Raw genomic sequence first — 112,883 nt, forward strand, 5'->3', positions numbered from 1 at the left:
TCGGCGTGAAGCTCACCAAGCTGCGCCCGGAGCAGGCCGCGTACATCGGTGTCGAGGTCGACGGCCCGTTCAAGCCGGACCACTACCGCTACTGACGAGGAACCATCAGGAGGAGCAGGTGAACGACACCGGGGAGACAGAGGAGGACAACAGGCTGCGGGACGGGCTGCGGGGTGCTTTTCCGGCGGCCCCGCCGCTGCGGCTCGCCGGGTTCGACGAGGACGAGCTGTGGGAGCCCCATGTCGTGCGGGGCATGGACTGACCCGCTGTACCCGCGGCCCGGCGGAGGCCGTTCTCCACTGGGCCGCGAGCGGACCTTGGGAATCTGTGGAGGAGGCTACGAGCGAAGGGACCAAGGGGGCGAACATGAAGAAGAGACTGCTGCGGGGCGGTCGGCGGTCGCTGGCGGACTATCTCGTACGACGGCTCTGGGTGTCCCTGGTGGCCTTCGGGGCCGGACACGACCCCTTCGTCCACCTCGCGGGCCAGGAGCGGGAGCCGCGGCAGCGGCCCGGTGGGCCGCCGCCCGCCCATCCCGAGCGGTTGCGCGAGGACGTACCGCTGTCCGAGGAGGAGCTGCGGCTGCTGCGCGAGCTGTGGCCCGCGTCGTACGCCGAACGCCAGTCTTCCGACGGCGGCTGACACTCCCTGGGCCCGCCGGTGGGCCGGGTGCCGGCCGGGCGGCCGGCACCCGATCCGTCACACGGTCCGGACGACCTCGTCGAGGGCGAGACGCGGGGCGCGCTCGCCCCAGGCGCCGGGGCCGGGCCGGCCGATGTTGACGACGATCAGCGGCGTGTGGTCCTCGTCCAGGAACTCCGCCTGCACCGCGGGGTAGTCGAAGCCGTTCATCGGTCCGGCCGCGAGGCCGGCGGCGCGGACGCCGATGATGAAGTACGCGGCCTGCAGGGTGCCGTTGAGCTGGGCGGATCGCTCGCGGACCGGTCGCTCGGCGAAGAACACGTCCTTCGCCTGCGGGAAGGCCGGGAGCAGTCTGGGCAGCTCCTCGTGGAACTCGTTGTCCGTGGACAGGATCGCCGCCAGCGGGGCGGTGAGCGTCTTGGCCTGGTTGGCCGGGGCCATGTGCTTCACCAGCCGCTCGCGGGCCTCGCGGGAGCGGACCAGGGTGATGCGCAGCGGGCTCTGGTTGAAGGCGGTCGGACCGTACTTCACCAGGTCGTAGACCGCCTGGATCTGCTCGTCGGTCACCGGCTCGTCGGTGAAGGTCTGCGGGGTGCGGGCCTCGCGGAACAGCAGGTCCTGGGCCGCGGGGTCGAGAACGAGGGACATGGGTGCAACCTTTTCGATGAGTGCAGTTCGGGGGCGGGGCGGCCCGGTGGCCGCCCCGTCACCACTCGACCAGGGCGAAACTCGCGGCCATGCCGCCGCCGAAGCCGGCCAGCAGAATCAGCTCACCCGGCCGGAAGGCACCCGCCCGGGCGGCCGCGTCCAGGGTGATCGGGATGGAGGCGGCTCCCGTGTTGGCGTAGTGCTCCACCGTCCGGTGCATGGTGGCGCGGGGCAGGGCCAGGGCGTCGAAGACCTCGTCGAGCATGACGCCGTTGGCCTGGTGCGGCACGAAATGGCTGACGTCGGCGGCCTCGACCCCCGCCTCGTGCAGGAATCCCTTGACCAGCTGCGGCAGGTGCTCCACGACGAAGCGGCGCACCTCGCGCCCGTCCATCGCGAAGTACTGGAGCCCGGCGTTGAGACCGGCCTGGTCGAGGGGCTGCCGGCTGCCGCCCGCCGGCACCCGGATCAGGCTCGACAGCTCGCCGAACGTCTGCAGGGCGACATGCCGTACGACCGGGCCGCGGGTGGTGGGGCCGAGGACCATCGCGCCGGCGCCGTCGCCGAACAGGATCACCGTCTTGCGGTCGGCCGGGTCCAGGATGCGCGAGTACACGTCCGCGCCGATGACCAGCGCGTAACCGCCCCGGCGCAGGATCACGCTGCCGACGGCGGACAGCGCGAACACGGTGCCGGAACACACCGCGTTGACGTCGAACGCCGCGGTGCCGGAGGCGCCGAGGTTCTGCTGGACGTAGGCGGCCGTCGGCGGCTGCGGCCGGTCCGGCGTGGACGTGGCGACCGCGATCACGGACAGCTGCTCGGCGGTGATGCCGGCCGCCTTCATCGCGGCCCGCGCCGCCGCCGTCGCCAGGTCCGACGTGGCCTCCTCGGCGGCGGCCCAGCGGCGCTGCCTGATCGCGGTCTTGCGGGTGATCCAGGCGTCGTCGACTCCGGCCGGCGCGCCGACCTCGTCGTTCGAGACGATCCGCCGCGGCACGTAGGCTCCCGTGCCGAGGATCCTGACATCGCGTATGGGGCTGCCCGTACCGAGGATCATGGCGTCATCCATGACGGATGACCTCCCCTCACAGTGAAGTGTGTGTGGTGGCGCGGCCGGCCGGTCCCGGCGCCCCGCGCCCCGAAGGGCGCGGGACCGCCTCGGCCGCCGCGGCCCGGCCGATGGAGGCGTCAGCGCTTTTCGTAGATCCGCTTGTGCCCGCTGATCCCCGCCAGCCGGTACGGTCCGGTGGTCTGGGCCGGGTTGGCGTGGTCGCCGCCGTCGGACGGCAGCTTGTGCTCGTGCAGGGCGCGGTACTCGGCGTAGCCCACGGGCCTGCGCCGCTCGATCGCCGTGCGGTTGGCCTCGGTGCGCAGGTGCTGCCGGTAGCCGGCGACGACGGTCCCGGCGAAGAACTCGGCGACCGAGCCCGAGCCGTAGCTGAGGAAGCCGATGGACCGGCCGGTCAGGTCGTCGGCCTGGTCGAGGAGCGCGGCGAGGCCGAGGTAGACCGACGCGGTGTAGCTGTTGCCGATCACCCGGTTGTAGGCGGTGGTCTGCCCGAGCGCGGCCGCGACGGCCTCCTTGTCGGTGTCGTAGCCGTTGAAGTTCAGCAGGTGGCTGTGGGCCTTGTAGGCCATCTTGGTGAACGGCTGGTGGTAGCAGAACGCGGCGAACTCCTCCAGTGGGCGCCCGCCCTGCTCCTGGTAGTCCTTCCAGGTGCCCTCGACGGCCTGGAGGTAGGCGCCGATGGACTCCTGGCCGTCGACCAGGGCCGCGTCCCGGTAGTTCGGCCGCCAGAAGTCCATGACGTCGGCGGTGAACAGTCCGGAGGGGTCCTCGATGCGCACCAGCGCGGGGTCGACACCGACCAGCATGGCGACGGCGGCCGCGCCCTGGGTGGCCTCGCCGGGGCTGTCCAGGTCGTACTTGGAGACGTCGCTGGCGATCACCAGGACCTGCTGCGCGGGGTCGCGCCGCACCAGGCCGATGGCGAACTGGAGGGCGGCGGTGGCGCCGTAGCAGGCCTGCTTCAGCTCCACCACCCGGGTGGCCGAGGGCAGACCGATCAGCGAGTGGACGTAGATGCCCGCCGCCTTGGCCTGGTCGATGGAGGACTCGGTCGCGAAGACGACCGTGCGGATGCGGTCGGTGCCGTGCCGGGCGACGATCGGCGCGGCGGCCGTGGCGGCCAGCGTCACGATGTCCTCGTCGGCGGCGGTGACGCTCATCGACTCCTGGCCGATGCCGATGTGGTACTTGCCGATCTCCGTGCCGTTGTGCGCGGCGAGCGCGGTGTGCGGCAGGACGAACTCTCCCGTGGCGAACGACAGGTCGTGGATTCCGATGGATATGGACATGCCCTATGCACCAACCTTTGCGGTCGTGTTGTCGCGTTCCAGCTGGACGTGTGCGCGCATGAGTTCGCCGGGGTTCGTCTGCGCCGCGAGCAGGGAGAGTTCGCCGCACAGCACGGTCGCCGCCGCGATGACGGCGAGCCGGCGGGCGTTCTCGCCGGGCGCGCGGTCGGCCCGGCAGCCGAGCCGGGTCAGGTTCGTCTCCACGAAGCCCAGGCCCTTGCCGTTGCCGACCGTGCCGACGACCAGGTTCGGCAGGGTGCAGGCGAAGTACAGGTCGCCGTCGCGGTCCTCGGCCATCACCACGCCCTGGGAGCCCTCGACGATGTTGGCCGCGTCCTGGCCGGTGGCCAGGTAGAAACCGAGCAGCATGTTCGCGAAGTGCGCGTTGGCCGAGCGGATGCCGCCGGCGAGCAGGGTGCCGAGCAGGTTCTTGCGGATGTTCAGCTCGACGATCCTGGCGGCCGTGGTGTGCAGGACGTTCTCGACCACGTCACGCGGCACCAGCAGCTCGGTGACCACGTTCTTGCCCCGGCCGAGGATGCCGTTGATCGCGGTGGCCTTCTTGTCCGTGCAGTAGTTGCCGGAGATCGACGCGTAGGAGATGCCCGGCACCGTCTGCAGCAGGTGCTTCAGCAGCACGTCGGAGGCGAGGGTGGCCATGTTGTGGCCGGAGGCGTCGCCGGTGCGGAACTCAAAGCGGATGAACAGCAGGTTGGCGTTGATCTCGTGCCGGATGCCGATCAGCTCGGCGAAGCGGCTGCAACCGCGCACCACCTCGCGCAGCTCGTCGACGCGGGCCTCGATGGTCCGCGCGGCCGTCAGCGCGGTCAGCGCGTCGGTGGCCTCCACCAGCACCGAACGCGTCATCCGCTCGTCCACGAGGGTGGCGACGATGCCCTTGTCGGCCAGCCGGGAGACCTTCGCGCCCCGGCCGACAGACGGCCACAGCGGCGACTCGTAGGTGGCGAGCGGTACCTGGGTCTCGGTCTCGGCGACGTTGCCGGAAATGCGAAGGGGGCCCACCCAGCGCATCGGGACACCTGCTATGGCGTGTGTGTCGGTCATCGGGTGCTTCCCTTCGCGGTGTGGGGGCTCCCGGCCGCCTGCGAACGCCGGGCGAGCGGGCCGGTGTCGATGCCCCGGTCGGCACAGAAGTCCCGCAGCGAACCGTGGATCAGTACGTCGCAGTGGCGCAGGTCGGCGGGGGTGCGGGCGCCGAGCATGGTCTGGAGCGCGGCCAACTGGTCCAGCCAGGTGGTGAGCTGGGCGATCAGCGCGTCGACGCCGCCGTCGAGCAGGGTGCGCAGGAAGCCGCCGGAGGCGCCGACGCCGTGCGCGCCGAGGGCCAGGGCGCGGGCGACGTCGAGCGGGCCGCGGACCCCGCCGGAGGCGAGCAGCGGCAGGCCGGCGTCCTGCGCGTCCAGCAGACAGGCGGGTGCGGACTGGCCCCAGCCGTGCAGGAAGGCGTACTCGCCCAGTGCCCTGCGGCCGTTCTCGATGCGGGCGAAGTCGGTGCCGCCGCGGCCGCTGACGTCGGCCACGCGGACCCCGAGTCCCTTCACGGCCTCGACGGTCTGCCGGCTCAGGCCGTTGCCGACCTCCTTGACGATGACGGGGATGTCGACGGCCGCCGCGATCTTCTCGATCTGCCCGGCCCAGTGGGAGAACGACCGGTCGCCTTCCGGCATCGCGGTCTCCTGCGCGGTGTTGACGTGGATCTGCAGGGCGTCGGCCCGGATCAGCTCGATGGCGCGCCAGGCGTTCTCGACCGTCGCGTTCGCGTTGACGTTGGCCATGATGTACCCGTGCGGGTTCTGCTCGCGCAGCACGCTGAACGTGCCGGCGCACGAGGGGTCCTTGAGGTAGGCGTTCATGGAGCCCGAGGCGATCGGCACCCCGGTCTCCCGGGCGGCGATGGCCAGGTCCCGGTTGATGATGCCGGTCTTCTCACTGCCGCCGGTCATCGCATTGATGTAGACGGGCACCGGCCAGGAGATGCCGGCGAACGTCGTGCTCAGCGACACGCTCTCGCGGTCGATGCCGGCCAGGGCGTGGTGTACGAACGACACCTCGTCGAACTGGTTGACCCCGCGGGGCGTGTCCTGCTGCTCGATGGCCAGCCGGACGTGGTCGTCCTTGCGTTGAGCGCTCATTCCTCGATCCCTTCCAGGGCGGGACGAAGAGGCAGGGGCAGCACCCCGGCCGTGACCCACCGTTGCCGTACATGGGAGATGTCGTGTGCCGCCTCCGCGTCGAGCAGGGCGATACCGCAGTCGCCGCCCCCCGCCCCGGAGGGCTTGGCCGCGCCGCCGACGGCCTCGGCGGCGTCGCAGAGCCGGGTGAGTCTGGGGGTGAAGACACCGAGCCCGACCTCGTCGTCGAGGCGGGCCAACTCCTGGCGGGCCGCACGGATGCGGTCCCGCAGGGCCTCGCGGTCGCCGGACTCCAGCGCGTCGACGGCGGCGCCCACCAGGCGCGCCGAGGTCTCGACGAACCTGTGGTGCGAGGCGCTGCCCCGCCAGGCCTTCTTGTGCAGGCCGGAGACGAGGGACGCGGTGGAGACGGGCTCCCCCGTCCAGCCGACCTCCAGCGTGAGGCCCGCGGGCGCGGGCAGCCGGCGCACCGAGTGGCCCGGCCAGGGCGCGCCGATGGTCCGGTCGATGCCGACGCGCCGGGCCAGGTCGAGCACGAAGGCCCGGTCGGGCGCCCGGTAGGCGATCCAGCCGCCCCAGGTGCTGGCGGCCAGGTCGCCGCCCGAGGCCCTGGGGTCGAGCCGCGCGGTGGCCAGCATGGCCAGCCGGTACCGCTCGTCGCGGGACAACTCCAGGCCGCAGTACGACGCCACGGCCCCGACGGTCGCCACGGTCACCGCGCCGCTGGAGCCGAGGCCGTACTTCCTGCCGTTGTCGTGGAGCCGGCTGCTGATCGAGACGGTCAGCGCGGGCCGGGGCAGCCCGCGTTCGGCCAGCAGCCGGTCCACGCTCTCGATCGCCGACACCACATGGGCCAGCGCGCCGCGTGCCCGGCCGTCGTCGTCCGGGCCGCACACCACCAGACGGCCCTCGTGCCGGCGAAAGGCCACCGTGCGCGGGCGGAGGTCGCTGGAGACCACGACGTCGGGCCCGCCTGAGCCGGCCTCGCCGGCCGCCCCGGAGCCGTCCGGGTCCGGGCCGACGCCGGAGACGGCGACGGTGACGTGCCGGTCGACGGCCACCAGGATCGCGGGGTTGCCCGGGTCCACCACCGCGTACTCGCCCGCGATGAACAGCTTGCCCGGCGCGTGCCGGACCACCGTGCGCCGCCCGGTCATCGTCCGCCCTCGTCCAGCAGCCGGGCGCCGGGTCCGGGCCCGGCGACCAGCACCCTGCCGTCGGGTACGGCCTCACGGAGGGCGGCGGCCACCCGCTCGGCGTCGGCGCGGTGGCACAGCACCTTCACGTTGGGGCCGGCGTCCATGGTCGCGTAGGCCGCGACCGAGTCCTTGCGCAGCTGGAGCACGCGGTCGAGGACGGCGACCGTGGCCGAGGACAGGTAGCGCACCGCGGGCCGCGCCGCCAGCATCGTCGCGTGCATCCCGAGTGCGTTGCGCTCGGCGATCTCGCCGACCGCCGCCAGGTCGCCGCGCTCCAGTGCCGCCCGCATGTCCACGAGGTCGTCCTCGCTGGAGGCGGCCCACGGCCGGTACAGCGGCGAGGTGTCGACGGTACGGCGCATGGCCTCCCGGCTGGAGACCTCCTTCGGTCCGGCGTTGACCACCGCGATGACCAGCGCCGGGTCGATGTCCGCCGCTGGCACCGGCTCGGCGTAGGAGCCGAGGTCCGCCTCGGCGCCGGTGGCGCCCCGCGGTCCGGCGTGCCAGACGGCGAAGCCGCCGAAGACGGACCGCGAGGCCGACCCGGAGCCGCGCCGGGCCAGCCGGGACAGCTCGGTGGCGTCCAGGACGAGGCCGTAGGCGGCCGCGGCGGCCACGGCCAGTGCGGCGAACCCGCTCGCCGAGGACGCGAGGCCGGCCCCGGTGGGCACGGTGTTGCGGGTGTCCACGACGGCCCGCTGCGTCAGCCCGGACCGCTCCCGCACCAGTTCCAGGAACGCGGTGACACGCCGGCCCGCCTCACCCGTCGCGGGCTCGCCGTCGAGTGTCACCGTGTCGCGCTCGGCGTCGGCGTCGAGGCGCACCTCGGTGGTCGTCGGGAAGACGTCCAGCGTCAACGACAGGCTGTCGGTCCACGGCAGGATCAAGCGTTCGTCGCGCTTGCCCCAGTACTTGATCAGCGCGATGTTCGGGTGCGCGACCGCGGTGGCGCCCTGTGCGGTCCTCCGCGGTCGCGGCAGGGTGGTCGATGGTTCACGGCGCATGGTTGTCGAGCCCTTTCAGCGGTACGACCCACGTCTGTACGGCGCCTGCCTCGTGCAGCCGCCGGGTGACCTCCCGGGCCCGCTCCGGCGGGGCCAGCGCGATCACGCAGCCGCCCAGACCACCGCCGGTGATCTTGGCGCCGAAACTGCCGGCCAGCAGCGCGGCGTCGACCAGCGCGTCGATCAGGTCGGTGCTCAGCCGGCCGGCACGCAGCAGGGCGTGATACTCCGTCATCCGCCAGCCGACCTCCTCGGGCTTGCCGTCGGAGAGCGCCTGCCGGGCGCCCTCGGTCAGGTCCGTGGCACGCTCCACGAACCTCTCCTGCGCTCCGGCGTGCCGGCGAAAGCCGTCACGCAGCAGCTCGACGGCCTCCCGGGTGCTGCCCAGCCGGCCGCTGTCGGCGACGATGAACAGCCCGTCGCAGCCGACCGTCAGCTCCTCGGTCCGGCCCGCCTGGAACAGCAGCGGGCGGGAGGCGCCGACGGTCATCGCGTCGACGCCGCTGGCCCGGCCGTGCGCCATGTTCTCGGCGATCTGCACCAGCTCGAACGCGGTGGTCTCGGTCAGTTCACGGCCGAAGAGGTCGGCGAGGGCGAAGGCGATGGCGCGCGAGCTGGCCGCGCTGGACCCGAGCCCGCGGCCAGGCGGGATCGCGCCGTCCAGGATCACATCGAGATGCGTCCGGCCGGCCACGCCCATGCGCGCCTTGAACTCCGCGGCCAGCTTGCGCGTACCGTCGGAGGCCTGGGTGACCAGGGCCCGCGAGGGGGAGCCGGTCATCGTGTACGACAGGTCGTCGTGGCGGTCCGAGGCGAGCGAGGACCGCCCGGCGCTCGCCGTGACCGTCAGCTGCGGAATCGGGACGGCGAGCGCGGGGGCTCCGTAGACGACCGCGTGCTCCCCCAGCAGGATGGCCTTGGCGTGGGCGCGACCGATGCCGACCGAGCGGACCCGGCGGCTTTCTGATACCCCCTCCGCTGAGGTCGGTAGAGTCAACGCACTCAGCTCCCTATGTCTTTTCGTGCAGGAAAGAGCAGGAAAGAGGTGCACCGGGAGGTGCACCGGGACGTGCCCGGAAGATGTGGCAAGGAGATCTGCGCGGATCTGCGAGGAGATGTGGTGCGAGGAGAGACGCGATCCACTGCCTCGACATGATTTCGGGCAGGGTAGACGTGGGTAGATAGTGACACGGATACGGCGCCGCGCCAATACCGCACCGGGTCGACCGAGCGGGATTCCACGGCAGTTCCAGAGCGGTTCCAGGGGAATTCGAGCGGATGCCGAGAGTCTCGGAAAGAGGGCGCGGTGAGAACGCCGAAAGCCGCCCCCACCGGGGGCGGCTTTCCGCAGGGCGCGCGCCGGTCAGTCCCGGCGCCGCAGCGCTATTTCCGTCAGTTCCTCGATGTCGAACTCCGAGCGGCGGTGCGGGCCGCCGTAGCGGGTGATCTTCCCGCGGCTCACCCATTTGCGGATCGTCGCCTCGGACACCCCTACGGCGAGCGCCGCCACCTTGGTGGGGACGAGCCGGTGGCTCGGTGGCCTGATCATGCGTTGACCCCCCTTCGCTGCCGCTCCATGAGCTTCCTGAGACTCAGCCACTCGCACACCTCCCACGAATGTCCTGACGAGCAGGTGATGCTGCCCACGCCCACACCCGCGCCGGCACCCGTGCCCGCGCCACGCTGCGGCGCGGCGCTGATCGTGCCGGGGCAGTCGTCCACGACACAGCTGCGCACGAGCGTGTGGAGAGGGTTGGGGTCGGGGTCGATGGTCTGCCGCAACTCGACGACGAGAGCCTCGATCTCGTCCGCGAAGTCGACCGCCGCAGGCTGCCCGGCGAGCCACTCCAGATGCACCGTGAGGAAACGCGCCAACGACAGGACCGTACGCGGCGGGGCGGAAGTCCCGAGCTTTTCTGCCACCATTTCCGACCAGGAGTCAAGAATCGTCAGAATGTTGTGCCGGGCGTCCAGCGCGGCGATGTCCAGATGGTCCCTGCTGCGACTGCCGGAGACCTTGGTCGGATTCATGCGCCGGCCTGTCGGCGAGACCTGGTGCAGGCATTCCTGGTGCAGCCCGGGAAGCGCGAGAAGGCTGTTGCGCACCTGCGTGACGCAGGGAACGCACAGAACGGATCCGGCGGCGGCGCGGCTTTCCTGAGGGTGGCTTCTCGGACAGGGCTGAGACTTCATCGAAAGCTCCTTCACGAGGCGTCTCACCTCCGGGCGAACAGTCCTATTACCCGACCGCCGACTCGAGTCCTGATACAGCCGCGTTCGGGGGCCGCCCTCCGCCGAAGGCCCCTACCGGCACTTCCAGAGCGCTTCCACCGGAAAGCGAGTCCTGATTGAGCGGGTGCGCCGACGGTTGCCGGACGAAGAGGAGGAACTGTGGACGGTACGCACGCAGGCGCTCGCGCAGTGAGCGCCGAACTCCCTGCGGAGCCGCCGATACTGACGGCCCATCAGCTGAACACGCCGGCACACCTGGAGGTGTGTCTCGTCGGCGCCGGACCCCGGGGCCTTTCCGTACTGGAGCGGCTCTGCGCGCACGAACGCAAGTCGCCCCGCTGGGACAGCGTCACCGTGCATGTCGTCGACCCCGACCCGCCGGGCTCGGGGCGGGTGTGGCGCCCGACCCAGTCCCGGCACCTGCTGATGAACACCGTCGCCTCCCAGGTGACGGTCTACACCGACGCCAGCGTCCGCATCGACGGCCCGCTGGAGGAGGGGCCGAGCCTGTACCAGTGGGCCAAGGCCCTGGCGTCGGGCACCCTCGAAGCGGCACCCGAGGGCGGCCTCGGCGAGCAGGTCCTCACCGAGGCCCGCGCCCTGGGCCCCGACACCTACCCCACCCGTGCCCTCTACGGCTCCTATCTGACCTGGGCGTTCCACCGGGTCGTCGCGAACGCCGCCGCCCATGTCACGGTACGCACCCACGCCGTACGCGCCGTCGCCCTCCAGGACGCCGACGACACGCGCGGGGCCGCGGGGGCGCAGACCGTCGTCCTGGAGGACGGCACCCGGCTGACCGGGTTGTCCGCCGTCGTCCTCGCCCAGGGCCACGTGCCGGTCCGGCCCTCGAGCACCGAACGGCGGCTGGCCGACTTCGCCGACCGGCACGGGCTGACGTACATCGCCCCCTCGAACCCGGCGGACGTGGACCTGTCGGCGGTCCGCCCCGGCCAGAGCGTGCTGCTGCGCGGGCTCGGCCTCAACTTCTTCGACTACATGGCGCTGTTCACCCGCGGCCGGGGCGGCCGCTTCACCCGCGTCGGCGGCCGCCTGGTCTACCGGCCCTCGGGCCGCGAGCCGCGCCTGTACGCGGGGTCCCGGCGCGGGGTGCCGTACCAGGCGCGCGGCGAGAACCAGAAGGGCGCCCACGGCCGGCACCGCCCGCGCCTGCTGACCGCCGGATACATCGCGTCGCTGCGTGCCGGGAACCGGCGCAGCGGAGCCATCGACTTCACCACCGACCTGTGGCCGCTCATCTCCAAGGAGGTCTGCGTCGTCTACTACACCGCCCTGCTCGCCCGGCGCGGCGCATCCCCCGCGGCCACCGAGGAGTTCGCCGAGCGCTACCTGGCGGCCGAGCCCGGCCCGGCCGAGGAACTGCTGCTCGACACGGCCGGGATCGACCCGGCCGAACGCTGGGACTGGGAGCGCGTCGCCCGCCCCTACGGCAGCCGCGTCTTCGAGGACCTCGCCGCCTTCCGCGGCTGGCTGCGCGGCCACCTGGACGAGGACGTCCGCCTGGCCCGCCAGGGCAACGTCAGCGGACCGGTCAAGGCCGCCCTCGACGTCCTGCGCGACCTGCGCAACGAGCTGCGGCTCGCCGTCGACCACGCCGGCCTGACCGCCGCCTCCCACCGCGACGACCTCGACCACTGGTACACCCCGCTCAACGCCTACCTGTCCATCGGCCCGCCCGCCTCCCGCATCGAGGAGATGGCCGCGCTCATCGACGCCGGGATCCTGGACGTCACCGGTCCGGACCTGCGGGTGGACACCAGCGAGGACGACCCGCTCGGCCCCTGCTTCACCGGTACCTCCGGCGAGATCCCGGACGTCCGCGTCCGGGCCGCGGTCCTCATCGAGGCCCGGCTGCCCGAGATCGACCTGCGCCGCAGCGCCGACCCCGTGATGACCCAGCTGCTGCGCACCGGGCAGTGCCGCCCGTACCGCATCCCCGCCGGGACGGCGGAGCCCGGCGAGGACTACGAGACCGGCGGGCTGGCCGTGACCGAGCGGCCGTACCACCTGATCGACGCCCGCGGCGTACCGCACCCGAGACGCTTCGCCTACGGCGTGCCCACCGAGTCCGTGCACTGGGTGACCGCCGCCGGGATCAGGCCCGGCGTCGGCTCCGTGACCCTGGAGGACTCCGACGCCATCGCGGCGGCGGTCCTCGCCGTTGACGAGGCCGGCGCCGCCCCGCTGCGCGCGGCCGTCCCCGCGAGCGTGGAGGCGGGCGCATGACCTCCCCCCGGCACTCCGCCCTGCCCGGCGCCCTGCCCGCTCACCTCGACGCGGGCCTGCTCTCCCCGGTGCGGGCGGGCACCCCCGTCGAGGAGGCCGTCGGTGACCGCGCCTGGCTCCAGGCGATGCTCGACGCCGAGGCGGCCCTGGCCCGCGCCCAGGCCCGCTGCGGCACGGTCCCCGCACCGGCGGCCGAGGCCATCACGGCCGCCGCCCGCGCCGACCTGCTCGACGTGCGCGAACTCGCCCTCGCTGCCCGGGAGACCGCGAACCCCGTCGTCGGCCTGGTCAAGGCGCTGACCGCGGTGGTCGCCGAGCGCTGCCCGGACGCCGCCGAGTACGTGCACCGCGGCTCCACCAGCCAGGACGTCTTCGACACCGGCGCGATGCTGGTGGCGGCCCGCGCGCTGCGCCTGATCACCGCCGACCTGCGGGACGTCGCCGACGCCCTCGGGGACCTCGCCGCCCGGCACCGCGACACCGTGATGGCGGGCCGCACCCTCGCCCTGCACGCCGTTCCCACCACGTTCGGGCTCAAGGCGGCCGGATGGCGGCAGCTGGTCCTGGACGCGGCCGAGCGGCTGGAGCGCGTCGCCGACGGCGGGCTCCCGGTGGCGCTCGGCGGCGCGGCCGGCACGCTCGCCGGCTATCTCCAGTACGCGCCACAGGGAGCCGACCCCGCCGTCGTCCTCGACGACCTCGGTGCCGCCTTCGCCGCCGAGACGGGCCTCGCCGTGCCGGTGCTGCCCTGGCACGCGCTGCGCACCCCCGTCGCCGACCTCGGGGCCGCCCTCGCCCATACGACGGGCGCCCTCGGCAAGATCGCCGCCGACGTGCTGGTGCTCGCCCGCACCGAGACCGGCGAGGTGGCCGAACCCCGCGTCGCCGGGCGGGGCGCCTCCTCCGCGATGCCGCACAAGCGCAACCCCGTGCTCGCCACACTGATCCGCTCCGCCGCGCTGCAAGTACCCTCCCTGGCCGCCGTACTCATGCAGTGTCTGCCCACCGAGGACGAGCGCTCGGCCGGGATGTGGCACGCCGAGTGGCAGCCGCTGCGCGAGGCCCTGCGGCTCACCGGCGGCGCCGCGCACACCGCAGTGGAACTGGCCCGGGGCCTCACCGTGCACCCGCAGCGGATGCGGGCCAACCTCGCCGCGACGGGCGGCCAACTGGTGTCCGAACGGATCTCGGCCGTGCTCGCGCCCCGGATCGGCCGGACGGCGGCCAGAGACCTGCTGACCCGGGCCTCGGCGCTGGCCGCCTCGACCGGGCGGCCGCTGGCCGCCGTGCTGGCCGGACTCCCGCAGCTCGACGGGGTGCTCCAGCCCGGCGAGGCGGCCGCCCTGCTCGAACCGGACGGCTATACGGGCATGGCCGGCCCCCTGGTCGACCGGGCACTCGGCGCGGCCGACCGCGCGCCCGCGCCGCGCTCGTCCTCAAGACCGGCTTGAGCACCTCTCGAAGGCCTCTTCCGGGCCGCTCGGAGCCCTGCCCTCCGGGCCATCGGTGCCCGCATGATGCAAGCACAACGCTCGGGGAGGGTGGGGGAGTTGGCTCTCAATGCGCAGGCCGGCCACGGGCACGCCGTGGTCATCGGATCGAGTCTCGCCGGGCTCACCGCGGCACGGGCCCTGGCCAACTTCATGGACCGGGTCACCGTGCTCGAACGCGACTGGGTGCCCCGCGGCCCCGGGCGGCGCCGGGGCGTTCCCCAGGCCCGGCACACCCACACCCTCGACGCGGCCGCCCAGCAGGGACTGGAGGAACTGTTCCCCGGCATCGGCCGGGAACTGGCCGGCGCCGGGGCGGTACGGGTGCGGTTGCCCGAGGACATGCTGCTGCTCGGCCCGGGCGGCTGGCTGCCCCGGGCCGGTGCGCGGCCGCCGGGGCCGGTGCTGCTGAGCGCCGGCCGTGACCTGATCGACGCCGTCGTACGCGACCGGCTGCGCGCCGACCCCAAGGTGACCTTTCTCCAACAGCACGAGGCGGTCGCGCTGGAGCCGGACCGCAACGACACCGTCAGGGGTGTCCGGGTGCGCCGCCGGGACCGTACGGCACCCGGCGGCTGGACGGACCCCGGCGTGCTCGCGGCCGACTTCGTGGTCGACGCCACCGGACGCGGCTCGCGCGCGCCCCAGTGGCTCGCCGAACTCGGTTACGAACCGCCGCGGGAGACGGCGGCCGAGCCTCGCACCGCCGTCGCCACCGCCCTGTATGCACCCCCCCTCGGCCATGTCGCCGACTGGAAGTCGCTGCTGCTGATGCCCGCGCCCGGCCATCCCGCCCACGGCGTGCTCCACCCGGTCGAGGGCGGCCGCTGGTCGGTGTCGGTCACCACCGGCGCCGGCGGCCGCCCGCCCGCCGGCCACGCGGGGCTGCTGGAGGCGGCCGGCGCCCTGCGCCACCCGCTGCTGCGCGACGTCCTCCAGGCCGCCACCCCGCTCGGCCCCGTCTACTCCTGCGCGCCCACCGGCAGCCGCTGGCGCCACTACGAGAAGCTGCGCCGCTGGCCTGACGGCTTCCTCGTCGTCGGCGACGCCTGGGCCGCGCTGGACCCGGCCCACGGGCAGGGCATGACGGTCGCCGTGCAGTGCGCCCTCGTCCTGGACCACATGCTGGCGAGCCACGGCACCGCGGCCGGCCTCGGCTACCGGTTACGCCGGGCCATCGCCCACCGGCTGGCGCCCGCCTGGCGCAGCAGCACCCTCGCGCAGCGCGCCGCGCACGGACGCCCGGAGCCGGGCGCCGGACTGCGCGACCGGCTCGGCGGACGCTACGCCGCCCGCATCGCGGCCGCGGCGACCACCCACCCGGCCGCGGCGGCCCTGTTGCTGGACCTCATGCACTCCGCGGCCGTGCCCGCCGCGGCGCTGCGTCCCTCGGTGCTGTGCGCCGCGCTGCGCGGCCCGCGCTGCCCGGTGCCGGCGGCCCCGCCCAGCACCACCCACGGCGCGGCCGCGTGCCGCCGGAGCTCCGCCGGCTCGGAGCGGCCCGCCGCCGACGCCAGGGGCTCTGCCCGCCGGGGCGGCACGAGCGGACCGTCCGCCGGGTGGACGGCCACGGCCCCGGCCGGCGACCGCCACCGGCCGTAAGCCACCGGATTGCGAAATGGGAGCCGCACGGCATACCCGCCCGCACAACGGAAAGTGCGCGGCCCTACTCTGCACGCATGACAAAGGCAGATCAACTGGCGTCTGCGGGAGTCGACTTGCCCGGTACGCGGTCGTTTCGCGTAGGTAACGAGTCGGCGAATCCCGCCCAGTTGAGACAGGTGAAGATCCGATTCCGCTCCCGTCGCTCGAAAATCGCTCAAGGATTGCTTGAGTTGGGCCTGGACTTAGACTCAAAGGCGGTTGTGGAGGCGCGTGAGGCGTCGATAGCGTTCCAGCTGCTCGAAGGCACGGACCTGCTTGCGCCGCGGCAGGTCACCCCGATCTCCGGCCGTTTCCCGGCCGGTCCGGATGTGCCGGTGACGGCCGAGCGGCGAGGGGAGGGTGCGCGGGTATGAGCACGACCGAAACGGCGCCACCGAGTGCCCGGACCGAGGTTCCGAAAGGCGAACGTATCGCCGACTGGATGGACGGGCGGCTCGGCATCTACAACTTCCGGTTCCTGATCCGGAAGGTGTTTCCCGAACACTGGTCGTTCATGTTCGGCGAGATAGCGCTCTACAGCTTCGTGGTCCTGTTGCTGACCGGAATCTGGCTGACGTTCTTCTTCGATCCGAGCATGTCGGAGACGGTCTACCACGGCTCGTACGTTCCGCTTCAGGGCGTGCAGATGTCCCAGGCCTACTCCTCGACCGTCCACATCAGCTTCGAGGTGCGCGGCGGTCTGTTCGTCCGCCAGCTGCACCACTGGTCGGCACTCACCATGATCGGCGCGCTGTGCATCCACACGCTGCGCCACTTCCTCACCGGCTCGTTCCGCAAGCCGCGCGAGGTCAACTGGCTCATCGGCTTCGTGATGCTGGTCCTCGTCACCCTGGAGGGCTTCGTCGGCTACTCGCTCCCCGACGACCTGCTCTCCGGCACCGGCCTGCGCATCGCCGAGGGCGTTACGCTCGCGATCCCGCTGGTCGGAACGTACCTGACGATGTTCCTGTTCGGCGGTGAGTTCCCGGGCCACAACGTGATCGGCCGGTTCTACAGCTTCCACATCCTGCTGATCCCGGGCATCGTCGTGGCGCTGCTGACCGTGCACCTGATCCTGGTCTTCTACCACAAGCACACGCAGTTCCGGGGCCCGGCGCGCACCGAGAACAACGTGGTCGGCCAGCCCCTGATGCCGCACTACACGGCCAAGGCCGGCGGCTTCTTCTTCATCATCGCCGGCGTGCTGTGCCTGCTGGCGGGCATCGCCCAGATCAACCCGGTGTGGACATATGGTCCCTACCGGCCCGACCAGATCTCCCAGGGCTCTCAGCCCGACTGGTACATGGGCTTCCTCGAAGGCGCCCTGCGGGCCATGCCCGCCTGGGAGTTCACGGTCGCCGGGCACACCGTCAACCTCGGTGTGGTCATCCCCGCCGTCGTCCTGCCCACGCTGATGATGGCCGTGATCGCCCTGTGGCCGTTCCTGGAGGCCTGGGTCACCGGGGACCGCCGCGAACACCACCTCCTGGACAAGCCACGGGACCACCCCACGCGCACGGCGTTCGGCGTCTCGTTCGTCTCCCTGTACCTGGTGCTGTTCTTCGGCGGCGCCAACGACGTCCTGGCCGAGAAGTTCCATCTGTCGCTGAACCAGATCACCTGGTCGGTGCGGATCGGTATCTTCCTGGTCCCGGTGGTGGCGTACGTCGTCACCCGGCGGATCTGCCTGGGCCTGGCCCGCCGCGACCGCGACAAGCTTCTGCACGGCCGCGAGACCGGCCGCATCAGGCGGCTGCCGCACGGCGAGTTCGTCGAGGTGCACGAGCGCCTGGACCGCCAGCGGGAGTACGCGCTGCTGGCCCGCAAGGACTACAAGCCGCTGCCGGCGCCGCGGGCGGAGCACGACGGCGTCCCCAACCCCAACCTCCGCAAGGAGATGCTGCGTTACAAGCTCAGCCGCTGGCTGTACGGCAACCAGGTCGCCAAGCCGACCGAGCAGGAGATGCGCGAGGCCCTGGCTCACTTCGCCCACTCGGCGGCCGGCCACGCCGCGCTGGGCGGGCAGGGCCCGGCCGACGGGCACGCGCAGATCGGCGCCCAGCGCTCGGCGCAGGGACGGGAGCCGGACGAAGAACTGCTCTGACCCGGTGCGGCGCACAGGGCCGGGACACCGACAGCGGCGCGGGTGATCAGGGGACGGTCACCCGCGCCGCCGTCTTCCCGCCCGCCCCACGTCCCCTCTTCCACCCGGTTGTCCGGCGTCTTGTTCCGGAGAGTCCACGGAGGGCCCGATGAGCACAACCCCCTGGCGCCGGGACACACCCCCGGCCGCATCCATCACCCGCGCCCGCACCGGCCTGACCACCGACCTGCGCGGCCGCCAGCGCCGCTACCTGACGGCCATGCTGGTGCGCACCGCCTGCGTGGTCACGATGGCCGCGACATGGAACCACTGGCCCGCCGTCGCGGTCTGCGCCCTGGTGGGCGCGGTCGCCATCCCGTACGTCGCCGTGGTCGTCGCCCAGGCCCACTGGCGTCAGCAGCGCGGCACCCGGCACGCGGTGACATGGGTCCGTCACGACCCCGCGCCGGCCCCCCGGGTCGTGCTCGAACCGACCCTGGTCCTGCCCCCGGAACGCGAGACGGCGGGGTGAGGCACGGGGGCCTGGGCCGCAGGATCCCAACGGCTACGCCCCCGGGGACGTGCCTGCGGCGAGTCAGCCGAAACACGCCCCCGTAACGCCACGTCACGACACGCGCGCCCTACCTGGGATCTCACCACGTCCGTGGTCTCGAAGCGCCACACCTCATCAGTGGGCAGGCCGGGCCCGTTCGGATCCCCCGGCTGGCGCTGGGGGTCGCCGGAGACGCCGGCGGTGCCGGCCCAACAAGATGAGGTGAGGTGGGCACATGGTGGGAACCAACGGCGGTCCATCCCGCAAGGGGGGATACGCACAGGTGCCGAACGGTTGGGGATCGCCCTCGTAGCGCGCGCTGTGCGGACCCTCGTCGAGAGACTGCTGGACCACCAGCAGGGTCGCGCCAAGGCCCAGGTCAGCCCACGGTGTTACCCCAGTCGCCGCGGGCCGGCCGCCCGGGCAGGGGCGTCTTCGCGTGTCCGGCTCTGCTCACCTTCGCCGGGCCGCCGCGGCGCCCGTGTGGGTCTCCCGCCTCAGCTCCTCGGCCAGGTCGGCGAGAACCGCACGGATGTCTTCCAGGGCGGCGCCTACCGCGTCTTCGCCGACGAGGATCCCGACTTCCAGGAAGGTGCCGTCGATCTCTGGTACCCGCACGAGCCTCGCCGGCATCCGCCGGCCGGGGGCCTCGAAGCCGTAGTTCCGGCGGCATCCGCGACGGCGCTCTCGTGCTCGGGCCTGGACCCGGAGGCCACGTCGACCGCGGCGTCCTTGAACGTCAGCACCGTCCGCGTGCCGTCCGCCCCGTGCACCGTGCGCACCCGAAGCTCCTGGTCCGCCTTCTCCAGCGACCCGTCCGGCCGGTCGTAGCAGGTGTCCCGGTACCTCTCGACACGCGCCGTCGCGCACTCGTCAGACCGTGCGCTGTGCACTGTCGACGAGCGCCTCGGACCCCCGAAGAAGGGGCGGTCCTCGCCGTACGCCGCAGGGCGTCCGGCGCGGTCCTCGCTGCCTGTCCGCCCGGCGGCCGCACATACGCCGCTCTCGTGCGGTCACCACAACGCGGCTCGCACGCGCCCAACTCGCCCAAGGCGATCTCGACGCCGCCACTCAACACGCGCGCGTGTCAGGCATGCGCACGGGTTCGACGATCGGGATACGCACGTTCACCGACCTGTAGCCCGTGCGCGGCGACGTGGTGGACGGGTGCTCCGCACGACGCCTTCCTCTTCTCGCGGGACGAGGAGCCGTCACCGGCCTCGCCGGTCCCCACCGTGATGATCCCCGCCACCCCTGGAGACCCGCCCGGTGGGGACACGTCGCCCGACCAGGTCGGTCCACGGGCCGGGACAGGCAGCGGCCCCGTCCGTCCGCCGGTTGCCGGAGGCGATCGGGCGGGGCGTCACAGCCGGTCGGTCACGCCTGCCCCGCCGGCTGCTCTGCTTCCCGTGCCGTCGGCTGCTGCTGCCAGGGACGGCACATCACCATCAAGGAGGCGATCGCGGCCAGTGCGCTGCCCGTCTGGACCGCGGCCATCGGTACCGCCGTGCCCTTGCCGGCGATGCCGACAAGCAGCGTGGCGACCGCGCCCGTCGCGAAGCACGACGTGCCCACCAGGGCGGAGGCCGAACCCGCGGCGTGCGGGGTGCGCATCAGGGCCAGGGCGTTGGTGTTGGGCAGGACCAGGCCCAGCGACGAGATCATGACGAAGAGGCAGCAGGCGACCGGCACGGTCCCCGCGTGGCCGAAGGTGCCACCCGTGATGAGCAGCAGTACCGTGCCGGCCACGGCGATCGCGCCGAGCCCGGCCGCGAGCGCCTTGTCCAGGCGGACCCGGCCGACGAGGAACTTGCCGTTGATCCGGCCGACGACCATCATGCCGAGCGAGTTGAGGCCGTAGAGCAGGGAGAAGGTCTGCGGGGAGGCGCCGTAGATCTCCTGGATGACGAACGGTGATCCGGCGATGTACGAGAACAGCGCGCCGTAGGCGAAGCCGTTCACCATCACGTACCCGCCGAAGACCCGGTCGGCGACCAGTCCGCGCATGATGAACAGGGCCCCGAGCACGCCGCCGCCGCGCCGCTGCTCGGCGGGCAGGGTCTCGGGCAGCCGGTGCCAGACGATCGCGGTGAGCGCGACGCCGATCACGGCGAGGACGAGGAAGACGCCCCGCCAGGCGGTGAACCGCAGCACCTGCCCGCCGAGGACGGGCGCGAGCACCGGGGCGAGGCTGGATATCAGCAGCAGCGTGGAGAAGAACCGGGCCATCTCCAGGCCGTCGTACAGGTCGCGGACCACCGCACGGGCGATGACGATGCCGGCCGCGCCGGCCAGGCCCTGGAGCAGCCTGAAGCCGATCAGCAGCTCGACGTTCGGGGCCACGGCACAGCTCGCGGACGCGATGACATAGACGAGCAGGCCGATCAGCAGCGGCCTGCGCCGGCCCCACCGGTCGCTCATCGGCCCGACGACCAGTTGCCCGAGCGCCATGCCGGTCAGGCACGCGGTCAGCGTCAGCTGGCCCATCGTGGCGGACGAGCCCAGGGTGCGGGTGACGTCGGGGAGGGCCGGGAGGTACATGTCCATCGACAGCGGCGGCACCGCGGACAGCGCCCCGAGCATGAACGTGATGAGGAACCCGGTCCGGCGCAGTCCCCGGATTCTGTCGACGGCGTCGCCGCCACCCCGCGCCGGTGGTTTCGGGAACCGCTTACTTCTTACGGTGGCTTCCTCGGCGCGAGACATTCGCCCTCCGGGTGCAGTCGTATGGGTCTGCCGCCGATGGTGGCAGCAGGGCACTACAGAACCGGTCGGGTACGACTGGCGCGGTCCGCACCCCTTGCCGCGCGCGAACTCCCGGCCCGCTCACCGCAGTTGACGTGACCTACGTCACTTCTGGGCGCCCTTGGCGGCCGGACGGCGAACGTGTCACTATTGGGGCACGCCTCCCCTGCCCGAAAGCGGATCGCAGGGTGCGGGGCACACCAGGCAGTGAACCTCAGCGCCACAGCCCTTGCGGGCGGTGGCGCTTTTCCATGCCTTCCAGCCGGACGCCATCACGCCCCAGCTCCGGCCACGGCCACCGCACACCGCGAGCCGGGCCCGGTTCCCCCCACTCCTCACCAGCCGTCGCCGCCGGTTGCGCCCACGTGTCCTCGTCGGCCGCGCGATCACCCTTCAGGAGCCCTCAGGAGCCCTTCATGGAGCACCTCGTGCAACATGCCGTCGCCACGATTCGCACCCGCTACTGGGAACCGCTGACCCTGGAGGACCTGGCGCGCGAGGCGATGGTCAGCAAGTACTACTTCCTGCGGATGTTCACCCGGGTCACCGGTGTCACCCCGGGGCGGTTCCTGTGCGCGGTACGGCTCCAGGAGGCCAAGCGGCTGCTGCTGAGCACCTCGCTCACGGTCGCCGACATCGGGGCGCGGGTCGGCTACAGCAGCACGGGCAGCTTCACCCGCCGCTTCACCGAACTGGTGGGACTGTCCCCGACGCGGTACCGCAAGCTCCTGCTCGATACGTCCGGCGCGCCGAGGCCGGCCGCGCTCGGGCAGGCCTCCGCACCCGCGCCCGCGACATGCGGCACCGGCTCGGTGACCGGCGTGCTGTGCGCCGAGGGCACCGTCCTGTCGCCGGTGCACATCGGCGTCTTCGACACCCCCCTGCTGCAGGGGGCCCCCGCCTGCCGGACCAACGCCTGCCGGACCGGCACGTCCGCGCCGGGGCGCTTCGCACTGCCCCGCGTCCCCGCGGGCGCGTGGTACATCCACGCGGTCGCCCAGGGCCGGTCCGCCGCACACGGCGCGGACACGGACCTCACCCCGCTGACGGCCACCGTCGGACCGGTGCAGGTGAAGGACGGCAGCACGTACCACCTCGACATCACCCTGACCCCGCCGGACTGGACCCGGCCCCCGATCCTCTCCGCCCTGATGGACCTCGAACCACAACCGATGGCGGCGTGAATCGACGGCCGGACGCCGTGCGCACCGGCACCCGCGGCACGCACGGCACGTACAGCACGTACCTCGAAGGCATTCCCTAGAGAAAGCGGATCCAGATATGCCCAGGCTATGCAAGCCCGCGGTCCAGGCGCCGGAACACGTCATCACGATGGAGGAGACTCTGGACTTCGCCGCCAGGGTCCACGCAGGAAAGCCGCAGCTGCCGTTGGCACTCCGCCTGATCAGGAACACGGGCGTGCAGAAGCGGCACATCGTCCAGCCCATCGAGAAGACGCTGCACCACCCGGGCCTGACGGAACGCAACCGCATCTACGAGGCCGAGTCGAAGAAGTGGACCCCCCTGGTCATCGAGGAGGCCCTGAAGAACGCCGACCTGCCCGCCCGTGACATCGACGCCATCATCTACGTGTCGTGCACCGGCTTCCTGATGCCGTCGTTGACCGCGTGGCTCATCAACACGATGGGCCTGCGTCCCGACACCCGCCAGATCCCGATCGCCCAGCTCGGGTGCGCGGCCGGCGGTGCGGCCATCAACCGCGCCCACGACTTCTGTGTCGCCCACCCCGGCAGCAACGTCCTCATCGTCGCGGCCGAATTCTGCTCGCTGTGCTACCAGCCGGACATGGACGACATCGGGTCGCTGCTGTCCGACGGTCTGTTCGGCGACGCGGTGGCCGCGGCCGTGGTGCGCGGCAGCGGCGGTGTCGGCATCGAGCTGGAGCGCAACGCCTCCTACCTCATTCCGCACACCGAGGAGTGGATCTCCTACGCGGTGCGCGACACCGGGTTCCACTTCCAGCTCGACCGCCGGGTGCCCGGGACGATGGAGCCGCTCGCCCCCGTGCTGCGGGAGTTCGCCAAGGACCACAGCTGGGACGCCGGCAACCTCGACTTCTACATCGTGCACGCGGGCGGGCCGCGCATCCTGGACGACCTCGCCAAGTTCCTGGAGGTCGACCGCAAGGTGTTCCGGCACAGCTGGTCGACGCTGAGCGAGTACGGCAACATCGCCAGCGCGGTGGTCCTGGAGGCGGCCCGCAGGCTCTTCGAGGAGGACACCCCGGCGCCCGGTGCCACCGGTCTGATCGCGGGGTTCGGTCCCGGCATCACCGCCGAGATGGCGCTCGGCACCTGGGCCGACCACACCCCGCAGCACCTCGACTGAGCCCACGCCCGGACAAAGGAAGCGACACGTATGACCGACCTCATACTCCCGCCGGGCGCGGGGCGCAAACTCATCACCCCGGCCCAGGAAGTGACCTTCAAGGCCACGAAGGAGATGGGCTCCTCCGTATCCATCTTCGAGGTGATCGTGCCTCCCGGCTTCGATGTCGGGGCGCATGTGCACGACCACGCCCAGGAGTTCTTCTACGTCCTCGACGGCGAGCTGGACCTGCTGTGCTTCGAGCCGACCGAGCGCACCGAGGACGCCTGGCACCGCTGGGAGTCTCCCCGGGGCGACCGCGTCGTCCGGGCGGCCGAGGGCGGCTGCATGTTCGTACCGCCCGGCATCCCGCACGCGTTCCGCAACGCCACGGACAAACCCGCGAAGATGATCTTCCAGAGCCTGCCCTCGCCCGACCACGAGGACTACTTCGAGGAGATCGCGGAGATCTGGTCGCGCGGCACCACGCTGGACCCCTCGGCCGTGGAGGACATGCGTAAGCGCTACGACGTCCACCAGCTCACGCCGATGCGCTACCACCCTCCCACCCCCGTCCCTGCCCAGTCGGCACCACAGCGCGGAGCGTGACGCACAATGAGCACGAACGATTCGATCCCCCTGGTGCACGCGAGCCTGGGCGAGCAGGAACTGGCCGCCGTCGCCGAGGTGTTCGCCTCCGGCTGGCCGGCCGGCCAGGGCCCCCAGGGCAAGGCGCTGGAAGCCCGGCTGGCCGAGAAGTACGGCGTCGCCGACGCGGTCGCGGTGAGCAACTGCGGTGCCGCGCTGCACCTGGCCATGATGGCCTTCAAGGCGGGGCCGGGCGACGAGATCATCGTCGCCGACTACGGCTTCCCGGCGCCCGCACAGGCCGCGCTCTACGTCGGCGCCACCCCCGTCTTCGCCGACGTACGCCCCGACACCTACACCGTCGACCCGCGGGCGGTGGCCGACCTGGTCACCGAGCGCACCGTCGGCATCATCGCCGTCGACACCGTCGGCATGCCCGCCGACTACGCCGAGCTTCAGACCATCGCCGACCGCCACGGCCTGTGGCTCGTCGAGGACGCCGCCTGCGCGGTCGGCGCCACCTACCAGGGCAGGCAGGCCGGTGCGCTCGCCGAGGTGGGCTGCCTGTCCTTCCACGGCCGCAAGGGCGCCTCCAGCGGCGAGGGCGGAGCGCTGCTGGCCGCCGACCCGGCCATCGGCAGGGACGCGCGGCTGCGCTCCTCCTTCGGCATCGGCTCCATCTTCGACATGGGGAAGGTCGTCGGCCTGCCCATCCCGACGTTCACCGAGGTCGGCTACAACTTCAAGCTGTCCGACATCGCCGCGGCGATCCTGCGGGTGCAGCTGGACCGCATCGACGAACTGCTGGCGCGCCGCAGCGCGGTGGCCGCGCGGTACGCGGAACTCCTCGGCGACGACGAGCTCCTGACGGTGCCGTATGTGCCGAACGACCGCACCCACGCCTGGCAGACCTACATGGTCACGCTGGACACCCGCGTGGACCGCGGAGCGGTCGCCGCCGAGCTGCGCGGCCAGGGCATCGGCTGCGGGCACGGCACGTTCGCCGGCCACGTCCAGCCCGTGTTCCAGGCTCGGCAGAAGTGCCCGGTCTCGCTGGACCTCGCCGAGCGCCAGCTGGCCGTCCCCATGCACGCCGAGTTGACCGAGGACCAGGTGGCCCGCGTCGCCGCGGCGCTCCGAAGCGCCGTGCGCACCCACGCGAACACCGGCCGGCGCGCCGCGTAACAGCGACGTACGGCCTCCACGGCCACGGCTCCCGCACAGCGCGTCGCTCGACCGAAGCAGCGTGCACCGAAGGAGACACTCCCCATGAAGGGCTCGACAGCCTACGCATCGATACAAAAGCGCGGCCTGCACATCGGCCTCCTGCCGGAGATGGCCGCGGCCGTGAACCCGTCGACGCCGATCGTCCTCGACCACGACCTGGACGTCCTGCCCGAGGCGGGACGGCGGATGACGGTCGCCCGGTACGCCGAGCACGTGGCCGACCTGGCCGCCCGCCTGTGGGCGGCCGGGGTGCGGCCCGACGATCACGTCGTGATCTACAAGACGGCCAACGCCGACCACTGGATGCTCGCCGCGGCGGTGTCCCGGATCGGCGCGATCGTCGTGAACCTCTCGCCGGCCCTGGACCCCGCCACCGTGGGCGTCCTGCTGGAGCGGGTCGGCCGGCCGACCCTGCTCACCGACGGCACCAAGCTCGACCTGCTGGCCGGTCTCCCCCTGGCCGACCTGACCGCGCGGGTCGTCACCTCGGCCTTCGACCGGCCCGGGGCCGTCTCGCTCGGCGGCCTCGCGGGCTCCCCGCCGGTCAGGCCGGTGGTCCGGCCGATCGACGAGGCCGCGGTCATCACCCACACCTCGGGCACCACCGGCATTCCCAAGCTCGTGGTGCACACCCCCCGCACCCAGGGCATCCGCCTCGTCCCCCAGTGGCGGCTGCTGGCCCTGCTGCGCAAGAAGGAGACCGTCGCCATCCATGTGCCGTTCGTGCACTCGCGGATGGTGGCGGCCATGTCGCTGGCGCTGCTGAGGGAGTACCCGGTCCTGCTGATGCGGGAGACCGACCCCGCCGTCGTCGCCGAGCACCTCCTCACGCACCGCCCGGCCCTCATCGAGGCGCTGCCCAACTCGCTGATGGACTGGGAGGAACTGACCGGGGACCCGCGCGCGCCGTTCGCGTCGGTGAAGGTCTTCAGCAGCACCTTCGACGCCATCCACCCGGGCACGATGAGCAAGTTGCTCAAGGCATCCGACCGGCGCGGGGCGCTGTTCTTCCAGATCTACGGCCAGAGCGAGGTCGGCCCCGCCGTCGGCCGCGCCTACTTCCGCCGCTCCGCGCACAAGGCGAACGGCCGCTGCGTGGGCTGGCCGATGCCGCTGGGCGCGGCCAGGGTGCGCGTCGTCAGCCGTGACGGCAAGCGCCCCACCGAGCACAACCCCGGCCGCATCGAGGTCGCCTGGCCGGGCCTGGCCAAGACGTACCACGGCGAGCAGGAACGCTACGACGGCAACCGCAAGGGCGAGTGGTGGGGGACCGGCGACGTCGGTTACTTCACCAGGTTCGGCTGTCTGCACATGCTCGACCGCGAGGTCGACATGATCCCGGGCGTGAAGAGTTCCCTGGAGATCGAGGACATCGTCCTCGGCAGCCTCGACGAGCTGACCGAGCTGGTCGTCGTCCAGGGCCCGGACTCGCAGCCGGTCCCCGTGATCTGCACCGTGGACGACAAGCCGCTCGACCTCGCCCGCTGGCGGGCCGCCGTCGCCGGCTTCCCGCAGCTCGCCGACCCCGTACAGATCCCGCAGGCCGAACTGCCGAGGACCGCCACCTTGAAGGTGCAGCGGCTCGCGCTGGCCCGCCGGTTCGACGAACAGCTCCAGGGGCGGGCGTGACCCGCGCACAACCGACCGCCACGGCGATCGCACCACACCACTCGAAAGGGGCCACAGCCTTGACACCCCAAGCCACCCTCGCCCGATTCCGCGAGTACATGGTGGGACCCTCGCGCTTCATGAGCCTTGTGTCGTGCTTCGAACTCGGCATCGTCGACACCCTCCGCGAGCGGCCGGGGCTGACCGCCGCCCAGCTCGGGGAGGCCGCCGGCACCAAGCCGGACGTCGTGGAACAGCTGCTGTTCCTGCTGGTCAAGGAGGGTTTCGTCGCTCATGACGAGGCCGCCGGCACCTACACCCTCGACGCGCTCGCACACGTCCCCGTCCAGGACCTGAACCGGGCGCTGCGCTACATGAACCTGATCAAGGTCACCGCGCTGCGCCAGCTGTTCTACCTCACCGAGAGCGCCCGCACCGGCACGGTCGTCGGCCTGAAGGAGCTGTACGGCGCGGAGGGCACCCTGTACGACGCGGTGGCCGACCACCAGGACCTGAACGACTCCTGGCTGAAGCTGATGAACGACGTCACCGCCAACATCGACCCCTGGTTCTTCGACAACATCGACATCCCGGCCGGCTCCCGCGTCCTCGACGTCGCCGGCAACACCGGCCTCGGCGCGATCCACACCTACCGCCACAAGGCCTCCGAGGGGCTGAAGGTGACGACCTTCGACCTGCCGGAGAAGGAGGCCGAGGCGCTGGCGAACTTCAGGGCCGAGGGCCTGCAGGAACACCTGTCGTTCATCGGCGGCAACGTCTTCGACGAGATCCCGCAGGGCTACGACGTCGCGCTGATCAAGCACTTCCTCGACATGTTCGACAAGGACGACGTCGTCCGCATCCTCACAGGCGTCCACAAGTCCCTCAACGTGGGCGGCACGGTGCACATCCTGGTGCCGGTCTACCCCGAGGACATCAAGCAGACCGACAACTACAACGTCGACTTCTTCCCGGCGTTCTTCATCGGCTGCGCCATGGGCCAGGGCGGCCCGCAGAAGCTGTCGGCCTATCAGAGCTGGCTGGAGGAGTGCGGGTTCAAGGTCACGCAGGCGATCACCAAGGACGCCGCCGAGATTCCGCCGGACGTCATCCCCGTCCAGGCCATCCTGTCGGCGACGAAGGTCGCGTGAGGGGCTGAACCCCGTCGGGGGCGGTGCCGTGCCGGCCGCACGGCACCGCCCCGGAGTGGAGGGCACGCACGTGAGCTGTCCCCGTCTCCCGAGAAGTCCAGCCGAGGGACACGCCGGCCGCCCCCGCCACTGCCTCCTGCGGCCGGGACCACACCGACGTGCTCGCGCGGTCCGTCCGGGCCGGTGCCGCATCCACCGGCACCGGGGTGACCTCGGTGAGCACCGACGCCGTGGATGACACCACCGAACCACACGCAACCACAAGGAGAAGACGGTGCCCAACTTCATGCTGCTGCCGGACGGAATGCGCCGCTGGTCCCTGGAACACGGCGTCACCCTCCAGGAGAGCTACCAGGCGATGGCGGACAAGATCGTCGAGTTCACCGGCTGGGTCCGCGAGGAAGGCTTCACCAACTTCTACATCGCCACCAACTCCGCCGAGAACTACACCCGTCCGGGCGCCGCGGTGACCACGTTCCTCGGCGCGTTCAACGACGTGGCCCGCCGCGTCCACGGCGACCTCAACTTCGAGTTCTCGGGCCTGCTGGACCTGGTGCCGCAGACCTACCGCACCGAACTGGAGGAACTGCGCGACAAGTCGGCGAAGGACTCCGGCTTCACCCTCCACTTCGTGCTGGGCATGTCCCTCACCCGCGAGATCATCGGCATCTTCAACAAGTTCAACGGCAAGGTCCCGGAGCTGACCGAGGAGATCCTCGCCGCCAACGCCTACGTCCCGCAGCCGGTCGACTACGTCCTGCGCACCGGCGGCCATGTCCGGCTGTCGAACTTCTACCCGCTGATGTCGCCGTTCGCTGAACTGCACTTCTCCGACACCCTGATGCCCTCCTTCACCCGCGAGGAGTTCGACGCCGTGCTGCGCGACCTGCGTGGCCGGGACCGCCGCTACGGCGCCTACCCCGTCTGAAACCTGCACCCGGCCGGGCCCGTGCCGCCGCGGAGCCGGTGGTGACCCGGTGGCCGCAACGGCGCGGCCACCACCGCCACCACCGCTTCCGCGGCCGCCGCCCGGCCCGCCCCCCACCGACGAAAAGACACCTCGCCATGACCACCCATCAAACCTCTGCCCTGCTGCTGGGCCTGGCCGCCATCGTCCTGCTGGCACGGCTGCTCGGCGCGCTGGCCCGCCGGTTCAACCAGCCGGCGGTGATCGGTGAAGTCCTCGCCGGTATCGCGCTGGGACCCACCCTGTTCCACGGGGAGCTCAGCGACGCCCTGTTCCCGGCCGCCACCCGTCCCCTGCTCAGCGCCCTGGCGGCGGTCGGTGTCGCCGTCTTCATGTTCCTCGTCGGTCTGGAGTGGGACGCGGCGATGATCCGCGGCAGCGGCAGCCTCGCCGCCACCGTGTCCCTCAGCTCCATCCTGCTGCCCTTCGGACTGGGCGCGCTGCTGGCGCTGTACCTGATGGACGACTACGGCACCGCGGACAGGACGTCGTTCATGCTCTTCATGGGCATCGCCATGTCCATCACGGCGTTCCCCGTGCTGGCCCGCATCCTCACCGACCGGCGTATGACCCGCTCGCCGCTCGGCGTGGTAGCCCTGGCCTGCGCGTCCATCGACGACGTCCTCGCCTGGTCGCTGCTCGCCGCCGTCGTCGCCATCAGCGGCTCGGCCGGCCCCGAGCAGTGGCGGATCCTGCTGGCCGTGCCCTACCTGCTCGGCATGCTCTTCGTCGTACGGCCGCTGCTGGCCCGCTTCGTGGCCCGCCGGCCCGCCCTGACCCTCACCCCGAGCGTCTTCGCCTTCGTCCTCGTCGGCCTGCTGCTGTCCGCCGCCGCCACGGAGTGGGTGGGCCTGCACTACATCTTCGGCGCGTTCCTCTTCGGCGTGATCCTGCCGCGCACCGGCGGGAACCGGCTGCGCAGCGAAGTCCACGAGCGCCTCGGGCACTTGAGCGGCACCCTGCTGCTGCCGGTGTTCTTCCTCGTCGCCGGCCTCCAGGTGAACCTCTCCCACCTCAGGCCCGGCGGGCTCGGCGCGCTCGGGCTGATCCTGCTCGTGGCCGTCGGCGGCAAGTTCACCGGCGCGTTCGTCGCCGCCCGGCTGAACCGGATGCCGCTCAGGCAGTCCGCCGCCCTCGCGACGCTGATGAACACCCGTGGCCTCACCGAGCTGATCGTCCTCAACGTCGGCCTGCAACTGGGCTTTCTCGGCCGGGACCTGTACTCCCTCATGGTCGTCATGGCCGTCGTCACCACTGCGATGGCGGGCCCGCTGCTGAGCCGGCTCATCCGCGCCACCGACGACGACATCCCGGAGTCGACCGGCGCCTCCGGGGCCGCGAGCGAGCCCGTGCGGACGGCGTCCTAGGCCGCCGGCAGCCCCCGTATTCTTCGACCAATTCTTGAGCGGACCCGCGCTATCTTCGGGGGCGAGGAGCGCGGGATTCCAGCGGAATCCATGGCTCGCGCTGACCACTTGGAGTTTTTGATGTCCCACGGCACTGCGGCAGAAAAGCTGTACTCGGCCATCGAGGAATCGTCCCGGCTGGTCGGTGCGGCCTGCTCACGTGACAAGGTGTGGCCGGTACTGACCACCTTCGGCGGTGCGCTCGACAACGCCATGGTCGTATTCAGCGTGCTGACCGGCGAGCGCCACGCAGGACACCTCGACTACTGCCTCACCATATCCCCGCAGATCACCGACCCGTACGCCGCCGCGGTGGCGGGCGGGCTCGTCGCGGCCACGGACCATCCCGTCGGCTCCCTGCTCGGGGAGATCCATGCCCAGGGCTGGCGGATCAGCGAGCACTTCACCGACTGCTCCGCCGTCAACGGCTTCAAGAAGATCTACGCCCACTTCCCGCGTGACCTGCAGAAAGTGTCGGCCCTCGCCGACCTCGCGGCCATGCCCCCGGCAGTCGGCGACAACCTCGGCCTGTTCGCCCGCTACGGCCTGGACGAGGTCGCGATGATCGGGATCGACTACAAGAGCCGGACGATCAGCCTCTATTTCCAGTTCACCGCGGAAAACCGGCCCGAACCGCACGCCCTGCGGTCGATGCTGCACGAGATCGGCCTGCCCGACCCCAGCGGACCCATGCTGGATTTCGCCAGTCATTCCTTCCGGGCGAATTTCACCCTCGGCTGGGACTCCTCGAAGATCGCCCGGGTCGCCTATGCGCCACCGCTCGGTCCCGCTCTGGACCTCTCGGCGGTTCCGGCCCCTGTGGAAGAGCACATCGAACGATTCGCGACAACCGCTCCGCGGGCGTACGGCGGCGAGCGCATGAACCTCTTCGCCGTGAAATGGCAGCCCGCCGGAGAATTCGTCGAGGTCTGCTCGTACTACCAGGTTTCACCGGCATACGAACCTGTTCGCCTGATGGAGACCCGCAAAGAAAAGGCGTAGTCCCCGCGGGACCGTGTCACAGCCGGCCGCCGTGTCTCGTCCCAAGGGTGACGCCTCACAACCGTTCGATGGAACACCGACAAGGAGAAGATCATGGAGACACGGAGCGCGGCCCCTGCGGCCGGGCCGAGCTCGGGGGCAGCAGCGGCGGCGGACTCACGGCGGTGGCTGATCCTCGCCGTCATCTGCACCGCCTACCTGATGGTCGGCGTCGACCTGACCGTGGTCAACCTCGCGCTGCCGTCGGCGCAGAAAGCGCTGAACTTCACCGACGCCGACCGGCAGTGGATCGTGACCGCCTACGCGCTGCCGTTCGGCAGCCTGCTGCTGTTCTGCGGGCGGCTGTCCGACCTGATCGGCCGTAAGCAGACCTTCCTCATCGGCCTGAGCGGCTTCGCGGTCGCCTCCGCCGTCGGCGGAGCGGCGACCAACTTCGGCACCCTGGTGACGGCCCGCGCCTTCCAGGGCGGCTTCGCCGCGATGCTGGCCCCGGCCGCCCTGGCCCTGCTGGCCACCACGTTCACGGACCCGAAGGAGAAGGGCAAGGCCTTCGGTATCTTCAGCGCCGTCGCGGCGGCCGGCACCGGTCTCGGCCTGATCCTCGGCGGTGCGCTGACCTCCGGCCTGAACTGGCGCTGGTGCCTTTACATCAACCTGCTCTTCGCGGGCGCCTCGCTCGCCGGAGGCCTGCTGCTGCTCGGCAAGCAGCCCAAGACCGGCGCGCGGATGGACATCCCGGGCGTACTGCTGGCCTCGGGCGGCATGTTCTGCGTGGTCTACGGCTTCTCCAACGCCGCCGAGCACAGCTGGCACGTGCCCGGCACCTGGGGCGTCCTCGCGCTCGGCGCGGTGCTGCTGGTCCTGTTCTCGCTCTGGCAGACCCGAGCGGCCAACCCGCTGCTGCCGCCCCGCGTCCTGCTCGACCGCAACCGCGGCGGCGCCTACCTCACCACGCTGTTCGTCGGCACCGGCACCTTCGGCGTGATGCTCTTCCTCGTCTACTACATGCAGACCGACCTCGGCTGGTCGGCCATCGAGTCCGGTGTCGCCCTGCTGCCGATGCTCGTGATGACCGCCGTCGGCGCCAACGTCAGCGCCATCAAGCTGCTGCCGAAGTACGGCCCGCGTCCGCTGGTCGGCGTCGGTCTGCTGCTCAGCGCGGCCGGCATGGCCTGGCTGACCGGCATCGGCATCAACTCCGGCTACGCCGCCCACCTGCTCGGCCCGGTCACCGCCGTCGGCCTCGGCCTCGGCCTGATCTACGGCGCGGCCCTGCGCACCGGCACCTCCGGCGTCGCACTCCAGGACACCGGCATCGCCTCCGCCTGCGTCAGCACCGGCCAGCAGCTCGGCGGCGCCATCGGCACCGCCCTGCTCAACACCATCGCGGCCACCGCGACCGGCAACTGGTTCGACAGCCACGTACAGGGCAAGCCGACCGCCGAGCAGCTGCACCTCGGCGCCATCCACGGCTACACCACGGTGTTCTGGTGGTGCACCGCCATCTTCGTCGCCGGTGCCGTCATCGCCGGCCTGATGCTGCGCAGCGGCCCGCTGCCGGCCCCGCAGATGCCGGCGGGCCCCAAGCCGGCCGAGAAGAGCGAAGCAACCGCCTGACCCGCCTCCCAGGGGCCGGCGAGGAACGCAGCACCCCGTCCTCGCCGGCCCCGCGTCCCACCGTCCGGACTTCACCACAGCTGCCCCGCCCGGCAGCGGATGAGGAACGAAAGCCATGACGACGCCCGCCCCCGCCGACTTCGCCTTCGACTTCGACCACGGCAACTTCTACCGGGACCTGATCGCCGCGGCGGGCGACTCGTCGGGGCAGCAGCAGGCCATCGCCCCCCAGGACGTCGCCCTCGTCGTGTGGGTACAGGCCATCATGTGGGCCGCCCGCTTCGACGCCCTGGCGCCCTACCACCCGAGCGCCGTCGGCGTGCACGCCCGCATCCAGCGCCGCCCCGCCGAGGAGCGCGCCACCAACCGCAACAAGAACATCGCCGCCCTGTACGCCTCGTCGTACGTGGCCAACGCGGTGTATCCCGAACGCGAGCACGTCATGCGCAAGATGCTGACCGTGCTCGGCCTCGACCCCGACGACACGGCGCCGGACCCGACCACCCCGGCCGGCATCGGCACGATCGCGGGCCGGGCCGCCGTCGAGGCGCACGCGCGCGACGGCATGAACTTCCTGGGCGACACGGGCCGCACCTACCACGGGCAGCCCTTCGAGGACTACACCGGCTACCGGCCCGTGAACACCGCCTACGAACTGACCGATCCCTCGCGCTGGCAGCCCGGCCTGCGCCCGCACCGGCGCCGCGCCGGCGGCGGGCCGGGCGACAAGGGCGCCTTCCTGGTCCAGCGCTTCGCCACCCCGCAGCTGCGGCTCACCAGGCCGTACACCTACGACGACCCCGGCCGGTTCGAGCTCGCCCGCCCCGACCACCTCGACCACACCGACACCGCCGCCTACCGGGCCTCGGTGGACGAGGTGCTGGCCGCCTCCGCCGCCCTCACCGACGAGCACAAGGCGACGGCTGAGTTCTTCGACAACACCTATCTCAGCGTCCTGCAGTCCACCAAGGCCGCCGGCCTCGCCCACGAACTGGACCTGGACGGCTGGGTGCAGCTGCTCTTCACCAGCTCCGTGGCCCAGCTCGACGCCCTGATCGCCGCATGGCACCACAAGCACGCCCACGACGCCGTACGGCCGTTCAGCGCGATCCGGCACGTGTACGGAGACAGCCGGGTGACCGCCTGGGGCGGCCCCGGCAAGGGCACCGTCAGCGACCTGCCCGCCGCCGAGTGGGAGAGCTATCTGCCGCCGGGAGACGCCCCCGAGTACCCGTGCGGCACCACGACCCTGTGCGCCGCCGAGGGCCAGGCCGCCCGCCGCTTCCTCGGCGACGACATCCTCGACTGGACCCACACCGTCCCCGCCGGCACGAGTCTGACCGAGCCCGGGACCACCCCGGAGAAGGACGTCGAGCTGCACTTCGCCACCTGGACCGCCTTCGCCGAGGAATGCGCCCGCAGCCGGGTGCGGGCCGGCGTGCACTTCCGCACGACCACCGAGCGCTCCCTGGTGTTCGGTACCCAGTTCGGCGACCGCGCCTACGAGTTCGTCCAGCGGCACATCAACGGCGACGTCGGGGACTGACCGGGCCCGCCCGGCCCCGGGGCGTCGTCGCGGCCGCCGCACCGCGCACAGCAGCAGACCACCGCGACGACGCAGAGGAAGACCGATGAGCGCTGCCCCCGAGCCGGCCACCACCGGTGCCGACCTGGCCTCGCGAGCCTGGGCCGAGGCCCGCGTCCTGACCGGCACCGGCCCTGCCGGCCATGACCGCGCGCGGGGCGCGGGCGGCGAGGTGACGGCCGCCGCGTTGCGCGCCCACAGCGCCCTGACGGCGGCCCGCGGGCAGCGCATCGCGCTCACCGTCCTGGCACCGGGCGGCTGCGACGACGGCGCGGTCCGTGCCCTCGCCACCTTCCTCGCGGTCTACGCCGGCCGCGCCCCCGGCGCGGCGGCCTGACCGCGAGCCGCGGACCGTCGCGCCCGCCCGCCTACACCCCCGTCGCGGGCGGGCGCGACGTATCCCCCCTCGCCGCGTGTCACTGCCACCGGGCCTGCATCGTCTGAGGGGGTGACGGCGAATCCCGCGGATGAACAGCGACGTGCGAGGCGAGCGCGGCCGGCTCCGGCGGCCGGGCCGCGAGCGTGGATGCGAGGAGGGGCTCTGCGTGAACCGGATCGAGGAGTTCGAGCAATCGCGGCCCCTGCTGTACTCGATCGCCTACCGCATCCTCGGCAGCCAGAGCGACGCCGAGCACGCGGTGCACGAGACCTGGCTGCGCTACCGGGCCGCGCGCAGCGTACCCACCCCGGCCAGGGGATACCTGTCGCGGCTGGTCACCCGGATCGCGTCGGACGTCCTGCGGTCGGCCCGCGTCCGCCACGACAGCCACCCCGGGCCCCTGTGGTCCGGACCCCCGCGCGAGGACCCGCCGCAGGACCCCGGGCCGGGCGACCTGGCCGCGTCGCTGTCCACGGCGGCCGTCCTGCTGCTGGAGCGCCTGTCCCCGCTGGAACGGGCGTTCTTCGTGCTGCGGGAGATCCTCGGGTGCGACATGGGGCAGATCGCGGGGGCCGTGGGATGTTCGCAGACAGCCTGCCAGCAGCTCGCCGCCGCCGTGACCCGGGCCAGTGACGGCGGCGGCGCCGGCCCGCCGTGGCCGGGGATCGTCGTCGGCCGCGAACAGGTGGCCCGGGTGATGGCCGCCATCGTCCCGGCGCTCACCGCCGTCGGCGTCACCCTGGAGCCGCAGCAGGTGCGCTCCCGTCCGGGCGCGGTCTTCCGCGACCGGGCCGGCACCGTCCTCGGCGCCGTCACCCTCGACATCCTCGACGGCCGGATCCAGACGATCCGCTGGGTGGTCCCGGACAGGGCGTCATGACCCGCGTCCTGCTCGTCGACGACCAGCCGCTGCTGCGCCGCGGCTTTCGCACGCTGCTCGACGCCGAGGACGACATCGAGGTGGTGGCCGAGGCCGCCGACGGCACCCGGGCCCTCGGTCTGGCGCGCGAGCACCTGCCCGACATCGTGCTGACCGACATCCGGCTGCCCGGCCTCGACGGCATCGAGCTGACCCGGCGCCTCGCCCTGGACCCGGCGCCGTCCCGCACGCGGGTCGTCATCCTCACCGGCCACGGCCTCGACGCCCAGGTCTTCGACGCGCTGCGGGCCGGCGCCGCCGGGTTCCTCCTGAAGGACATCGCGCCCGAGGACCTGCTGCGCGCCGTACGCGTCGTCGCGCGCGGCGACGCCCTGCTCGCCCCCCGCGTCACCCGCACCGTGATCAGCCAGCTGCTCAGCCGGCCGCTGCCGCTGCTCGCCGCCACCGGCGCGCCGGAGCTGACCGGCCGGGAACGCGAGGCCGTCATCCTGGTGGCGCGCGGGCTGTCCACCGCGCAGATCGCCGACCGCATGGTCATCAGCCCGCTGACCGTGAAGACCCACATCGACCGGGCGAAGACCAAGCTGCGGGCCCGAACCCGCGTCCAACTCGTCGCGATCGCCTACGAGTCGGGGATGGTCACGCCACAACACCGGGAAACCGTACGGTGATCGGCGCGATCCACGTCACATCCGCGGCCGTGTCACATCCGTCCGGGCCGTCTCGTCTCAGGCACGAGACACCCATGCCGCCGCCGACCGCCGCCGAGAGGCCGATATGCAGCACCCCGACCGCCGGTTGGGCACCACCGACCGGCTACCCTCGCAGGAGACCACGCCCGGTGCGACGACCGGGACGACGCGGAGGGCCCCGCACCGCACGGGAGGCCCTCGGCGCTCCCCGACGACCCCACGGACCCCGCGCGAGGCCGCCACGGGCCTCCAGCCGCGTGCCGTACGTCCGCTCGCGGCGCCAGGGCTTGAAGGAGGAGAGGCCGGCATGAGCAGGACCGAGGAGTTCGAGGAACTGCGGCCCCTGCTGTTCTCGATCGCCTACCGCATCCTCGGCAGCGTGAGCGAGGCCGAGGACGCCGTCCAGGAGACCTGGCTGCGCTACGCCGCCTCCGCGACCGAGCCCCGCTCGGCCAGGGCCTTCCTGTCGGCCACGGTGACCCGGATCGCCATCGACGTGCTGCGCTCCGCCCGCGTCCGCCGCGAGGTGTACGTCGGCCAGTGGCTGCCCGAACCCCTCCTGGCCGACCCCTACGAGGACCCGGCGCGCTCCGCGGAACTCGCCGACTCCCTGTCGATGGCCGCCCTGCTGCTGCTGGAGCGGCTCAGCCCGCTGGAGCGGGCGGTGTTCGTGCTGCGGGAGGTGTTCTCCTTCGGCTTCCCCGAGATCGCCTCCGCGCTGGACCGCTCGGAGGCCGCGTGCCGCCAGCTCGCGGTGCGCGCCCGCCGGCACATGGACGCCGGCCGGCCCCGCTTCCAGGCCGACCGCCAGGAACGCGAGGAACTCGCCGAGCGCTTCTTCGGCGCCGTGCGCGAGGGCGACGTCGACTGCCTGCGCGAACTGCTCGCCGCCGACGCCCAGATCGTCGGCGACGGCGGCGGCAAGGCCCCGCAGCTGGCGCGGGTCGTCGTCGGCGCCGACAGCGTCGCCCGCGTCCTCGGCTCCTACTTCCCGCTGCTGCTGCGGGTGGACGTCACCCTGGAGCCGCACCAGGTGAACGGCCAGCCCGGCGCCCTCTTCCGGGACCGCGACGGCAAGGTGCTCAACGCCTGGACCCTCGACATCCTGGGCGGCCGGATCCAGACGATCCGCTCGGTCAGCAACCCCGACAAGCTCGGCCACCTCGGCCCGGTCGCCGACGCCTGGGCGGTCACCCGCGAGGCCAACCGGGCCCGCCGGTCGAGGAATCACTGAGCAATATCGGCGGTGACGGGGTCCGAGGCCGCCCCGCACTCTGGTTCGTGAACGCGCTGCGCGGGTGGAAGCGGGTGAAAGGAAACCCACACGACTCGCGACTGGCCGCCAATTCTCGGACTGGGGAAGGTCTCGTATGTCGTCTCTCATCGGGTTTACTGGCGATTTCGACGTCATCGTCATCGGCGGCGGGCCCGCCGGTGCGACCACCGCGGGGCTCCTCGCCCAGCGCGGACGCCGGGTTCTCGTGCTCGACCGTGAGCGGTTCCCGCGCTACCACGTCGGGGAGTCCCTCATCCCCGGGTTCATGCTGCCCATGGAGGAACTCGGCCTCACCGAGCGCATGGAGGCCCGCGGGTTCGAGCGCAAGTACGGCGGCACGCTGGTCTGGGGCAACAACGAGATCCCGTGGCACTTCGAGTTCTCCACCGGCGGCCGGATCCCGTACTCGTACCACACGCGCCGCGCCGACCTGGACACCATGATCCTGGACCGGGCGCGCGAGCTGGGTGTCACCGTCGTGGAAGAGGCCACGGTGAAGGACACCATCGAGGAGGACGGCCGTGTCGTCGGCGTCACGTACGCCCTGCGCGGGCTCGACGGCACCCAGGAGGCCCGCGCCAAGATGGTCGTCGACGCCTCCGGCCAGGCCCGGGTCATCGGCCGCAAGTACACCGAGGTCAACTGGCACGACCAGCTGCAGAACGTCGCGGTGTGGACGTACTTCGACGGCTGCCACCGGCTGCCCGGCGACGAGTGGAGCAACATCCTCATCGAGGGCATCCAGGACGGCTGGTTCTGGGGCATCCCGATCGACAAGGGCGTCTTCAGCGTCGGCTACGTGACCCGCTCGGCCACCGCGAGCGCCTCCGACCAGGGCCTGGAGGACCTCTTCCGCTCCGAGCTGGCGAAGACCGGCAAGCTCAAGGACCTCCTGCGGGACGCCCACCAGACCTCGGGCTTCCGCAGCGCCCGCGACTGGTCCTACACCAACGAGCGTTTCTACGGCAACGGCTGGGTCCTCGTCGGGGACGCCGCCGCCTTCGTCGACCCGCTGTTCTCCACCGGCGTCGCCCTCGCCACCATGTCCGGCAGCACCCTGTCGAAGATCGTCGACAAGATCCTCGAACACCCGGAGATCGAGGAGAAGGCGCTCGACCGGTACGCCACCGCCTACCGTGACTTCTTCGGCGACATCCGCTACTTCGTGGAGAAGTTCTACGACCGCTCCAAGACCAAGGGCTTCTACTGGAGCATGGCCCAGGAGATCACCGACCCCGACAAGAAGAACGACGAAGAGGTGGACTTCGTCAAGCTGGTCTCCGGACTCAGCGGAAACCACGCCCTGTTCAACCTCGAATTCGACGACCTCATCGCGGACGCCGCGAAGTGATGGCCGGCCCCGCGTAAGAGCGGCCGGCCCAAGCGAAGAGACGAAAGCGCGGCAGCCCCGGGCACCCGGAGGCTGCCGCGCTCGTGTGTGGGGGGCGACCATGCCAAGCCATCAGATCCAGATGCTGTTCCTCGGCCTCGCGCTGATCCTCCTGCTCGCCCGGGCACTGGGCACGCTGGCCGCGCGCCTCGGCCAGCCCCCGGTCGTCGGCGAGATCCTGGCCGGCATCGCGCTGGGTCCCACGCTCTGCGGCGGCGGCCTCGCCCGCTGGCTGTTCCCGGCCGACGTACGGCCGCTGCTGGCGGCGCTGTCGTCGATCGGCGTGGCGCTGTTCATGTTCACCATCGGCCTGGAGATCGAGCACCAGGCGCTGCGCGGCACCGGCCGCCTCACCGCGGGCGCCGCGATCGGCTCCACCGTGGTGCCGTTCCTGCTGGGCATCGCGATGGCCGTGTACCTGCTGCGGGACCATCCCAGCGACAACGCCGCCATGTTCACCGTGTTCGTCGGGCTGTCGGTGTCGGTGACCGCCTTCCCCGTACTGGCCCGGATCCTGGCCGACCGGCGGCTGTCCGCCACCTCGCTCGGCGGCGTGGCGCTGGCGACGGCCGCCGTGGTGGACGTCGTCGCATGGGTGGCGCTCGCCGCTGTCCAGGCGGTCGCCGGCGGAGGCTCGGGGCACTGGCGGGTGGCCCTCGTGTTGCCCTTCGCCGCCGTCCTGTTCCTGCTGGTACGGCCCGTGCTGCGGCGCGTCCTGCTGCCGGGCGGCGTGGCAGGCCCCCTCGGACCCGGGCAGCTGGTGGTCGTGCTGACCTGCGCGCTGCTGTGCGGGGCGGCCACCGAGGCGATGAACCTGCACTACATCTTCGGTGCGTTCCTGCTCGGCGTGGTGATGCCCCGCGACGCGGCGGCCACGGCCCTGCGCGCCACGATCCACGACCGCACCACCCAGATCACCGGCTTCCTGCTGCCCGTCTACTTCGTGGTCAGCGGTCTGAAGGTCGACCTGAGCGGCCTCGGTCCGGGCGACCTGACCGACCTCGCGGCGATCCTCGCCGTCGCCGTCGCCGGCAAGTTCGCCGGCACCTATCTCGGCGCGCGCAGCCAGGGCATGCCGGGCCGCCCGGCCGCCGCACTCGCCACCCTGATGAACACCCGGGGCCTGACCGAGCTGATCATCCTCGGTGTCGGCCTCCAACTCGGGCTGCTGGACGGAAGGTTGTACTCCCTGATGGTCGCCATGGCGGTACTGACCACGGCGACGACAGGCCCCCTGCTCACGCTCGTGTTCCGCAAGTGCGCGGACGTCCCCGACGGCCGCGCACCCACCACGCCGGACAGGCGACAAGGACGACGGTACGAAAGGGCCCGCTCATGACCACGCACGCTGCGCCACGGCTGAGTCCGCAGGAGTTCATCGACGTGAGCCCGATGAGCCGCCGCCAGTGGCTGATCGTGACGCTGGGCCTGCTGATGATGATCGGCGAGGGCCTGGACGCCACCGTCGCCGCCTTCGTCTTCCCCCTGGTCAAGAAGGAGTGGGGGACCGGAATCGACGCGGTGACCGCCACCGTGACCCTGGGCGTCCTGGCGATGGTCGTCGGGGGCGTGGCCGTCGGCCCGCTCGCCGACCGCAAGGGCCGCAAGGGCATCACCGTGGCGGGCATCGCCGTCTTCGGCCTGGGCACGGCCGGTATGGCCCTCACTGACGGCATCGTCGCCCTCGCGGCCCTGCGCATCGTGGCCTGCCTGGGTCTCGGCGCGGTCCTGCCCGGCGTCATGGCACTGGTCGCGGACTGGACCCCGGCCAGGCGCCGCAGCCAGATGGTCGCCCTGTCCTTCACCGGCGTCACCGCGGGCACCAGCCTCGGCGGAGTCCTGTCCGCGACCCTGCTGCCCGCCTTCGGCTGGCGGGTGCTGCTGGCCGTGTGCGGCCTGGCGCCGCTGCTGCTGATCCCCGCAGTCGTCCGCTCGGTCCCGGAGTCCGTGGTCGTACTGGCGGCCACCGGGCGCGACCGGGACGTGCGGCAGGCGCTGACCGCGGTCCTGCCGGCCGGGGACCACTCCCGGGTGGCCCTGGCCCCGGCGCGGCCCGCCACGGCCGCGAGTCGCGCCCCCCGCCCGTCGGTGCGCACGATCCTCTCCCCGGCTCTCAGGGCCACCACCCTGCTGCTGTGGCTGTGCTTCTTCATGGGCCTCGGCGTCGTCTTCGTGATCCTCAGCTACCTGCCGCTGCTGGCGGAGCGCACGGGCCTGACGGACACCCAGGCGGGTGTGGCGGTCGCCCTGTTCGGCTGGGGCGGCCTGGCCGGGCAGCTCTCGGTGTCCTTCGCCCTCAAGCGCTACGACCGCTTCCGGGTGGTGACCTGCCTGTGGGCCCTGAGCGTGCTGTCCCTGGCGGCGGCGGCCCCGTGGGCGCACCGCTTCTCCGCCCTGCTCGTCGCCGCCTTCGTCCTGGGCTTCTGCCTGCCCGCGGCCAACGCCGTCCTCCAGGCGATCGCCGTGATCGCCTACCCGTCCTCCGCCCGCGCCACGGGCATGAGCTGGGCGGCCAGCATGGGCAAGCTGGGCCCGGTGGTCTGCGGGGTCCTCGGCGGCCTGATGGTCAAGGCGGGCTGGTCGCTGGGCGCGGTCCTGCCGGCCCTCGCCGTCCCCGTCGCCCTGTGCGTCCTGGCCGCGTCCGCCCTGCGGTCCCGCGGCCTCGCCGCGCGGCCGAGCCCCCGCCCGCTCCCGGCGCCCGCCGCGGACCGTTCGTGACGGCCACCGGCGCGGGCACGGATTCCACCGGCGGCAGCCCCCTGTGGGCACGCCGACGAGCATCAAGACCAGCGAGGAAGTAGTACGCGACCGGCTGCGCGTGCTCGCCGCCGAGCGCGGCACCACGGTGACGGAGTGCTGGAGGAGCTGGCGGCTGACGGCGGCCGAGGGCCGAGCTGATCCTCCCCGAGGGCGAGGACCGGCTACCCGACCCTTCCTCGTGAACTCCCGTACTGTCCAAACGAGGCAGGGGCTACGGAAACTGCGTCATGCGGCTGGACGATCAGATCGCCTCGCATTGCGACCGCGTACGTGTGTCCCTGATCGGCCAACGCGGAAGGACCGCTGCACCTGTGGTGCAGCGGTCCCGTAATGCGCCGAGGTTCTCGACTAGTCCTCGACCAGGTATCGGACAAAGTCCACCAGGAACTCGCCGTACTGAAGGGCTGATCCGATGGCCTCCAGCCGTGCGTACTGGTCGGCAGACAGCGAGGCGTCCGGGGCGGCGGATCTGATCGCTCTCAGCAGCACCCGGAAAGCAACATCCGGAGTGCACCGGCGTGCGCAGTCGGCGAGTGCCGCCCGCACCTCAGCCGCCAGGAACTGTGCCTGTTCGATCTCAGCGACGACCGCGTCGAGGCAGGCCATGCCGTCCTCGGTATCCGCCCCTGTGAGTGGTGGTACCTCCGCCTTTGCCGAGAGCTGCGCGTCACACAGGTCGACGACCGTCCGCGTCCACTGCGCTCCTCCTCCGAGCCGTTCGAAGCTGGGCATGTAATCCGCGCCGGCGTTCCACAGCACCTCCAGCGTCTTTGAGGGGAGGCTGCCGAGGGTCTGCGCGTCACGGCGCACGGCCAAAGCAGCCTCGGCACTCCATTCTGAAAGGTGGTTCGCGACGATTTCAGCGGCTGTGTCCCCCCAGTGGGTCGCGTCCTGGTGAAAGAAGCCCATCACCCACGACACACCGAAGTCGAACTCCGTAAAACGTGGCACTGTGCCTCATCTCCCTTACTTCGGAAAGCATGTCTGAACGTAGTAGCCGGCCTTGTGCCCCTTGGCCCGGACCAGCTTGATGTAGAACTGGTTACCTACGTCCTCCACCCTTCCGTCCGGGTAGTAGGCCTTGCCGAGGGAGTTCCGCGCCCCGAAGGTTCCCTGCCAGTCCAGGTCCGGGTCCTTTCCTCGAAGCCATCTGCGAATCCGGTTCGCGTTGTTGGCCAGGGCGTAGTCGGTGACCTGCTGGGCGGTCTGCTCGTCGATGAAGAGGCTGTTCGGGGTGATACGCCCGAGCTTCTCCGTCTTCGCCTCGGCCAGTTCCTTGGCCTTCTGCGGGGTCACGAGACCGGGACCGGCCGTGTGCTCGTCGAGCGTGTGGGCCAGCCCGGGGAAGTTCTGACCGTCGGCCACGAGGTCGTTGCGGTTGTGGACCAGGACGGGGCCGTTGCCGGCGACTGCGTAGAAGGTGTGCAGGCCGGAGACGGTCAGGTCGTACACCGTCCGGGGTGCCGCTTCGTGCCGGTCGTGCAGGGTGGCCACGGTGCGGACGGCTCCGTCGGGAGCGCGCAGGGTGTCTCCGCGCCGCAGCTCGGAGGCGAGGGTCCAGCCGCGGCCGGTGGCGTAGAAGCGGTGTCCGGGTGTGCTGGTGAGGTGTCCGCCGTCGGTGAGGGTGACATCGACCAGGTCGGCGGTGGTGTGGTGGAACGTCCGGGTGACCGGTTCTCCCTGGGCGTGTCCTGTCGCGGGGTCGGTGGCCAGCAGCAGGTCACCGGTGTATGACTGGATCCTCAGCCCGCTCCCGACCTTCGCTGAACAGTTCCCCATGGGGATCAGCAGCGCAGTTGAGATCGCGGTGCGGGGCCTCAATCGGGTGTTCGCGGGACAGCGCCCTTCTCAACTGCTGGCACACATCCGCGGCGTCAGCGATCCCGACGGTTTCGCGGCGCTCGAGGACCAGTACACGGCCACCGGCCACACAGGGGCCAACGACTGCAACAACGCGCTCAACCGCATCACCTCCCCGCCTGGAGGAGATCCACGCGAACCTGCTCGACCGGCTCCAGGAGGCCATGGAACAACAAGGCTGGCTCGGCGAGGTCGCCGCGATCGAGGCCAGTCTCGCCGCCGCCGAGCAGAAGCTCGCCGCGATGCGCGACGTCGCAGTCCGGCATACCACCGTCCACCTCGGCATGCCCGATTTCCATGCCACCGCCGGCAGGCTCACCCCCGACCCGGCCGGGGAGCGGTGTGACTGAGATACGCGGGCTGCGAGGGCAGCGAGCCGGACTTCAGTGCGGCGCTGCGGAACGCCGGTCCCGGACTGCCGGGCGGTCTGCGCCCGCTGCGCGACCCGGACGCGGCCGAAGAGGTGTGACCCAGGTGCGGTGACGTTTGCGCTGGTTACCGGCTCGTTGGGTGCCGGGATCCGTGACACCGGCGGAGGGCGTGGCGGCTATGCGTGGTGGCGGGTGCGGTAGGCGGTCCGTGGCGCGGGCGGCGTGGACGGCGGCCGGAGCAGCGGATCAGCCCGGCGTCACCGCGCCCTCCGGCACTCCGAACCACTCCTCCAGCGCTTCTGCCAGCCCGACCGTCGACATCGGCGCCTGTGTCCCCGCGTCGGCCGCCCAGGCCGTGAAGCCGTCCGGACGGACGAGGACCGCCGCCAGTTCCGGGCGGGACGGGCAGCCGGCCGTCAGGGTGTCGACATGGCCGGCGTACCCCGCGGCGAGGGCCCGGAGCTCCGGGTCGTCGGTGAGGTCGAGCAGGAGCGCCCGGCCGCCGTGGAGGTGGTCCGCGAGGCGGCTGCCGTCGGTGAGTTCGAGGTCCGGGGTGCTGCGGCCGGTCAGCGGGTGCTCGCCCGGCAGCGCGTACCGCACCCCTGCACTGTTGAGACGCGCGGTGAGGTACGTGGTGCCCGCGACCGTCCCCGCCAGGTCGCTGACGATCTCGCGCAGGGCCCGGGACTGCGGGTCCGGGCGCATGGCCGCGACCTGGGAGCGGGTCCAGTCCAGGACCCACGCACCGACCGGGTGCCGCTCGGAGGTGTACGTGTCCAGCAGCCCTTCCGGCGCCCGGCCGGCGATCACCGCGGCGAGCTTCCAGCCGAGGTTCATCGCGTCCCCGATTCCCAGGCTCAGCCCCTGGCTCCCGAACGCGGAGTGCACGTGTGCCGCGTCGCCCGCCAGCAGCACCCGGCCCTTGCGGTACTCGGTGACCTGGCGGGCGTGGTCGGTGAAGCGGGTCGCGGTCCGCACCCTGGTGATCGTGACGTCCACGCCGGATACGCGGCGCAGCCGCGCCTGGAGGTCCTCGGGGGTGACCGGCGCTTCCCGGTCGGCAGGCGGGCCGTCGAACTCCACGGTGACGACGCGGCCCGGCATCGGCCCGTGGGCGTACACCCCGGTGTCCGTGGCGGTCCAGCCGACCTTCAGGTCCTCGGCGCCGGTCATCTCCACGACGGCCTGGTGACAGGTGATCTCCGGGTCCGTGCCGGGGAATTCGAACCCCGCGAGCTTGCGGACCGCGCTGCGGCCGCCGTCGCAGCCCACGAGCCAGCCGGCGCGTATGGCCCCGTGGCTGGTCCGCACGGTGACGGCCCCGTCGTCCGCGTCGAAGCCGGTCAGCTCCACTCCCCGGCGCACGTCGACGCCGAGCTCGTCCGCCCGCTCGCCGAGCAGCCGCTCGATGTCCTGCTGCGCCACGAAAGCGATCTCGGCGGCGGGTCCGGCGTCGCCGAGGCCGGGCTCCGTACGGTCGACCAGGTCGGCGCGCAGCATGATTCCGGCGAAGTGCCCGACGATCCCGAGCCCCTGGCCCGCGGCCCCGCCTTCGTCCCCGCCGTTCCGCTCGCGGATGAATGCCTGGAAGCGGTCCATCGCCTGCCGCTGCACCTCGGCCAGCGTTGGCAGCATGCCTCGGCGGTAGAGCGCCTCGGCGCTGGGCGTGGTGATCGCCCCGCCCTTGATCGTCGGGTCCACTTCGGTGAGGCGCTCCAGGACGGCCACCCGCGCCCCTCCGAGCCGGAGCTCGCATGCCAGCATCAGCCCGACCGGGCCGCCTCCGGCCACCACTACGTCATAGTCCATGGCGCCCACTATGACCGAGGGTCAGAAAGGCCAAAAAGGCGCCGTGGTGTCAAGGGGCCGGCCCCACGAGGAGAACGGGGTCGGCACAGTTAGCGCTGAGAACGATCAAGGAACGAGCCTCATCGGCTGCAGGTCCCAGCCCGTACCGGGACCCGCGGAAGGCAGTGTGCTCGTCCAGGAGTGCTCGGGCCTGCCCATACGACAGCCTGGCCGGCCCGGTGTCCGGGCAGACGTCGCGGGCGCTGACGGCCTTGCCCGGCCCCGGACGGCGGTGGGTGACGAACACGGTCCGCGCGTGCGGCCCTTGAGCCCGAGAGGCTCGTGACCGAAGCGTTGACGTCGGTGTCCGCCTCGGTCGAGACCGGGACGACGCCGCTCCCGGTCATTGTCGCGGCGGCCGACAACAGGCGCACCATGCTGTCGGCGCAGGAACAGGTGCTCGGTCTCGATTTCGATTATCACGGCAGCCTGGCACGGTATCGGGGCGGTGCTCACGGCGGCCCGGGGCCGCCACGCCGACCGCACCCAGTCGGCCCGAGGACACCTGGCGGTCTCCAAGCAGGTGCGATTGCCGCGGACGACGAATGAACTGCAAGGCCTAGCAGGTCACAGGCGGCACACCGGCGGGCAGCGCAAGGGTGCCGATGCTCCGCTCGATCCGCCGGCCCTGAAGAGCCGGCCAAGGCGAGCACATCTCGGTCAGGGCCGAGAACACCCGGCCCCGCTGCGGGAGTCAGCGGCGCGTGCGGTCAGAGTTCGAGCAGCGCGGCGAGGGTGTCGCCGAGGACGCAGTCCGCATGGACGCTGAGTGCTGAGATGATCAGCCTGGCTGGCAGCGGTCAAGCTTCGTCGAGACGGACGCAGTGCGATCAGCCTTCGGCGAGAACCGCCTCAGCCTTCGGTGAGACGGGACAGCACCTTTCCCACCTCTTGGTCGTCTGCTGGCGATCAGCACACATAGATGAGCGATTAATATGCGATTCAATACGACACTTCAAGTTGAATTCGCTGCTGGCTGAGTGAGCGATTCAGGTACGCTTCCTGTGGAGGTGAGCGCTGTGCCCACTGAAGACCAGCTGTTCAGCGCCGTGGACGCGCTGCTCGAACAAGTCGCCCACGATGGCTTGCCCGACCCTGCCGAGCGCAGGCGGCTCAGGGAGGCCGCTGGCCTCAGTCAGGCGCAGGTCGCGGCCGCGCTCAAGACGCGCCGGGAGACGGTCGCGAGCTGGGAAGCGGGGCAGCGTGAACCGCGGCCGCCGCAGCGCGGCGCCTACGCCCGGCTCCTGAAGGGACTCGCCGAGCGGTTCCCCGCTCCCGGGCCGGCACCGGACGAAGCGGTGGCACCGGACGCCGCGTCGCAGCGGGAGGTGCCGGCCCCCTTCGCCGACCCGGCTGTCTCGGCGGAGCAGACTCCGCCCACGGGGCCGGCCCCGGACGTTGCGGCGCTGCCCGCACAAGACAACGCCCAGACCGCCCCTGCCGGGCCGGCCGCGCCTCGCCCGACCTCGGCGCCCGCCACCAGGAGCGCGGCGACGTCGCGCCGCCCCGGTGCCCGGAAGGCGGCCCCGGCCGGTATCGCGGCGGCCAGCACCGATCCGCGGTTCGAGAACGGGCCGCTCGCGGTCGTCGACGTCGACACCGACGGCCAGGTGCTCGCATACTGCACTGGCGGCCTGGTCCTGGACGTGCCCGCCAGGTCCCTGCCGGCCCTGGTGGACTGGGCGCTGAAGGAGGCGAAGCTCGGGCAGCCGAAACTGTCCGGCCCCGGCAAGGACTCCGACCCGCTGCTCGTGCTCACCGAGGCCGCGCTGACGCGCTACGGCCTCCCTGTCGCCCTCACCGAACAGGAGCGGCTCGCCGGGCGCATCCCGGAGGGCCACAAGGTCATCAAGCAGCTGGCCCGTGCCGACTGGCAGCTGACCAAGCGCGGGTTCGGGCCGTGGGCCAGGATCTACCGCCCGGCCACGGGCTCGCAGCGGCAGTGTGTGCAGCTGTGCATCCCGTCATGGCACGCACTCGACTCCCGCCACTGGGGCAACGCCGGGCAGCTCCCGCCGGCGGAACTCGCCCGGATCCTGGGCGTGTACGCCTCCCGGGTGATGACACCCCGCGGCTCGACCGCCGTGACCGGCCTGGAGCTGATGACCGCGCTGCACCCGGCGACCCGGGCCTCCGAGCCGGACGCCGACGGCCGCCGGCACTCCGAGCACAACCCCGGCTCGCTGGGCAAGGACCCGGTGGACTGCGCGCCGTGCGAGGCCCCCGACGGACACCCGCTCCTGGCGGACCTGCCCCGCTTCCACGTCCGCGGCCCGGCGGAGAAGCTGTTCGAGGAGGCGTACGACTGGGCGCGGCCGATGACCGATGCCGAGTGCACCCTGCGTCACCTGGTCGGCATCGACGTGAACCTCGCCTTCGGCGCCGGAGCCAACGGCCTGGTCGTCGGCCTCGGCGCTCCCACACACGTCAAGAACCCGGTGTTCGACGCGAAGCTGCCCGGCTCGTGGCTGGTGGACCTCTCCCACGTCGACCTGTCGAGGGTGAAGGCCGGCAAGGACCAGTGGGTGGAGCTGGACGGCTCTCTGCTGCCCAGCCCGTTCACGCCGAAGGGCGATCGCCCCGGGGGCCCGGCCTGGTACGCGACGCCCACCGTGGCGTACGCGGTGGAACTCGGCTACGACGTCACGCCGATCGAGGCGTACGTCCGCTACGACAACGGCCGATACCTGGACGGCTGGTACAACCGGCTGCGCGACGCCTTCCTCGCCACGATGGCCGACCTCGGCGTGCGCGCGGACATGGCGCCGGCCGACTTCCTCGCGGCCATGGACGGCTACAAGGAACGCGACCCGGACCTGGCGATCGTCGTCTCGGCGATCAAGGCGACGGTCAAGGGCGGCATCGGCAAGCTCCGTGAGCGTCCGCGTGGTGAGGGCTGGCGGCCGGGCGAGCGGTGGCGGGCCCTGGAGCGGCCGACGTGGCGGCCGGACATCCGCGCGGCGGTCATCTCCCGCACACGGATCAACCTCCACCGCAAGATCGTCAAGCACGCGGCGTTCACCGGGCAGTACCCCGTCGCGATCCTGTCCGACTGTGTCGTGTACGCGGCAGGCGGGCCCTCGCCGCTGGACTTCCTGCCCTACCGCGACGGCAAGCCCCTGCCCGGCGGCTTCAAGCTCGGCATCAACCCCGGCCTCATCAAGCACGAGGGCACCCAGAGCGTCCTGTGGGGCGAAGAGGTCCGCGAGCGGTTCAACGCTCCGGAACTCAACCTCGCCCGGTACATCAAGGACGGCACCGTCACCGACGTCGACAGCGGAGAGTAGGAGTAGGCGATGAGCCTGTTCGGGGACGGCCTGGACGCCGCGGTGCAGAAGGCGTTCACCCGCCCGGCACCCAAGAGCGCGCCTGCGCAGATGCGGTACCTCGTCAAGCAGCTCAAGGGCACCAAGCCGGTCGCCCAGATGCTGCGGATCTCCCAGCGCACCGTAGAGCGGTACGTGAAGGACCAGCTCAAAAAGCCCCGCCCGGACCTCGCCGCCCGCCTGGAGCGCGAGGTGAACAAGCGGTGGCAACCGCAGATCCGCGCCAAGGCCAAGGAGCGCGCGGCGACGACCGGCGGCATCGTCATCGACACCCGCGCCCGCATGGGCTACACCGCCCCGATCGGAGCGACGGACCAGGACCGCATCCGGCACCTGACCGTCGCCCTGCCGCCCCGCTACGCCGCCCGCCTCTTCGAGGCCCAGGAGCAGGGCGCCACCGAGCAGCAGCTGCGGGAGATCGCCGCCGAAGGACTCAAGGAGGTGTACTTCCAGGACAACGGCCGCCGCGCCGGCTCCCTGGAGGAGGTCCGCTTCACGGACATCGAGCACCTGGAGTTCGACCTGTAGCACCCGCGCCCCGAACAGCCCGCGAGCCCCGGCTGTGACTGAGTGCGCTCGTTGTCCAGTGAGCGTGCAATCTGGCCAGTCGAGTGCCCTGAGTTGAGCCGGGACACCTGAGCCGTGGCACGCTAGTTGGAACCTGGTCACGAGGTTGGAACCACAGGGCCGCGGGCGCCGACTAGGCTCACCTCCATGTCCGAGCCAGCCCCTACCCTCGCATGCAGTCCTTGATCAACCAGCTCTGGCCGGGGGCCGTGAGAACGGTGAAGGTCACCGGGTTCGACGGAGCGGATCTCCGGGTGCAGCTTGTGGGGGCCGAAGGGGAGGAAGCCGAGATCGGTCGGATTCCTCGGCATGAGGCGTCGATGCGTCGGATGGAGCATCCGTCTGAGCTGTTTGAGGTCGGCCAGGAGATCGATGCCGAGGAGATCGGGCGTTGGCGCGAGGGTCAGCTTCAACTCTCCTCTAGGGCGTGCGAGATTCCGGCCTTGCGGACCTTCCTGCTCTCGCTCGAAGGAGGGCAGGTCGTCGCGGGGACGGTCTCCGAGGTGCACAACTTCGGGGTCTGGCCGCCTGCGCGATCATCTCGGAACTGCCGCTGCCGACCTCATCCGGGCTGACTGGTTCTGGGCTGTGCGCGAGGTACTGCTCCGGCTGGAAGAGCTGCTCTTCCTGTCGGCTCGCGAGATCAGGGTGGTGTCAGTGCGGGACGACGGAGACATGGCCCGAGCCGGTGTCAGATGCCGGACGGCCAGGGCTGGGTGCACGGGCTCCGGGAGCTGGTCGGGGCGGGTCACGGCTCCTGCCTGCGATGTCCCGCTGACCTTCCCGCGGCGTGACGGCGGGTGGTGCTGCGGCTGCGTGTTCGGCGAGGCACATGCGAGGACGCCTCCCGCGCGGCGGACGTTCGTCGAGCAGGTCGCGGGCCTGACCCGCCGGTACAGCCAACGGACCGAACGGATGCGGTCGGTGCCGGCCGAGGTCGGCCTCGCCCTGGCAGTCCGCGCCGGCGCCCGGCTGTCCGACATCCTCGGGACGAAGGCCAGCCGGAACACGGTCCTGGGGCGGGTCGAGGCTTTCCCGAAGCCTCAACCGCAGATCCCGCGGGTGGTCGGCGTCGACGAGTAGGTGGTTGGCTGCGTTGCTACGATCAGCTCATGAATTCTGAGGGGGCAGTTCTGTCGGTGACGGTCAAACCGTCCTTGTCAGCCGCGTGGTTCCATCATCTGCTGACCCGGCCTGTCGTCGAGGTGGACGGGCGTGAGTTCCCTGCTCGCTGGGGGACCGTTGACGTGCCGGTCGGCGGGGGCGAGCACCGTGTGACTGTGTTCTTCCGCTACCGGTGGCAGCAGGACGCACGGCTTGGCGAGTCGAGTGTCGAGTTCAGCGCAGATGCGCAGGCGCGTCGTGTGACTCTCACCGCCCGGCTCGGCGCGCGCAATGGCAGCCGGTTCCGTATCGGTGCGCCGCCGGTCGCTGGGTGAACGACGGCAACGGACAACGCCCTGTCCGGACGGGCGTTGTCCGTTGGCGGGCCCTCGGATGTCACGGCTCAGGCCGTCGTCACCAGCGGCGCCGTCATGACCGGTGCGGTCAGTGGTTGGGATGGTGTGCGCTCCGGGGTCGCGCAGACGATCGCGGAGCCGATCATCACCATGGCGAAGCTCCACAGACCCATGGTGAGGATGATTGAGCCGTGTAGCGCGATGTCCATCACCAGTGCGGCCTTGCGCCACCGGTCCGATGCGAGGACACACACACCGATGGCGAGCTCGATGACGAGCGCCCCCCAGGTGAGCGCCACCACCACCAGGGAGTTCTTCGACATCGAGAGGAACAGCGAGTCCCAGGGCCGGGCCACGCCGAACATGTTGTCGCGCAGGAAGTAGTACTCCGCGGTGCCGTTGGCCCAGTCCGCCACTCCGAACTTGCTGACGGCACTGTCGAGGTAGAGGTAGGCGATCTGCACCCGGATGGCGAGGAAGGCGGCGAAGGTGACTGTCTGCCAGGACCGTCCCGGTTCAGTGGTGGGTGTCTGCCAGTGCCAGGTGCGGTCGTCTGCCAGCGCGATGGGAGTCATCAGCAGCGCCATGATCATTCCGATCGACTCGCCGCCGTCGGGTACGGCGATGCTCACGGCGACCGAATAGGTGGCCCAGGCGTGCGGAATGGCCGTCCAGCGCGGCCGGTATCCGCTGGCCACGACCGCGAAAATGAGGACGAGCAGCCACCGGCGGGGCTCGGTACCCACCGAGTCGTTCCCGATGCACAGTGCGGAGGCGGCCCGCACCCCGCCGCAGCGGGGGTATTCCCCCATCGCGACGACCGGGATGAGCAGGGCCTTGATGGGGGTCAGCAGCAGGATGCTGAGCTGGGCCGCGGCCATGACCGTGCGGCCGGCTCCGAACCACCGGCTCCGCAGATCGTGCCGGGCGGTGCGGGCTGCCAGCCAGCCGGCAGACGACTGCAATGCATCGCTCACCCGCATCGGACGTCCAGATGAGCGACCTTGAGCACGCGCCTGACGTAGGGAACCTGATTGCGGAAACTCCACGGAACTGTTTCTTCCTGGGTGAGATATGCATCGCCGCACACGGTCGGCACCGGATTGGTGTTCTTCACCTGGACCGCCGGTTTGGAGGCGGCCTCTTTGACGCAGTCGTCCAGATAACCGGCGCAGTCAGCCCACTTTCCCGCCGCGTTGGCGTTCAAATAACCCAGCTCCGGTCCTTGGGCGCGTTGCCTGCGGGAAAGTCCGAACAAATTCGACGGATCGCCCTGCGGCGTTCTGAGAAGATTCCGTATCGAGCCGTCGGCGCCCTGAGTGTAGACACCGGTCTGCGTGGTCTGCGGATTACGGGTGAAGAACGCCCAGTTCTCCGGGACCAGGGTGTTGAAAACCGAGCGTGCACCCTTGGAGTGCCGGCTGCTCAGTGCGTTGCTCGGCAGGGTGTAGAAGAGACCGGCGGCGAGATAGCCGAATATCACGAGGCAGGCGACGCAGAACAGGGTGAGCTGCCGTAGCGATCCGGCTCCTGGACCGGCCGGTTCAGATGGGACTTCGGTGGCGTTGCTTGCCATCGGGGCGCGATCCTCTGCGGTGGTGAACGGTCTGACGGACGCCGGGGTTGCGCCGGGCCGGGGCGAGGTGCCCTGACCCGGCGCGGCGGGAGCGGTTACAGGGCCGTCGCCACCGAGGACACCAGGTTGTCGGCGTCCAAACTGTTGGGCTGGCGCAGGTCGAAGCCGTAGCTCACGGCGGACGGGACCACGACGAGGGTGACCACGGCCTCGGTGGCGCCGGCCACGTTGGCGTAGACGACGCCGTTGATGGCGCCGAGAGCGTTGATCTCGATCACCACGTTGGCGTCGTGCCAGAGCCAGCCGTTGGCCCGGTCCGGGCTCTTGACGTCGGCCTGCTTTATCTTGGCGAGGACCGTCTTGATGTCGTCACCGAGCCGCTGCATGCCGGCCTTGGCGGCGAACGGGTCGTTGATCTGGACCGCCACCGTCACCTTGGCGTGGAAATCGTTGTCCACGCCCTTGAGCGCCTTGGTGAACTCGGCGATCTGCGCGAGCGTCACCTTGTCGTTCTCGGCGGACCGGTGGGAGCGGATCTGCCGGGCGAGGTCGGGGTGGTCGTCCGCCGCCTTGCCCTTGCCGAAGACGAGCAGTCCGACGATGTCGTCGTCGGAGTACTTCACGTGGTGCTGCGCCGGCTTGACCGCCGTGTGGGCAGCCGCCGGCGCACTGGACGCGGACGCCGAGCCGTAGGCGGCGCCGACGCTCAGCACAGCCGCCGCAGCGACGACCGCACCGGTCTTCTTCAGGTTCATGTGAGGTAACCTCGAATCGTCGTCGTGTACGTGCTCCACCGCCTCGGCGGGCAGGCCGGCCAGCGCTCCGCCACGTGACCTTGCGACGGCGAACGAAGGCGAACCGCTGGTTCATGCCGGCCCATGCGGTGGGTTCCGTCGGTACCGGACGGTGCCGGACCAACGGCGTCAGAGCCGGTGGCGGAGAGCCGTTTTACGTGCGGTCTCCGCCACCGGAGCCTGGAAAAAGGGTGGGGTCAGGAGCGGCGCGCGGCCGCGTTCGCCGCCGAAACGGAGCGGCCCGCGATCACGACGTCGATGACGCCGCTCACCCCGACAATCACCGCGAAGCCCCAGAAAGGGCCCTGCGCAAACGCGTTGACCAGCACCGCGATCGCCCCTGCGACCAGTACCGGAATCAACAGCACATAGCGGCGCCGGGCCTCGTGATGCGCCGCGCGCCAGGCGGCGTCGTCGGAGAGCGTCGCGCGCGTGCGCACGCCTACCAGTGTGTTCCGGCGCAGGGTGCCGTTGCGGCTCGCACGGACGGTGGTCAAGACGCCCACGCCTACCGACAGATACAGCACGGCCAGAACAATCCCCACCACGAGATGGGTATTCATCAGTTCGACTCATCTCCCCCAGCAGAGTCCTGTGATGCCGTGATGGCATCATTGCACAACCGTTCGGTTCACTCAAACAGGAAACGGACCCGAATCCCGTGGCAGGAAATGGAGTTGGCAATACCGCTTTTCGGCGGTCATGACGACCGGAGGAGCCCACCCGGCTTGCGCAGTACGCCGACCGTCGGTAATCCCGGCTTGGCCGACTTGCCCGTATCATCGCCCGCTGCGAACACAAGCCGGTGCTGATGCACGTGGACATCAAGACACGGCACCCGCAGTTCGTGATCTGCCGTGCGTCTTCACTGATCAGTGCGGTGGGTGACCGCGGGCATGGGGATGGCCGGCCACGATCACGACCGTAAGTCACGACCATCAGGACGCGGCATCCGGCCTGCGCCCTGCGCCGCAGGCCGGCTTGCCGTCCGCCGCTGCGCGGCCTCACCCAGACCGGGCCCGAAGGAGCTGCGTGGTGTGGGGGAGTCGAGGACCGCGCAAGTGCGGCTGGTTGCCGAGTCGGTGGGTGTGAGCGTGCGTTCGGTCCGGCGCCGGCCGGCCCGGGCGGAACAGACGGCCAGTCCGCGGAAGCCTGAGCGCAGGCGGCCCCGGATCACCGAAGCAGCGCCACCACGGTGTCCACCACCGCACGGGCCCGCTCCACCTCCCGTGCATGTCGGTGCGCAGGATGTTCGCCAGGACGAGGGCGTCGCCGGGGTCGGACTTCTTACGCGAGACGGAGTGGCGGTCGCGGTAGCGTGCGGCGGCCATCGGGTCGATCGCGAACACCTTGCGCGTGCCGGTCCTCAGGACGGCCACCAGCAGGCCGCGGGAGGTCTCGATCGCGACCGGGATCGGGTTCTCAGCCGTGTCGCCGTACTCGGCGAGCAGTTCCAGCAGGATCTTGTAGCCGGCCATGTCGTCGGTGATGTGGCGCTCGGCCAGGAGCTGGCCGGTGTCGTCGACCAGGGCGACGCCATGGGTTCGTTCCGCCCAGTCGATTCCGCAGTAGATCGAGACTCCCTCCCCGGAGATCGGTATTTGCGCTGGTCACGAGTGCATCGGGCCACGCGAGCGACCTGATCCCAGGCCTCGACCGCAGCAGGGTCGGGCCGACACCTCACTAGCCGCTCGTGGCACCAGCGCACCCCACGGGCCCCGGTCTGCGCGGGAGCTCGCATGGCTCGGGCGTATCAAGGCATCTACCAGACGCTCCACGACATGAGCTGGACGCTCGTCACCGCCAGTTGACCTCACGGGCGAGGGCAGAGCAGTCCCCCGCCTCTTCCCACTCCCGATTCTGCGGTGGCAGGCTCTGCGTCTGCCACCCGCCGGAAGACTTACGGAGTATGCGACCGTGCCCTTGAAGAACTTCCTCACCCTGCGCCGCGTGGTCTGGGCTGGTGTCGTGGTGGCCGTGGTGGCAGCGGCCTGGGCCGGATGGAGGGGCTGGGACCGCTCGCGCCTCCATGACGACGTGGTGGGACCCGATGTCCTGATGAGCAGCCACGGGCGCACACTCACCACCAGGATGTTCTGGGGGACTGCGAGTACAAGCCGCACCTTGAGGCCCACGAGTCCGCTCACGTCGTCACGCTGGTGGCGAAGCGGAGATGGCACACCTCCCGGAGGTCCGCGGACGCGTGCGGATACGGAGGCGACGCGATGTTCAGCGTCACCCTCGACCACCCGGTGGGTGACAGGAAGATCATGGACGGGTTCGACGGCCAGCGCATCGTCCCCTTCGACGACGCACACTTCCCCTACCCTCGATACCTGCCCTCCGGCTACACCCCTGCGAAAGAGGACCTGAGGCGCCTCGGCAGCGGCACAGCCCTGCTGGACAACAAGGCTCGTACGCCCCAATGGACCACGTACTACCAACGGGGCCGGGGAGAGCAGGCCGGCGCCGTGGTCATCATGGCGGTCACCGGCGAGACCATGCCCACCGGTGGAAATCCGATGACCTTCAACGGTCATCCAGGCACGATCCAGGGGAACGGGACCCACGACTGGACGGCAGCGTGGACGCAGAGCGGGTACACCATCGCCGTCCATGCCGAGGACCAGTCGATGACCGACGCACAGTTCCTACGCATCGCGCGGAACGTCAGCTAGGTCTCGTCCGATGGGTAGGCTCCGCGCGACGAGCAGCGCGTTCTCGCCGCCCAACAACGCAGCCCACAGGCGACCTCGGCCGCTCCCGGCCAGTCCTCCCCGGCTCCGGCCGACTCCCCCACCCCCGCCCAACCCCGAAGACTGCGAATACACCAGCGCTGACCGGCCCCACCCATGCCATGGCCCTGCGCACGACGGCCACCACCTTCGACTCCCGGCGCGGCAAAGCCTGGTGAAGAGCACCTGTCCGAAGGTGCCGCATTCCTCACCAAATGGCGATCAGCACCGTTGTCGACTGGGCAGGGCATACGGGCAGGATCGCGTACTATGCGGTCGCAACGCCCAGGAAGCGCAACACCGCTAGGACGCGGCGGTGGTCGGCGTCGGCCTTGGGCAGGTCGAGTTTGGTGAAGATGCTGTTGATGTGCTTGGCGACAGCGCTCTCGCTCACGACCAGCTCGGCGGCGACGCCGGAGTTGGACCGGCCGCCCGCCATCAGCTCCAGCACCTCCCGCTCGCGCGGTGTCAGCCGGTCGAGCGGATCGCTGTGCCGGCGCACCAGCAGCTGCGCGACGACCTGCGGGTCGAGCGCGGTGCCGCCGGCCGCCACCCGGCGTACCGCCTCGGCGAACTCCTCGACGTCGGCGACGCGTTGCTTGAGCAGATAGCCGACGCCCGAGGTGTTGGCGGCGAGCAGATCGGCGGCGTACCGCTCCTCCACGTACTGCGACAGCAGGAGCACGGCGGTACGCGGGTACTGGCGGCGGATCACCAGCGCGGCGCGTACTCCCTCGTCGGTGAAGCTGGGCGGCATGCGCACGTCGACCACGGCGATGTCGGGCCGGTGCTCCTCGACGGCTGCCAGCAGCCCTTCTGCGTCGGCGACTTGCGCGCACATCTCGAAGCCGGCCGACTCCAGCACCTTGACCACGCCGATGCGCAGCAAGAGGGAATCCTCGGCGATCACGGCGCGCACGGCAGCTCCACGGTGATGACGGTCGGGCCCCCGGCGGGGCTGCGGCAGGAGAACGTGCCGTCGACGGACGCGACGCGCTTGGCGAGCCCGGCGAGCCCGGTGCCGCCGGCCGCCGCGAGATCCGCGCCGCCCGCTCCGTCGTCCGCGACGACCACCAGCAGTGTCTCCCCGATCCGCTCCACAGTCACGTCCGCCCGGGTCGCCTGGGCGTGTTTGACCACGTTCGTCAGGGCTTCGGAGACCACGAAGTAGGCGACGGCCTCGACCGTGGGTGACGGGCGCTGCGGCAGGTCCACCGCCACGCGCACCGGGATCGGGAGGCGGGCGGCGACCCCGGACAGCGCGGCGTCGAGACCGCGGTCCTCAAGGACGGCCGGATGCAGGCCGCGCACCAGGTTGTTCAGCTCGGCGATCGCCTCCTTCGCCTCGCGGTGCGCCTCGTCGATCACCTTGCGGGCGTCCTCCGGCAGGTCGCCGAGGGTGGCCCTGGCCAGGCCCAGGTTGACGGCGAGTGAGACGAGGCGCTGCTGTGCGCCGTCGTGCAGGTCGCGCTCGATCCGCCGCCGCTCGGCGTCGGCGGCGTCGAGCACGCCGGCCCGGCTCTCGGCGAGGTCGGCGACCCGGCGGGCCAGCTTCTCCGTGCGACTGGGGCCGAGCAGGACCTCGGCCGCCCGGATCTCCAGCCGCACCAGGGCGCCGGTCAGCCGGGGCCCGAGGAACAGCAGGGCGAGGCCGCCGGCGGTGATGTACGCGGCCTGCGTGGTGTGCCCGAGGTCGGTGACCCGCCACTGCGGGGGCAGCGCCCAGATCCACAGGTAGACGGAGGCGGCCACGAGAGCGGCGGCCCAGACGGCGAGGACGGCGAGGTCCAGCACGGCGAGCAGCGGACCCGCCACGGCGTGGTAGCAGACCTGCCGCCACAAGGCCCGGCCGGTCAGCCGGCGCACCGCCGACTTCCAGTCGCGTCCCGGCCCGGGTACGGCGGGGCGCGGGAGATCCTTGCCGACGAGCGCCCGGTAGCGCCGCCGCTGCCCGACGGTCAGCAGGGGTGTCACCACGAGCGTGAGCAGCACGGGCAGGGGAGTCACGGCCACCGCGCCGGGCGCGCGCACCAACGCCGCCATCGTGCCGAGCAGCCAGAGCCACAGTGGCACCACGCCGAGGTGGAGCGGCAGGCCGGCGGCGACGAGCGCGGTCCGGTGTCCCGCCCTGCGGAAAGGCTGGCCCAGCACCAGCTGCAGTCACGTCGTGAGTTGCATGCGTCAAACGGTAAAGCCGCAGGCCATCCCCGTGCCATGACACTCCCGCCCGGTTCGGGGGTGCACTTGTCTCCACCCCGGGTCGGAACCCTGCGTGACTGACGGCGCCCCGGTGTGCGGCGGAGGGTGGAGCACGTGAAGGGGAGAGCCGGCTGGGAGCGGAGGAAGACGATGCGTCAACTGGCCTTGTGCGATGAGGAAGTGGCCGGAGCCGAGGGCTTCGACCGCGCCGAGGTCATCCCGCTCCACGAAGAGGCGGAGGAGCCGCGCCCGGCGCGGGGCATGCGGCGGGCCGGGCTGCTGCTGGTCGCCTGCGGGCTCGCCCTGCTGCCGTGGCTGTACGTGCTGGCCACCGGCCTGCCGGCCACCGCGACCGCGGCGCACTGGCCGGTCGCCTGGGCCGGGCTCGACGCGCTGGAGGCGCTCGGCCTGATCGCCACCGGCCTCCTCGCCGCCCGCGGCGACCGGCGGCACGCCCTGGCAGCCGCCGCGACCGCGACGCTGCTTGTGGTGGACGCCTGGTTCGACACCACGACCGCGGCCCCGGGCGGCGACTTCGCCACCTCGGTCGCCATGGCGCTCGGCGCCGAGCTGCCGCTCGCCGCGCTGTGCGCCCGGCTGGCGCTGCGGACGCTGAGCCGGCCCGCCTGACGCCGACCGCCCGACTACGTACCACGGACCGAATCAATCCACCGGAGACCACCATGCACCGCATCACCACCGCCCCCGTCGCCCCGATCCCGGCCCGGACCCGCTGGGCGGTCGCCGCCGGCGTCGGCGCCGCGTTGGCCGCCGCCTGGTGGCTGGGCGACACAGCCCCCTATCCGTACGCCCAACGCGGCCTGCTCGACGTGCCGTTGCCGTTCCTGACAGCCGACCGGATGGACGCCGTACTGCAACCGCGACCGGGAGAGCGGATCCTGGAGATCGGCCCGGGGACCGGCCTGCAGACGCTGCATGTCGCCCCGCAGCTCGGGCCGGAGGGACGGCTCGATGTGCTCGACATCCAGCAGGAGATGCTCGACCACGTGATGTGCCGCGCCGAGCGCGACGGCCTGGCGACGATCACGCCCACCCGCTCGGACGCACGTGAACTGCCCTACGCCAACGGGACATTCGACGCCGTATACGCCGTGACCGCGCTCGGCGAGATCCCCGAGCCGGATCGGGTACTGCGCGAGGCGGCACGAGTGCTGGCACCAGGCGGGCGGTTGGTGATCGGCGAGTTCTTCGACCGGCACTGGATCCCCTTCGGCCGGCTGCACCGGCTCGCCGACGCCGCCGGCCTCCACCTGACCGAGCGCCGCGGCCCAAGCCCGGCATACCTCGCCCGCTTCCGACCCTGCAGAGCCGACGCGTCAGGCCACCAGAGCGAGCGCCTCGCCCACCGTGACCGGGACACCGACGACGGGCAAGCGTGAGCACCGCACGCAGGGACCGCGATCAGCGAGCTGAACAACCTGGCGCGCGGTAGGCCGCTCCAAGAGGCGAGCGGGCTCCGCACCATTCGCGGCCAGCCACGAAAACCGCGGCGCCCCACGGATCCAGTGCCGTCGGCCGCGGCGGCGGCTTCTTCCGCGGCTCCGGCCAGACCGAGTCCACGGCCTTCTTCACCGTCCGCCACGACACGTTGTACTTGCGCTCGAGCCCGCGCATCTTCATGCCAGCACGGTGATCACGCGCGGATCCGGCCCGACCTTCGGCATCTGCGGCATGACCAGGGCCTTTCACCAGGAGCACCTCGATGCTGCCCTGGCAAGTACCCCACTGCTGTCAAAACTCGGGGCCGGGTCGTCCCGGGCCGCATCGCGCGCCGGACGAGCCGGGCGGCCAGCAGCTTGCCCGCGCCGGGCTCGCCCAGCACATAGACGGCGCGCCGATCGTCCTGGGAGACGGCGTCCGCCAGCACGGTCGGGGCGATCAGCTCGTCGAAGATCCACCGGTGCTCGGTGTCCGACAGCCGGTGGTAGGCGACTCCGGGCGGCACCGCGGTGGGCTGCGCGGTGCGGCGGACCGGCTCGGACCAGGCGGCCGCCCGCTCGGTGTCGCGCTGCACCGCCAGACGCCGGTCCTTCTCGGCGAGTTCGGCATGCACACGCCGGTTGGTGCGCGCCAGTTCGCGGCGGAAGACGGCGGCCTCCGGCGCGGTCCACGGCCGCGCGGCTCAGCCCGCACCCCCGCTTATCGGGCCCCGGGCGTCCGCCGCGTCGCGCGCACGGCCGGGGCCTCGCCGTGTGCGGAGCGGGGTGCCGGGGCCGGGCCGTCAGGCGGTGGCCGAGCGGTACTTGCGCACGGCGAGGGTGCGGAAGACCGCGATGATCACTATCGAGTAGATCAGCGAGGCCCAGACGGGATGCTCCATGGGCCACGCGTGCGAGGTGGACCGCCCGGGGTTGGCGAAGAGCACGCGGCAGGCCTGCGCGGTGGCGCTGAAGGGGTTCCACTCGGCCACGTGCCGCAGCCACGGGGTCATGTGGGAGGGGTCCACGAAGGCGTTGGAGATGAACGTGACCGGGAAGAGCCAGATCAGGCCGCTGGACGTGGCCGCCTCCGGGGTGCGCACCGACATGCCGATCAGGGCGCCGATCCAGGTGAACGCGTAGCCGACCAGGAGCAGCAGCCCGAAGGCGGCGAGCACCTTGCCGACGTTGGTGTCACCGTCGGACCCGACCCGCCAGCCCACCAGCAGGGCGACCGCCGCGAGCACCACCAGCGTCACCGCCGTCTGCACCAGATCGGCCAGCGTACGCCCGGTCAGCACCGCCCCACGGGCCATCGGCAGGGACCGGAAGCGGTCGATGAGCCCCTTGTGCATGTCGTCGGCGATACCGGCGCCGGAGCTGGCGGTCGCGAAGGTGACCGTCTGCGCGAAGATGCCCGCCATCAGGAAGTTCTTGTAGTCGGCGGCGCTGGTGCTGCCGCCGATCTGCATGGAGCCGCCGAAGACGTAGGTGAACAGCACCACGAACATGATCGGTTGGATCAGCCCGTAGATGATCATCTCCGGGATCCTGGACATGCGGATCAGATTGCGTTTCGCGACGACCATCGAGTCGCGGACGGACCGGGCGAGGGGATTGCCGGGCGGGGTCACGCGCACGGCCTGGGTGGCGGTACTCATTTCACGGTCTCCTTGCCGTTCTCGGGCCGGCTCTCGACCGGTTCGCCGGTGTCCTGGCCGGCCGTCTCGGCCGTGTGTCCCGTCAGCGACAGGAAGACGTCGTCGAGGGTCGGGCGGCGCAGGCCGATGTCGTCTATCTCGATCCCGCGGGCGTCCAGCTCCCGGATGATCTCGGCGAGCAGCTTGGCGCCGCCGGTGACGGGGACCGTGAGCTTGCGGGTGTGCTCCTCGATGGTGGTCTCGCCGTTGCCGAGGCCGCGCACCCTGTACCTGCCGAGGAGGGCCGCGGCGGTCGCGATGTGTTCGCGCTCGTGCACCACGACCTCGACGCGCTCGCCGCCGGTGCGGGCCTTGAGCTGGTCGGAGGTGCCCTTGGCGATGACCCGGCCGTGGTCGACCACCGCGATGTCGTGCGCGAGGTGATCGGCCTCCTCCAGATACTGCGTGGTGAGCAGCAGCGTCGTACCGCCGGAGACGAGTTGCTTGATGACCTCCCACAGCTGCTGGCGGTTGCGCGGGTCGAGGCCGGTCGTCGGTTCGTCCATGAACATCACCGGCGGTGAGACGACCAGGGCCGCGGCGAGGTCGAGCCGACGGCGCATGCCTCCGGAGTAGGTCTTGGCGGGGCGGTCGGCGGCGTCCGCGAGATGGAACTGCTCCAGCAGCTCCGCCGCGCGTGCCTTGGCCGCCTTCGCGCGCATCTGGTAGAGCTGGCCGACCATCTGGAGGTTCTCCCGGCCGGTCAGATACTCGTCGACCGCCGCGAACTGGCCGGACAGGCCGATGGAGCGGCGCACGGCGTCGGGGTGCCTGAGCACGTCCACGCCCGCGACGACCGCCTTGCCGCTGTCGGGGCGCAGCAGGGTCGTCAGGCAACGCACGGTCGTCGTCTTGCCGGCGCCGTTCGGCCCGAGCAGGCCGAGGACCGTGCCCTCGGGCACATCGAGGTCGACGCCGTCCAGAGCCCTTACGTCGCCGAAGGTCTTCACCAGACCTTCGGCATAGATGGCGCCTGGCATGTCTGTCTCCACGTCGTCAGGAAAAGGGGCGTCCGGAGTTCCTGGAATCTGCAATCCTCCGGATGGGCTGGGTGCGCGCGCTGGGGCGCGCCCGGGCATCGCGTGGTGCGGTGCGGGCAGGCGGTCCGGCGGCCACACAACACACCATAACGCGATGTATCGCGTTTCTCAACGGATTTGCTCGAACGAGTGATCCAAAGGCCGGTCCCCGAAGGCGGGCGGGTCAGTGACCCGGAAAGCCGGTGGGTCAGTGACCAACAGAGCCCTCCTCGTGATCGTCCTGCACGAGAACGGCCGCTACCCCGACACGGCCATGTCGGTGGTGATCGGCGATCCGATCCCGTGCACCGCGGTTGCCGTCAACATCCAGCAACTGCGCCTGACCCGCTTCGAGGGCGCAAAGCTCCTCGGCGCCGTCGACGCCGCGGTCATGGCCAGGGTGGACCAAGCCCTGCGCGCCGTCCAGGACCTCTGAACTCGTGCCGTGCGGGTCCTGGACCGCCGTGGTTTGAGAACGATCAAGCTTCCCGGCTCTCGACCGCCGCGTCGACCCGTCCACGGTCGTCGGCACAGGGCGCGCCCCCGGTCGCGCGAGGCGTGAAGCCGGTCTCGCGCCACCTGTCACCCCTGGCCGCCGCCGAGTATGCGCAGCGCTCTCGGCGGGGGCCAGGTTCCACCATGCGAGCGCAGCGCACCGCACACCAGCATTTCCCTATAAGCGGTTAAAACGCACCTATTCCGGCGGATCGGGGCTTTGGGGCGAAAACGCGGGGGCCGTCGGCTGTCCCGTCGCGGTTGAGCTGGTTCGGAGGCAGGGCTGGGGCCTGCGAGGACCAGATCACACCTTCGCCTCCTCCTACACCGCGGCCGGGGCCGCCCGGCACCATCGAGCCGTACTGCCGGCGCAGCACGATCCGTCCGCCCGGAGCGCCCGGCCGACGCCGGCCGGGGACAACGCCTCGGTGTAGGGCACGGGCGCTCAGCCCAGTAGGGAAACGCGGTACGCGAAGGAGCAGGTCGCGTCGGCGAAACGCCCGCTCTCCACGCTCGTAACAGGCGCACGGCAGGTACGAGGACATCGCCCAGCCGCACGCTCTGGCGGCCTCGCAGACCCTGCCCACGAGCCTCCGCACGGACCCGCACGACCTCGGTGAGTCGTGGCCTGCAGCGCCCGACCCCTACCGCCTGTCCCGGTCAGACCCCTGGGCGGCCCCCCTCGCGGGCACACACCGCACGGCGAGGCCCGCCGCGGTCAGGTAGGCGAGGGCGCCCACGGCCATGGCGATGCGCAGTCCCGTGCCGAAATCGCCGCCTGTGGCGAGCAGGCTGCCGCCCAGGGCCACGCCGGTGGCGCTGCCGATCTGGCGGGTGGTGTTGAACAGGGCGGAGGCCGCACCCGAGTACGCCTGGGGCGCGGCCGCCATCACGGTGGCGGTCGAACCCGTGAGGGCGAACGAGGTGCCGAAGCCGGCCGCCATCATCGGAGCCACCAGCACCACATAGGCGGCATCAGCCCCAGCCGCAGCCCACACGGCCAGCCCCAGCCCCGCCAGCAGCATCCCGGAGACGACCAGCGGACGGTCTCCGGTGCGGCGGGACAGCCGCCCGGACAGAACAGAGGCGAACATGGTCATCGCCACCGCCGGGAACAGCGCCGCCCCGGTCCGCAGGGCACTGAACCCCCGTTGATGCTGGAAGTACAGGCTGGCGGTGAACACCATGCCGTAGAAGCCGAAGTTGAACAGCAGGCCGACGGCGGCTCCGCCGCTCATCGTGCGGGAGCACAACAGCGCCAGGGGCAGGGCCGGCGAGTGCGCCCACCGCTCGCGCACGACGAACGCGGCCGCGGCCGTGAGCGCCAGGGCCAGTCCGGCGAGGACGGCGGGATCGGACCAGCCGCGGCGGCCCGCCTCGTTGAGCGCGGCAGTGAGCAGAGCCACCGCCGCGACCACCGCGCACTGCGCCGGCCAGTCCAGAGCGCGGGCGAGGCGTCGCGGGGAGCGAGCGACGTGCCGCAGCGTGAGCAGCAGGCACGCCGTTCCGACCGGCAGGTTGATGAGGAAGACCCACCGCCAGCCCACCGTGGTGACGAGCAGCCCGCCCAGCAGCGGTCCGGCGGAGGCGGCGACTCCCGCCATCGCGCCCCACAGGCCGAAGGCCCGCGAGCGGTCCGCGGGCGCCGGAAAGGACTGCTGGAGCAGGGCGAGCGAACCGGGCACGATCAGTGCCGCGCCGAGCCCCTCCACCAGCCGGGCCCCCACCAGGGCGGAAGCGCTGGGGGCGAACGCGCACGCGGCCGACGCGAGCGTGAACACCACCACGCCGCAGCAGAAGACGAGTCGGTTGCCCAGCCGATCACCGAGCGCGCCACCGGTCATCAGGAGGCCGGCGAGGACCAGGGTGTACCCGTCGGTGATCCACTGGACACCGGTGAGCGAAGCCGACAGATCCCGGCCCACCACGGGCACGGCCACGTTGATGATCGTCACGTCCAGAATCACCATGAAGTACCCCGTGCACACCGCCAGCAGCGGTGCCGGGGAACGCCGTCCGGTCTCCACGGCCGGCTCGGCGGCGGGTACGGGCGCCCCGGTCACGACGGTGTCGCCGGTCTACGGCCCCAGGCGGTGAGCATGCCGGGGGACAGACCGGCGTACTCCGGCGCCTCCAGACACCGCTTCGCCTCGTCGATCCCGGCGTCGTCCACCAGGCCGGTGCCCACCATGGCGGCGCGCGCCCGGTCCCAGGTGTCGGCCCAGAACCGGCTGATGGGGCTGCCGGGCAGCAGGGGAGGCACATGGATCTCGGCGGCCACAGACTCCAGCCCGGCCGCGACCATCAGACCGGGACAGCCCGGCACCCAGGAGACATCGGTCCCGATCGTCGCCCGCAGACCGTGCCACATCGCCCGCATGGCCGTCGTGTACGGCGTCCGGGGTGCGTTCTCGGTCGTCAGGTCCACGGCGTCGCTGAGTACGAGGACGCCTCCGGGGACGAGCAGCGCGGCGAGTCGCTCCACCATCCGGGCGGGGGACGGCAGGTGCATCAGCACGAACCGGGCGTGGACGAGGTCGAAGAGCCCAGGGGCGAAGCAGGGGGAGGTGACGTCGGCCTCGAGAGGGATGAGTCCGGCGACGGGCTCGGCGGCGAGGAAACGGATGTCCCGGCCCATCGCGACGACCTCGGCCACGCCCGCCTTGCGCAGCAGCATCCGGGCCACCGTTCCGGTGCCCGCGCCCACGTCCAGACAGCGCATGCCGGGACCGGCGCCCAGCTGCCGAAGACGGGAGAACGTGGTGGCGTCGTAGACGAGCGCCCCGAGATCGATCCGTTCCGCCTCTCCCACGTCCTGGGGGCGGAACACACGCTCGCCGTAGAGCCCCGGCCCGACCTGTCCCCGCCGGAGCCGACCACCTTCTTCCCGTACCACTTCTCCATCCTGGCGGCCGGGGGTGCACCGTACACCTCGACACGGCCGCGCGGGCGCAGACAGGCGAAGCCAGCCGCCGTCCCGTTCATGAACGGCGGCCACGGAGACCAGGACGGTACGCGTCGCGGCAGGGGAGTCGGGACACCTTATTCAAACTCACTTCCGAGGAACTGTTATCCGAGAGGCGTCGAGTGATCTCCCAGGTATCGGACACAATCGTTCGGCCTCGAAGACAGGAAGCATGGGTATGAGCACGCAGGACGCGGTGGAGACGGCGATACTGGTCACGGCCGCCCGAGAGGGCGACACGCAAGCTCAGGACGCGCTGGTCAACGCGTATCTCCCGCTGGTCTACAACATCGTGGGCCGGGCTCTGAACGGCTCGGTGGATGTCGACGACGTGGTGCAGGAAACCATGCTGCGCGCCCTCGACGGACTGGGCGAACTGCGTACTCCCGAGCGCTTTCGCTCCTGGCTCGTGGCCATCGCGATGAACCAGGTCCGGGCGCACTGGCAGCACCGGCGCGCCGCGCCGGGCGCGATGGAGGAAGCCGAGGATCTGGCCGACCCGGGTGCTGACTTCGTCGACCTGACGGTCGTCCGACTCCAGCTTGCCGGACAGCGCCAGGAGACAGCGCGGGCCACGCGCTGGCTGGAGCCCGATGACCGGGGACTGTTGTCACTGTGGTGGCTGGAGTGTGCCGGGGAACTCACCCGGATCGAGGTGGCGGCGGCTTTGGAGCTGTCGCCCCAGCACACGGCGGTGCGGGTACAGCGGATGAAGGTTCAGCTCGAGGCCGCCCGCGTGGTCGTACGAGCGCTGGACGCACGACCGCGGTGCGAGGAACTCCGCACCGTACTGGAGCCATGGGACGGCAGGCCTTCGGCTCTGTGGCGCAAGCGAATAGCCCGGCACGCTCGCGGCTGCACCCTCTGCGGCGGCCTGTGGAGCGGACTGATGCCCGCGGAGGGCCTGCTGGCCGGTCTGGCCCTGGTCGCCGTGTCGACCGCCCTGACGGCCAAAATGTCCGCCTCCTCGGGGAGTTCGATCCCCGCAGGTGCGGCCGCACCGCTCGGAGCCGTCGGCGGCGACACCGGATCCGGCCCGCACCCGGCACGAGACGGTGTTCGGGGCACGACCGGCTCGCGACGCCAGTCCCGCCGGCGTCGGCGCATGCGGCGCCGGGCCGTCGGCGCCGCCGTCGCCGCGGCAGGCGTCGTCGGCGGTGGCCTCTGGTACATCGGTACGGATTCCGGCACCCGGCCCGACAGCGCGAGTGCCCAGCAGGGAGCGGCCGTACCCGCGCCGGACCTGACCACGCCCACTACCAGTGATGTGTCGCCGTCGGCCTCGCCCTCCCTGTCGCCGTCGCCGTCGAAACCTGGCACGACGCGACACGCGAAGGCGGAGAGCCGGGTCAGACAGAGCGGACCCACTGACCGGCAGCCCGCCCGGCCGGCTCCCGCCCCGACGCGCACCACGCAGACCCTGTCCCCCGCCACGGACGTCGCGGGCCAAGTGGTGGCGCTCGTCAACAAGGAACGGGCGACCGCCGGCTGCGGCCCCCTCACCGAGAATCCCCAACTGCAGCAGGCGGCCCAGGGGCACTCCGACGACATGGCCACCCGTCACTTCTTCGACCACACCAACCCGGACGGCGTGGACCCCGGCCAGCGCATCACCGCCGCCGGCTATCACTGGTCCACCTACGGCGAGAACATCGCACAAGGCCAGCAGACCGCCGCAGCCGTCATGGACTCCTGGATGAACAGTCCCGGTCACCGTGCGAACATCCTCAACTGCTCGTTCAAGGACATCGGCGTGGGCGTGCACAAAGGCACCGGCGGCCCGTGGTGGACGCAGGACTTCGGCGCCAAACTGTGAGAGGTCGTTCTCTTTCCGAACCTCACGTGCGGTTTCCGCTGGTCCGGCATGAGATAGCGGCTGGCACGGAAGTCTCGGTCCGTTGCTGGCCGAAATCCGGTGTCCACTCTCGAGGTTCAGCCTCAAAGAAGGCATACACCCGCGGCCAGGGCGGAAAGTCGGACGGCATCGCCCGCCACTTGATGCCGTTGTCGACGAGGTAGCGCACCGCGTCGATCATCTGCCGGTGGCAGTAGCCCTCCGGCCTGCCGCCGCGGCCCGCCATCCAGCCCGGAACCGGCAGCAGGTCCCGTACCAGTGCCCACTCGGTATCGCTCATGTCCGAGCCATACCGGGGTCGGCGACCTGCTCGGCCGGCCGCGTTACCGAACCGATGAGCGAGACAGTCACACCCACGAGTGGACGAACTGGACCCGGCAACCGCGACCACGCGGCACTTCGACAACAGGGCCTCTTGCTTCTCGCTGGACTCGACAACCGCGAGCTACCAAGAGGCCCTTCTTCCATGCACGCGGACCGGCCAACTCACCCGAACCAGGACGCTGTTCGAGCGCCACCGACCACGCGAGCGGATAGAGAACAGCCAGTGAGGCCCAGGCCAAGCCGCCGCCAACTGACCGGCGCCCCCGGGGCTCATGTGGCCATGACGTGCCCGGTGTCAGCCGCGCCAGCGGTTCGCCAGGCGTAGGTGCTGCCCGACCTGCACTAGGGGTGGAGATGGCGCAGATCAGGCCGCAGAGACACGGTGCACGCGCGGTCTCGCTTGCTCAACGGGTACTGCTGGGCCAAGCACACCGGGAGCGGCAATCCGACGACCCGCCTTCAGGGCGGGCGGCGTGGCGGAACGGCCTGCGTGTTCAGCCGATGGCTTCGCTCACCGGGGGAAGGTATCCGTGGCGCTGTCCGGTGGCGGTCGGGTGGTAGGACTCCCAGTCGTTCTTGATGCGCAGGATCCACTCGTTGGCGAGGCCGCCGGGGTTGCACACCTCGTGTCCGTGGAACGCCCCGCGCACGTCGGCGAAGTGGAACCCTGCCGCGTGCGCTTCGCGTTCGATCACCGCGTCGGCGTCGTCGGCCATCTTGTTCATGCGCTCCCGCCGCGGCTTGGTGGCGGCCAGGCAGACGGTGGTGGCGTCGAACAGGTGTGGGTAGTCCGCCACGACCACGCGGGCGTGGGGGGCGTGGGTCCTGATGTCCCGGTAGGTGTCGGCGAGGCGCTGGGGCAGTGCGTGGTGGATGACCGACTCGGAGTGGTCGAGTGCCGTGTCGCACTTCTCGGCGTTGACGGGCTGGAGGATGCAGCCGAGGATCACGCCCTCGAAGTCGGCGTCGTTGCCGCCGATGCTGATCGTGACGAGCGTGGTGTCGCGGTCGAGCGCGGCCACCTGCTCTGCGCGCACGTCGGCGGTGACGGCTCCGCCGCACGCCGCGTAGTGGAACGACTCGGGGCCGTGTTCGCGTGCCCACAGTGCGGGATAGGAGTTGGGGCTGCGGCGGCAGTAGTTGGACATGTCGTTGTCGCCGGCACCGGAACCGGAGGAGAACGAGTCGCCGAGCGCGACGTAGTGGACGGATGAACGGGGCGCGGCGGCGGACGGCGCGATGGCGGCGGTGGAGGTGAGAGCGGTGGCCGCGATGATCGCGGCCAGAGTGGCGAGGGGCTTGTGACGCAACGGGTGCTCCCTTGGCATTGCCACGACACGCGAACACGTATCGTGTTTGATCCGGTACGGATAGTAAGAGGCGTGGTTGGACGTCTTATAGGGCGTATTCGCCCGGCGCACGGAGTACGTGCTACCGCCGCTGGGCTTTCACGCGCCCCTGAAGCAAGCGGTGCTCGCACGATGTGCAGCACTGCCGGGCAAGTCGGAGTGGTGCACACGGTTCGGAGCGCAGAGACCGCCGGGGCGATGGCGGCGCATCCGCGGGTCTCCCGCCCCGCGGATGCGGCTCTTGAGCAGGTCGGGTCGGGGAAGTGCCGGGTGGCGGCAGAACCGACTCGACTGCGTATCGCCCTGCAGGCCACCCGTTCGGGGGGCGCTGCCGGGCGCGGGGGCGCCGGGCCGGGTTTGTCTGGGGTGGTAACCGGCCGGCGCGCAAGAGCCCGGTCTGGCCCTATGCGAGGAGAAACCGTGTCCCAGAGCATCGCGCAGTACAAGGACGCGCACACCGTGATCTACGGCGGCTCCCTTCTGGACCGTCTCGTCACCGAGGAGCAGGCAGGCCACGCGGCCGCCTGGGAAGCCACCCAGAAACTGAAGCAGTCCGGACAGCCGACCGACACCCAGAGCCTGCCCCACACTCTGGAGGCGCTGGCCCGCCAGCAGGCCGACCGGCTCCTGGCCGACCTCGGCCTGGACCACCTGGACGAGGAGCAGGTCAAGCGCCACGCGGCGGCCGCAGCGGCACGTATCGCCCCCGAGTTCGCCACTGCCTGACCGCGGCGGCCCGCGCGCCGTCGGGTGCCGACGGCGCACGCACCGGCACCCGTCCCCTTCGCCCCCTTCGGCACTGTCTCGGCCGAAGGGGGCGTCGTCGACCAGGGCAAGGCCCTCTCGCGTCCAGGGCCGGAGGAGCCACCGGTCAGCTCAGCCAAGCAGGGTTGACGGCTGCCGTGTCCTTGGCCTGCCCGTCCGCGTTGAGCAGACGAGACGACGCGTGCACCGCGTGTCTGCGGCCTTGATCTGCATCTCCTGCGTCCTCGGCGCAGATCCGGCCGCACCTTCATCACCTGGCGAACCGGCCGATGAAGGCGGCCCCGGGAGGTCATGGCTGTGAATCCCGGGGCCGCAGGCCAACCGCGTAGATCCCCCACTCGCCGTTCGCTGTACGCCACCTCCGCAGGGCAAGCCGATCACTGTTGCCGTCAGCACTCCATGACCTGCGGGCCGGGACTTCCCCACAGCGGGAGCTCCCAGGAAGCCCTGGCACCCTCACTGTCCGTGGCGTCATTGAGCCGATTCAGTGACAAAAGGTAAGGGAATCGTAAGCGAGGAGGGGAGGGGGAAACGTTGTCCAGCCTGCGGATTCTCCCAAAGCGATAGAAGTTTGAACGGCTCGCGGGTCCGCTTCGATATGCCGGTCAGCCGCACTCGGGCCAGCCTGGATTCGCGACCGCCCGAGTGGCCGGTTCGCTCCCAGGGGGACTTTCGACGACAAGCGGGAGAACCACAATGAGCTCCACCCGAAGCCACCGTGCCCGTGCGCTCGCCGCCGGCGCCCTGTCCGCCGCCATGCTGTCGACCGGTACGGCAGGAGCCGTCGCCGCGACCGGGACACCGACCCCGACCGGAACGCCGACCGTGACCGGGACGCCGACGCCCAAGCCCTCCATAACGCGCACCGGCATCCCGAGCATGAAGCCGTCGCGGACACCGACCGCCATGGGCTCGATCACCGTCTCGGCCAACCGCAAGGCCGTCAAGGTGGGCAACACCGTGGTGTTCACCGGCCGGGTCAAGGGCATCAAGGCCGGCTCCACGCTGGTGCTCCAGCATCTGCACAACGGCAGGTGGACCACGCTGAGGACCACCGCGGCCGTCAACAAGAACGGCACCTACACGATCAAGCGGACGTTCACCAAGAAGGGCACCGAGCAGGTGCGGGTGGCGACCAAGTCCGGCACGTTCCAATCCTCGCCGGTCACCGTTCAGGTCAGCTGACGGCGCGCTGACACAGGTCGAGAGCTGGCGGCGGCTGCTCCCGGCCGGGCAGCGGGGCCGGACAGGCGCCATCTTGTCCAGCCCCGCTGTCGCGTCAGCCGAAGTCGAGTGTGTCCTGATGCGGTGCAGGAGCGGGGACGGTTGGCGGCGGCGCCCCGCCCCGCCCTGCTGCTGCGTTGCGCCTCCCACTCCGCTGCTTCGCGTCGGCCTGGCGCCGGAGCGCCCGCTCGTACCGGACCGCACCCCAGCCGGTCGCCGGGTCGGCGTCTTCCAGAGCCTCATGCAACGTCTGCATCGCGGGGCTTGGCACATTACGGCAGTGATGCACGTAGAACTGGGCAGCGGACGCAGCTGTGTTCATGCTGACAACCGGTGCCGTAGGCGCGACCGCAGTCGCTCCTCCAGGCCGGTGATGGCTCCGCTCAGGAACTCCAGGGCGATGCCGGCCTTGCGCAGGTCCTCGACGGTGACGAGGAGGTCGGTGCCGCTTGAGAACCAGGAGGCCGGACAAACCGGACGCCGCCCGAGGAGGAGGCGGCTGCTTCTCATGTGGCCATTTATGAGAATCACGCACTGTCCCAGAAGTTGGCGCTGACAGTCCGTGGGGCGAGGTGGTAGTACGGGACGCGGTCCGCGCCGGATGGCGGTGCCGGCGAGACGGGGGTGGGCCGAGGTGTCCTCGCGCTTACGGGCGTTGGCCCGGCTGATCACGGCGGTTGCGATCCTTACGGCCTATGTCGCGCTGCACCTGGCGATCAGCGCGGGCCTGGATTTGCGGGCCTGCGACCGCTTCCGCGACGCCCCGGCACGGGCCGCCGCGTTCACCGCCGCGCTGGACCGGTATGCCGCCGGGGACGTGTCCGCCCGCGCCGAGATCCGTGCGGGCGACACGTGGTTCAAGGAGAACGCCCCGTCTGGAGCGAGCCGCTCCGCGGTCTCCTCCGCCACTGGTGACGTTGAGAAGGGCCGGGTCTCCCCCGCCCGCGAGCGGGTCGCTGGGTTGGCGTCGGATGTCGAACGGGACCGGGCGCGGCTCGACCGAGAACTCGGCTCGTCACGCGCGACCGCGCTGTACTGGACAGTGCCCGCCGCGCTGCTGCTCGGGCCGGCGCTGCGGCTGCGGCGGCGGCGCCGCTCGGGCGCCGCGGAGATCATCAGTGTGGTCAGCCGGTTCGCCCCGCGTCAGCCGTGGTGGCGGCGTCCGGTGTTCCTGCTGGCCAGTGGCGCCGGCTACGTGCTGTTCGCGGGGGGCGTCTTCGCCATCAGCACGGCACAGCGGCAGGGCTACAAGATGCCACCGATGGTGTTCATGCTGTTGCTGGTCGGTGGCCTGGCCGCGCTGGGGGCCGGGGTCCTGGTCCTGCGCTGCACCCGTCCGCGCTCGGCGCGGGGCGCGGCCCAGGCCCTGCTGGCCGACGGCCGCCAACCCGTGCTCTACCTACGTAGCTTCGCCGACGACGACACCGCGGCCCAGGTCGACGACTCGATGGCGTACGCCGGCATCCACTCGCGGGAGGAACAGCTCGCGGGAGCCTTGGGCACTGTCGGCCCCGTGATCACGGTGGGCAGACCCGGAGAGCCGCTGCCTCAGCTCGGGGCGGCGCGGTTCTACCTGCCGCTCGACAACTGGCAGCCCGCGGTGCTGCGGCTGATGGAACTGTCCCAACTCATCGTGCTGCGCCTGGGCCTGGGCGAAGGACTGTGGTGGGAGCTCCAGCACGCTCGTGCCACCCAGCCAGCGCGGAAGCTTGTCCTGCTGGCGCCGAGCGGGCTGCCGGAAGTGGCCGAACGGTTGGACGAGCACCTGCCGTCCCCGTCTCAGCTGAACAAAATGGCCGGGAGCGATCCCTGGACCGCCGCCGTCATCACCTTCGCTCCCGACTGGACGCCCCATGTGCACCCGGTGGGGCCTGTGCCCAGTGCCAAGACCTCGCGAGGCTCGCTCGTGCGCCGCGGCTTCCGCGCCATGAAGGCCACCCTGGGGCCGACGAACTTCGCCTCGCCCGCGTACCACCTGGCTCGCGCCATGAAAGCCGCCCTGGCGTCCGCGGGGCTCCGTAGACGGACGATGGCCTGGAGGGCCAACCTCGCCGTGCAGACATCGTTGGGGAAAGGCTCAGCTCTGGTCACGACCCTGGCCTTGCTGGCCTATCTGGGATTCCGGGCGCTGGAGCTGTTCGCTCCTCGGTAGCGTCAATCTTTGAAGACAGTCCCGCATGACGTTCGTCGAAACAGGGGACACAACAGGGCAGCGCCCAGTGGCACGGCGCCCCAAGCAGTGCGCAGAAGCAGTGCGAATCGGATCGAACGATCTTCGGGGGAGGATCATGGACGGTTCACAGCAGGACACGCCGACGAGCGCAGGTCCGGCCAGTGGGGAGCAGCGCAGGGTGGTGACCGGTGCGGCCACTGCCGTGACGGTATTGATCACGTTGGCGCTTGTGCGTGAGGTGGTGGTTTCGGCTTACAACTGGCACCTTTATTTCGTCGCCCATGACTACCTGGCCGGGAGAGCGACTGCCGCGGACCTTGAAGCCGCCGACACCGATGCCCTCGCGAAGCTGGTGTCTTGGCCGTCGTTCCTGGTATGGATCGCGGCCGGCGTGGCGTTCGTCGTGTGGCTGTGGCGAGCCCGGATCAACGCCGAGCTGATGAGCGGTGCCGCCGCGTTCCGCCGGTCCCGGGGCTGGGCGGTGGGCGGCTGGATCGCTCCCGTGGTCAACCTGTGGGTCCCGTACCAGGTCGTATCGGACGTCTGGCGGGCAAGTGCCCCCCGGCGGTCCGTCCCCGTCACCCTGATCAAGGCCTGGTGGGCACTGTTCATCGTCGCCAACGCCGTCGTCAGGCCGATCCAATGGCGCATGTCCTCGAAGCTCGACAGCGAGCAGAACGTGCTGTCCAACGCGGACGTGTCCACCCTGCTTACGGCGCTCTACGCGGTGGCCGGCCTGCTCCTCGTCCTCATCGTCAGGCGCGTCACCGCGTGGCAGACCCAAAAGCATGCCCAGAACGCGGCGTAAGGGAGCGGGGCGTGCACCGCTGTGAACGCGGCGGCGCGGGCGCCTCATGGCCGTTGCCTGCCGGTCGCGGCCCTGGCCTGTACGAGCGCACGGTGACGAACTACGGGGGAAGTACCAACATGGCCGGCATCAGTGACTCGTTGTGGAACGAGGACATCGACGCGGAGAACTTCCGCGACCCGGCCGCGACGTATCACGCCGCGGTCTTCGAGCAGTACAAGCTGTGCGTGGAGATGGCCGACCGGGTCAGCGCCCGGCGCAACCTCGCCAACACCTTCTTCCTGACCCTCCACAGCACTCTCCTCGTCTTCCTCAGCACCTGGCTGCCCCAGGAGCACCACCGCGGGACTCCGGTCCCACTCGCGCTCGCGGCCCTGCTGGTCCTGCTGGGCATGTGTGCCACCTGGTGGATCACCGTCCGTTCCTACCAGCAGTTGAACAAAGGCAAGTTCGAAGTGATCGGAGCGTTCGAGGAGCGCTTGCCGGCCCGCGCCTTCGTGGCCGCCGAATGGCGCGCCCTCGGCGAGGGGCGTGACTGGCGCGTCTATCTCCCGCTCAACCGTGTCGAACGCTGGATCCCCCTCCTCTTCGCTGTGGCCTACCTTCTCGGCTTCGCCGCCGTCGCGCTGTGACGGCGGCGGCACCCGCTACCGCCGACTCTCCCCGGCACCGGAGCGGGTTAGGGTGAAGGGCAGATCGCCTCGGCCGGAAGCGGGTTGTCACATGGTCACCATCGCCGTCACCGGTCACATGGACCTGGCCGACGAGGCAGTCGGTCGGATCCGCACAGACCTCCGTGAGCTACTGGCCGACCTGCGCGACAACGCACTGGTGGGGCGCTCGTGCTTGGCCCGCGGTGCCGACACGCTCTTCGCCGAGGAAGTCCTCTCGCTCGGAGGCCAACTGTCGGCGATCATCCCGTCCCGGGACTACCGGGAAGCGGTGGTCCGTCCCGCAGACCGCGCCGCGTTCGACGCTCTGCGCGACGCCGCCGCGGAAGTGGTGGTCCTGCCGTACGAGCACGCGGGCCACGCCGCCTACGAAGCGGCCAATCGCCGACTTCTCCAGGGGGCGGACCGCCTTGTCGCCGTTTGGGACGGCAGCGCCCCCACAGGCCGTGGCGGCGGGACGGCGGACACCGTGGCTGCGGCCCGCCTGGCCGGGCTGGCCGTCGACGTCGTGTGGCCTCCTGGTGCGTTCAGGTCCGGCACCTGACACCTGTGTCCGGTGCCGGGCCGCCGGCAGTACGGCACGGCGCTGGTCACCGCTGGCTGACATCCTGTCTGGTTCGAGCGCGGCGGTGAGCGGCGCGGAGAGCCTTCGGTCGCTCCTCCTGGCCGTCGTCGTCATCGTCCAACTCGACCGCGTCCGGGGACCTGGTCACAGGCACCTCGCTGGCGGCCTACCCAACGCACGTACGGTCTGAAGTGGCGGGGGCTGGAAACGGAGCGGAAGCCACCGCGGCAGTCCCGGACCCTACTGAGACGCTGTCTTCTTGGCGTACTTGATCGCTGCGCCGCTGCCGGGCCTACGGTGCCCGGCGCCTCGTCGGGAGGTCAGCCAGATGCCCAGCACGGCGAGGGCGCTCGTCGGCCAGGTCGAGATGCTCAGCGGCCCGGCGAGCAGCGGGTCGATGAGGTGGGCCGAGATGTCGCGGGTCAGCGGCAGCGCGAACTCGTTGAGTGACAGGTGCGCCGCGACGGCCGCCCACACCGACCCGGTGGACAACCGGACGGTGGCGATCACCGTTCCGAGCAGCATGGCGGTCACCACGGCGATGGGTATGCTCAGCAGCACTGGATGGCCGGGGTAGCTTCCGCCGAGCGCGGTCATCGGGACGTGCCATGCCCCCCAGATCGCGCCGCCGATCAGTAGGCCGCGGGTCCTGCCGTGGCGTAGCAACCGGGGCAGCAGGTAGCCTTGCCAGCCGAGTTCCTCGCCGAAGTACAGCGGAATGGACACCAGCGCGCTCAGCACGAGCGGCGTGATCGTGGCGGGCCCGGGCAGGTGCGCGGGGGTGTACCAGCCGGCCAGCGTGGCCACGGCCAGGCCGGCGGCGGTGAGCCCGAGCGGGATCGTGAGGGCGATCGCGACGGAGTGGACTTCGTGCCGCCACGGTGTGGCTCTGGTGAGTCCGAGGAGCCGCACGGCCTCGCGCGGCCCTTGGCGGCGCGCGGTGAGAGCAAAGGCGGTCAGCGCCGGCACCAGCATCATGAGGATCATGCACAGCGCCGCGAGCCGCGGCGTCCCCTGCGCGGCGCTCGTGCGACGCAGGCCGTCGAGCCAGAGTGGGATCATGGTGATCCACGCGCCGACAAAGCTGATCGCCAGGAAGGGGACGAGACCGGGGCGCGAGCTGCCCCAGGCATTCGTTCGTTTCATGGCCGTGACGCTACGAACCGCGGGGTGAGCGAGGCGATCGCGCACGCTCGCCGACCAATGGTGTAGCGCACACCACTGCGCCGGGAGGCCGAGGAGGGGAAGACTGGCCCGTCGTGAATGAGTTATCGATGGCGCGAGTAAGCGCGGCGCGTTCGGCCCGTGCCGCCGGGTACTGCGCGGTCACGTTCGTCCGCGGATTGACCCTGGTCGTGCTGGTGCCCGTGCTGATGTACTCGGCCGTGCTCTGCCTGGTCGGCGTGGGTCTGCTCGTCCTGCCGCTCGAGCTCCGGCTGCTGCGCTGGCTGGCCGACGGCGAGCGCGAACGGCTGGGACGTTGGGCGGCGACATCCACAACACCGGCCGGACCGCACGCACGAAGGCGCCTGATGGCGGTGCTGGCGGACCCGGCGACCGGCCGCGACCTGCGCTGGGCGCCCAGCACGATGGTCGTGGGCACCGTGCTCGGGCTCATGGGCGCGGTGCTGTTCCTGTTCCCGGCGGCCGTGCTCGTACTCGTATGCCTGTGGTGGCTGTTCCCCGCGGACGAGCCGGTCAGGCTGATGCTGAACGTTCCGATCGACGGCTGGGGATCCGCGATCTACGTCGGAGTGCCTCAGTTCCTGCTGAGCGTCCTGCTTGCCCTGTTCGGCCCGCCCCTGCTGGCCAAGCTGGAGGCGTCCGTGAGCCGATGGTTGCTCGCCCCCTCGGCCGCCACGATCCTTGCCGAGCGAGTGTCGACGCTGGACCGGACGCGCACCGGGGCGATCAATGCGCACGGCAGCGAACTACGCCGCATCGAGCGAGACCTGCACGACGGCACCCAGGCGCGGTTGGTGTCCCTTGCCATGCAGCTCGGGCTCGCCGAGCGGACGCTCGGCTCCGACCCCGCGGCGGTGGGCCCGCTGCTGGCCCGGGCGCGGGAGGGCGCCGAGGAGGCGATGGCCGAGCTGCGTGACGTGCTGCGCTCCGTCTACCCGCCGATCCTCGCCGACCGGGGCCTCGCAGGCGCGGTCTCGGCGGTCGTCGCCCGCTGCCCGATACCCGCCACCGTGGAACTCGGCGAACTTGGCGACTTACCGGCGCAGGCCGAGGTCGCCGTGTACTTCGCCATCACCGAGGCGCTCACCAACGCGGCCAAGCACAGCCACGCCGCTTCTGTGGCGGTCACCCTGGCCAGGGTCGGCGGCATGGTCCGCGCGGAGATCATCGACGATGGCCGAGGCGGGGCAGCCGAAGGCCGCGGCACCGGATTGCGCGGCATGCGGCAACGCGTCGAGGCAGTCGACGGCGCGCTGGGGGTGCAGAGCCCGCCCGGCGGCCCCACAGTGATCACCGTGGAGTGCCCGTGCGAATCCTGATCGCCGAGGACAACGCACTGCTCGCGCAGGGACTTTCCGCGATGCTGGAGGCCCTGGGGAACGAGGTGCTCGCCACGACCCAGGACGCCGAGTCCTTCGTGATGGCCGCTGTTGACCACCGGCCGGACGTGGCCGTGGTGGACGTCCGTCTTCCCCCGTCCTTCACCGACGAAGGCATCAGGGCCGCGCTGCGCGCCAGAAAACGCGTCCCCGGTCTCCCGATCCTCGTGCTCTCCCAATACGTCGAGGACACCTACGCCCGAGAGCTACTCGCCGAGGGCACCGGCGTCGGCTACCTGCTCAAGGACCGAGTCGCCCGCGTCGACGACTTCCTTGAGGCGCTGCACCGGGTGGCGGCCGGCGGCACGGCACTGGACCCTGAGGTGGTCCGGCAGCTGCTCGCTACGCGCGGCAGTCCTCTGGCGCGGCTCACCGAACGCGAACGCGAAGTACTCGCGATGATGGCCCAGGGATACAGCAACTCCGAGATCGCCGATCGCCTCGTGGTCACCGAGCGAGCCGTGCACAAGCACGTCGGGAACATTTTCGTGAAGCTCGACCTCCCTCCCGAGGACAGCGGCCACCGACGCGTCCTCGCAGTTCTCACCTACCTCGGCGCCCCCCAGCGCGAATCCTGACGTCCGGCATGAGCGGTCGTGCAGGTACGGATGAACACGCCGATCCGGGCCGGACCGTGCGAGCGCGGTCCGGGCGGCGTCCACCGCCAGGTCCGCGGCGTCGCGGCCGGTGGCCACCGAGATCGACGCATAGTCGTGCGCCTGGTGGAACGCCGGATCGTAACGGCCGTCCGCCACCGCGGCTTCCACCGGTTCCCTGGTTCCCAGCGCCATGGCACACGAGTCGACGTACAGGTCGTCCCAGCACGCGACCTGTCTCCAGTCCCGAGAAGGCCATTGGCGGGGAAGCACGTCGACTGTATGGACGGCCTGTTCGGGCGGTCAACGTTGCACCGGGGCGCGGATGCCGTCACGCCGGGCGGCAGGTACGGGCGCGGATCTCCTCGTCACCCTAGAGGGCCGGAGCGACGACCAGGGCCGTGATGACGCCGAGGAGGCCGCCCGGTGAGCGTGATGACCACTGCCCTGCGCGATTCGCTCAAGGCGCTGCGGCTGTCCGGGATGCTCGAATCACGCTAGGTGTGCGTGTCATCACAGTCCAGTGACGTAAGCCACCAGTCGCGGCGTCAATTCTCCCTGAACCAGGACGCGTTGTCCTCCCCTCCTGCAGCGTCGGGTCCACTCCCGGGCGCGCGGCCAGCGAGCGCAGCGGCGTGGAGCGGCGCCGCTCCGTCTCCAGCATCTCCCGCACCGTGGCCGCGGCGAGCGCCTGAAACTCGATCCACTCCGGTTGATCTACCTCGACGTCCAGCAGTGTGGCCAGCGCCCCCTCGCTGTCCCCGGTCTGGTACTGGGCCTGCGCAACGTCGACGCGATGGGCGGCGGAATGCACCGGGCGGGAGATCTGCACGAGGTTCACGTCGCCCGCGAACTCCAGCACCTCATCGGGGCGCGGCTCGTTGCCCGCGAGCGCGATATTCACCTTCTGCGTGCGGACGTCGACGACGCTGAACGCCGTCCCGTAGGCGCGCACGGGCCCGCTGCGGACGGCGGCGGCCTCGGCCGCCGTGAGGAACGCTGTGGCATCGTCGTGGGCGTCCCGCCTGGCCGCAGGGGCGGCGGCCACGAGGAGATTCCCGTACACCGCCAGCTGCGCCGGGGTCGCCTTCATGAACGACGGCTCCAACTGCTCGGCCTTGCGCACAGCGATGTCCTGCGCCTGCTCCCACCGGCCCTGCCGCAGCAGCACCCACGGCGTCACTCCCGGCCCCGAGGCCCTGGAGCTGTCCGCCGGTGAAGCTCCGGGCTGCTGCTGGGTCGGCACTGGAGGTCTGAGCGGCCGCCACACACCGGGTGGGTGCGGCGGCCGCGGGGTGGGATCGGCTCCTGGGTTGAGTCAGTCAGCCCGGAGCAGGGTGTGCAGCTCGGTGGTGTCGATCATGTGGGCGCGTGAGGGAAAGACATGGTGGAGCAGGACGTTGTGGACTTCGGTGTCTGGGTCGGCCACGCCGTCGGACAGGACGTAGAGCTGGTAGTCGCGGTCGGCCGCGTCGATGACGGTGGACAGGACGGCGCCGCTTGTGCTGACGCCGGAGACGACCAGAGTGGTGATGCCGCGCTCGCGTAGCTGCTGGTCGAGGTCGGTGGTAGACATGCCGCCGTAGCGGATCTTGCGCACGACGATGTCGCCGTCCTGGGGAGCCAGGCGCTCGTGGATGGCGGTGGCAGGGTCCTCATGGTGCATGACGCGGTGGTGGGCCAGCGGGGCGAAGGACTTGTTGGAGGCCGGGATCGCGTCCCAGTCGGCATCGGTGAAGCCGACGCGTACGTAGACGATGGTGCCGCCAGTTGCGCGAACGTCGGCGATGGCCCCTTCCACACGACCGAGCAGGGCGTTTTGGTCCTCGCCTTCGGGCACAAAGGCCAGGATCGCGGGCTGGTAGTCCATGACGAGAAGAGCGGTGTGGGTGGGGTCAAGCACGGGGGCAGTGTGCACGCGAGTTCTCCTTGAACGGTGGTGTGCCAGGTCGACGCGGACACGCACCGGCGGACCGGCTGCGGCCTGCGGGCGGCAAGTTGTGGTGCCTCATGAGTGGCTGCGGGACAGTTCCGGCTTGTGCTGCGACGTCTGGTCCTGTCGGGGAAGCAGGAGCGGTGTGGTCAAGATGAGCAGTCCCGCGACGGTGAGAGCGGTACGTGGGCTGGTGACGTCGGCGAGCAGCCCGGCGAGTGCGGTGAGGACGGCGATGGAGGCCTGCTGGCCGATCGACCAGGCGGACAGGGTGCGGGCGACGAGATGCTTGGGTGTGTGTTCGAGCCGGTAGGTGGCGAGCACGGGGCTGTACAGGCTCATGTTGATGATGATGGCCAGCTCGACGGCCATCACAGTGACGAGACCGACGACGCCGGGACGGACAAAGGCCAGGCCGATCAGCCAGATGGCGCGCAGGGTGCCGACGGTCCGGAAGACCGCGTGCTGGCCGTAGCGGACCACGACACGGCGGGCCAGCCGGGAGCCGATGAGTCCGCCGACACAGGGCACGGCGAAGGCGAGGCCGTACTGCCAGGGCGGGAACTTGAGCTGGCGAAGCAGGAGCACGGCCAGCAGCGGCTCGGTGGCCATGATCAGACCGCCGACGAGCATGTTGTTGAGGTAGAGCGCCCGCAAACCGGGGTGCCCCATGAGGTGTCGCCAGCCGTCGAGCAGTGCGCCCGCCCGGACCGGGCCCTTGCCGGTCGTTCGCGCTGCTTCTTCCTGGCCGCGGATCGCGGTGATGCCCAACGCGGAGAGCAGGTAGCTGAGCGCGTCGGCCACCACGGTCGTGACCGGTCCGAACAGGCCGATCGCCGCCCCGCCCAGCGGTGGTCCCACCGCGATGGAGCTCCAGTTCGTGGACTCGAACCGTGCGTTGGCGACGAGCAGGTCATCCGGTCGGACGAGGGCCTTGAGGTAGGCGCCGCTGGCCGCGTTGAAGGCGATCTTGGCTGCGGCGACCACGGCCGAGACCACGAGCAGCTGGACGAAACTGAGCCATCCGAAGGCGTAGGCGACGGGGATCGTCGCCATGGCCGCGAACCGGGCCAGGTCCATCATGATCATGACCGGGCGCTTGCGCCGGAACTCCACCCACGGCGCGAGCGGCGCCGCGATCAGCGCACCCACCGCAGGCCCCACCGCGGACAGCGCAGACACCTCAGCGGGTCCGGCATGCAGCGCCAGCACAGCGATCAGCGGCAGCGCCCCGAACCCCAGACCGGACCCATATGCGCTCACCGCATATGACGCCCACAGCCAGCCGAACTGCCGGCCCAACCGTCTCCTGCCCACCATGCTCAGCGCACTCCCCTTGAGGTCCCACCCGAACAAACTGACGTTGACCGATGAGAGATAAGCGGGCAGGACAACAGCAGGTCAAACAACTGACCCGCCAGCACTCCACAACAATCAGTTGTTCACTAAGGTGGGTCGGCGTGGATCTCGAAGCAGTACGCACCTTCGTCGCCGTCGCGGAAGCGGGCCAGTTCCAGAAAGCCGCCGCCGACCTTTCGATCACCCAGCAGGCCGTCTCCAAACGCATCGCCACGCTGGAGCGCACCCTCGGCGTGCGGTTGTTCACCCGTGCCGCACGCGGCGCTGAGCTCACCATCGACGGGCAGGCGTTCCTGCCCCACGCACGCGAGCTGCTGCGCGTCGCCGAGCGCGCGGGCGCCTCCGTGCGCCCCGGCCGCCGTCCGCTGCGCGTCGACGTGCTCGCCTCGCGCAGCGCGCAGTCTGGCCTGATGCGCGGCTTCCACCGGGCACACCCCGAAATCGACCTAGACGTGATGATGCTGTTCGACATCGAGACGGCCGTCACTGCCATTCGCTCCGGTGCGATCGACGCGTCCTTCCGCGCCGTCGCCGCGCCCGGCCGACCCCTTCCCGAGGACATCGCCTCCGTCCGGGTGCTCGACGAGCCGCTCCAACTCCTCACCGGCCCCGCCCACGCACTGGCAGGCGCCCAGTCGGTGACCCTCGCCCAACTCGTCGGACACCGGATCTGGATGCCCGGCATCGCCCCCGGCACCGAGTGGGCCGCCTACTACGACGACCTCGTCGCCGAGTTCGGCCTCACCATCGAGGCCACCGGCCCCAACTTCGGCTCCGACGCCCTCCTCGACACCATCGCCGACACACCGGCCCTTGCCACCTTCATCGGCGAGCCCACCCGCCTCATCTGGCCCGCCGACCACGGCCTGCGCCGCATCCCGGTGACCGACCCGACGCCCGTCTACCCGCACTCGCTCCTGTGGCACCGCGACAACCCCCACCCAGCGCTGGCCACCCTCCGCACCCACCTCGCCGCCACGACGGCCGGCCACGACGCCGCCGGGACCTGGGCACCGGGCTGGGTGATTCCGCGCTGAACGCCCCGCCCCTGCGCGCCAGCCCTGCCCGGCGCAGGCGGTCAACGGCGGGCGTCGCCGGGGGCGAGCAGGCTGGTCAGCTCGGAGATCGCCTCGGGGGAGGGCTTGAAGTAGCGGCGGACGTTCTCCGGCTTCTTGTGCCGGGACTTCGCCATCGGCATCAACAGCGAGGCCCCCTGCGCGCCGAGGTGGGTCAGGGCGGAATGGCGGTACTCGTGCAGGTCCCAGCCCGTACCCGGCCCGCGCAGGGCGGTGTGCTCGTCCAGCAGGGCACGGGCCTGCCCGTACGACAGCCTGGCCAGCCCGGTGTCCGGGCATACGTCTCGGGGGCTGACGACCTTGCCTGGCCCCGGGCGGCGGTGGGTGACGAACACCGGCCCGCGGGTGCGGCCCTTGAGCAGCCGGGCAGCAGCCGGGCGGTGCCGGCGTCCCAGTACACGGTCTCCAGCCCGGATCCCTCCTGGGTCGGCTCCTCCAGCCCGCTGCTGACCGACATCACCAACGCACGCAGCGAGTTCGACGCGCAGTCCACGCCCACCACCAGCTTCCAGACCGCCGACATCACCGTCACCGCCACCGGGATCGGCTTCTTCGACTTCGACCACGGCCAGGCCGGCGGGGCACCCAACGCCACGAACTGCACGCCAGATGGCGTCCCGCGGTCTGTTCTGCCAGGCGTCGAGCTCGTCCGTGACGGCGTCGGTGACCTTGCTGATCAGGTCCGATGAGACCTGGACGCCGTACAGGCCGGCCAGGTGCGAGCGGATGTCGCGCACCGACATGCCGCGTGCATACAACGACAGGACCTGCTCGTTGAACCCTGCGAGCCGCCTGGCGTGCTGGGGGACCAGTTGCGGTTCGAAGGACCCGTCACGGTCCCTGGGAACGGCCGGCGTGACCGCCCCGGCATCGGTCAGCACCGTCTTCAGCGATGTCCCGTTGCGGCTGTTGCCCGAGCCGCGGCACCAGTGCCCGATAAGGCTACTCGCACTCGGCGCGCTGCAGGTTTCCGGGGCCGACCCGCCATAAGGCCACCTTTGAAGGCCACCTCAAGCCACTTTTATTAACGAATCAAATACTCAAGGATGATTTGATCTACGAATCGAAGGCATGGCAGCCTGTGTCTGCCGGAATGATGCCCACCCGGTACCTGGTGTACCGCTGCCCGTGCCGGCACTCCACGCGGCTTCGCACTGTCAGATACAGCGCGCCAAGCGGCCGGCAACCGGGTCTCCGGTGGCCGGCAGAGGGTCTTTCCAACAGACAAGGGAGTGTGGTCCAGTGCGGAACCAGGACGGCCATGTGGTCTCCTTGCGGAGCGAGATCGCCGAGCTCTGGCAGCGCCGGGACGAAGCAACGCTGCACTCGGCGGAGGCCGTTGCCTCGGTCGATGCTGCGATCGGCCTGCTGGACCGGGGGCACGTGCGGGTCGCCGAGCTTGTGAACGGCGACGTCGTCGTGCACGAGTGGTTGAAGCATGCGATTCTGCTGCTCTACAAGCAGGCGAAGCCCGGCGTCACGCGATTCGGCCCGTTCGAGTGTGCCGACAAGATCCCCCTGAAGTCCGGGATGGAGACCTCCGACGTACAGGTCTCGCCCGGTGCCGTCATCCGCCGGGGCAGTTACCAGGAGCCGGGCGTCGTGGTGATGCCGAGCCACATCGGGATCGGGTCCTATGTCGGCGCGGGCACACTGGTCGATTCCTGGGTGGGGATCGGCTCCTGTGCGCAGGTGGGCAGGAATGTGCACCTGTCGGGCGGGGTCGGTCTCGGCGGCATGATCGAACCGCCCATGGCCAAGCCGGTGGTGATCGAGGACGACGCGTTCATCGGCGCCCGCTCGATGATCTACAGCGGCGCCCGGGTCGGAGAGGGTGCGCTGCTGGGCGCCGGTACGTTGCTGACCGACACCATCCCGGTGATCGACGCCGCCACCGGCGAGGAGCTGAGCCGGGGTGAGGTTCCGCCGTGGACGGTGGCCGTTCCGGCCAGCCGGCCGCGCGAGTTCGACGGCGGCACCTTCGGCCTGCCGTGCCTGCTGGTGATCAAGCACCTGAAGAAGGGCGAGCGCCATGACAAGGCCAAGCTCAACGACGCGGTGCGCACCCAGCCCCTGACGCTCTGACGCGCCCGGCAAGCTCCGCCCTGCGCCGCTACAAGGCGATCAACCCCCCACACTCTGCAGGAGTTCCCACCCGTGCGTGCCACCGGCATCACCCCGGTCCTCAACCGTCATCCCGAGCTCGCGGAGCTGACGTCGCGGATCACGGCTTTCCTCGACACCCATCTGCCCGCACCGGTGTGCGAGGGGGAGCAGCGGCCGGACTGGCTCGCGCTGCGCAGCCGGGCGGCACGGGCAGGGCTCACCGGCTTCGACGTCGAACGGCAGGGACTGGGACGAGTGGCCCAGGGGATGGCCATGTTCCTCGCCGGACAGCGCGACTGCGACGCACGCGAGGTCTTCAGCAGCGGGCATGCCGCCATGGCGCTGCGCTACGGTACGCCGGAACTCGTCCGGTCCACACAGCAACGTGCCATCGCCCAGGGTGAGTTGGCCGGAGTGGCGTCCAGCGAGCCCCAGTCGGGGTCGGATCTGTGTGGCTTCAGGACCGTTCTGGTCGACCATGGCGACCACCTTGTGCTGTCGGGCACGAAGGGGCTGATCAGCCGGGTCGAGGAGGCGTACGGATTCGTCGTCTTCGGCAAGCTCGTCGACCGTGCCGAGACCGCCACGGTCGACCTGCGCGAGGTGCCGCTGTCCGCAGTCTGGGTACCCATGGACGCCAAGGGCGTCCTGACCGAGACCACCGACCCGCTGGGCATGCGGGGTTGGAGCTTCGGGCACCTGCACTTCGTCGACGTCCGCCTGGACAAGTCCCTGCTTCTCGGCGTACCCGGAGACGGCCGGCGGATCTTCGACGCGCACTTCTCCGCCTGGCGGCTGATGATGTCCCTCGTCTGCCTTGGCGCTGCCTCGGCGGCGATCCAGGAGTCCGCCGACCGCACCCGCAGCCGCACAGTGGGCCGTACCCCGCTGGCCGCCATCCCCGCCGTCGCCGCACGGCTGGGCACGGCCGCGGCCGAGGTCCAGGCCGCCACCGCCTGGTGCTTCGCGCTGCTGGAACGAATAGACCAGGGCGAGATCGACACGGCCGCCTGCTCGGCCGCCAAGGCGCTGGCCACCGACGCCGCCTACCACGCCGTGGACCTGGCCCTGCAGTTGCACGGCAGTGAGGGCTACACCCGGTACACCCCGATGGAGAAGCGACTGCGGGACATCCGTGGACTGCGGATCGCCGACGGTCCGAACGACACGCTCTACAGCGTCCTCGCGCATTCCCTGGTGACCGGCGGTCAGCAGACCGAGAACCACCGCCTGTCCGCCCGCCACTGACCGAGAAACCCGCACATGCCAACCGCAGCACAGCCCTTCCGTACCGAAGTCGAGCAGATCCTCGACACCCTGGACACCGCCCCCGGGCGCGTCGTCCTCACCCACCAGCACCGACACATCACCGCCGGCGGACTGCGCGATCTCACCCACCGCCTGGCGTGGGAGCTGCAGGCCCAGGGGGTCGGTCGCGGCCACACCGTCACTCTGCTCACCGGCAACCTGCCGGAGGCCATCGCCGTGCGCTACGCCGCCGGTCTGCTCGGCTGCCGACTCAACCAGCTCTACACCAAGCTGCCGGCGAGCACCCAGGCCACCATGGTCCGGGACGTCGAGACCCACACGCTCATCACCGACCCCGGTCACAGCGAACGGGTCACCGAGATCACCGCCCAGGCCCCGCTCGAGCGCGTCCTGGTACTCGGCGCCGCGCCCGCGGGCGCGGATCTGTTGGCGCTCGCCGCTCGTCGGCCGGGCGTCCCCTTCCCCTGCCGGGCACGGCCACAGGACATCCGCACCATCCGCCACTCGGGCGGCACCACCGGCCACTCCAAAGGGATCTGCATCAGCTACGGCCAGGCCCGGCCGTTCGGCCCCGACCTGCCCGGGGACCCCGGCGAGCAGCCGAGGCTGCTGGTGTGCACCACCATCGCACACGCCGCCGGCCTGATGACGGACAAGATCTTGCGCCACGGCGGCAGTGTCGTCCTGCTCGACGGCTTCGATCCGGCAACCGTGCTCGGCACCGTGGAGCGCGAGCGCATCACCGACCTGTTCCTGATGCCGCCGCTGCTCTACCAACTCATCGACCACCCGCACGCCCAGCATGCGGACACCTCCAGCTTGCGCCGAGTGACCTACGGAGGCTGCCAGGCGTCCCCTGCCCGACTCGCGGACGCCGTACGACGCCTGGGCCCGGTCCTGGTCCAGCTCTACGGCCAGCACGAAGCCGGGATCGTCACCGTCCTGGACGCCCAGGACCATGACCCGGCCTGCCCGGAGCGACTGCGCTCGGTCGGCAAGGCGATGCCCGGCTGCGAAGTGATCATTCGGGACACGGCCGGCCGAAGCCTGCCGACCGGCCAGGCCGGCGAGGTGTGTGTGCGCTCCGACACCCTGATGCAGGGCTACTGGAAGCAGCCCGAACTGACGGCCGCGGTTCTCCGGGACGGCTGGCTGCACACCGGTGACGTCGGCTTCCTGGACGAAGACGGCTACCTGACCATCGTCGACCGGCTGAAGGACCTGATCAACACCGGCGTCGGCCACGTCTACACCTCCGAGGTGGAGGAGCTGCTCAACTCCCACCCCCACGTACGGCAGAGCGCCGTCTTCGGCGTCCCCGACGCCGACGGCGTCGAGCGGGTGCACGCCGCTGTCGTCCCGGTTCCCGGCACCCGGCCCGACACCGGCCAACTGCGTGCCCTGGTACGCGAACAGGGCAGCACCCTCCACGAACCCACCAGCGTCATCCTCCTCGACACCCTGCCGCTGACGGACGCCGGCAAACCCGACAAGAACCTCCTGCGCCGTCAGGCTCGGGGTTCCCACTCAGCCGGCTGAGCACGACAACAGTGGCCAGATCGGGGCCAGCGGTCCTCTTGCAGGACCGCGAAGAACATAACTGGCGGGGGCGCCGCCGTCGTGGGGGTGGGTCTGCAGTCGAGGTAGGTGGCGGATCCACACGCTGATTGCGGCTACCCCACAGATCGCCCATGATCCAACTGCCCTCCTGGCCGTGGGCGTTCATCTTCTGCCCCTTGTTGCCAGTGCCCCTAACCGGGCCCTGGAGCCGGAACCGCTGCCGCGAATCAGCCGACCGGAGAGCGATGACACTGGCTCGCCGGCCGGAGCTGCGCCCCGCCTGAGTTCACCGCCGTGAGGGAAGCGATCCGGGTGCCCTAAGGCAGGACGAAGCCGCGTTTCCGATAGGCGCCCTTGGGCTCCGCGCCCCACCTGGATGCGGAGCAGTGCCGCTCCTCGGTCGGCCAAGGAGGAGTTGTCAGTGGTGCCGGGCAAGCTGGTGGATTGTGCTCGCGTCGTTGGGAGTTGGCGCGGCGTGAATCCGAGGAGACCAGCGATGACGGTGGCGGTCAGGATGTGTGAGGGGTGCGGTGGTCCGATTCCGCCGGAGAAGCGGGCCGACGCACGGTTCTGCAAGTCGGACTGCTACTGGGAGATGAAGCGTCAGGAGCGCGCGTCGGCGTATGCGTCTCGGGAGTGTGAGCGACTGGGCTGCACCAATGTGTTCAAACCTGGGCGGACGGACCAGGTGTACTGCTCGAAGCGGTGCAAGGGGGCGGTGAATACAGCGAAGGCGAACGTGATGCGAGTCGCCCGCGACAAGGCGGAACGCGCTGAGCGCCGCAAGGGTCGGACATGTGAGCGGTGTGGCGACCCGATCCCGGAGTCGCGAAAAAACGGTGCCTTGCCTTGGCTTTGTGCGCGAGAACCGACAGCAGACGTTCACCACTTCGGGAGGCGCCCGAGCGAGCCCGGAATCGAACTGCCGAAGGCTCCTTCATCGCCGGGAAGCCCGTTCATCCTGCGCGGGCGGAGCTGGGGCGTGACGGCCGCCATCTTGGTGACGACGGTTTGCCCCTGATGCAGTCGAACCGCCTGCCTGCGTGCGCTGCCAGCCTCAGAGGTCGATGACGACCTTGCCCTTCACGTGCCGGCCGGCCTGTAGCTCGACCGCGGCCCGGATCTGGTCGATCGGGAAGGTCGCCGCGACGGGCACTTTCAGCCGGCCTTCCGCGACCAGGCGGGCGATCTCTTCCAGGGCGCCGGGGGCGGCGTTCGCGCCGTTGGCGGCCACCACTCCCTCGACCTGCGCGGCGATGGTGCAGATGCGACTGTCCGGGACGTCGAGTTCTCTTGCCACGTCCACTGTGTCGGTTCCGTGGAGGTCGATGGCGGCGGTGATGCCGTCAGGAGCGAGGGCTCGAACCCGCTCGGCCAGGCCGTCGCCGTAGGTGACCGGCTCGGCTCCGAGGTCACGCAGATAGTCGGCTGACGCTGCTGATCCCGTCCCGATCACGCGCGCTCCTGCGATGCGGGCCAGCTGGACGGCGAACACGCCGACCCCGCCGCCGGCGCCGCCGATCAGGATCGTGTCGCCCGGACGGGGGGAGACCGTGTCGAGGGCGGCGGATGCCGTACGGCCCGCGATCGTGAGGGTGGCTGCGGTGCGGTCGTCGACACCGTCAGGCGTGTGGTGGGCCTCGTTCGCCGCGGTCTTACCGGACGAGTCGACCACCACGAAGTCGGAGACCGCGCGAGACAGGGCACCGCCGAACACCCGATCGCCGATCGCGAAGTCGCTCGCTCCGTCGCCGATCTGGTCGATCACACCCGCGTAGTCGGTCCCGAACCCGGCCGGCAGCGTCAGGCCGAACCTGGCCGCGGTCTCTGCATCGGCGGTCATGATCCAGTCCATCGGGTTCAGGCCGGCCGCAGTGACTCGCACTCGGACCTGCCCTGGCCCGGCCTGCGGTTCCAGGACCTTCTGGACGTCCAGGTTTTCAGGGCCTCCGAAGGAGTCCATCCGTACCGCCCTGCCACTGGCTGCGGGTGAGTGGTCGTTCTGTGCCTGCATGGCGTCTGTCTCCTCGATGGCGAAGGAAGCAACGAAACGGACTATGCTCCGTTTACATGAACGACCGTAACACAACCGGAGCGCGTTCCGTTTCTGGTGGGGTGGAGATCCGCACGCCGCGGGCGGACGCGGCACGCAACCGCGAACACCTGCTCACGGTGGCGACCCGCGTGTTCATGTCGGCCGACGCTGAGCCCTCGATGCGCGCGATCGCCCGCGAGGCCGGGGTCGGCGTCGCTACCCTCTACCGTCACTTCCCGACCCGCGAGTCGCTGGTCGACGCGGTCTACAAGGACCAGGTCGTGCGTCTGACGAGCGGCGCCCGCGAGCTGCTCAACCATCTGCCCCCCGCGGCGTCGCTGCGGCGCTGGATGGATTTGTTCGGAGATTGGATAGCGGCCAAGAACGGCATGCTCGACACGCTGCGAGCGATGATCGACTCGGGCCAGGTCGCCCATGCGCAGACCCGGACCGAACTTCTGACGGCCATCTCCACGATTCTCGATGCAGGCCGTACGGCGGGCGACCTCCGCGCCGATATCGCGGCCGAAGACATCGCCGCCGCCCTCGTCGGCATCTTCACAGTGGCCTCCCGGCCTGAGCAGGAAGCCCAGGCCGATCGCCTGCTGAACCTGCTGATGGACGGCCTCCGGCCCGCCCCCCGGCCGTCCTGAGGGCGAGCCCGGCCCCCTCGAAAGGCCGTCACCCGGGCTGCCGTTGGAACCGCCAACCCTGCGAATCTTCAGTCCCAGCACCAGGCTCGCCACTGTCCACTGACATCGAACCCAGCCCACGGCATTCCTTGCCATCCAACCCAGTCGTCGCAGGTCGCAACGGACGGGAGCCGCTCGGCGGCACGGGACCGCCTTGTCAATGAAGTTCGTCGTCGCAGGTCGGGGGCTTTCGCCCGGGCTGACTTCATTGACAACGGACAGCCACCCAGCTGATCCCACGGCCGAAATTGAACGACCGCTGGTGGTGCCGCCTCCCGAAGCGGTGTGAGGCTGATCCTTGGGAGTGGACACCCTGACAATGGATCTTGATGGTCCAGGGATGTCCAGGTGGGACGCAAGTCTCTGGCCGATTCGCGCTCTGCCGCGTCCGGTGCGGCGTGTGCTGATCTGGGTCTGTGAGGCATGCGGATCAGGGGGCGGTATGGACGACTTGCACGTCAGTCGGTGGCGGAAGAACGGGCAGGATCGGCTCTACGTCAATCTCGGCGGGCCGCGGGGTCAAGCGGTGGCCTGGCTGAACTGCAAGACGGGAGAGGTGCGGATTCTAGACGGTATGTAGGTGCCGGTTTGGGCCGGGCACGACGGATACGACGGGGCTATGGCTGTACGGGCTCGTCCGGCCTCGTCCGGCCTCGTCCGGGAAACTAGACTCCACGCATCCCCCTAAGGCACCGTGATACCGCTGCTCCACAGTCAGCCCGCGCCCGATGACCGCGTCGGGTCAGCAGACGGCGGAGCAGGCGTTCGCGTACTCGGAAGGCTTACACCATGGAAGGGGACCCATGCAGATCATCAAGGGCCGACTCGCGGCCAAGGCCGTCGGCCTCGTCGCCGCCGTCACCGGTGTCGCGGCGCTCACGACCGCACCCGCCCACGCGGAGACTATCGTCTGGCTGAGCAGCCCGAGCCACTGCGCCGGGGTCTACAAGTCGTGGCAGGTCGACTTGGGCAAGACCGGCGTGCCCGACCTGTGCCCCGGCCCCCACGACCACAAAGACGCCATCATCGCGTACTGCTGGGTCAGAGGCGACGACATCGATAACGGCGGAAACGTCTGGTACTACACCGAGCGGGTGTACTACAGCTGGGAAGGTTGGCAGTACCACAGCGGATACCTCTACGGCGACTACGTCGACTCCAACAAGGAATTCCACGCCGGGCTCCAGCACTGTGGCTGGGGAAACTAGACGGTATGTAGGTGCCGGTTTGGGCCGGGCCTCGCTCGCACGTTGTCGTGGGTTGCCGGCCTGGCGCACCCTGGCCAGTAGTGCCTACATGTGCGGGAGCCCGGTGTTTTCTGAGCGTACGAGCGTGGGGCTCGATGTGCACGCGCGAAGCGTGGTGGCGTGCGCGATCGACACGGTGACCGGGGAGCTGACCCGTTCCCGGCTCACGCCGCAGCATGCTGACGTCCTCGACTGGCTCGGGCGGCTGCCCGGTCCGGTCGCGGTGGCTTACGAGGCCGACCCGACCGGGTTCGGTCTTGCCCGAGCGCTTTCGGCGGCCCGGGTGCGCTGCGAGGTGCTCGGGCTCCCTCACGGTTGCAGCGTCCGGCCGCGGAGCGGGGCAAGACCGATGCGCGTTACGCGCTGCACCTGGGAGTAATTGTCATTCCTGAAGGGGTGAGTTCCGTCAAGGGTGGTATATCTGCTGGTTGTTAATGGTTCTGGGCAGCGTTGACCGGCTCGCGGGCAACGGTGAGGTCGGCGAGCGTGTATGTGTGCTGTGGGGTTGTGGGTGTCGCTCGTCTCCGCTGTGTGATGCAGGAGGGCAGGGCCAGGTCTCGGCCGCCGGTCATTCCTTCGCGGCGTGAGGCCGCATGGAGCGGTGCGACGTGCGGCAGGCGGGGTCAGTTAGAAACCGCGACCGCGCCGGGTGGGGGTCAGACAATTGCCCGACCGCGCGCCTGCCGCCACCGAGTTGCTCACGCGGCCTGGCGGGCCAGGGCGCGGATGTGCCCGTCGCGCAGCCCGTAGTAGACCAGGGTGAGCAGCTTGCGGGCCGCGGCGATCTTCGCGATGTTCTTGCCGCGGCGGGCCTCGATCCGGGCCCGATCCTCCTTGATCTTGGGGGTGGTCTTGCGCTGGATAGCCTCCACGACCGCCCAGCGGACCAGCTTGCTGCCCTGTTTGGTGACGTGTCCGCGGCGTGCGACGGTGTCGGACTCGTAGTGGCGCTGGGTCAGTCCGGACCAGGAACACAATCGGTCGGCGGAGGGGAAGCGATGCACGTCGCCGATCTCGGCGACCAGCACAGCCGCCAGTACGGGCCCGATGCCGGGCAGCCACTGGATGCCCCCGCAGCCAGCGTGACCGCGAAGCCGTTCGGCGATGCGGCGGTTGAAGAGGTCTTCCTCTGCGTCGAGGATGTCGATCAGCTTCAGCAGGGACGCCACGCGCCGGGCATAGGCGCCGGACAGAGCGGTCTGCTCGAGCTGGGCACGGCCATCGACCCCGAACAGGCCGGACACCGCGATGAGCACGCCTGGCCTTCGCAAGCACGGCATGTACCTGAGCCTTCAGCCCGGAGCGGAGCGCGACCAGCTTGGCCCGGTAACGCACGAGTTCGCGCAGTTCCCGGGTCTCGGCCGGGGCGATCCATGACTCCGGCAGCCGCCCCATGCGCAGTAGGTCGGCCAGGCCCGCGGCATCGCGGACACCGTTCTTGACACGCCGATAGGCGAAGCCCTTCACACCCAGCGGGTGCGCCAGGTGAACCTGTGCTCCGGCCGCCTGGAGCACGTCGGCCGCCCAGTACCAGCCGTAAGTGGCCTCCATGACCACGTCCGGGCGGGTCCCGGCCTGCTCGATCTGCAGGCCCAGGGCCACCGGGTCGTTGACGATTCGTACCGCGCTCAGCTGCTCGCCCTGATCGGTCTGCCGCACGATGACGGATCGCCTGCGGTGCAGGTCGATGCCGACGTATTGGTGTCCGTCATACTCGCTCACCAGGGGCCTCCTTCGCCGTGACGAACGTGAGTACCCGGGACCTACCCAGGCAGCCCACGGGGGGCGGAGGCCCCGCCCCTTCATCGCATCAAGACCTGTGGATCAGTTGAGGTGAATCACGCTGCGAGGGTCTTGTCTCGTTCGACGAGGAGGCCGTTCTCGAAGCGGGCGCCGGCTCGGACGAGGGCGACGAGGTGCGGTGCGGTGACCGCTCGCCAGCGGGCCTGGGCGGACTCAACGAGTTTGGAGACCATCGCGAGGGCCGCGGCCGGGCTGCCGGCGCCGCGGGTGACCTTGGTCCGAAGCTTCACGGTGGAGAAGGTCGACTCGATCGGATTCGTCGTCCTCAGATGGACCCAGTGCTCGGCGGGGAAGTCGTAGAACGCCAGCAGCTCGTCGACCTCGCCGATGATCTTCTTGACGGCCTTGGGGAACTTCGCCCCGTACGCCTTCTCGAACGCGGTGACTGCCTTCTCGGCGTGCGCACGGTCCTCGGCGTTGTAGATCTCCTGCAGAGCCTTCTTCCCGCCGGGCTGCGCGGACTTCGGCAGCGCGTTCGAGACGTTCCTTGTTTTGTGAACCCAACACCTCTGGTGCCTGGCCTGCGGAAACACCTCCGCCAGCGCCGTCCACAGGCCCATCGCACCGTCGCCGACCACGAGCATCGGGTCGCGCATCCCGCGCCGCCGACAGTCGCGCAGCAGGTCCGCCCAGGACTCGGTGGACTCGCGCAGACCCTCGGTGATCGCGATGAGTTCCTTGGTGCCGTCGACGCGGACGCCCATCAGGACCAGGAGGCAGGAGTGCGTCTGGGACAAGCGGATCTTGGGATGGACGCCGTCGGCCCAGACGTAGACGTAGTCGGATCCGGCCAGGTTCACGGCGCTGGAACTCGGTGTGGTCGGCGGTCCACTGCTGCGTCAGCCGGGTCACTGTGGCCGGCGACAGCCCGGCAGAGGAGCCCAGGAACTGCTCCATCGCGGGCACGAAGTCGCCCGACGACAGGCCGTGGAGATAGAGCAGCGGCAGCACCTCACTGATCTTCGGGGACTTCCGACACCACGGCGCCAGGATCTTCGAGGAGAACCGCTGACGTTCACCCGTCGTCTCGTCGACCCGCTTGTCGTTCACGCGCGGGGCGGCCACCTCGACCGGCCCAGCAGCCGTGGTCACGGTCCGCGGCCGGTGCCGGCCGTTGCGGACCACCAGTCGGCGACCGGCCTCGTCACGCTGCCCGGCGAGCTCGGCTATGTACTGGTCCACCTCCGCCTCCAGGGCGGCGGCCAGCATCCGCCGAGCACCCTCGCGGACGATCTCGTCGATCAGGGAACCGGCCTCGGTGGTGCCGTCTTCGGTGACTACGCTGAGCACGGGCGTGCCTTCCCGACCCGCGTTCGCAGCGCGGGCCTACTCGGTGACTTGACGATCACTCACTCGGGAAGGTACGCCCTTCGCGCGTCCTCCAGAGGAGCTGATCCACAAGTCCTGAGCATTGCTCAGAAAGGTGGTGGGCTGGTCGATCGCCGACCACATGCGCACCTCCCTGGGGGCGGCAGCGGGCGGCACGTCTCTTGCGTTGCCGCCCCGCTGTGCGCGGAAAGGGCTCGGATGCAGGCGACCTGCTGAGTGTTAAATCAGACGTCGCCTCGTGTGGGTGATCTTCCTTCAGCCTGCCTTTTGGGACCGGGCTGGGAGTGCGGGGTTTGCCGGTCATGGGACGAAACCATCCTGCTTCACAGCGCGACATGTCCTGAAATCTTGGTTGTACACACATTCCCATTTCTGCTCTTTCCGGACGGCGGGAGGATCGGTCTCGCGGTTCGCCTCCGGGCGGGCGAAGACGATCCGATCTCGGTACGAGGGGCGCGGTATGACGGTGGACCAGGAGTGTGGGGATCGGCTGCGAGGGACGGTCTGTCGAATGGTGAAGGGACAACGATGACCACTGCTCAGGCGACAGCCGCAGGTGGTGAGGGCTCCGCCCCTGCGATCAGTACGGTCGCGGGGACTGGGACCGCGGGATTCAGCGGGGACAATGACCCCGCCGTCTCAGCCAAGTTGAACCGCCCGTACGGGATTGCGGTGGACAGCACCGGCACTCTCTACTTCTCCGACTACAACAACCACCGGGTCCGGAAGATCACGACAGACGGGAAGATCACCACAGTCGCGGGGACCGGGGTCGCAGGATTCGGCGGGGACAATGGCCCTGCCCTCTCGGCCCAGCTGAACTGCCCGCGTGAGGTGGCGGTGGACAGCGCAGGCACCGTGTACATCACGGACGCAGGTAACCACCGGGTCCGGAAGATCACGGCCGACGGGAAGATCAGCACGGTCGCCGGCACGGGCACTGCGGGGTTCAGCGGCGACGGCGGCCCCGCCACTGCCGCCGTGTTGAACTACCCGTTGGGGGTGGCGGTGGACAGCACCGGCGTCCTCTATATCTCCGATCACAGTAACCACCGGATCCGGAAGGTTACGGCGGACGGGAAGATCAGCACCGTCGCGGGGACCGGATCCCCGGGTTTCAAGGGAGACGGTGGTCCAGCGGCTTCAGCGCAGCTGAGCCGCCCGTACGCACTGGCGGTGGACGGTGCGGACGAGCTCTACATCACCGATGGGGATAACCACCGGGTCCGGAAGATCACGGCCGACGGGAAGATCAGCACGGTTGCGGGCACGGGCACTGCGGGGTTCAGCGGTGACGGCGGGCCGGCGCCGTCAGCGAAGCTGAACCTCCCCTTGGGGGTGGTGGTAGACAGCACCGGCACTGTCTACGTCTCCGACTACAACAACCACCGGGTCCGGAAAATCGCGCCGGACGGGAAGATCAGCACGGTCGCTGGCACGGGCGCCGCGGGGTTCAGCGGTGACGGGGGCCCGGCCGTTTCCGCCCAGCTGTACAACCCGTTCGGGCTCGCTGTGGACTGCGTCGACACCCTCTACATCGCCGACCATCTCAACAACCGGATCCGGAAGATCACGTCGGCGAGGCTGGCCACGCTGCCCGAGTCGGGCACGGTGGTGTCCTGGGCCAACGTCCGCAGCAGGCTTCGGATGTCGGTCTGGCGTGAGTCGACCAGGGACGGCGCCGAGATCCACCAGCTGCTCGCCGTCCCGAGGGATCACCAGCGGTGGCGGCTGGTCGCGGCGGGCCAGGACAACGGCGATGTCTTGTACCGGTTCGAGAACGTGCGCAGCGGCAAGGTCCTGGAGGTCGTCGGAGCGGGCGAGGCATCAGGGGCGGTGGTCGCGCAGCGTGCCTACGAGGGTGCTGACGCGCACCATCAGCAGTGGAGGCTGATCCCGGTGGGCTCGTCGAACGGCAGCCCGCAGGTGTACGAGATCGCCAACCGCAACAGCGGTCTGCTCCTGCGGGTCGACACCAACGCCCCCGCGGCGGTCAGGCAGGACGGTGCTCAGGGCGACCATCACGGCCGGCAGTGGCAACTGCTTCCCGTATAACGCACAAGGGGTCAGGGGCGGACTCGCCCCTGACCCCTTCGAAGTGCGTGCGTCAAGTGGAACCGGACGAGCCCTCGTTGGGCGACTTGAGCGTCTTGGGTGTCTTGGGCGGCTCCGGTTCCTGGGCGGTCGGCTTGGCAGCTGTGGGCGCCTCCGGTGCCTTGGGGGGCTTGGTGAAGTCACTCTTCTTGGGCCGGTTCTCCAGGTCCTCGTCCTTCTGGAGTCCGCTGTGCTCGGTCACCGTCGTACTGGACGTCTGCATGCCTGCGGCGGCGGCCTGGGACACCGAGCCGGGGTCCTGGGCGTACTGGGCCTGTGCACCGGCTGATGCCTGGGTGGTCTGGATGAAGGAGCCCAGGAAGCCCAGGATGGCCCGCGCTTCGGGCGATGTCTCCTGCACGACCTTCGCGCGGGAGGACGCCCCGTGGATCGCGGTGTTGAACAGGCTTGTGCTCGTGTCGTCGTACGTGTCGTCGTCGGCGTCCTCGAAGTCGACGCCCGCGCCGGGCTGTGGCTTGGAGGCGTCGGTGGTCACCGAGAAGAGGCCCGCGCTCTTGCCTGCGGAGCCGAAGATGTTGTCGAACACCATGGTCGTCATCCCTGGTCGTCGTCGTGGCGGCGCCCGCCGGTCAAGGCTGCTTGTAGGAGGCTCGTGGGCTGTAGGTCAGGTTCTCGACGTCGAGCATCGTGTGGTCGACCTCCAGGGCGGAGACGACCTCGGCCAGTCCCTTCATCCGGAAACCGCCGCCGGCCAGCTCGATGTCGCCGATGTCGCGGGCGACCAGCCCGTCGAGGCCGGGATAGGTCCCGGGCTGCGGGGGAGACAGGACCGTCACCGGCACGTCGTACTTCACCGCGATCAGTCCGGAGAAGGTCACCGGGATCTCGTAGGTGTACTGCTTGCGGGTACGCCGCTGCGTGACGATGGTCTGCACACGCGAGTCCGCCGGGACCTTGCCGGAGATCTGCGACTTCGAGGCCCAGCTGGTGGTCAGGGAGCCGCCGACGGAAGCCGAGATGCCCAGCAGCAGCGAGGCGTTGAGCGTCGCGCTCCCGGTGGCGCTGCCCGTGGTGTTGAATCCCACCGAGGTGGTCACCGTGTTCGTCGCGGAGTTACCGGCCGAGTTCGTCGTGCCCGCCTCGGTGGCGTTGGCGTTGTCGACGCCGAGGTTGTCCTTGCTGTTCTTGTTGGTCACGGTGGTCGTGTTCTTGTTCGTCATGTCGTTGCGCAGCTGCGTGCCGAGCTGGGACTGCAGGTCCATCCTCAGCAAGTTCTGCAGCTGCAGCTGGAGCTGGGCGCTGACGCTGCCGCCGAAGGTGAGCTTGGCCTCCCCGTGCAGCGACCAGTTGACCCCGTTCGACACGGTGAAGTCGACCGAGTCGGTGAAGGTCATCTCCGTCGTCTGGCTGCGGTTGACGTAGGTGCGCGAGGAGAACGTCTCAGGCGGGGGCTGGCTGATGTTGCCCCGCTCCTCGATCAGCGGCTCCCCGAGGTTCATGTAGGCGAGCCAGCCCAGCTGGGACGCCGTCCCCGGAAAGCTCCCGAAGCTCGACTTGTTCACGGAGAACCCGACGGGCTTGTGCTTGACACCGTTGGTGTCGACGTAGACCAGATTGGGGTGGTTCAGGATGGACTGCCACGTCTGCTCGATGTCCAGTTCCCGCAGGTTCCTCTTCGTCAGCGGCTGACGCTTGGCACGTTCCAGGAGATACGCGGTGGAAGACATTCCCCGTCCTCAACTGATTCGGGATTGAACCGCGCCGGCGAATGGAAAACAAGCATCTGTGCGCGATCCGGCAATCGAAACTATCACGGACCTAATTCCCCGGGAAGGCGTCCATAGACATCACCCTCAATCGAGTGATTACGGTTCTCCGGATGCTCAACTCTCCTTTTGTGCGGGTACGTTTTGGCACTGTCGGTTGCCCGGCCGACGGATTGTTGTATTCGGGCGTGCAGGCTCTGTGACCTGGGGTGTTGTCGTGGGTGACGGTACTAGTTTCGGTCGCTGAGGCTTTTTCAAGCCGTTTCGGCCGACAGTGATTCTGCTGCCTGAAATTTCTGCCTGACATGCCACGGAGCTGAGTGTCCGACGGGCTGTTCCCTGCGTCCAGAAAAGGTGAGGTTTTCGCGATGTACACCCAAGAACGCACGACTCTGACGAATCTGGTGGTCGGCGGCCCGGTGGCGGTGAACAGCTACGACAACGCGATCGTGGCGGCGCTGATCGAGAACCGGCCGGTCATGCTCGTCCACGCCTTCAACGGCGGCTATCTGCGGCCCGCCGAGCTGAAGGCGGACAGCCACGACAAGGGGGTCAGGCTCGCCACGGCGCTCGAGCCGGCAACCAAGGAGGCGAACGGCCACCTCTGGCACATCACCCCCGCCGGGTTCTTCGGGCAGCGACCGCTGTACTTCATCGAAAGCGCCGCGGGCCCGGTGCCGCCCAAGCCAGCCGCCGCGGGCCAAGCCGACGCCGGCCGCGGCGACGACGGCGTGCCCAAGCCGCAGCGCAGGCGCATCACCGTCCACCGCGATGCCCCCAAGAGCACGGCCGACACCGTACAAGTGGGCCTGCCCGACAAGGTGGGCGACAACTGGCGCGGGAAGAACGGCGCACCCGAGGACACCCAGCTCTGGGTCGTCACGGTGACACCGTGGGGCGGGATCACCTTCGTGCCGATCATCCACCCCGACGCCATCCTCGGCTTCAAGGACTTCGCGGTGACGACCGACAGCGAGGTGCGCGTCACCTACAACTGGGGCGGGGACTTCACCGGGACGGTGATCAACACGTTCTATCCGCGGCTGCCCAATGAGTGGGACGTCCCCTACCACCACGTCTTCACGTGATCCGCGGCCACCGCCCCGACACACCCGTCCCGAGCCGACGCCCCAACCGCCTGGAAGAGGCACCACGATGCACGTGCCCACGCAAGAACTGAAACTTCAGATCGTCAACGCCGCCACGGGCAAGACCCTCGGCACCAGGGCCACGCCGGGCACGGACGGGGCGCTCGTCGTTCGCGACTTCCCCGAGAACGGCCCGAGTCCGCAGCAGTGGCAGCTCACTCCTGTGCAGCCCGGGCGGGGCGGGCTGGCGCAGGAAGAACAGGCTTATGTGATCCGCAACGCGGCCGGGGGCAAGGTGCTCGACAATCCCGCCGCCGCCGACCGCGGGGTTCGCCAGTGGGACGCCACCGTCGGAAGGAAGGGCCAGCAGTGGCACGTTGTCCCCGTCGCGGGTGAAGCGGGCCTGTACTTCATCGAGGGAGTCACCGACGGTGCCGTTCTCGACCTCGCCGACCCCGGTCCGGACGACATCCGCGTCGTGCTGCGCGCGTACGACGAGAACGCGGCGAGCCAGCGCTGGCGGTTCGTCACGGCCGAGCCCGAGCGCACCAGCGACCCCGTGCTGCGCTGGGGCGCCCTGAGCCACTGGAACGGCCGCCGGTCCTGGCGGCTGGCCCGCTCAACCGCGCTGCGCCCCACGCCCGATGCGGCGCCCTCCTTCAGCGACATGTTGCTGGTCCTCACACGGTTCGGCAGCGACCAGGACGCCGGCGGGTGGAAGAGCGACGGGCCCGGCCCCTCTCCCGGCGGGCAGTCCGGCTGGTGGGCCGGGCTCGGTTCGCGGTTCCTCGCCGCCACCACGCGAGCGGGACGGGCGGACATCGTCGGGCTCAAGCCTGCGAAGGGGGCCGTGACGTCGTCCAGCGAGGGCGACGGCACCTTCGAAGATGCCGAGCGCCTCCTGCACCCACCCGCGTCCTCCGCGAGTCCCGCGGACCTGTGGACTCTCGTGGACACGACGGGCGACGGCCGGCCCGACGTCGTGGTGCTGGCCACCGACGGTGTCCGGGTATCCGCTCAAGACGAGACGGGGGCGTTCGCGCCCGCGGGCGGCAAGCTGGTCCTCAAGGCGTTCGGGCACGGCCAGCAGGCCGGTGGCTGGCTTGCGGACAAGCATCCCCGGTTCCTCGTCGATACCACCGGTGACGGGCGCGTCGACATCGTCGGCTGCCACGACGACGGCGTGTGGATCTCGCTCCAGGACGAAGCCGGTAAGTTCGCACCGCTCAGTGGCGAACCGGTGCTCAAGGCATTCGGCCACGCCGAGAAGGCCGGTGGCTGGCTCGCCGACAAGCATCCCCGCTTCCTCGTCGACACCACCGGTGACGGGTGCGTCGACATCGTCGGCTGCCACGACGACGGCGTGTGGATCTCCCTCCAAGACGAAGACGGCACCTTCGCCGAGCCTCTGTACGTCCTCGACGACTTCGGAAGCGACCAAGGGTGGACCTCGGTCAAGGAACATCCCCGCTCCCTGATCAGCACCACGAGCGGCGGAGCAGTGGACATCGTCGGGTTCGGCCCGCAGGGCGTCGTCGTCGCACGCGGGCGCGGCGACGGCACCTTCGAACCCTCCAAGCTCGTCCTGAACGACTTCGGAGACGCTCAGGGATGGACGGGCACGAGGCATCTACGCTTCCTCGCCGACGTCACCGGCGACGGCACCCCGGACATCGTCGGCTTCGGCGACGAGGGAGTCTGGGTGTCACACAACCGCGGCGACGGCCAGTTCGACCAGGCCCAGCTGGTATGCCGCGGCTTCGGCCACAACGACGACGCCGGCGCCTGGCGCGTCGACCGCCACCCCCGCTTCCTCGCCGACATCACCGGTGACGGACGCGTCGACATCATCGGCTTCGGCGGCCCCGGCGTGTACGTCGCCCGAAACCTCTACCGCCGCTTCAGGACCCGCTGAACCCCCCGAAGGCACGCAGCCGCATCCCGGTCATTCGCCACCGGCATGCCGAAGCACGCCAATCCGGATTGTGACGTGCGGCCTGGCCCGCCTCCGCCTGCGCGGCGCACAGTCAGCAGCCGCATCAGCGCGCAGGGCTCGTGGGCGCAGAGCACTGCGGCGCGCGCCGCTGCGGCGGCTGGCGTCCTCCTGGCCGACGGTGAGCTTGTACGCGCGGGAAAGACGCTCTCAGGTCAGAGAAGTGGGTCCGAAAGGAAGGGCACTGCCTGGCTGAGGACGGCCGAGGCGCCCGGATATTGACCGAGGAACGTACGGCCGAGGCCGGCCACTGTGTTGTAGGGCTGCCCCAGGCCGAACTCGTCGAGAGAGAAGCCGCCTGGAAGGGGGCCCTGAAGCGCGGAAGGGCTCGCGGCGGGAGCAGCCTGGGCCGGTGCAGCCCCCGCCACGCCGGTACCGGCGAGGAGAGCGGCGGTCACTGCGGCAGCCGCCACACAACGCTTGTGCATCGTGTTCTTCATACCGGTCTCAACGATCATCAGCCGGTCGAGTCGCTGCACGGCCGGCTCGTACGACGCCCCGGAGTGACTGATCACTTCGCATTGGCTGCTGCTGGTCCGATATCTCTGACGCCCTGTCGTTGCCAAGAGTGATGCAGTTCAGTGGGCAACCTCCGATCACGGGTGGTGATCTGCCTGTCCGAGGATCGCGTCGGCGTAGTGCGGAATGAGGTCGTGGAGGTAGGTGTAGAAGGGCTGATGGTCCGGATTTCGGCCCTGGAGTTGGTGGATGACTCCGGCATCGACGACGGCGACTCCCTCATCCGGTGGCGGCCTGGACGAGATGGGCTGCGAGGCCCCTGCGGACCGCGACGTTCCCGGGCGAGCGGCCCGAGGAGTGGCCGAGGGGGCCCGTGATGATCTCCGTCCATTCCCCGGGGAGGCGTTGCGGGATCGCTTTCGGCGAGTAGCTGCGTCGGCGGATCTGCAAAAGGCCCGGCAGAGCAACCTGAGTGGGAAGGGGCCGGGGGAAACGCTGGTCGAGCAGCTGGAGGACTTCGTGCCGGAACAACGGTGAGCTGTCACGTCGCAGGGTCAGCCAGGTGTGGCCCCAGGCGGCGACATCGAGTGGAGGCATCTCGGCGACGACCCGCCCGAGTTCGAGGCGGAGCTCCGGCAGGGAGAGGTTCAGGATCCGTGCCGAGATCGCCAGGAGGGCGGCTGTGCCGCGGGCGGAGAAAACGTCGCTGTCCCATCGCTTCTGCGCGGTGGTGGAGATCCTCAGAGACGGAGCCGGCTCGGGCCGGCCGATGCCGTGATCGAGGGCCTGTGCGAGGGATCTGTTCGGTGCCAGGTGGGCGGTCAGGGGCCAGGTGGCGCGGATCAGCGCGGCCAGAACGAAGAGGTCCGTCATGCGGTTGTGGCCGGCCAGAGGGTCCAGTGAGCGGCTGGTGCCGTAGGGGCGGGCTTGCAGGAGGCGTCCCATCTGGCAGGAACTGGACTTCAAGGCCTGCGCTGACGGCACCATCAAGAAGGTCAGCGGCGCCCCGGTTCTGCGGTCCAGTTACATGCCGAGCCAGTACCTCTACCGCAACGGCAAGGCCATCGACCTGGACGGCAACTACACCGGATCCAGTGCACCGGTCACCACCGGAGACTTCTACCACTTCAGCGGACCGGCCGCGCCGCCGAGTACGGATGATCCCTACACAAACTGCACCATGACCGGAGGCTGCTCCGGAAACCCGTGGAACATCACAGTCTCGGCTCCCTCACCGAACCCCGGTGTGGACCCGGATTCAACCCACTTCTGTAACGCACCCGACAAGAATCCCGACCCGGAGTACACCCGCTAGATTTGTGGTCGCCCTCGCCCAGAGGGCGACCACGCCCATTACCTCCATAGAAAGGCCCCGCGTGATGGCGGTTGGCTCCCTGCTCATCGTCTTCTCCATATTCTTCCTCTCGCCCGTCGTTCCATGGATACTGTTCCCCTTCCAGAGGAAGGCGGGCACTGCCGCGGCGGCAATCTGCGCTCTGCTCGCCCTGGTGTGCTGCTTCCTGTGGAACGGAGCTTTCATCGGTTCGGGCGTTCTTGCGTTGTTCTCCTCCAGTGTGCGGATCATCATCGAGGCATCCGGAACATTCGAGGGGCCGCGCGCTCGCAGTATGGAACGCAGGGAGCGTCATTGAGGGTTTTATGAGCCAGAACTATGGGGGTGACCTGCACGATCCGGTAGCGGACATGCTCGGCGCCGATGGCCGCGCAGGGTGGTGCAGCCCGATGGCCCTGCTCCACCTAGCCGATCGAGAAGGTGGCGCCGGGGGCGGCGTAGTCGACGGAACCGCCGAACCGCGCCGAGGCACGCGCCACCGCTTGCTGCGGCGTGAGGAAGCGGCCGACGTGCGTGACGATCAGTCGGCCCGCCCCGGCCGCGCTGGCTGTGTCGCCGGTGTCCTCGGGCGTGTGGTGCACCTGTTCGCTCTCGACCGGTGCCTGTGCACTCTCGGCTTCGCACAACAGCACGTCGCATCCCTCGGCCAGCTCCGTGAGGCTCGGGCACGGTGCCGTGTCCCCGGAGTACACCAGTGATCTGCCTGCCGCCTCGATGCGCACGGCGAAGGCCGGTATGCCGTGCGACACCGCCCGGCTGGTCAGCCGGAGCGAGCCAATGGCCGCCTGGTGCCCGTCGTGCAACTCGGTAACGGCGAAGGCGGATTCAATCGGGCTGCGGGCTGGAGTGTTGGTGAGAAAGCCGGCCAGCCGGTCGGCGATTCCAGGCGGACCGTAGAGAGGGATAGGCGCTGCGAGGTGGATGTCCGCGTACAGGGCTCCGTAGTACGCGGTGAGCAGGTCCGCGCTGTGATCGGCGTGCAGATGCGAGACCCAGATCGCATCGAGCTCATCCAGCCGCACATGCCGCTGGAGTGGGCCGAGCGTCCCGCTGCCCGCGTCCACCCAGATACGGGTGTCCCCGCTCGACACCAGATAGCCGGAGCAGGGATTGTCCACGCTCGGGTAGGGCGTTGCGCAGCCCAGGACCGTGAGGCGAAGAAGCTCGTCACTCATCCCAAGATCCTAGAACACACGATCCACAAGTCTTGACGATTACTCGGCTGGGGCTGTTGGCGTCGGTCCAGACAGGGAGGATGCGCACGCTGTCTGCGCCGAGTCGGGTGACGAGCAGGTCTCCGTCACCCGCGGCGTGACAATCGCCGAGTGTGAGGAGCTGCTGAAGACGGTGTTACCGCACCTGGGCGGGGTGCTGGTGGAGCAAGTGAGCCCCACCTCTCCTCCACCACCACGGTAGAGACCAGAAGACGGCCGCCAACACAGCCCCCGCTCGACGATCTCCCAGCTCAGCCCTTCCCAGAACCCTGCTCCCCGAGCGTGCGGGGATGGCCCCTCCACGAGCTGTCGCCACCCAATTCACGTTCACTGCGCAGCTAAATCCGGGGGCTTGGGATGGGTTGCCAACCACTCCTGGAGCTCACGGTGGCGGAACTGGTAGGCGGGACCGGCGAGTCTGAGGATTCCGGCGTCGACCGCCCAGTCGAGGAAAGTGCCGAGGCGCAGTGGAGCGATGCCCCGGGCTACGAGCAGGAACACTCCGTGGCGGAGCGTGGGCCCACCGAAGATCGGCACCGCGAAGACCATCGCAACGGCCGCGAAGGGAAGATTGAGGGTGGCCGTGTGGTAACGGAGCCCGTCCGCCAGGTTCGCCGCGAAGACGGTGATGAGCGCGTACGCGATGCCGGCCTTGCAGTCGTCCCTCAGGATGTCGCGGGGGCGTATCACCTCCGTGCCGGGGTGCGCGACGTATGCCATGGCCTGCCAGAAGATCAGGAGTAGCATCGCCGTCATCAGAACTCCGAGGAGAATGCCCTTGCCACTCAGAATCAGGCTGAGCGGCGGAATCATCGTGCCTACTACGATGGCCGGGGAATACCTGCGGAACACACGCCGTGGCGACAGGAACCGACGCGCTGGGCCCGCGGCCATCAGTGAACCCATGGCCCCGTAGATTCCGGCCATGAGCCGGACGCCGTCCGGCGCGGCGGGATGCAGCCAGGGACTGATCCTCAGGAACAGGTAGGCGAGCGAGAAGGTGACACCAGTCTGGACGAGCGAGACGACGATCCAGACCGCCACGTTCAGGTACCAGAGGTCCGGCAGGCTGAGCAGCCCCCGGCTCTTGCCTAGTCCCGAGGTCACGTAGCGGGCGAGCCAGTGGAGCCACCGATGGACTGACCGTTCTCGGTAGGTCGATTGCTCTCCACGGCTGTTGCGTCTACCACCGCGCGGATGAAGAGCCACGGTCGCCGCTATGTAGTGCGAGAGGAGATGGCGGTCCAACAGGTCGGCGGTCCGCAGCCGGGTCAGTTCCCCGGGGTCGCCCTCCTCCGCGTAGACCGTCGCCGTCATGCACAGCCGCCATGGCGTGGACAGCAGTCGCGACAGCGGCGCCTTCGGGTGCTCGCTGACCTCGGAGAGCAGGGAGGCCCACCGCTCGGGGTCGCCCTCGGCACGGGTTGCGAGGTAGTCGCGGGCCTGTCGTGGCGTCAGCGATTCGATCATGATCTGTGCCGCATCGCGCAGCCGAAGCCCGGAGAGTTTCGCCCCGCCTTTGGAGATCTCGCGGTAGCTACCGCTGCGGCAGGTAATGACGACGGGACCCGGTTCACCGCCGAACTGGTACCTCTTGAGCTTCTCCAGCAGCGCCCGAGCCCTGGGCGCCGCCGGGTCGGGGTTGCCGTCGGCAAGCGGAGGGTCCATCTCGTCCAGGCCGTCGAGCACAGGCAGGACACGCCCGGTGCTGACGAGTTGGCCGGCCCAGCGTTTCGAGAGCCCGTACGCACGGACCAGATAGTCCGTCAACTGGTCATGGAGGGAACGGGAGGTGTCCCATTCGGCCAGCGGTATGCGGACCGGAACCGGATCGCCCTCCTCACGGATCTTTATCAGGTCGAGAAGGAGCTGAACGGCCAGCATGGTCTTTCCGGAGCCGGACTCTCCGGTGATGACCAATCGGCGGGGGCGGAGGGCCTGATAGTAGGCGGAGATGTCGGGCACGCCCGGCCTGGCCGGGTCACTGAAGATCTGCCCGTAAGAGGCCGCGTACTTGGCTTCCCGGCTCGGAACGGAGGTGCGGACGTAGCCGAGGTTGATCCGCTCGGAGTCACCACCCAGGAGCCGCTCATGCTGACCACTCTCGGCCTTCTTGACACTCTCGGCGAGACTGTCCGCCCACTGGTTCACATCCGCCGGGCGCAGGGAGCCACCCGGCTGGTACCACCAGATGACGAATGCCAGTGGTAGCAACAGCAGCCCCGCCCACGCTGACACTCGGGCGTCCACTGCGCCGGACCAGCGTAGACCGGCCCAGACCACACCGACGCCGACTACCAGGCCCGCCAGGAGCCGCTGAGGCGTACGGCTTCGAGGGGCGACGACCACTCCTGCCGGGGCGGGCTTCCTGATGGTGAGGTGGACGTTCCCACCCGCCTGGATCACGGGACCGTGCTGGGTACCGCCGCTGATCTCGTTGTGCACGGCGGGCTGCGGCCGCTCGGGTTGCTGCACGCTCACTCTCGGATCACCCGCTTGTGATCAGACTCAGGACTGCACGGACGGGTCGGCCTCCGGCGCAGGGGACTGGCCCGGAGCGCTCGTAGTGAAGGTGAGCCCTGAGAAGTCCCGCCCCTGGAACACCGGGCCATTCTGCGTGCCGCCGCTGATGCTGTTGTCCACCGAGCTCTCGTCGGTGCTTATGAACGTCGCTGCCTCCTGCCACTGCTGGAGTCCGGCGCGGAACTCGGCGTCCAGGGCGGCCCGGACAGCCAGCGCGACGCTCAGCGCCTGTGCCCGCGCGGGATCCGACGGCACCTGCGCAAGCGCGACCACTTCCGCCTCTCCGGAGCTGATCGCCTGGACCTCGGTGCCCTGACTGTGCCGGAACGGGCGTCGTACCAGCTCGCCCAGGCCGCGCCACGTCTGCTTGCCGAGCTCGCCACCAGCGCCCGTCGACAATGCTGTCAGCAGTGTCACTGAAACCGGATCCATGCCACCCCTCCACAATCCTGGCCAGTGCCATGAACATATCGGCTGCAGCCATGATTCTGACGGGGATTCGGCTCTTCCTGCTACCCCACCCCCCGACCAGCGGAACTACCGCCTCACCACTTGATCACGAGCTTCACTCGGAACGAACCGCACCCATCTGATAGTGCTGCCGTGGGAACGGGGTTTGGGACGGATCTTGTGAGCCACCGCCGCACCGCCATCTGCCGTACCGCGCCCGCCGCCGTGCTCGACCACTGCCACGAACACGGCTACGTCCGCGCTCCCGTCTGCAACTCCTGTAACGCACAAGAACGACCCGACCACCTCTACAGCAACGATATCCGCGTGGCGAACCACTACACACGCCTCTTCGACACCCATGCCGCCGACTGGCTCCGCCACTGGCACCGCTGCCCCGGCTGCCGCGCCCGCACCACGCTGCCACTGCCACACCTCGCCGCTTGGACGGCCCACGTAGCGTGCCGATCGCTGCGCCCGACCCATCGCGATGCCCGCGGTTCCCGCGCGCGCAAACCCTGTGGTGTGCTGCGCGTGTCCTGGGCGGGCAGTCAGAACGCGCCCCGTTCCTGTTTGCTCACTGTCGCCGTCGACTTCTGCCCTTCCGGCGAGCATCGTGTCCTGGTGCAAATCGCCTACCGCGAAGCCGCCCAGCGGTTTAGCACCTGGCTGGCCGAGACCGCCCCTGACGTGGCCGCCGCGGCCGGACCCGACCGCCTGGACGGCCTCCCCGCCCGGTTCCGGCCCGTCCTCGCGGACACCAGCGGTGAGGGCCTGGCGCTGTTCTGAGTGAATGGGCGAGCTACGTCACCAAGCTCAACCGGCGGTCGCCCGGGGCCGGTTCGCAGTCCGCTGTCGTACGGCGACGACCCGCGCACGACCCAGTTCGTGGGCGTGGACGACCCGGTCACGCACTCGGGCGAGGAGCGACACGAACCGGACGCCTTCGCCCATCTCTTCCAGGACCAGCAGCAGAGCGGTGGGCACGCGCCCATGGATCCGCCCGGCTACTCCCAGCCGGCCGGCCAGCGCGGCGTGCGGTAGTCCGAGCCGTAGATGGACGAGGGTGATCAGGAGCCGATCGGTGAAAGCAAGCCGCTGCTTGGGTCCGGCGCCGGCGGCCCGTCTGCGGACTCCGCCACGCCGTTCGTGCAGCGCCGACTCCCGCGCGGCCTGCCACCGGGGCGCGAGTGCTTCGAGCAACTCGCCGAAGTGTGCGCGAGAGACGCCGGACAGGGCAGGATGGGAACAGGCCGCACGGGCCCAGGCTTGCGTCACAACTCGCCCAACTCGCCCAACTCGTCCGGCCGTTCTAATGTCACGGGCCAGTGGCACGACAGTCTTGATCGTCTTCTGAGCGGCGCCTAGGCTCTCATGTCCATGGAGATGGGGGAACCGGATCGCGGGCGGCGGGCATGGCACGATGGGTTGGTCAGGCATCGTGTAGCCGCAGCTCTGCTGGCCGGAGCGGCGGGGCTGGTCATTCTGGGCACGATGTTCGTCGTACTGCCGGGTGTGGTGGTCGACCACGATCTCGCCGGGGCGAGCGTCGCCGCGCAGGATCGGCTGAAGGCGGTGAACGATGTCCGTACGACGCTTCTGCAGGTGGTCGGTGGCCTGGTCGTGCTCTTCGGCGCGTACGCCACCTGGCGGCAACTGCGGGTGAGTCAGGATGGTTTGCGCGCCACCCAGGAGGGTTACGTCACCGACCGGTTCAGTCGGGCCGTCGACCAGCTCGGCAGCGACAAGCTGGATGTGCGCATCGGCGGGTTGCACGCGCTGTGGCGGATCGCGGAGCAATCCGCCCGCGACCGGGAGGCCATCATCTCCATCCAGGCCGCGTACCTGCGTACCCACCTGCCCTGGCCACCCGCCGGGCCGGAATCACCAGCGGCGGACGTGCCCATCAACGACATCGCGCCTCTGGAGACTCGCGCCGCCGACGCCCAGGTGGCGCTGACCGCGCTCGGCGTGCTGTGCCAGCACCGAGAACAGTCCTGGGTCAATCTCAGCGTCACCGACTTGCGCCGAGCCGACTGCGACGGGCTGTGGTTCCCCGAGGTCAACTTCGACCGCGCCAGCATGGAGGCGGCGGGCCTGTACCATGCCAATCTGACCCAGGCATCCCTGGTCTCGGTCAACCTGCGGCACGCCGACCTCACGACTGCGATTCTCCGCCGGGCTCGCTGCATTCTGGCCGACCTGCGGGGCGCGAAGCTGGTCGAAACCGACTTGCGTGACGCCGACTTCACCGAGACCGACCTGCGCGAGGCAAACCTGCGCAAGGCCGACGCCCACGGCGCGCTCTTCCACCGCGCCGACCTCCGCATGGCTGACTTGCGCGGCACCGACTTGAGCACCGCCAACCTTGCCGAAGCACGCCTGACCGGCGCCCTGGCCAGCGAGCACACCTGCTGGCCCGCCGACTTCGACCACACGGCCGCCGGGGTCGTCGACACCGATGACCCGGGCCCCGAGCCCTCACCCCTACTCCAGCCGCCGGGGATGACGTGGCAGGCACCGACGCTGCGGTCCACTCCCTGACCAAGACGCGCCGGTCAAGACTGCGGCGACCGCGATACGCCTGACTGGCGTCACTCCTCCTCACCGGCGCCCTGGTCACGCAGGGGCCCAGGCCGCCAGGCGGATCCGGGAGTTGATATCGCTCCCAAGGTCGTAAGCCGGCGCCGGTGATGGCGACACGGAGAGTAGGCATGAGTTCTCCAGTTCAAGCGCTGGGACATGAGGAACTGCCGGAAACCGACCCGCGTCCCAACCGACGTGGCTGCGGGCGGGAGGCCGGTGCAGCAGGGGCCTGGTAGCGCCTGCAGTGAGCGAGTGGTGCGGTTCCGGTGATGTCCGGGCTGCTGTCAGGTCGGCCAGGGCCCGACAGCAGCCCGAGGAGGCCCGGCACAGGGCGGGGTCGGGCCTGGGCGGGGCAGTCAGTGCTGCGGGTGGGCGTTGCCCGTCGGCGGCAACTGCGGTGCGGGCAGCCGGTCTTGGCCGACGAGGCGGTGACCGCGCTCGGCCGATTCGCGGACGGCGTTGAAGCCGTAGTCGCGCATCTCGTCCTCGTAGGCGCGCAGGGCGTCGGTGAGCGGTCGACCGGCGGTGGCCTCGACGAGGCGGGCTGTGAGAACGCGGGCGTCGCGCAGCGCGGTGTTCGCGCCCACACCGATGGCGGGGCTCATGACGTGGATGGCGTCGCCGAGGAGCGTGATCGCGTTCGTTTCCCATGCGGTGACGGGCACGCTGGTGCGGACCGAGACCGGGAAGATCGAGGCCGGGTCCTGGCGGGAGACGATCTCCGCCAGCCTGGGGTGCCAGCCCTCCAGCAGCGACAGGGTCATCGCCCGCAGCTCGGCGCCGCTCATGGCGAACAACTGCTCGTCAGTGCAAGGTAGTTGCTCCCGACGCGCGCCGAAGACGCAGGCCAGGTAGTCGCTGTCGTCGCTGAGCTCGATCCCGGGAGCCAGCCTCGCGGTCACTTCGTGCTGCGGCTCGCGGTACTGCACCGGCGCGAGCCCGAGGAAGCGCCGCTGCGGGCCGATGACGGTGGTCCACAGGCCCCACAAGTCGGAGGGGAGCAGCTCCTGGGCCGCATCACTGACGAGCGCGACCTTGCCGTACAGCAGCCGCAGCCCCGCGTCGACGACCTGGGACTTGGGCAGACGCTGCCTTCGGGTTGCAGAGTTGACCCCGTCGGCACCGATCAGCACGTCCCCGGTGGCGCTCGTCCCGTCCGCGAAGTGCGCGGTCACCGTGCCCGAGTGATTGGTCTCATAGCGGGTCAGCGCGGAGCCGTAGTGCACGGACTTCTCCAGCCCGGCCAGCAGGATCTGGCGCAGGGTCCTGCGGTTGACCGCCAGGTGCCCGCCGCCCGGCAGGTCCTCCACCACCGGCAGTTCCTGCGCGTGCAGCAGGCCCAGCCGGTGGTCGAAGGAGTCCATCCGCGCCCCGGGTGTTCCGGCGGTGGCGGCGAACACCTCGAACGCCTGCGGCGCCAGCAGCGCCTTGAGCGCGGTGATGCCGTCCGGATTGATGCGGATGCGATAGCCCTGGTTGCGGAAGTCGGGGCCGGGGTCCTTCTCGTGGACGGCGACGCTGATGCCCGCCCGCTGGAGTCCTTGTGCGAGAGCGAGGCCGCCCAGGCCGCCCCCGGCGATGGTGGCATGCAGATCCGACACAGTTGTGTCCCTTCTCGATCATGTTACGAAAAGGGACGCACCGGATGTGCCTCAATGGGCACCGTACGAGCGAGTGATCGCCATCCGGACTACCTACCGGACCGTGACTTTCGTACGTCCGTCAATGACCGTAACAGACAACCGGGCCTCGTCACCCCCCCGAAACCGAGGCGACACCTGTTGTCCCGATGCCGCATCCATGCGCCTGCCCGCGGGGGCCGGCACATGGAGGAGGGGGGTGGAACTCAGGACCGGCCTGGCCTCACGAAGGCGTCGACGA

At 70.3% G+C, this 112,883-nt stretch carries 104 protein-coding genes and 8 pseudogenes; 63 read left to right on the forward strand and 49 right to left on the reverse strand.

What is annotated here, in order from left to right:
* The 3 genes from ACZ60X_RS36750 to ACZ60X_RS36760 all read left to right on the forward strand — a co-directional run.
* On the forward strand, positions 1-95 hold a 95-nt coding region (locus tag ACZ60X_RS36750), incomplete at its 5' end, for an adenosylhomocysteinase (protein WP_469608585.1).
* A 23-nt stretch (positions 96-118) separates the two neighbouring features.
* Positions 119-262: a hypothetical protein gene (locus tag ACZ60X_RS36755; protein ID WP_469608264.1), complete on the forward strand. Its 144-nt coding sequence runs from the start codon at positions 119-121 to the stop codon at positions 260-262.
* Positions 263-366: 104 nt separating this feature from the next.
* The gene (locus ACZ60X_RS36760; protein WP_469608266.1) at positions 367-642 is read left to right on the forward strand and encodes a DUF6059 family protein; all 276 of its coding nucleotides are present in this window, start codon (positions 367-369) and stop codon (positions 640-642) included.
* A gap of 57 nt (positions 643-699) precedes the next feature.
* Here ACZ60X_RS36760 and ACZ60X_RS36765 read toward each other — a convergent pair whose 3' ends face one another.
* The 10 genes from ACZ60X_RS36765 to ACZ60X_RS36810 form a co-directional block, all read right to left on the reverse strand.
* Positions 700-1,290 carry a malonic semialdehyde reductase gene (locus tag ACZ60X_RS36765; protein ID WP_469608268.1) on the reverse strand — a complete coding sequence of 197 codons (591 nt, stop codon included), beginning with the start codon at positions 1,288-1,290 and terminating at the stop codon, positions 700-702.
* Positions 1,291-1,348: 58 nt separating this feature from the next.
* The gene (locus ACZ60X_RS36770; protein WP_469608270.1) at positions 1,349-2,362 is read right to left on the reverse strand and encodes a 3-oxoacyl-ACP synthase III family protein; all 1,014 of its coding nucleotides are present in this window, start codon (positions 2,360-2,362) and stop codon (positions 1,349-1,351) included.
* 119 nt (positions 2,363-2,481) lie between these two features.
* Positions 2,482-3,651, reverse strand: a complete 1,170-nt coding sequence (locus ACZ60X_RS36775) for a hydroxymethylglutaryl-CoA synthase (protein WP_469608273.1) — start codon at positions 3,649-3,651, stop codon at positions 2,482-2,484.
* A gap of 3 nt (positions 3,652-3,654) precedes the next feature.
* Positions 3,655-4,716, reverse strand: a complete 1,062-nt coding sequence (locus ACZ60X_RS36780) for a hydroxymethylglutaryl-CoA reductase (protein WP_469608275.1) — start codon at positions 4,714-4,716, stop codon at positions 3,655-3,657.
* Positions 4,713-5,804: a type 2 isopentenyl-diphosphate Delta-isomerase gene (gene fni, locus ACZ60X_RS36785; RefSeq protein WP_469608277.1), complete on the reverse strand. Its 1,092-nt coding sequence runs from the start codon at positions 5,802-5,804 to the stop codon at positions 4,713-4,715. The genes ACZ60X_RS36780 and fni overlap by 4 nt, the downstream gene beginning before the upstream one ends.
* Complete coding sequence (locus ACZ60X_RS36790) at positions 5,801-6,961, reverse strand: phosphomevalonate kinase (protein ID WP_469608280.1); 1,161 nt, start codon at positions 6,959-6,961, stop codon at positions 5,801-5,803. The genes fni and ACZ60X_RS36790 overlap by 4 nt, the downstream gene beginning before the upstream one ends.
* Complete coding sequence (gene mvaD, locus ACZ60X_RS36795; RefSeq protein WP_469608283.1) at positions 6,958-8,007, reverse strand: diphosphomevalonate decarboxylase; 1,050 nt, start codon at positions 8,005-8,007, stop codon at positions 6,958-6,960. Before mvaD ends, ACZ60X_RS36790 begins: the two co-directional genes overlap by 4 nt.
* Entirely contained in the window at positions 7,997-9,004 is a 1,008-nt protein-coding gene (gene mvk, locus ACZ60X_RS36800) for a mevalonate kinase (RefSeq protein WP_469608286.1), read from the reverse strand. Before mvk ends, mvaD begins: the two co-directional genes overlap by 11 nt.
* A 366-nt stretch (positions 9,005-9,370) precedes the next feature.
* Positions 9,371-9,556, reverse strand: coding sequence for a MerR family transcriptional regulator (locus tag ACZ60X_RS36805; protein WP_469608288.1), 186 nt, complete (start codon positions 9,554-9,556; stop codon positions 9,371-9,373).
* Positions 9,553-10,200, reverse strand: a complete 648-nt coding sequence (locus ACZ60X_RS36810) for a hypothetical protein (protein WP_469608292.1) — start codon at positions 10,198-10,200, stop codon at positions 9,553-9,555. Before ACZ60X_RS36810 ends, ACZ60X_RS36805 begins: the two co-directional genes overlap by 4 nt.
* 276 nt (positions 10,201-10,476) lie before the next feature.
* Between ACZ60X_RS36810 and ACZ60X_RS36815 the strand changes: the two genes are divergently transcribed.
* From ACZ60X_RS36815 to ACZ60X_RS36840, 6 genes are all read left to right on the forward strand, one after another.
* Positions 10,477-12,486 carry an FAD/NAD(P)-binding protein gene (locus ACZ60X_RS36815; RefSeq protein ID WP_469608588.1) on the forward strand — a complete coding sequence of 670 codons (2,010 nt, stop codon included), beginning with the start codon at positions 10,477-10,479 and terminating at the stop codon, positions 12,484-12,486.
* Positions 12,483-13,937, forward strand: coding sequence for a nitrosuccinate lyase (locus ACZ60X_RS36820; protein WP_469608294.1), 1,455 nt, complete (start codon positions 12,483-12,485; stop codon positions 13,935-13,937). Before ACZ60X_RS36815 ends, ACZ60X_RS36820 begins: the two co-directional genes overlap by 4 nt.
* A 99-nt stretch (positions 13,938-14,036) precedes the next feature.
* On the forward strand, positions 14,037-15,578 hold the full coding sequence (locus tag ACZ60X_RS36825) for an NAD(P)/FAD-dependent oxidoreductase (RefSeq protein WP_469608296.1): 1,542 nt from the start codon (positions 14,037-14,039) through the stop codon (positions 15,576-15,578).
* Between the two features lie 77 nt (positions 15,579-15,655).
* Positions 15,656-15,994 carry a hypothetical protein gene (locus ACZ60X_RS36830; RefSeq protein WP_469608298.1) on the forward strand — a complete coding sequence of 113 codons (339 nt, stop codon included), beginning with the start codon at positions 15,656-15,658 and terminating at the stop codon, positions 15,992-15,994.
* Positions 15,991-17,724, forward strand: a complete 1,734-nt coding sequence (qcrB, locus tag ACZ60X_RS36835; RefSeq protein ID WP_469608303.1) for a cytochrome bc1 complex cytochrome b subunit — start codon at positions 15,991-15,993, stop codon at positions 17,722-17,724. The genes ACZ60X_RS36830 and qcrB overlap by 4 nt, the downstream gene beginning before the upstream one ends.
* A 148-nt stretch (positions 17,725-17,872) precedes the next feature.
* Positions 17,873-18,235 (forward strand): DUF3099 domain-containing protein, encoded by a 363-nt coding sequence (locus ACZ60X_RS36840; RefSeq protein ID WP_469608306.1) that lies wholly within the window; start codon positions 17,873-17,875, stop codon positions 18,233-18,235.
* 572 nt (positions 18,236-18,807) lie between these two features.
* Here ACZ60X_RS36840 and ACZ60X_RS36845 read toward each other — a convergent pair.
* Together ACZ60X_RS36845 and ACZ60X_RS36850 are read right to left on the reverse strand one after the other, a co-directional pair.
* Positions 18,808-19,149, reverse strand: a complete 342-nt coding sequence (locus ACZ60X_RS36845; RefSeq protein ID WP_469608309.1) for a CYTH domain-containing protein — start codon at positions 19,147-19,149, stop codon at positions 18,808-18,810.
* Between the two features lie 484 nt (positions 19,150-19,633).
* The gene (locus tag ACZ60X_RS36850) at positions 19,634-20,962 is read right to left on the reverse strand and encodes a multidrug effflux MFS transporter (RefSeq protein ID WP_469608312.1); all 1,329 of its coding nucleotides are present in this window, start codon (positions 20,960-20,962) and stop codon (positions 19,634-19,636) included.
* A 455-nt stretch (positions 20,963-21,417) separates the two neighbouring features.
* Here ACZ60X_RS36850 and ACZ60X_RS36855 point away from each other — a divergent pair, with 455 nt between their 5' ends.
* The 18 genes from ACZ60X_RS36855 (at position 21,418) to ACZ60X_RS36940 (ending at position 41,815) form a co-directional block, all read left to right on the forward strand.
* A complete protein-coding gene (locus tag ACZ60X_RS36855; RefSeq protein WP_469608315.1) occupies positions 21,418-22,185 on the forward strand; it encodes a helix-turn-helix transcriptional regulator in 768 nt (255 codons plus the stop codon).
* 148 nt (positions 22,186-22,333) lie between these two features.
* Positions 22,334-23,350, forward strand: coding sequence for a type III polyketide synthase (locus ACZ60X_RS36860; RefSeq protein WP_469608318.1), 1,017 nt, complete (start codon positions 22,334-22,336; stop codon positions 23,348-23,350).
* A gap of 30 nt (positions 23,351-23,380) precedes the next feature.
* The gene (locus ACZ60X_RS36865) at positions 23,381-23,938 is read left to right on the forward strand and encodes a cupin domain-containing protein (protein WP_469608321.1); all 558 of its coding nucleotides are present in this window, start codon (positions 23,381-23,383) and stop codon (positions 23,936-23,938) included.
* A gap of 6 nt (positions 23,939-23,944) precedes the next feature.
* Positions 23,945-25,102, forward strand: coding sequence for a DegT/DnrJ/EryC1/StrS family aminotransferase (locus ACZ60X_RS36870; RefSeq protein ID WP_469608323.1), 1,158 nt, complete (start codon positions 23,945-23,947; stop codon positions 25,100-25,102).
* An 84-nt stretch (positions 25,103-25,186) separates the two neighbouring features.
* Entirely contained in the window at positions 25,187-26,773 is a 1,587-nt protein-coding gene (locus ACZ60X_RS36875; RefSeq protein WP_469608327.1) for a class I adenylate-forming enzyme family protein, read from the forward strand.
* 98 nt (positions 26,774-26,871) lie between these two features.
* Positions 26,872-27,903 carry a methyltransferase gene (locus ACZ60X_RS36880; protein ID WP_469608591.1) on the forward strand — a complete coding sequence of 344 codons (1,032 nt, stop codon included), beginning with the start codon at positions 26,872-26,874 and terminating at the stop codon, positions 27,901-27,903.
* A 274-nt stretch (positions 27,904-28,177) separates the two neighbouring features.
* On the forward strand, positions 28,178-28,831 hold the full coding sequence (locus ACZ60X_RS36885; protein WP_469608330.1) for an undecaprenyl diphosphate synthase family protein: 654 nt from the start codon (positions 28,178-28,180) through the stop codon (positions 28,829-28,831).
* Between the two features lie 137 nt (positions 28,832-28,968).
* Positions 28,969-30,237, forward strand: a complete 1,269-nt coding sequence (locus tag ACZ60X_RS36890) for a cation:proton antiporter domain-containing protein (RefSeq protein ID WP_469608333.1) — start codon at positions 28,969-28,971, stop codon at positions 30,235-30,237.
* Positions 30,238-30,357: 120 nt separating this feature from the next.
* A complete protein-coding gene (locus ACZ60X_RS36895; protein ID WP_469608335.1) occupies positions 30,358-31,278 on the forward strand; it encodes an aromatic prenyltransferase in 921 nt (306 codons plus the stop codon).
* A 93-nt stretch (positions 31,279-31,371) separates the two neighbouring features.
* Complete coding sequence (locus ACZ60X_RS36900) at positions 31,372-32,895, forward strand: MFS transporter (protein ID WP_469608338.1); 1,524 nt, start codon at positions 31,372-31,374, stop codon at positions 32,893-32,895.
* Positions 32,896-33,010: 115 nt separating this feature from the next.
* On the forward strand, positions 33,011-34,441 hold the full coding sequence (locus tag ACZ60X_RS36905) for a DUF6851 domain-containing protein (RefSeq protein WP_469608340.1): 1,431 nt from the start codon (positions 33,011-33,013) through the stop codon (positions 34,439-34,441).
* A gap of 85 nt (positions 34,442-34,526) precedes the next feature.
* Positions 34,527-34,817 (forward strand): hypothetical protein, encoded by a 291-nt coding sequence (locus ACZ60X_RS36910; protein ID WP_469608343.1) that lies wholly within the window; start codon positions 34,527-34,529, stop codon positions 34,815-34,817.
* A 208-nt stretch (positions 34,818-35,025) separates the two neighbouring features.
* Positions 35,026-35,739 (forward strand): sigma factor, encoded by a 714-nt coding sequence (locus ACZ60X_RS36915; RefSeq protein ID WP_469608345.1) that lies wholly within the window; start codon positions 35,026-35,028, stop codon positions 35,737-35,739.
* Positions 35,736-36,410: a response regulator gene (locus ACZ60X_RS36920; RefSeq protein WP_469608350.1), complete on the forward strand. Its 675-nt coding sequence runs from the start codon at positions 35,736-35,738 to the stop codon at positions 36,408-36,410. The genes ACZ60X_RS36915 and ACZ60X_RS36920 overlap by 4 nt, the downstream gene beginning before the upstream one ends.
* Before the next feature lie 328 nt (positions 36,411-36,738).
* Positions 36,739-37,665, forward strand: a complete 927-nt coding sequence (locus ACZ60X_RS36925; protein ID WP_469608352.1) for an RNA polymerase sigma-70 factor — start codon at positions 36,739-36,741, stop codon at positions 37,663-37,665.
* A 136-nt stretch (positions 37,666-37,801) separates the two neighbouring features.
* Positions 37,802-39,058, forward strand: a complete 1,257-nt coding sequence (locus ACZ60X_RS36930; protein ID WP_469608354.1) for an NAD(P)/FAD-dependent oxidoreductase — start codon at positions 37,802-37,804, stop codon at positions 39,056-39,058.
* A 100-nt stretch (positions 39,059-39,158) separates the two neighbouring features.
* Complete coding sequence (locus tag ACZ60X_RS36935; protein WP_469608357.1) at positions 39,159-40,436, forward strand: cation:proton antiporter domain-containing protein; 1,278 nt, start codon at positions 39,159-39,161, stop codon at positions 40,434-40,436.
* Positions 40,433-41,815 (forward strand): MFS transporter, encoded by a 1,383-nt coding sequence (locus ACZ60X_RS36940; protein WP_469608361.1) that lies wholly within the window; start codon positions 40,433-40,435, stop codon positions 41,813-41,815. Before ACZ60X_RS36935 ends, ACZ60X_RS36940 begins: the two co-directional genes overlap by 4 nt.
* Before the next feature lie 390 nt (positions 41,816-42,205).
* Here the strand turns inward: ACZ60X_RS36940 and ACZ60X_RS36945 are convergent, their stop codons facing one another.
* Together ACZ60X_RS36945 and ACZ60X_RS36950 are read right to left on the reverse strand one after the other, a co-directional pair.
* Entirely contained in the window at positions 42,206-42,808 is a 603-nt protein-coding gene (locus ACZ60X_RS36945) for a hypothetical protein (protein WP_469608363.1), read from the reverse strand.
* A 15-nt stretch (positions 42,809-42,823) separates the two neighbouring features.
* On the reverse strand, positions 42,824-43,636 hold the full coding sequence (locus ACZ60X_RS36950; RefSeq protein ID WP_469608365.1) for a polymorphic toxin-type HINT domain-containing protein: 813 nt from the start codon (positions 43,634-43,636) through the stop codon (positions 42,824-42,826).
* Between the two features lie 245 nt (positions 43,637-43,881).
* Here ACZ60X_RS36950 and ACZ60X_RS36955 point away from each other — a divergent pair, with 245 nt between their 5' ends.
* The gene (locus tag ACZ60X_RS36955; protein WP_469608368.1) at positions 43,882-44,067 is read left to right on the forward strand and encodes a hypothetical protein; all 186 of its coding nucleotides are present in this window, start codon (positions 43,882-43,884) and stop codon (positions 44,065-44,067) included.
* 267 nt (positions 44,068-44,334) lie between these two features.
* On the opposite strand, the gene ACZ60X_RS36960 is transcribed toward ACZ60X_RS36955, so the two are convergent.
* Positions 44,335-45,897, reverse strand: a complete 1,563-nt coding sequence (locus tag ACZ60X_RS36960) for an FAD-dependent monooxygenase (protein WP_469608371.1) — start codon at positions 45,895-45,897, stop codon at positions 44,335-44,337.
* Positions 45,898-46,014: 117 nt separating this feature from the next.
* Positions 46,015-46,215 (reverse strand): annotated as a pseudogene (locus ACZ60X_RS36965) (site-specific integrase); the annotation flags it as partial.
* A gap of 3 nt (positions 46,216-46,218) precedes the next feature.
* Here ACZ60X_RS36965 and ACZ60X_RS36970 point away from each other — a divergent pair.
* The 6 genes from ACZ60X_RS36970 to ACZ60X_RS36995 all read left to right on the forward strand — a co-directional run bounded on the left by ACZ60X_RS36970 (position 46,219) and on the right by ACZ60X_RS36995 (position 51,268).
* Positions 46,219-46,485 carry a hypothetical protein gene (locus ACZ60X_RS36970; protein ID WP_469608598.1) on the forward strand — a complete coding sequence of 89 codons (267 nt, stop codon included), beginning with the start codon at positions 46,219-46,221 and terminating at the stop codon, positions 46,483-46,485.
* Between the two features lie 470 nt (positions 46,486-46,955).
* Positions 46,956-49,223: a telomere-associated protein Tap gene (gene tap, locus ACZ60X_RS36975; RefSeq protein ID WP_469608373.1), complete on the forward strand. Its 2,268-nt coding sequence runs from the start codon at positions 46,956-46,958 to the stop codon at positions 49,221-49,223.
* Between the two features lie 9 nt (positions 49,224-49,232).
* The gene (tpg, locus tag ACZ60X_RS36980) at positions 49,233-49,790 is read left to right on the forward strand and encodes a telomere-protecting terminal protein Tpg (protein ID WP_469608375.1); all 558 of its coding nucleotides are present in this window, start codon (positions 49,233-49,235) and stop codon (positions 49,788-49,790) included.
* Between the two features lie 212 nt (positions 49,791-50,002).
* On the forward strand, positions 50,003-50,404 hold the full coding sequence (locus ACZ60X_RS36985) for a hypothetical protein (RefSeq protein WP_469608377.1): 402 nt from the start codon (positions 50,003-50,005) through the stop codon (positions 50,402-50,404).
* Between the two features lie 241 nt (positions 50,405-50,645).
* Complete coding sequence (locus tag ACZ60X_RS36990; protein WP_469608381.1) at positions 50,646-50,912, forward strand: hypothetical protein; 267 nt, start codon at positions 50,646-50,648, stop codon at positions 50,910-50,912.
* A gap of 29 nt (positions 50,913-50,941) precedes the next feature.
* The gene (locus tag ACZ60X_RS36995) at positions 50,942-51,268 is read left to right on the forward strand and encodes a hypothetical protein (protein WP_469608384.1); all 327 of its coding nucleotides are present in this window, start codon (positions 50,942-50,944) and stop codon (positions 51,266-51,268) included.
* A gap of 68 nt (positions 51,269-51,336) precedes the next feature.
* On the opposite strand, the gene ACZ60X_RS37000 is transcribed toward ACZ60X_RS36995, so the two are convergent.
* From ACZ60X_RS37000 to ACZ60X_RS37020, 5 genes and pseudogenes are all read right to left on the reverse strand, one after another.
* The gene (locus ACZ60X_RS37000; protein ID WP_469608387.1) at positions 51,337-52,266 is read right to left on the reverse strand and encodes a sporulation-delaying protein SdpB family protein; all 930 of its coding nucleotides are present in this window, start codon (positions 52,264-52,266) and stop codon (positions 51,337-51,339) included.
* Entirely contained in the window at positions 52,263-52,865 is a 603-nt protein-coding gene (locus tag ACZ60X_RS37005; RefSeq protein ID WP_469608389.1) for an SdpA family antimicrobial peptide system protein, read from the reverse strand. The genes ACZ60X_RS37000 and ACZ60X_RS37005 overlap by 4 nt, the downstream gene beginning before the upstream one ends.
* Before the next feature lie 95 nt (positions 52,866-52,960).
* Positions 52,961-53,620, reverse strand: a complete 660-nt coding sequence (locus ACZ60X_RS37010) for a sporulation delaying protein family toxin (RefSeq protein WP_469608396.1) — start codon at positions 53,618-53,620, stop codon at positions 52,961-52,963.
* Between the two features lie 236 nt (positions 53,621-53,856).
* Entirely contained in the window at positions 53,857-54,222 is a 366-nt protein-coding gene (locus ACZ60X_RS37015) for an SdpI family protein (protein ID WP_469608400.1), read from the reverse strand.
* Between the two features lie 666 nt (positions 54,223-54,888).
* Positions 54,889-55,254, reverse strand: a pseudogene (locus ACZ60X_RS37020) (IS110 family transposase); the annotation flags it as partial.
* 630 nt (positions 55,255-55,884) lie between these two features.
* Here ACZ60X_RS37020 and ACZ60X_RS37025 point away from each other — a divergent pair.
* On the forward strand, positions 55,885-56,337 hold the full coding sequence (locus ACZ60X_RS37025; protein WP_469608402.1) for a hypothetical protein: 453 nt from the start codon (positions 55,885-55,887) through the stop codon (positions 56,335-56,337).
* A 325-nt stretch (positions 56,338-56,662) separates the two neighbouring features.
* Here ACZ60X_RS37025 and ACZ60X_RS37030 read toward each other — a convergent pair whose 3' ends face one another.
* Positions 56,663-57,313 carry a response regulator transcription factor gene (locus ACZ60X_RS37030; protein ID WP_469608405.1) on the reverse strand — a complete coding sequence of 217 codons (651 nt, stop codon included), beginning with the start codon at positions 57,311-57,313 and terminating at the stop codon, positions 56,663-56,665.
* A complete protein-coding gene (locus ACZ60X_RS37035; protein ID WP_469608407.1) occupies positions 57,301-58,545 on the reverse strand; it encodes a sensor histidine kinase in 1,245 nt (414 codons plus the stop codon). Before ACZ60X_RS37035 ends, ACZ60X_RS37030 begins: the two co-directional genes overlap by 13 nt.
* 162 nt (positions 58,546-58,707) lie before the next feature.
* Between ACZ60X_RS37035 and ACZ60X_RS37040 the strand changes: the two genes are divergently transcribed.
* Together ACZ60X_RS37040 and ACZ60X_RS37045 are read left to right on the forward strand one after the other, a co-directional pair.
* Positions 58,708-59,223 (forward strand): hypothetical protein, encoded by a 516-nt coding sequence (locus ACZ60X_RS37040; RefSeq protein WP_469608409.1) that lies wholly within the window; start codon positions 58,708-58,710, stop codon positions 59,221-59,223.
* A 53-nt stretch (positions 59,224-59,276) separates the two neighbouring features.
* Positions 59,277-59,993, forward strand: a complete 717-nt coding sequence (locus tag ACZ60X_RS37045) for a class I SAM-dependent methyltransferase (RefSeq protein WP_469608412.1) — start codon at positions 59,277-59,279, stop codon at positions 59,991-59,993.
* 254 nt (positions 59,994-60,247) lie between these two features.
* Here ACZ60X_RS37045 and ACZ60X_RS37050 read toward each other — a convergent pair whose 3' ends face one another.
* The 3 genes from ACZ60X_RS37050 to ACZ60X_RS37060 form a co-directional block, all read right to left on the reverse strand.
* Positions 60,248-60,667, reverse strand: coding sequence for a hypothetical protein (locus ACZ60X_RS37050; protein ID WP_469608415.1), 420 nt, complete (start codon positions 60,665-60,667; stop codon positions 60,248-60,250).
* A 168-nt stretch (positions 60,668-60,835) separates the two neighbouring features.
* Entirely contained in the window at positions 60,836-61,693 is an 858-nt protein-coding gene (locus ACZ60X_RS37055) for an ABC transporter permease (protein ID WP_469608418.1), read from the reverse strand.
* Positions 61,690-62,712 (reverse strand): ATP-binding cassette domain-containing protein, encoded by a 1,023-nt coding sequence (locus ACZ60X_RS37060; protein ID WP_469608420.1) that lies wholly within the window; start codon positions 62,710-62,712, stop codon positions 61,690-61,692. Before ACZ60X_RS37060 ends, ACZ60X_RS37055 begins: the two co-directional genes overlap by 4 nt.
* Positions 62,713-62,962: 250 nt before the next feature.
* On the opposite strand from ACZ60X_RS37060, the gene ACZ60X_RS37065 reads away from it, so the two are divergent.
* Positions 62,963-63,187, forward strand: coding sequence for a hypothetical protein (locus ACZ60X_RS37065; RefSeq protein ID WP_469608424.1), 225 nt, complete (start codon positions 62,963-62,965; stop codon positions 63,185-63,187).
* Positions 63,188-63,890: 703 nt separating this feature from the next.
* Here the strand turns inward: ACZ60X_RS37065 and ACZ60X_RS37070 are convergent.
* Both ACZ60X_RS37070 and ACZ60X_RS37075 read right to left on the reverse strand, forming a co-directional pair.
* Complete coding sequence (locus ACZ60X_RS37070) at positions 63,891-65,309, reverse strand: MFS transporter (protein ID WP_469608426.1); 1,419 nt, start codon at positions 65,307-65,309, stop codon at positions 63,891-63,893.
* Entirely contained in the window at positions 65,306-66,076 is a 771-nt protein-coding gene (locus ACZ60X_RS37075) for a class I SAM-dependent methyltransferase (RefSeq protein ID WP_469608429.1), read from the reverse strand. The genes ACZ60X_RS37070 and ACZ60X_RS37075 overlap by 4 nt, the downstream gene beginning before the upstream one ends.
* 313 nt (positions 66,077-66,389) lie before the next feature.
* On the opposite strand from ACZ60X_RS37075, the gene ACZ60X_RS37080 reads away from it, so the two are divergent.
* Positions 66,390-68,027, forward strand: coding sequence for a sigma-70 family RNA polymerase sigma factor (locus ACZ60X_RS37080; RefSeq protein WP_469608431.1), 1,638 nt, complete (start codon positions 66,390-66,392; stop codon positions 68,025-68,027).
* 22 nt (positions 68,028-68,049) lie between these two features.
* On the opposite strand, the gene ACZ60X_RS37085 is transcribed toward ACZ60X_RS37080, so the two are convergent.
* Positions 68,050-68,346 carry a transposase gene (locus ACZ60X_RS37085; RefSeq protein ID WP_469608434.1) on the reverse strand — a complete coding sequence of 99 codons (297 nt, stop codon included), beginning with the start codon at positions 68,344-68,346 and terminating at the stop codon, positions 68,050-68,052.
* A gap of 538 nt (positions 68,347-68,884) precedes the next feature.
* The gene (locus tag ACZ60X_RS37090; protein WP_469608437.1) at positions 68,885-69,700 is read right to left on the reverse strand and encodes an SGNH/GDSL hydrolase family protein; all 816 of its coding nucleotides are present in this window, start codon (positions 69,698-69,700) and stop codon (positions 68,885-68,887) included.
* A 459-nt stretch (positions 69,701-70,159) separates the two neighbouring features.
* On the opposite strand from ACZ60X_RS37090, the gene ACZ60X_RS37095 reads away from it, so the two are divergent.
* Positions 70,160-70,465 carry a DUF3759 domain-containing protein gene (locus tag ACZ60X_RS37095; protein WP_469608439.1) on the forward strand — a complete coding sequence of 102 codons (306 nt, stop codon included), beginning with the start codon at positions 70,160-70,162 and terminating at the stop codon, positions 70,463-70,465.
* Positions 70,466-71,200: 735 nt separating this feature from the next.
* Positions 71,201-71,689 carry a hypothetical protein gene (locus tag ACZ60X_RS37100; RefSeq protein WP_469608442.1) on the forward strand — a complete coding sequence of 163 codons (489 nt, stop codon included), beginning with the start codon at positions 71,201-71,203 and terminating at the stop codon, positions 71,687-71,689.
* 357 nt (positions 71,690-72,046) lie between these two features.
* Here the strand turns inward: ACZ60X_RS37100 and ACZ60X_RS37105 are convergent, their stop codons facing one another.
* Positions 72,047-72,238: a hypothetical protein gene (locus ACZ60X_RS37105; protein WP_469608444.1), complete on the reverse strand. Its 192-nt coding sequence runs from the start codon at positions 72,236-72,238 to the stop codon at positions 72,047-72,049.
* A 124-nt stretch (positions 72,239-72,362) separates the two neighbouring features.
* On the opposite strand from ACZ60X_RS37105, the gene ACZ60X_RS37110 reads away from it, so the two are divergent.
* The 4 genes from ACZ60X_RS37110 (at position 72,363) to ACZ60X_RS37125 (ending at position 75,924) form a co-directional block, all read left to right on the forward strand.
* Positions 72,363-73,880: a transferase gene (locus ACZ60X_RS37110; protein WP_469608447.1), complete on the forward strand. Its 1,518-nt coding sequence runs from the start codon at positions 72,363-72,365 to the stop codon at positions 73,878-73,880.
* A gap of 136 nt (positions 73,881-74,016) precedes the next feature.
* A complete protein-coding gene (locus ACZ60X_RS37115; RefSeq protein ID WP_469608450.1) occupies positions 74,017-74,709 on the forward strand; it encodes a DUF4328 domain-containing protein in 693 nt (230 codons plus the stop codon).
* A 119-nt stretch (positions 74,710-74,828) separates the two neighbouring features.
* Positions 74,829-75,341, forward strand: a complete 513-nt coding sequence (locus tag ACZ60X_RS37120) for a RipA family octameric membrane protein (protein WP_469608452.1) — start codon at positions 74,829-74,831, stop codon at positions 75,339-75,341.
* Between the two features lie 91 nt (positions 75,342-75,432).
* Entirely contained in the window at positions 75,433-75,924 is a 492-nt protein-coding gene (locus ACZ60X_RS37125; RefSeq protein WP_469608456.1) for a hypothetical protein, read from the forward strand.
* Between the two features lie 261 nt (positions 75,925-76,185).
* Here the strand turns inward: ACZ60X_RS37125 and ACZ60X_RS37130 are convergent, their stop codons facing one another.
* Positions 76,186-77,136, reverse strand: coding sequence for a CPBP family intramembrane glutamic endopeptidase (locus tag ACZ60X_RS37130; protein ID WP_469608459.1), 951 nt, complete (start codon positions 77,134-77,136; stop codon positions 76,186-76,188).
* Between the two features lie 83 nt (positions 77,137-77,219).
* Here ACZ60X_RS37130 and ACZ60X_RS37135 point away from each other — a divergent pair, with 83 nt between their 5' ends.
* Together ACZ60X_RS37135 and ACZ60X_RS37140 are read left to right on the forward strand one after the other, a co-directional pair.
* Positions 77,220-78,449: a sensor histidine kinase gene (locus tag ACZ60X_RS37135; RefSeq protein ID WP_469608462.1), complete on the forward strand. Its 1,230-nt coding sequence runs from the start codon at positions 77,220-77,222 to the stop codon at positions 78,447-78,449.
* The gene (locus ACZ60X_RS37140) at positions 78,437-79,087 is read left to right on the forward strand and encodes a LuxR C-terminal-related transcriptional regulator (RefSeq protein ID WP_469608465.1); all 651 of its coding nucleotides are present in this window, start codon (positions 78,437-78,439) and stop codon (positions 79,085-79,087) included. Before ACZ60X_RS37135 ends, ACZ60X_RS37140 begins: the two co-directional genes overlap by 13 nt.
* A 478-nt stretch (positions 79,088-79,565) precedes the next feature.
* Here the strand turns inward: ACZ60X_RS37140 and ACZ60X_RS37145 are convergent, their stop codons facing one another.
* The 3 genes from ACZ60X_RS37145 to ACZ60X_RS37155 form a co-directional block, all read right to left on the reverse strand.
* Entirely contained in the window at positions 79,566-80,276 is a 711-nt protein-coding gene (locus ACZ60X_RS37145; RefSeq protein WP_469608468.1) for a hypothetical protein, read from the reverse strand.
* 147 nt (positions 80,277-80,423) lie between these two features.
* On the reverse strand, positions 80,424-81,008 hold the full coding sequence (locus ACZ60X_RS37150) for a cysteine hydrolase family protein (protein WP_469608471.1): 585 nt from the start codon (positions 81,006-81,008) through the stop codon (positions 80,424-80,426).
* Positions 81,009-81,113: 105 nt separating this feature from the next.
* The gene (locus ACZ60X_RS37155; protein ID WP_469608473.1) at positions 81,114-82,358 is read right to left on the reverse strand and encodes an MFS transporter; all 1,245 of its coding nucleotides are present in this window, start codon (positions 82,356-82,358) and stop codon (positions 81,114-81,116) included.
* Between the two features lie 140 nt (positions 82,359-82,498).
* On the opposite strand from ACZ60X_RS37155, the gene ACZ60X_RS37160 reads away from it, so the two are divergent.
* Positions 82,499-83,434 carry a LysR family transcriptional regulator gene (locus tag ACZ60X_RS37160; RefSeq protein WP_469608476.1) on the forward strand — a complete coding sequence of 312 codons (936 nt, stop codon included), beginning with the start codon at positions 82,499-82,501 and terminating at the stop codon, positions 83,432-83,434.
* 41 nt (positions 83,435-83,475) lie between these two features.
* On the opposite strand, the pseudogene ACZ60X_RS37165 reads toward ACZ60X_RS37160, so the two are convergent.
* Positions 83,476-83,882 (reverse strand): annotated as a pseudogene (locus ACZ60X_RS37165) (site-specific integrase); the annotation flags it as partial.
* Here ACZ60X_RS37165 and ACZ60X_RS37170 point away from each other — a divergent pair.
* A complete protein-coding gene (locus ACZ60X_RS37170) occupies positions 83,854-84,162 on the forward strand; it encodes a hypothetical protein (protein ID WP_469608600.1) in 309 nt (102 codons plus the stop codon). The pseudogene ACZ60X_RS37165 and the gene ACZ60X_RS37170 overlap by 29 nt on opposite strands.
* Here ACZ60X_RS37170 and ACZ60X_RS37175 read toward each other — a convergent pair.
* Positions 84,079-84,393, reverse strand: a pseudogene (locus tag ACZ60X_RS37175) (transposase); the annotation flags it as partial. The gene ACZ60X_RS37170 and the pseudogene ACZ60X_RS37175 sit on opposite strands and share 84 nt — an antisense overlap.
* A gap of 322 nt (positions 84,394-84,715) precedes the next feature.
* On the opposite strand from ACZ60X_RS37175, the gene ACZ60X_RS37180 reads away from it, so the two are divergent.
* The 3 genes from ACZ60X_RS37180 (at position 84,716) to ACZ60X_RS37190 (ending at position 88,387) form a co-directional block, all read left to right on the forward strand.
* Positions 84,716-85,558, forward strand: coding sequence for a 2,3,4,5-tetrahydropyridine-2,6-dicarboxylate N-succinyltransferase (locus ACZ60X_RS37180; protein ID WP_469608478.1), 843 nt, complete (start codon positions 84,716-84,718; stop codon positions 85,556-85,558).
* A 72-nt stretch (positions 85,559-85,630) separates the two neighbouring features.
* Entirely contained in the window at positions 85,631-86,827 is a 1,197-nt protein-coding gene (locus ACZ60X_RS37185; RefSeq protein ID WP_469608481.1) for an acyl-CoA dehydrogenase family protein, read from the forward strand.
* A gap of 15 nt (positions 86,828-86,842) precedes the next feature.
* Positions 86,843-88,387, forward strand: coding sequence for an AMP-binding protein (locus tag ACZ60X_RS37190; protein ID WP_469608484.1), 1,545 nt, complete (start codon positions 86,843-86,845; stop codon positions 88,385-88,387).
* 1,078 nt (positions 88,388-89,465) lie between these two features.
* Here the strand turns inward: ACZ60X_RS37190 and ACZ60X_RS37195 are convergent.
* Positions 89,466-90,422: an NADP-dependent oxidoreductase gene (locus ACZ60X_RS37195; protein ID WP_469608486.1), complete on the reverse strand. Its 957-nt coding sequence runs from the start codon at positions 90,420-90,422 to the stop codon at positions 89,466-89,468.
* A 56-nt stretch (positions 90,423-90,478) separates the two neighbouring features.
* Between ACZ60X_RS37195 and ACZ60X_RS37200 the strand changes: the two genes are divergently transcribed.
* The gene (locus tag ACZ60X_RS37200) at positions 90,479-91,096 is read left to right on the forward strand and encodes a TetR/AcrR family transcriptional regulator (RefSeq protein ID WP_469608490.1); all 618 of its coding nucleotides are present in this window, start codon (positions 90,479-90,481) and stop codon (positions 91,094-91,096) included.
* 842 nt (positions 91,097-91,938) lie between these two features.
* Positions 91,939-92,343: a hypothetical protein gene (locus ACZ60X_RS37205; protein WP_469608493.1), complete on the forward strand. Its 405-nt coding sequence runs from the start codon at positions 91,939-91,941 to the stop codon at positions 92,341-92,343.
* 737 nt (positions 92,344-93,080) lie between these two features.
* Here the strand turns inward: ACZ60X_RS37205 and ACZ60X_RS37210 are convergent.
* The 3 genes and pseudogenes from ACZ60X_RS37210 to ACZ60X_RS37220 form a co-directional block, all read right to left on the reverse strand.
* Complete coding sequence (locus tag ACZ60X_RS37210) at positions 93,081-93,638, reverse strand: transposase (protein WP_469608496.1); 558 nt, start codon at positions 93,636-93,638, stop codon at positions 93,081-93,083.
* 22 nt (positions 93,639-93,660) lie between these two features.
* Positions 93,661-94,188: pseudogene (locus ACZ60X_RS37215) on the reverse strand (IS110 family transposase); the annotation flags it as partial.
* Positions 94,189-94,220: 32 nt separating this feature from the next.
* A pseudogene (locus ACZ60X_RS37220) lies at positions 94,221-95,475 on the reverse strand (IS256 family transposase).
* 567 nt (positions 95,476-96,042) lie between these two features.
* On the opposite strand from ACZ60X_RS37220, the gene ACZ60X_RS37225 reads away from it, so the two are divergent.
* The gene (locus ACZ60X_RS37225) at positions 96,043-97,569 is read left to right on the forward strand and encodes an NHL domain-containing protein (RefSeq protein ID WP_469608593.1); all 1,527 of its coding nucleotides are present in this window, start codon (positions 96,043-96,045) and stop codon (positions 97,567-97,569) included.
* A gap of 52 nt (positions 97,570-97,621) precedes the next feature.
* Here the strand turns inward: ACZ60X_RS37225 and ACZ60X_RS37230 are convergent, their stop codons facing one another.
* Both ACZ60X_RS37230 and ACZ60X_RS37235 read right to left on the reverse strand, forming a co-directional pair.
* A complete protein-coding gene (locus ACZ60X_RS37230) occupies positions 97,622-98,158 on the reverse strand; it encodes a hypothetical protein (RefSeq protein ID WP_469608499.1) in 537 nt (178 codons plus the stop codon).
* Between the two features lie 40 nt (positions 98,159-98,198).
* Positions 98,199-99,296, reverse strand: a complete 1,098-nt coding sequence (locus ACZ60X_RS37235) for a hypothetical protein (RefSeq protein ID WP_469608502.1) — start codon at positions 99,294-99,296, stop codon at positions 98,199-98,201.
* A 407-nt stretch (positions 99,297-99,703) separates the two neighbouring features.
* On the opposite strand from ACZ60X_RS37235, the gene ACZ60X_RS37240 reads away from it, so the two are divergent.
* On the forward strand, positions 99,704-100,423 hold the full coding sequence (locus ACZ60X_RS37240) for a hypothetical protein (RefSeq protein WP_469608505.1): 720 nt from the start codon (positions 99,704-99,706) through the stop codon (positions 100,421-100,423).
* Positions 100,424-100,490: 67 nt separating this feature from the next.
* Positions 100,491-102,338 (forward strand): FG-GAP-like repeat-containing protein, encoded by a 1,848-nt coding sequence (locus ACZ60X_RS37245; protein WP_469608507.1) that lies wholly within the window; start codon positions 100,491-100,493, stop codon positions 102,336-102,338.
* Between the two features lie 233 nt (positions 102,339-102,571).
* Here the strand turns inward: ACZ60X_RS37245 and ACZ60X_RS37250 are convergent, their stop codons facing one another.
* Both ACZ60X_RS37250 and ACZ60X_RS37255 read right to left on the reverse strand, forming a co-directional pair.
* Positions 102,572-102,895, reverse strand: coding sequence for a hypothetical protein (locus tag ACZ60X_RS37250; protein WP_469608510.1), 324 nt, complete (start codon positions 102,893-102,895; stop codon positions 102,572-102,574).
* A gap of 259 nt (positions 102,896-103,154) precedes the next feature.
* Positions 103,155-103,820: a hypothetical protein gene (locus tag ACZ60X_RS37255; protein WP_469608512.1), complete on the reverse strand. Its 666-nt coding sequence runs from the start codon at positions 103,818-103,820 to the stop codon at positions 103,155-103,157.
* An 82-nt stretch (positions 103,821-103,902) separates the two neighbouring features.
* Between ACZ60X_RS37255 and ACZ60X_RS37260 the strand changes: the two genes are divergently transcribed.
* Entirely contained in the window at positions 103,903-104,190 is a 288-nt protein-coding gene (locus ACZ60X_RS37260; RefSeq protein ID WP_469608515.1) for a hypothetical protein, read from the forward strand.
* Between the two features lie 64 nt (positions 104,191-104,254).
* Positions 104,255-104,527, forward strand: coding sequence for a hypothetical protein (locus tag ACZ60X_RS37265; protein ID WP_469608517.1), 273 nt, complete (start codon positions 104,255-104,257; stop codon positions 104,525-104,527).
* Positions 104,528-104,633: 106 nt separating this feature from the next.
* Here ACZ60X_RS37265 and ACZ60X_RS37270 read toward each other — a convergent pair whose 3' ends face one another.
* From ACZ60X_RS37270 to ACZ60X_RS37280, 3 genes are all read right to left on the reverse strand, one after another.
* Positions 104,634-105,404, reverse strand: a complete 771-nt coding sequence (locus ACZ60X_RS37270) for an MBL fold metallo-hydrolase (protein ID WP_469608520.1) — start codon at positions 105,402-105,404, stop codon at positions 104,634-104,636.
* Positions 105,405-105,770: 366 nt separating this feature from the next.
* Complete coding sequence (locus tag ACZ60X_RS37275) at positions 105,771-107,888, reverse strand: NACHT domain-containing protein (RefSeq protein ID WP_469608522.1); 2,118 nt, start codon at positions 107,886-107,888, stop codon at positions 105,771-105,773.
* A 63-nt stretch (positions 107,889-107,951) separates the two neighbouring features.
* Positions 107,952-108,398: a hypothetical protein gene (locus tag ACZ60X_RS37280; protein ID WP_469608525.1), complete on the reverse strand. Its 447-nt coding sequence runs from the start codon at positions 108,396-108,398 to the stop codon at positions 107,952-107,954.
* A gap of 198 nt (positions 108,399-108,596) precedes the next feature.
* Here ACZ60X_RS37280 and ACZ60X_RS37285 point away from each other — a divergent pair.
* The 4 genes and pseudogenes from ACZ60X_RS37285 to ACZ60X_RS37300 all read left to right on the forward strand — a co-directional run.
* Positions 108,597-108,695: pseudogene (locus ACZ60X_RS37285) on the forward strand (endonuclease domain-containing protein); the annotation flags it as partial.
* A 345-nt stretch (positions 108,696-109,040) separates the two neighbouring features.
* Positions 109,041-109,205, forward strand: a complete 165-nt coding sequence (locus tag ACZ60X_RS37290; RefSeq protein ID WP_469608602.1) for a hypothetical protein — start codon at positions 109,041-109,043, stop codon at positions 109,203-109,205.
* Positions 109,206-109,268: 63 nt separating this feature from the next.
* Positions 109,269-109,448: pseudogene (locus ACZ60X_RS37295) on the forward strand (hypothetical protein); the annotation flags it as partial.
* Positions 109,449-109,910: 462 nt separating this feature from the next.
* Positions 109,911-110,960, forward strand: coding sequence for a pentapeptide repeat-containing protein (locus ACZ60X_RS37300; RefSeq protein WP_469608528.1), 1,050 nt, complete (start codon positions 109,911-109,913; stop codon positions 110,958-110,960).
* Between the two features lie 398 nt (positions 110,961-111,358).
* Here ACZ60X_RS37300 and ACZ60X_RS37305 read toward each other — a convergent pair whose 3' ends face one another.
* Positions 111,359-112,603, reverse strand: a complete 1,245-nt coding sequence (locus tag ACZ60X_RS37305; protein WP_469608531.1) for an FAD-dependent oxidoreductase — start codon at positions 112,601-112,603, stop codon at positions 111,359-111,361.
* Between the last annotated feature and the right edge of the window lie 280 nt (positions 112,604-112,883).

The sequence above is a fragment of the Streptomyces sp. NPDC104106 genome, from assembly GCF_055584345.1.

What these genes read in the sequence shown, in the direction of transcription:
- ACZ60X_RS36760 (WP_469608266.1), top strand. Translation starts at nt 367, where the DNA reads ATGAAGAAGAGACTGCTGCGGGGCGGTCGGCGGTCGCTGGCGGACTAT.
- ACZ60X_RS36765 (WP_469608268.1), bottom strand. Translation starts at nt 1,290, where the DNA reads ATGTCCCTCGTTCTCGACCCCGCGGCCCAGGACCTGCTGTTCCGCGAG.
- ACZ60X_RS36770 (WP_469608270.1), bottom strand. Translation starts at nt 2,362, where the DNA reads ATGGATGACGCCATGATCCTCGGTACGGGCAGCCCCATACGCGATGTC.
- ACZ60X_RS36775 (WP_469608273.1), bottom strand. Translation starts at nt 3,651, where the DNA reads ATGTCCATATCCATCGGAATCCACGACCTGTCGTTCGCCACGGGAGAG.
- ACZ60X_RS36780 (WP_469608275.1), bottom strand. Translation starts at nt 4,716, where the DNA reads ATGACCGACACACACGCCATAGCAGGTGTCCCGATGCGCTGGGTGGGC.
- fni (WP_469608277.1), bottom strand. Translation starts at nt 5,804, where the DNA reads ATGAGCGCTCAACGCAAGGACGACCACGTCCGGCTGGCCATCGAGCAG.
- ACZ60X_RS36790 (WP_469608280.1), bottom strand. Translation starts at nt 6,961, where the DNA reads ATGACCGGGCGGCGCACGGTGGTCCGGCACGCGCCGGGCAAGCTGTTC.
- mvaD (WP_469608283.1), bottom strand. Translation starts at nt 8,007, where the DNA reads ATGCGCCGTGAACCATCGACCACCCTGCCGCGACCGCGGAGGACCGCA.
- ACZ60X_RS36805 (WP_469608288.1), bottom strand. Translation starts at nt 9,556, where the DNA reads ATGATCAGGCCACCGAGCCACCGGCTCGTCCCCACCAAGGTGGCGGCG.
- ACZ60X_RS36810 (WP_469608292.1), bottom strand. Translation starts at nt 10,200, where the DNA reads ATGAAGTCTCAGCCCTGTCCGAGAAGCCACCCTCAGGAAAGCCGCGCC.
- ACZ60X_RS36820 (WP_469608294.1), top strand. Translation starts at nt 12,483, where the DNA reads ATGACCTCCCCCCGGCACTCCGCCCTGCCCGGCGCCCTGCCCGCTCAC.
- ACZ60X_RS36830 (WP_469608298.1), top strand. Translation starts at nt 15,656, where the DNA reads ATGACAAAGGCAGATCAACTGGCGTCTGCGGGAGTCGACTTGCCCGGT.
- qcrB (WP_469608303.1), top strand. Translation starts at nt 15,991, where the DNA reads ATGAGCACGACCGAAACGGCGCCACCGAGTGCCCGGACCGAGGTTCCG.
- ACZ60X_RS36840 (WP_469608306.1), top strand. Translation starts at nt 17,873, where the DNA reads ATGAGCACAACCCCCTGGCGCCGGGACACACCCCCGGCCGCATCCATC.
- ACZ60X_RS36850 (WP_469608312.1), bottom strand. Translation starts at nt 20,962, where the DNA reads ATGTCTCGCGCCGAGGAAGCCACCGTAAGAAGTAAGCGGTTCCCGAAA.
- ACZ60X_RS36855 (WP_469608315.1), top strand. Translation starts at nt 21,418, where the DNA reads ATGGAGCACCTCGTGCAACATGCCGTCGCCACGATTCGCACCCGCTAC.
- ACZ60X_RS36860 (WP_469608318.1), top strand. Translation starts at nt 22,334, where the DNA reads ATGGAGGAGACTCTGGACTTCGCCGCCAGGGTCCACGCAGGAAAGCCG.
- ACZ60X_RS36865 (WP_469608321.1), top strand. Translation starts at nt 23,381, where the DNA reads ATGACCGACCTCATACTCCCGCCGGGCGCGGGGCGCAAACTCATCACC.
- ACZ60X_RS36870 (WP_469608323.1), top strand. Translation starts at nt 23,945, where the DNA reads ATGAGCACGAACGATTCGATCCCCCTGGTGCACGCGAGCCTGGGCGAG.
- ACZ60X_RS36875 (WP_469608327.1), top strand. Translation starts at nt 25,187, where the DNA reads ATGAAGGGCTCGACAGCCTACGCATCGATACAAAAGCGCGGCCTGCAC.
- ACZ60X_RS36880 (WP_469608591.1), top strand. Translation starts at nt 26,872, where the DNA reads ATGGTGGGACCCTCGCGCTTCATGAGCCTTGTGTCGTGCTTCGAACTC.
- ACZ60X_RS36890 (WP_469608333.1), top strand. Translation starts at nt 28,969, where the DNA reads ATGACCACCCATCAAACCTCTGCCCTGCTGCTGGGCCTGGCCGCCATC.
- ACZ60X_RS36895 (WP_469608335.1), top strand. Translation starts at nt 30,358, where the DNA reads ATGTCCCACGGCACTGCGGCAGAAAAGCTGTACTCGGCCATCGAGGAA.
- ACZ60X_RS36900 (WP_469608338.1), top strand. Translation starts at nt 31,372, where the DNA reads ATGGAGACACGGAGCGCGGCCCCTGCGGCCGGGCCGAGCTCGGGGGCA.
- ACZ60X_RS36905 (WP_469608340.1), top strand. Translation starts at nt 33,011, where the DNA reads ATGACGACGCCCGCCCCCGCCGACTTCGCCTTCGACTTCGACCACGGC.
- ACZ60X_RS36910 (WP_469608343.1), top strand. Translation starts at nt 34,527, where the DNA reads ATGAGCGCTGCCCCCGAGCCGGCCACCACCGGTGCCGACCTGGCCTCG.
- ACZ60X_RS36920 (WP_469608350.1), top strand. Translation starts at nt 35,736, where the DNA reads ATGACCCGCGTCCTGCTCGTCGACGACCAGCCGCTGCTGCGCCGCGGC.
- ACZ60X_RS36925 (WP_469608352.1), top strand. Translation starts at nt 36,739, where the DNA reads ATGAGCAGGACCGAGGAGTTCGAGGAACTGCGGCCCCTGCTGTTCTCG.
- ACZ60X_RS36930 (WP_469608354.1), top strand. Translation starts at nt 37,802, where the DNA reads ATGTCGTCTCTCATCGGGTTTACTGGCGATTTCGACGTCATCGTCATC.
- ACZ60X_RS36935 (WP_469608357.1), top strand. Translation starts at nt 39,159, where the DNA reads ATGCCAAGCCATCAGATCCAGATGCTGTTCCTCGGCCTCGCGCTGATC.
- ACZ60X_RS36940 (WP_469608361.1), top strand. Translation starts at nt 40,433, where the DNA reads ATGACCACGCACGCTGCGCCACGGCTGAGTCCGCAGGAGTTCATCGAC.
- ACZ60X_RS36950 (WP_469608365.1), bottom strand. Translation starts at nt 43,636, where the DNA reads ATGGGGAACTGTTCAGCGAAGGTCGGGAGCGGGCTGAGGATCCAGTCA.
- ACZ60X_RS36955 (WP_469608368.1), top strand. Translation starts at nt 43,882, where the DNA reads ATGGAACAACAAGGCTGGCTCGGCGAGGTCGCCGCGATCGAGGCCAGT.
- ACZ60X_RS36960 (WP_469608371.1), bottom strand. Translation starts at nt 45,897, where the DNA reads ATGGACTATGACGTAGTGGTGGCCGGAGGCGGCCCGGTCGGGCTGATG.
- tpg (WP_469608375.1), top strand. Translation starts at nt 49,233, where the DNA reads ATGAGCCTGTTCGGGGACGGCCTGGACGCCGCGGTGCAGAAGGCGTTC.
- ACZ60X_RS36985 (WP_469608377.1), top strand. Translation starts at nt 50,003, where the DNA reads ATGCAGTCCTTGATCAACCAGCTCTGGCCGGGGGCCGTGAGAACGGTG.
- ACZ60X_RS36995 (WP_469608384.1), top strand. Translation starts at nt 50,942, where the DNA reads ATGAATTCTGAGGGGGCAGTTCTGTCGGTGACGGTCAAACCGTCCTTG.
- ACZ60X_RS37005 (WP_469608389.1), bottom strand. Translation starts at nt 52,865, where the DNA reads ATGGCAAGCAACGCCACCGAAGTCCCATCTGAACCGGCCGGTCCAGGA.
- ACZ60X_RS37010 (WP_469608396.1), bottom strand. Translation starts at nt 53,620, where the DNA reads ATGAACCTGAAGAAGACCGGTGCGGTCGTCGCTGCGGCGGCTGTGCTG.
- ACZ60X_RS37015 (WP_469608400.1), bottom strand. Translation starts at nt 54,222, where the DNA reads ATGAATACCCATCTCGTGGTGGGGATTGTTCTGGCCGTGCTGTATCTG.
- ACZ60X_RS37025 (WP_469608402.1), top strand. Translation starts at nt 55,885, where the DNA reads ATGTTCAGCGTCACCCTCGACCACCCGGTGGGTGACAGGAAGATCATG.
- ACZ60X_RS37045 (WP_469608412.1), top strand. Translation starts at nt 59,277, where the DNA reads ATGCACCGCATCACCACCGCCCCCGTCGCCCCGATCCCGGCCCGGACC.
- ACZ60X_RS37055 (WP_469608418.1), bottom strand. Translation starts at nt 61,693, where the DNA reads ATGAGTACCGCCACCCAGGCCGTGCGCGTGACCCCGCCCGGCAATCCC.
- ACZ60X_RS37060 (WP_469608420.1), bottom strand. Translation starts at nt 62,712, where the DNA reads ATGCCAGGCGCCATCTATGCCGAAGGTCTGGTGAAGACCTTCGGCGAC.
- ACZ60X_RS37080 (WP_469608431.1), top strand. Translation starts at nt 66,390, where the DNA reads ATGAGCACGCAGGACGCGGTGGAGACGGCGATACTGGTCACGGCCGCC.
- ACZ60X_RS37085 (WP_469608434.1), bottom strand. Translation starts at nt 68,346, where the DNA reads ATGAGCGATACCGAGTGGGCACTGGTACGGGACCTGCTGCCGGTTCCG.
- ACZ60X_RS37100 (WP_469608442.1), top strand. Translation starts at nt 71,201, where the DNA reads ATGAGCTCCACCCGAAGCCACCGTGCCCGTGCGCTCGCCGCCGGCGCC.
- ACZ60X_RS37105 (WP_469608444.1), bottom strand. Translation starts at nt 72,238, where the DNA reads ATGAGAAGCAGCCGCCTCCTCCTCGGGCGGCGTCCGGTTTGTCCGGCC.
- ACZ60X_RS37115 (WP_469608450.1), top strand. Translation starts at nt 74,017, where the DNA reads ATGGACGGTTCACAGCAGGACACGCCGACGAGCGCAGGTCCGGCCAGT.
- ACZ60X_RS37120 (WP_469608452.1), top strand. Translation starts at nt 74,829, where the DNA reads ATGGCCGGCATCAGTGACTCGTTGTGGAACGAGGACATCGACGCGGAG.
- ACZ60X_RS37125 (WP_469608456.1), top strand. Translation starts at nt 75,433, where the DNA reads ATGGTCACCATCGCCGTCACCGGTCACATGGACCTGGCCGACGAGGCA.
- ACZ60X_RS37135 (WP_469608462.1), top strand. Translation starts at nt 77,220, where the DNA reads ATGGCGCGAGTAAGCGCGGCGCGTTCGGCCCGTGCCGCCGGGTACTGC.
- ACZ60X_RS37155 (WP_469608473.1), bottom strand. Translation starts at nt 82,358, where the DNA reads ATGGTGGGCAGGAGACGGTTGGGCCGGCAGTTCGGCTGGCTGTGGGCG.
- ACZ60X_RS37190 (WP_469608484.1), top strand. Translation starts at nt 86,843, where the DNA reads ATGCCAACCGCAGCACAGCCCTTCCGTACCGAAGTCGAGCAGATCCTC.
- ACZ60X_RS37195 (WP_469608486.1), bottom strand. Translation starts at nt 90,422, where the DNA reads ATGCAGGCACAGAACGACCACTCACCCGCAGCCAGTGGCAGGGCGGTA.
- ACZ60X_RS37200 (WP_469608490.1), top strand. Translation starts at nt 90,479, where the DNA reads ATGAACGACCGTAACACAACCGGAGCGCGTTCCGTTTCTGGTGGGGTG.
- ACZ60X_RS37205 (WP_469608493.1), top strand. Translation starts at nt 91,939, where the DNA reads ATGCAGATCATCAAGGGCCGACTCGCGGCCAAGGCCGTCGGCCTCGTC.
- ACZ60X_RS37225 (WP_469608593.1), top strand. Translation starts at nt 96,043, where the DNA reads ATGACCACTGCTCAGGCGACAGCCGCAGGTGGTGAGGGCTCCGCCCCT.
- ACZ60X_RS37230 (WP_469608499.1), bottom strand. Translation starts at nt 98,158, where the DNA reads ATGGTGTTCGACAACATCTTCGGCTCCGCAGGCAAGAGCGCGGGCCTC.
- ACZ60X_RS37235 (WP_469608502.1), bottom strand. Translation starts at nt 99,296, where the DNA reads ATGTCTTCCACCGCGTATCTCCTGGAACGTGCCAAGCGTCAGCCGCTG.
- ACZ60X_RS37240 (WP_469608505.1), top strand. Translation starts at nt 99,704, where the DNA reads ATGTACACCCAAGAACGCACGACTCTGACGAATCTGGTGGTCGGCGGC.
- ACZ60X_RS37245 (WP_469608507.1), top strand. Translation starts at nt 100,491, where the DNA reads ATGCACGTGCCCACGCAAGAACTGAAACTTCAGATCGTCAACGCCGCC.
- ACZ60X_RS37255 (WP_469608512.1), bottom strand. Translation starts at nt 103,820, where the DNA reads ATGGGACGCCTCCTGCAAGCCCGCCCCTACGGCACCAGCCGCTCACTG.
- ACZ60X_RS37260 (WP_469608515.1), top strand. Translation starts at nt 103,903, where the DNA reads ATGCCGAGCCAGTACCTCTACCGCAACGGCAAGGCCATCGACCTGGAC.
- ACZ60X_RS37265 (WP_469608517.1), top strand. Translation starts at nt 104,255, where the DNA reads ATGGCGGTTGGCTCCCTGCTCATCGTCTTCTCCATATTCTTCCTCTCG.
- ACZ60X_RS37270 (WP_469608520.1), bottom strand. Translation starts at nt 105,404, where the DNA reads ATGAGTGACGAGCTTCTTCGCCTCACGGTCCTGGGCTGCGCAACGCCC.
- ACZ60X_RS37280 (WP_469608525.1), bottom strand. Translation starts at nt 108,398, where the DNA reads ATGGATCCGGTTTCAGTGACACTGCTGACAGCATTGTCGACGGGCGCT.
- ACZ60X_RS37300 (WP_469608528.1), top strand. Translation starts at nt 109,911, where the DNA reads ATGTTCGTCGTACTGCCGGGTGTGGTGGTCGACCACGATCTCGCCGGG.